Source organism: Micromonospora sp. NPDC047730, assembly GCF_043204765.1.
Classification (GTDB): Bacteria; Actinomycetota; Actinomycetes; order Mycobacteriales; family Micromonosporaceae; genus Micromonospora.
This window is the reverse complement of the sequence record NZ_JBIDCU010000021.1, coordinates 1-81,808: the sequence shown is the minus strand read 5'-3', so window position 1 is coordinate 81,808 and position 81,808 is coordinate 1. Positions and strand designations below refer to the sequence as shown.

Here is an 81,808-nt window from a genome sequence, read left to right as displayed (position 1 = left end):
GGAACCTTCCGGCCACTGATCGGCTGACCGCCACGGCGGCTGTCGGCGCCACGTCCGGCGGTCGCCGCCGCCACGATTGCGGCGGTCGCCGCCGCCGACGGGCTGCTGATCGCCGGGGCGGCGCTGCTGGCCGGCGCGGCGCTGGCGGTCAGCGTCCTGGCGGGAACCTTCCGGCCACTGATCGGCTGACCGCCACGGCGGCTGTCGGCGCCACGTCCGGCGGTCGCCGCCGCCACGATTGCGGCGGTCGCCGCCGCCACGAGTCCGGCGGCCGAGGCCCGGCGGTCGCCTCGCCCTACCGGCGCCGGAGCTGGGCCACGCCGGTCTGGTACGCCAGCACGACGGCCTGCACCCGGTCGCGCACCCCGAGCTTGGCGAAGATGCGGTTGACGTGCGTCTTCACCGTCGCCTCGCCGAGGAAGAGCTGGTGGGCGATCTCCCGGTTGGACAGGCCGTCCGCCATCATCCGCAGCACCTCCGTCTCCCGGGCGGTCAGTTCCGCCAGGCCTGGGCTGCCCGCGGTCGCCGCCGGCGCCGTCGCCGTGTAGTGGTCGATCAGCCTGCGGGTGATCGACGGGGACAGCAGCGCGTCGCCACGCGCGGCGGCCTGCAGGGCGCCCGCGAGATCCTTCGGCGGGGTGGTCTTGAGCATGAACCCGGACGCGCCGGCCCGCAGCGCCCGGTAGACGTACTCGTCGAGGTCGAAGGTGGTCAGCACGATGATCCGGATGTCGGCGCACTCCGCCAGGATCCGTTCCGTCGCGGCGATGCCGTCCAGCCGCGGCATGTGGATGTCCATCAGGACGACGTCGGGCTTGAGGCGTGCCGCGAGCAGCACGGCGTCCTCGCCGTCGGCCGCGTCGGCGACCACCTCGATGTCGGGCTGCGTGCCGAGGATCATCCGGAGTCCACCGCGGACGAGGGCCTCGTCGTCGGCGATGAGCACCCGGGTCACGCCGTCGTGCCCGTCGGGGAGAGCGCGGGCGCCGAGCCGTCGAGACCCAACGGAAGCTCCACGCGGACCTCGAAGCCGCCCTGCTCGCGCGGGCCCGTGGTGACCGTGCCGCCGAACAGACCGGCCCGTTCCCGGATGCCGGTCAACCCGTGGCCCGTGCCGACGCCACGGCGGGCGGTGCCGGGCCCGTCGTCCACGACGTGCAGCCGGAGGCGGGCGTCGGCCACGTCGACCGAGACGGCAACGGTAGCGCCCGGGGCGTGCCGGGCGGCGTTCGTCAGGGCCTCCTGGAGGATCCGGTAGGCGCTGACGTCGGCGGCGACCGGGACCAGGTCGAGGTCGCCCGTGACGGTGACCTCGACCCGGCCGCCGGTGACGCGTACCGCGGTGGTCAACGCGTCGAGCTGTCGCAGCGAGGGCAGCGCCTCCGGCGCCGGTTCCGAGCCGCGCAAAATGACCAGCAGCCGGCGCAGTTCGGTGACGACGTCGCGCCCCACCTCCTGCACCGCCTCCAGTGACTCGCGGGCCTGGCGCGGGTCCGAGTCGAGCACGGCCTCGGCCGCGCCGGCTTGCAGCACCATCGCGGAGACGCCGTGCGAGACGATGTCGTGCAGTTCCCGGGCCACCCGCAGCCGCTCGTCGGTCCGCGCGGCTGCCTCCCGCTCGGCGGCGAGGGCGACCAGGCGTACCGCCTGCGCGCGGCGCATCCGGACCGCGTAGCCGGGGCCCAGCACCGCGAGCCCCACGAACACGATGAACACCCAGTCCGAGTCGCCGGCGGCCGTGTTCTCGATGCCGAGTGCGGCGAAGTAGCTAACCGTGGCGACGGTCGGCGCGGCGCGTCCCCCGACGGCGATGCAGCCGAAGCAGGCGAGGACCAGCGCCAGCAGCGGCACGACCGGCCACTCCGGGAGGACGGGCGTGAAGCTCTGCGCGGTGAAGCAGGCGCCGGCGAGGACGGCCGCCGCTCGCGGGTACGTCGTACAGGCCGCGACCGCGAGGCCGTAGCCGACGAGCAGCACGGTGAGCGCGGCGAGCCAGCCGGCGGGCAGCGCCGCGAGGTCGGGACCCTCGCCTTCGACGTAGCCGGCGATCGGAACGTACAGCTCGGCCAGGCCGAACCCGAACAGCGCGAGACCGGCGACGGTGGCGACGACGAGACCCCGCGGGAGACGTCGGTTGTCGGGGACGGCGGCTGACATGGTGCGAAGGGTATCGGCGGCGAGCGTGGCCGGGCGTCCACCCACGGGTGTAGAAGGCCAGACGGAGGCTCCACCTTCGGCTCAACCCGTCGGCCGACGATCGGCCCCGGGGCCGGCTCCTAGCGTCCACCACACACTTCTCGATGGGAGACCACGATGGATGACAGGACCGGGCAACGGTACGGCCGGCGGCTGACGGCGGTCGCGCTGGCTGCGGCCGGCGTTCTCTACGGCGTCGCGAACGCGTTCTACTGGGTGATGTTCCCCGACGACGTGTCCGAGACCGCCGGCAACGTGGCGTTGGCCGCCGGGCACCTCGGCGCGTGGCGGGTGGAGACCGTCCTGTTCGCCCTGACGCACCTGCTGCTCGTACCGGCGATGGCCGGCCTGGCCGTGACGCTCGGGCGGCGCAAGCCGCTGGTCGCCACGATCGGCGGCGGCATCACCCTGCTCGGGCTCTACTTCTCCACCGTCCACCTCTGGCACTACAACGCCTTCTTCGGGGCCCTCGCCGGCGCCGGCGTCGACGCCGACGCCGCCCGACCGGTCGTCGACGCCCTCGACAACGACCCGTTCGTGATGGCGTCGTTCGCCACATGGCTGCTGGGCTGGATGATCGGTCTTCTGGTGCTGGCCTTCGGGACCTGGCGCGCGGGCATGGTGTCGCTGTGGGTGCCGCTCGTCCTCACCGGCGGGCAGGTCCTCGACTTCGTCAGCGAGGGCGCCCCGCTCAAGATCGTGGTGAGCGTGCTGATGGCGGCCGGGCTGTCCAGCCTGGCGGTCGGCGTGAACCGGGATCGTCCGGCCGAGGCGACGGACCGGACGGAGGCGCCGGTGGCCACGCGCTCCTGACCCGGGCCGGGGGCCGGGCGGGGTCGCGGCGTCAGCCGCGGCCCCGCCCTGGCGTCCTGGGCCCGCCCCTTCGTCGGGCCGCGCCAGCCTCGACAGCAGGGCCGGGCGCGACGCCTGCGGAGGTGCTGCCGGGTGGCCGCGGCCGACGCAGACTCCGCTTGCCGGTCCCTGGGCGACGGGCTGGCGGAGGTGCCGCCCGTCAGCTGCGCCGGAAGGCGTACCGGCGGGCCTGGGGTGCCTGCTGGCTCCGGCCCCCGGGGTTGCGGGCCCCGGAACCCCTGACGGGCGGACCGGCCTTCGTCGACGGCGCCGCCGCCGGCAACGCCGGGACCGACGCCGGGGCGAGGCCGATCGCGTCCACCTCGATCGGCGTCAGGTCCGCGACGGTCGGCTTCGGCGTGACGGTGGTACGGGACTTCTTCGGGTTGCGCTTGGCTGGCATCCGGGCCTCCTCGTTCTGCGGGCCGTCCCGTCGTCGGACGGGGCGGGCCGCCGGTCGGTGACCGTCGCGCGACGGTCGGGCGGAATCGGGACTGCTCCCCGGGTGCGACCACGAAGGACACCGCCGCCTCGGCGACAGGGTGGGAATGCGGACGCCCGGGAGCACGCGGACCCACGGCAGCAGGGCGGCGGGCCGGCTCGGAGATGGGGCGTCAGTTGCGCATGCCCACACGCTAACCCCACCGCAGGCCGCGCGCATCCGAATTACCGGCACGATCGGCATGGCCGACCGCGAGCGCACCGCGACCGGTGGAGACGGGCTGCCGAACACCGCACCGCGCCCGCCACCCGCCGCGATACGGTCACAGCGGCAGGCGTGGACGGCGGAAGGCGGCGGACGGATGGCCGAGCAGGCGACGGCGCGGATCGGCGTGACCGGGCTGGCGGTGATGGGCCGCAACCTGGCCCGGAACCTGGCCCGCAACGGCTTCACCGTGGCGCTGCACAACCGCTCGCCGGAGCGCACCCGCAGCCTGGTCGCGGAGCACGGCGACGAGGGGACCTTCCTCCCCGCCGAGTCGATGGCGGACTTCGTCGCCTCGCTGGAGCGGCCGAGGGCGGTGATCGTGATGGTCAAGGCGGGCGGGCCCACCGACGCCGTGATCGACGAACTGGTGCCACTGCTCGACCCCGGCGACATCGTCGTGGACTGCGGCAACGCGCACTTCGCCGACACCCGCCGGCGGGAGGAGGCGCTGCGGGCCCACGGGCTGCACTTCGTCGGCACCGGCGTCTCCGGCGGCGAGGAGGGTGCGCTGCGCGGCCCGAGCATCATGCCCGGCGGGTCGGCGGAGTCCTACCGCACGCTCGGCCCGATCTTCGAGAGGATCGCCGCGCAGGTGGACGGGGTGCCGTGCTGCCGGCACATCGGGCCGGACGGCGCCGGGCACTTCGTCAAGATGGTGCACAACGGCATCGAGTACGCCGACATGCAGCTCATCGCCGAGGCGTACGACCTGCTGCGGGCGGGGCTGGGCGCGGAGCCGGCGGAGATCGCGGAGATCTTCCGCAACTGGAACTCCGGCGAGCTGGAGTCCTTCCTCATCGAGATCACCGGGGACGTGCTGGCGCACACCGACGCGGCCACCGGGCGGGCGTTCGTGGACGTCGTGCTGGACCGCGCCGAGCAGAAGGGCACCGGCCGCTGGACGGTGCAGAGCGCCCTCGACCTGGGCATCCCCATCACCGGCATCGCCGAGGCGACGTTCGCCCGGTCGCTGTCCGGGCACGCCGACCAGCGGGCGGCGGCGCGCGGGGCGTTCCCGGACGCGGGCGACACGTGGCAGGTCGGCGACCGGGAGACCTTCGTCGAGGACGTCCGCCGCGCGCTGCTCGCCTCCAAGATCGTCGCGTACGCGCAGGGCTTCGACCACATCCGGGCCGGCTCGCAGGAGTACGACTGGGGCATCGACCTGGGCGGCACTGCGACGATCTGGCGGGGCGGCTGCATCATCCGCGCCCGCTTCCTCGACCGCATCCGGCAGGCATACGACGAGCGGCCGGAGCTGCCGACGCTGCTGGTCGCGCCGTGGTTCGCGGACACCGTCAACGACGGCGTGCCGAGCTGGCGCAGGGTGGTTGCCGACGCGGCCCGGGCCGGGGTGCCGGCGCCCGCGTTCGCCTCGTCGCTGGCGTACTTCGACGCGCTGCGCGCCGAGCGCCTCCCGGCGGCGCTGATCCAGGGGCTGCGGGACAACTTCGGCGCGCACACCTACCACCGGGTGGACCGCGACGGCACCTTCCACACCCTCTGGTCCGCCGACCGCTCCGAAATCCAGGCCTAACCCACCCCACCCCCCTCCCCCGCCCCCGAGCCCCCACCCCTCGACCCCGGCGATCTTGCACTTTCTGCCCAGGCGAATCATCCCGAAAGCCGCAATACGTGGGGCGAAACTGCAAGATCGCCGAATGTGAGGCGGGAACCTCGGGGGCTGGCGGGTCAGGCGATGGTGGCGTGCATCTCCCAGACGAGGATCTCGGCCGGCTCGGTGGCGGTGACCCGTCGCCCGCCCGTCATGGTGAGCCGGGCGGCGTCGCCGGTGCCGAGCAGGCCGCTGCCCTCCAGGGTGACCGCGCCGGTCGGCACGTAGAGATGGACGAAGGGCGCGTCCGGGAGATCGACCTCGTCGCCGGGGCGGAGCCGGGCGGCGTGCAGGGCGGCGAAGCGGTTCCGGATCCGGATCGCCGCCGCACCGTCGTGGCGGTCCATCCCGGAGGCGACGGGCACCAGGCCGCCGCGCAGGAGCTCGTCGTGGATCTCGAGCTGTTCGTAGCCGGGGTCGATGCCCTGCTCGTCCGGCAGCACCCACATCTGCACGAAGTGGACGGGATCGGTGTGCGGGTCGCGGCCGTCGAGCCGCCAGGAGTCGTTCTTCTCCGAGTGCAGGATGCCGGTGCCGGCGCTCATCCGCTGCGCCAGCCCGGGGTAGATCACGCCGGAGTGACCGGTGGAGTCCTGGTGCACCAGCGACCCGCGCAACACCCAGGTGACGATCTCCATGTCCTGGTGCGGGTGGGTCTCGAAGCCGGCGCCCGGCCGGACCACGTCGTCGTTGTTGACCAGCAGCAGACCGTGGTGGGTGTTGGCCGGGTCGTAGTGCCGGGAGAACGAGAACGAGTGCTTCGAGTCGAGCCAGGAGATCCGGGTGGCGAAGCGGTCGTCGGCCCGCCGGACGTCGACGGCCGGAGCGGGGGCGGTCACCGCGTCACCGGTCGGCGGCCCGACGCCGCCCCGGAATCGACTGGCGCGGCCGGTGGGTCGGCGGGAGGCGTCACCAGGCACGCTGCCCGGTCTCGGTCGGCGCCCAGGTGAGCGCCGGTTCACCCGTGGCCAGCTCGCCGATCTCGCCGGAGCGCGGCTGCGGTGCGTGGCCGAGCTCCTGGCAGTGCTGCTCGGCGATCTCGGCGCAGATCTCGGCCACCTGCGCGCAGATCGGGTCACCGAGGTCGGCGGCGTTCAGCGCCATGATCATCTTGTACCGGAGATCCCGCATCCCCACCCCCGAGGCTCGACGCGGTCCGGGGCACCCACCCCGCCCCCGATCCTAGGCGCCCCCACCCCCCACCCACCCCGAAACCCCGAACCCCGCCCCGCCCCGCCCCGCCCCGCCCCGCCCCGCCAGCCGATCATGCGATTCCGGTGGCCGCCTCCACGGCGAACACGAAGATCGCACCCAGGCGACGGGTCCCGGTAGGACGTTTCGCGAGGCACCACGACTGCATGATCGCCAGGCGGGGTGGCGGCGGGGACGGGGCGGACGGGGAGGGGAGGGGAGGTCAGCGTCGCGGGGGGGGGCGACGCTGACCGGCGGGGTCAGAAAAAGCGGCGGGGTCAGAAGAAGCGGCGGCGCTTCGCCTTCCGCGGGCGGAGCATGTCGGCACCCTTGGTGAGCAGGCGGCTCACCCCGGACGGGCCGCGGCGGGCCTCCAGCGTGTGGCTGAGCCGACGGGCGCCGGCCGCCGCCAGCGGCACCGCGACCGCCATCAACGCCCACTGGGCAATACGCTTCTGGATCATGTGGGTTCACCTCCGTCAGTGGCTGCTGACCGGAGAAATACCCCGCGCGGCGGAGCGGTAAGCCTCAGGACGGCGGGGCGACCGGGTTGGGCAGCGCGCCGCCGAAGCGGCGGTCCCGCTGGGCGTACAGCTCGCAGGCGTACCAGAGGTGCCGGCGGTCGAAGTCGGGCCACAGCGTGTCGAGGAACACCAGTTCGGCGTACGCGGTCTGCCAGAGCAGGTAGTTGGAGATCCGCTGCTCGCCGGAGGGGCGGAGGAAGAGGTCCACCTCGGGGACCTCCGGGTGGTAGAGGTACTTCGCCACCGTCTTCTCGGTGACCTTCGCCGGGTCGAGCCTGCCCGCGGCCGCGTCCCGGGCGATCGCGGCGGCGGCGTCGGCGATCTCGGCCTGCCCGCCGTAGTTGACGCAGAACTGGAGGGTCAGGGTGGAGTTGCCCCGGGACATCTCCTCCGCCGTCTGCAGCTCGGAGATGACGCTCTTCCAGAGCCGGCCGGCCCGGCCGGACCAGACCACCCGCACCCCCAGGTCGACCAGCTGGTCGCGGCGGCGGCGGATGACGTCCCGGTTGAAGCCCATCAGGAACCGGACCTCGTCCGGCGAGCGCCGCCAGTTCTCGGTGGAGAAGGCGTACGCCGACAGGTAGGGAATGCCCAGCTCGATGGCGCCCTCGATGGTGTCGAACAGGGAGAACTCCCCCGCCTCGTGGCCCTTGGTGCGAGGCAGCCCGCGCTCCTTGGCCCACCGGCCGTTGCCGTCCATCACCACGGCGACGTGCCGGGGCACCGCCTCGGCGGGCAACGCCGGCGGCCGGGCGCCCGAGGGGTGCGGTGTCGGCGGCACCGGCTCGCGCCGGCCGGCCCTCATCGATCGGATCACTCGGCTCTCTCCCTGCTCACGCCATCCGCTCCGGCCCCCACGCCCCGCGGCGGCGGGACCGGGCCGGCCGCCGGGGCACCCCGGTCGACCAGCGGCAGCGAGCGTAGCGCGCGCTCCAGGTGCCACTGCAGGTGCGCCGCGACGAGGCCGCTGCACTCCCGGCGTACGCCGGTCTCGGTGGCGTCGGCGACCCGCCAGTCGCCGCTGGTCAGCGCCGACATCAGGTCGATGGTGGCCGGGGCGGGATGGGCCGCGCCGGGGGGCCGGCAGTCCGGGCAGACCGCGCCCCCGGCCGGTACGGAGAACGCCCGGTGCCGCCCGGGCGTGCCGCAGACGGCGCAGGCGGTCAGCGCCGGCGCCCAGCCCGCATGGGCCATCCCGCGCAGGAGGTAGGCGTCGAGCACCAGGGTGGTGTCGTGGCTGCCCTCGGCGAGCGCCCGCAGCGCGCCGAGGGTGAGCTGGAACAGCCGCAGCGACGGCTCCCGCTCCACCGGGGTGAGCCGCTCGGCGGTCTCGGCGATCGCGCTGGCGGCCGTGTAGCGGGGATAGTCGCCGAGGAACCGCTTGCCGTAGAGGTCGATGCCCTCGACCTGGCTGACCGTGTGCAGTGAGCTGCCCTGGTTGCCCTTCGGGTCGCCGGCGAGCTGGAGGTCGACGTGCCCGAACGGCTCCAGCCGGGCGCCGAACTTGCTGGTGGTGCGGCGGATCCCGCGCGCCACCGCCCGCAGCCGGCCGTGCCGGCGGGTGAGCAGGGTGATGATCCGGTCGGACTCGCCGAGCTTCTGCACGCGCAGGACCACCGCGTCGTCGCGGTAGAGCTGTCGGCGGTACCCGGCCATCGGACTATTCTCCCTCGGGGTGCGAAATCAGGGTCGGCTCGGGGTGGACGCGTGAAGAACCCCGATGCGCGGGGCGCGCCGTGCCTCGTAGCGTGCTCGCATGGCTCTCCACCGGACCGCCGCGGCGCTCGCTGCGGCCGCCACCCTGATCGTCGTCGCCGGGTGCGACAACCTGGCCTCCCGTCGGCTCGACTACGACAACACCGAAGCGGCCCGGATCACCGCCATCCGGGTGCTTCCGGGGGCCGGCGACGTGACCGTCCGCACCACCAGCACGGACGACGAGGTGCGGATCAAGCGGGTGGTGCGCTACCACGGCGGCCAGCCCGACACCACGTACGAGATCAACGGCGCCGAACTGGTGCTGGACACCGACTGCGGCAAGGACTGCAGCGTCTCCTACGACGTCACCGCCCCGGAGGGGGTGAGCGTGACCGGCGAGACCGGCTCCGGTGACGTCCACCTGACCAGGGTCGGCGCGGTGGAGATCCGGCTCGGTTCCGGCAACGTCCGGGTGACCGGCGCCGACGGCCCCGTCGTGGCGGAGACCGGCTCGGGTGACGTCCGGGTGACCGGCGCCGCCGGCGCGGTCACCGTCACGACCGGCTCCGGCAACATCGACGTGGACGACGCCCCGGCCGCCGTGACCCTGCGCGCCGGCTCCGGCGACATCACGGGGCGCCGCCTCGGCGCCGGGGTGGACGCCGAGGCGGGCTCCGGCAACATCACCGTCGACCTGGCCGCGCCCGCCTCGGCGCGTACGCACACCTCCAGCGGCGACATCAAGCTCGTCGTGCCCGCGGGCCGCTACCAGGTCCGTTCCACGGCCGGCGGCGGCGACACCCGGCTGGGCGTGACCCACGATCCGACCGCCTCGCTGGTGCTCGACATCTCCACCGGCGGCGGCAACCAGACGGTCACCCAGCGCTGATCTCGACGGTCTGCGGCTCCCGCGCGGCGCGCGGCGACGGCACGCCGGCCCGCCCGGTGGCCGGACCGGACCGCGCGGCGGGGGCCGGGGCGGGCGGTGGCCCGGTGCCGGTCGGGGCGGGTGAACCGGGGCCGGTCGGGGCGGTTGGCCCGATGCGGGCCGGTGCGGGGCGGGAGCCACCGGGAACCAGCTCCGGCGGCCGACGGGCCGCCACGTCCTCCACCCAGCCGACCAGGGCGGTCACCACCGCGACCAGGGCGAAGACCAGGGCCACCCGGATCGCCAGGCCGAGCGGATCCTGGTGCGACCAGCCCACCACGTCCACCAGTGGGGTGAGCGCCGCCACGAACGGCATGTGCCACAGGTAGACGGTGAGCGCCCGCCGGTTGAACACGGTCACGACCCGGCCGGACACGGCGCTGCGGTCCACCCAGCGCGCGCCCGCCGGCGCCCGCCCGAGCAGGACGAGGACGAAGGCCGCCGACCAGAGGGCGTTGCCCAGGGGGTTGTCGTTCAGGTCGTACCCGCGGGGTCCGGGGTGGGTGACGATCCAGGCGGCCCCGGCGGCGGCGAGGGCCAGCGCGACGGGCACCAGCACCCGGGTAGCCAGGCGGCGCAGCATGCCGGCCTGGTGGGCGAAGCCGAGCAGCCAGGCGCCGAAGTAGAGCCCGAAGTGGTGCAGCGCCCCCGGCAGCGCCGGCAGCAGGCCCAGCTCGGCCGCGGCGAGCATGGCGTACGGGGCGACCAGCGTGGGCACCGGGGCGCGCCGGAACAGCCAGAGGGCGACCGGGGAGGCGAGCACGAACCAGAGGTAGTCGCGCAGGTACCAGATCACGCTCAGCGCGATCGCACCCCAGCCGTTGGCCGGCGGATCGGCGACGGGGAAGAGCCAGAGCAGCACCTTCGGGCTCAGCGGCAGCCCGGTGAGCAGCATGGCGGGTACGAAGACCGCGGCGACCACCCAGAGCGACGGCAGCAGGCGACGCAACCGGCGTACGACCGCTCCCGGCCCCCACCGTTGCAGCGAGGCGGCCATCAGCGAGCCGGCGAGCGCGAACATCACCGACATCGCCGGGAAGACGAGGGTCAGGGTGGCCCATCCGGTGACGTGGTAGACCACGACTCGAACGATGGCCAGGAAGCGGAGCAGGTCAAGGTATCGGTTTCGCATCAGCCTGCATCTATGTCCGGGGGCACGGGGGCTGGTCCTTCCCCTACCCTCCGGAGCGACCCCGGCAAACCGCCGGCACCCCACGCGAACGTGACATCTTCCACCCGGCCGACCGACATCGATCATGCCCGGATCGCCGGGCCGGGGCGCACCCGGCCCGGCGACCGGTCAGAATCCCAGCTTGCGCAGCTGCTTCGGGTCCCGCTGCCAGTCCTTCGCCACCCGGACGTGCAGGTCGAGGTAGACCCGGGTGCCGAGCAGCTCCTCGATCTGCCGCCGCGCGGTCGTGCCGACCGCCTTGAGCCGGCTGGCCCGGTGGCCGATCACGATCGCCTTCTGGCTGGGCCGCTCGACGTACACGTCGGCGTAGATCTTCATGAGCTTGCCCTCGGGGACCATCTCCTCGACGACCACCGCGATGGAGTGCGGCAGCTCGTCCCGGACGCCCTCCAGGGCCGCCTCCCGGATCAGCTCGGCGACCAGCACCTGCTCCGGGTCGTCGGTGAGCATGTCGTCCGGGTAGAGCTGCGGCGACTCGGGCAGGTAGCGGGTCATCACCTCGACGAGCGTGTCCACCTGGTGCCCGGAGACCGCGCTGACCGGCACCACCTCGGCGAACTCGCCCAGCTCGCTGACGGCGAGCAACTGCTCGGCCAGCCGCCTGCGGTCCACCAGGTCGGTCTTGGTGACCACCGCCAGCACCGTGGCCTTCAGCTCGGCCAGCTCGCCGGTGATGAACCGGTCGCCGCGCCCGATCGGCTCGTCCGCCGGGATGCAGAGGCCGATCACGTCGACCTCGCTCCAGGTCTGTCGGACCAGGTCGTTGAGGCGCTCGCCGAGCAGCGTGCGGGGGCGGTGCAGGCCCGGGGTGTCGACCAGCACGAGCTGGGAGTCCGGGCGGTGCAGGACGGCCCGGATGACGTGCCGGGTGGTCTGCGGCTTGTTCGAGGTGATGGCGATCTTCTGCCCGACGATCGCGTTGGTCAGCGTCGACTTCCCGGCGTTCGGGCGGCCGACGAAACAGGCGAAACCGGCCCGGTAGGGGCGCTGCTCCAGGTCGCTCACGCCGCGACCCCGCCCCGCTCGCCGGCAGCCGTCCGCCCGCTCACTCGACCACCGTGCCCAGGACGGTGCCGTCCGGCGCGGCCACGTGGATCGGCGCGTCGACCGCGAGGTCCCGCACCGCCGCGTGCCCGGCGCCGTCCAGCGTCGACGCCTCGGTCACCACCACGGCGGCCTCCAGCCGGCTCGCGCCGGCCGCCGCCGCCGAGGCCACCGCGAGCTGGAGCGCGGTGATCGTCAGCGAGGGCAGCGAGACGCTGGCCGCGGCGTACGTCCGCCCGTCCTGGTCGCGTACCGCCGCGCCCTCCACGGCGCCCACCCGGCCGCGCGCGCCCCGGGCCAGGACGACCAGCTTGCCGTCCTCGGCGCTCAGCTCGATCGGGTCGGACGGGGTGGGCCGGGTGGCCGGTACGGCGGGTGACTCAGGCATCGGCGGGTTGCCTCTCCTCGGATCGGTTCGTGTCGCCCCGGGGCTCGGCGTGCTCGCCGCGGCCCGGGCCGTCCTGCGTGTCGGTCGACTCCACCCGGCTCACCAGCACGGTGTCGATCCGGTTGCGTCGGCCGGTGGTGCCCTCGGCGACCAGCCGGAGCCCGGCGACCTCGACCTGCGCCCCCGGGATCGGGACGCGGCCCAGGGACTGGGCGAGCAGGCCGCCGACGGTCTCCACCTCGTCGGTGGGCAGCTCGGTGTCGAACAGCTCGCCCAGATCCTCCACCGGGAGCCGCGCGGTGACCCGCACCGCCCCGTCGTCGAGGTGCTCGACCGGCGGGCGCTCGACATCGTACTCGTCGGTGATCTCTCCGACGATCTCCTCCAGGATGTCCTCGATGGTGACCAGCCCGCCGGTGCCGCCGTACTCGTCGACGACGATGACCAGGTGGTTGCGGGCGGCCTGCATCTCCGAGAGCAGGTCGTCGACCGGCTTGGACTCCGGCACGAAGGTGGCGGGGCGCATCAGCTCGGCGACCGGGAGCTGGCGGTCCTCCGGGGCGCCGCCCTGGGTGCGCCGGATCAGGTCCTTGAGGTAGAGCACGCCGAGCACGTCGTCGACGCTCTCGCCGATGACCGGGATCCGGGAGAACCCGGAGCGCAGGAAGAGCGCCAGCGCCTGGGAGAGCGTCTTGCGCTCCTCGATCCACACCATCTCGGTGCGCGGCACCATCACCTCGCGGGCGATCGTGTCGCCGAGCGCGAAGACGGAATGGATCATCTGGCGCTCGCCGTGCTCCACGACGCCACGCTGCTCGGCCAGGTCGACCAGCTCGCGCAGCTCCACCTGGGTGGCGAACGGCCCCTCCCGGAAGCCGCGCCCCGGGGTGACCGCGTTGCCGATCAGGATCAGCAGCGAGGCGAGCGGGTTCAGCGCCCGGCCCAGCCAGCGGACCAGGGGCGCGACGGACCGCCCGACCACGTACGCGTGCTGCCGGCCGAGGGTGCGCGGAGCGACCCCGACCACCACGAAACTGATCACGGTCATCGCGCCGGCGGTGACCAGCGCCGCGCGCCAGCCCGCGCCGAAGGTGTCCACCGCGACGAGCGCCACCAGCGTGGTGGCGGTCAGCTCGGCGAGCAGCCGCAGCAGCAGGAGCAGGTTGAGGTGGCGGACCACGTCCCCGGCGACGGCCTGGAGTGTGCGCGCGCCCCGTACGCCGTCGCGGGCCAGCTCGGCGGCGCGGGCGGGCGAGACCGCGGCGAGGGCCGCCTCGGTCATCGCGATCAGGCCGGCCAGCACCACCAGGCCGGCCGCGGAGACCAGCAGTTGCAGGTCGGGCAGGCCGGTGGCGCCGGCCGCCAGTGTCGGGGTGTCCATCACCGGGACCGGGTCGACCGCCAGCTCGCCAGCAGTCGGGCCTGGAGCGCGAACATCTCCCGCTCCTCCTCCGGCTCGGCGTGGTCGTAGCCGAGCAGGTGCAGCACGCCGTGCACGGTGAGCAGGTGCAGCTCGTCGGCGGCGGAGTGGCCGGCGGTGGCCGCCTGCTTGGCCGCCACCTCCGGGCAGAGCACGATGTCGCCGAGCAGCGCCGGCTCGCCGGCGGCGGTCGACTCGCCGGGCCCGTGGTCGACGCTGCCCTCGTCCATGGGGAAGGCGAGCACGTCGGTCGGGCCGTCGCCGCCCATCCACCGGTGGTTCAGCTCGGTCATGTAGTCGATGTCGACCAGCAGCACGGACAGCTCGGCGAGGGGGTTGACCCCCATCTCGTCGAGGGCGTGTCGGGCGACGGCGAGCACGGCGTCGGTGTCGACGTCGACGCCGGACTCGTTGGCGATCTCGATGGACAACAGTCTTCCCTCGATGGTCTAGCGGCGCCGGCCGGCCCGGCCGCCCTGGGCTGTCCGCCCGGGCACGGCGTGCACGCTCTGCGCCTGCTGGTTCTCCCGCTCGGCGTCCCAGCGGGCGTACGCGTCGACGATCTCCCCGACCAGCCGGTGGCGGACCACGTCCGAGCTGGAGAGCTGGGCGAAGTGCACGTCCTCGACGTTCTCCAGGATCTCCCGGACCACCCGCAGGCCGCTGGTCGTGCCGCCGGGGAGGTCGACCTGGGTGACGTCACCGGTGACGACGATCTTGGAACCGAAGCCGAGCCGGGTCAGGAACATCTTCATCTGCTCGGGCGTGGTGTTCTGCGCCTCGTCGAGGATGATGAACGCGTCATTGAGGGTACGCCCCCGCATGTACGCCAGCGGCGCGACCTCGATCGTGCCCGCCGCCATCAGCTTGGGGATGGAGTCCGGGTCGAGCATGTCGTGCAGCGCGTCGTAGAGCGGGCGCAGGTAGGGGTCGATCTTCTCGTTGAGCGTGCCGGGCAGGAAGCCGAGCCGCTCCCCCGCCTCGACCGCCGGCCGGGTGAGGATGATCCGGTTGACCTGCTTGGCCTGCAACGCCTGGACGGCCTTGGCCATGGCCAGGTAGGTCTTGCCGGTGCCGGCGGGGCCGATGCCGAAGACGATGGTGTGCGCGTCGATCGCGTCGACGTAGCGCTTCTGACCCAGCGTCTTGGGGCGGATGGTGCGGCCGCGCCGGGAGAGGATGTTGAGCGTCAGGACCTCGGCGGGCCGCTCGGCGCCGCCCTGCTCGAGCATGCCGACGGTACGCCGGACGGCGTCAGTGGTCAGGGTCTCGCCTTTCTCGATGAGTTCGAGCAGCTCGCTGAAGATCCGCTCGGCGAGGGCATTGTCGGCGGGGGCGCCGGTGATGGTGATCTCGTTGCCCCGGACGTGCACGTCACTGTTGACCGAGCGCTCGACCAGTCGCAGGATCTCGTCACCCGCGCCGAGCAGGTTGACCATGATCTTGGAATCCGGAACGGTGATCCTGGTCTGCACCCGGGGCGGGCCGGGAGGTGGGGTGCCGGTCATAGGTCGGGCCGAGGGGCCCTGCGCCACCTGCTCTCGATCTCGGCGCCGGGCCTGCTGGCGCGGCGCGCTGACGTTGCCCCCATCGTATCTGCTCAACAGCGGCGGCACCGCGCCCATTTCCGCGCGTGCGGGACGGCACGGACGGGACGCGGCCCGCGCCGGCCCCGCCCCGCCCGTACGCGCCCGTCAGGAGCCGGCGCGGAAGTCGTACCGGTCGAAGGTCTCCTGGGTACGGGTGAACCGGTAGGTCGCCCAGTGCATCCGGACCACCGCGCCGCGCTCGTCCCGGGTGAGCCGCAGCAGCTCGCCCACCTCACGCCCGGAGACCGTGCGGTACACGTCCGGCTGGTCGGGCAGTGGCGCGAAGACCGCCGGCGGCTTCCCCGCCGGGTCGTCGGCGCCCCGGGCCCGCAGCGCGCCGTCGTGCCACGAGAAGACGTACTCGAAGCCCTCGCCCCACCAGCGGCCCAGCAGCCCGCGTACGCCCTCGGGGGCGGGTGGGCCCGGCCGCCACGGCGCGACGTCGGCCGGGTCGTGCTCGACGGCGGCGGCCAGCAGCCGGTGTGGCAGGTCGAGGACCTCGCCGGCGGTGCCGGAGGAGCCGAGCACGGCGACGCCCATCGCGCCGGGCGTCCCCTCGCCGCCGCGCCGGCCGTAGACGCCGGCCAGGAAGCCGGGCATCGCGCCGTCGTGCCCGACGTGCATGATCCGCTTGCCCTGCGGCACCAGGATCAGCCCGAGCCCGAAGCCGCCCGACCAGAGCGTCTCGTCGGTGACCGTCGCCGGCCAGCGCATCTCCTCTAGCGTGGCCGGGGCGAGCACCGCGCCGGCCGGGTCCAGCGCCGCCGGGTCGGCGAGGAAGGCGGCCCAGCGGGCCATGTCGGTGGCGGTGCTCCAGAGCTGCGCCGCCGGCCCCACCGCGCCGAAGTCCGTGGGCGGCTCGGGGTGCGCCTCGTCGGAGTACGCGTCGACCAGGAAACCGGTCGCGGCGTGCGGGCCCGGCGTCACCGAGGTGTCGGCGAGCCCCAGCGGGGTCAGCACCCGCTCGGCGAGCGCCTCCGCCCAGGTGCCGCCCCGCAGGTGGCCGACGAGCCGGCCGAGCAGCGCCATACCGAGGTTGGAGTAGTGGTAGCGGCGGCCCGGCGGCAGCACCCGCTCGGCCCGGGCGAGGTCGGCGACCAGCTCGTCGACGTCGGGCGCGCGCAGGCTGTCCCAGACGTCGCCGTACGGCTCCCGTTGCAGGCCGGCGGTGTGCGACAGCAGCCGGCGCACGGTCAGCTCGCCGTGGGCCGGCAGGTCCAGGTGGCGGCCCAGCGGGTCGTCCAGGTCGAGCAGGCCGTCGTCGCGGCACTGGAGCGTCAGCACGGCGGTGAACGTCTTCGTGACCGAGCCGATCCGGAACCGGGTGCCCGGCCCCAGCTCGGTGTCGTTGCCGGTGCCGCCGACCGTGCACGTCCACAGCGGGCGGTCGGCCCGGTGCAGGGCCGCCGAGACCGCCGGCACCCGGGCCTGCGCCTGGACCGTGCGCACCAGCCGGGACAGCCGGTCGTCGACCACCGTCACGCGAGGTCCCGGGCCAGCATCGGGCCCAGCGGCGCCCCGCCGAGCACGTGCGCGTGCGCGTGGAAGACCTCCTGGCCGCCGTACGCACCGGTGTTGAACATCAGCCGGAAGCCGTCGCCGAGCAGCCCCTCGTCCTCGGCCACCGCGGCGGCCGTGGCGAGCACCTCGCCGGCCAGCGCCGGGTCGCCCTGGGCGAGCGTCGCCACGTCGGCGTAGTGCTCCTTCGGGATGACCAGCACGTGCACCGGCGCCTTCGGGCCGATGTCGCGGAAGGCGAGCGTGGTGGCGGTTTCCCGCACGACGGTGGCCGGGATCTCCCCGGCGACGATGCGGCAGAACAGGCAGTCGGTTCCCATCGGGGCAGTGTAAGGAAGGGCACCTTGTTATCGCTTTCGGTAGAGGAAGGGCCCCTTCCTTACACCTGGGGGTCGACCGGGCATGATGGCCGGCGTGACTTCACGGGCGGTACTGGTGACGGGGGCCTCGCGCGGCATCGGGCGGGCGGTGGCGACGGCGTTCGCGGCGAGCGGCGACCGGGTGGCGATCCACCACCGCGACTCGGCGGAGGCGGCCGGGCGGCTGCGCGCCGAACTGCCCGGCGAGGGGCACGTCGTGGTCCGCGCCGACCTGACCGACCCGGACGCCGTACGGGCCATGGTGGACGAGGCGGCCGGCCTGCTGGGCGGGCTGGACGTGCTGGTCAACAACGCCGGAGTGTACGGCGACCGGGACGCCCCGCACCCGGTCTTCGGCGCCTCCTACGCGCAGTGGCGCGCGCAGTGGCGGCAGGTGGTGGAGACCAACCTGACCGGCGCGGGCAACGTCATCTGGTGCGCGGCCCAGCACATGCGCGACCGGGGCGGCCGGATCGTCAACGTCTCCTCCCGGGGCGCCTTCCGGGGCGAGCCGGACCAGCCGGCGTACGGGGCGAGCAAGGCGGGGCTGAACGCGCTGGGGCAGTCGCTGGCGGTGGCCCTGGCCCCGTACGGCATCAGCGTCGCCACGGTGGCCCCGGGCTTCGTCGAGACCGACATGACCACGGAGCACCTGCGCGGGGAGCGGGGCGCCGCCATCCGGGCGCAGAGCCCGTTCAACCGGGTGGCCCGCCCCGAGGAGATCGCCGCCGCCGTGCACTGGCTCGCCTCCCCGCAGGCGGAGTGGGCCTCCGGCACCATCGTCGACCTGAACGGCGCCTCCTACCTGCGTAGCTGAGCGTCACCAGCGGGCGAGGCGGGTGGCGAGCACCGCGAGGGCGGCCACGCCGGCCGTCGAGGTGCGCAGCACCGACGGGCCCAGGCGGACGGCGCGGGCCCCGGCCCCGGTGAAGGTGTCCAGCTCGCTGTCGGCGATCCCGCCCTCCGGCCCGACGACCAGGACGATCTCGCCCGTGGCGGGCAGCTCGGCGGTGGTCAGCCGCTCCTGTGCCTCCTCGTGCAGCACGAACGCCGCGGCGGCCCCGCCGATGCGGCGCGCGACCTGGGCGGTGGACTCGTCCGGCGTCCCCGCCACCACGGGCAGCCAGGCGCGCCGGGCCTGCTTGGCCGCCTCCCGGGCGGTCGCCGCCCACTTCTCCCGCGCCCGTACGCCCCGGTCGCCGCGCCACTGGGTGACCGAGCGGGCCGCCGCCCAGGGAACGATCTCGTCCACCCCGACCTCGGTCATCGCCTGCACGGCCAGCTCGCCCCGGTCGCCCTTGGCGATGCCCTGCACCACGACCAGGCGCGGGACGGAGGCGTCGACGAACCCCCGGGAGGTGATCTCCAGGTCGAGGGTGCCGCGGCCGACGGCGGTCACCACGGCGGCGGCGGTGCCGCCCCGCCCGTCGGCGAGCAGCAGTTCCTCGCCGACGCGGAGCCGCTGCACGGTGGCGGCGTGGTGCCCCTCGGGGCCGTCGAGGGTCAGCCGGTCGGCGGTGGGCAGCGACTCGACCAGAAACAGCGGCGCGGACACGATGATCAGGCTAGCCGCCCCGGCGGCCGCCGGGGCGCCGAGGGCGGTGGAGCCGCCGGGCCGCCGAGGGCCGCGGAGCCGCCGGGCCGCCGCGGAGCGCGGCGGCCCGGGGCGTGCGGGTCAGGCGTGGCCGTTGAAGGCGTCGCGCATCCGGGAGAAGAAGCCGCCCTGCTTGGTCAGCTCGGCGACCTCCTCGCCCCGGGTCTTGGCGAAGTCGCGCAGCATCCGCTCCTGGTCGGCGTCGAGCTTCGTCGGGGTGCGCACGTCGAGGTGGACGTAGAGGTCGCCCCGGCCGGTGCCGCGCAGGTGCGGCACGCCCCGGGCGCGCAGCCGCAGCGTGCTGCTCGGCTGGGTGCCGGCCTTGACGTCGACCGTCTCCTCGCTGTCCAGCGTCTTGATGGTCAGCCGGGTGCCGAGGGCGGCGGCGGTCATCGGCACGGTGACCCGGCAGTGCAGGTCGTCGCCCTTGCGGGAGTAGACGTCGTGCGGCCGCTCGTGGATCTCGACGTAGAGGTCGCCGGCGGTGCCGCCGCCCGGGCCGACCTCGCCCTGCTGGGCCAGCCGGATGCGCATGCCGTCCTCGACCCCGGCGGGGATCTTGACGGTCAGCGAACGCCGGGTGCGGACGCGGCCGTCGCCGGCGCACGTCGGGCAGGGGTGCGGGATGGTGGTGCCGTAGCCCTGGCAGACGGTGCAGGGGCGGGCGGAGACCACCTGACCGAGGAAGGTGCGCTGCACCGACTGCACCTCGCCCCGGCCGCCGCACGCCTCGCAGGTGGCCAGGTGGGTGCCGGCCGCGGTGCCGGCGCCGGAGCAGGTGGTGCAGAGTACGGCGGTGTCGACGGTGATCGGCGCCTCGACGCCGAACGCGGTCTCGTTCAGGTCCAGCTCCAGCCGCAGGATCGCGTCGGCGCCCGGCCGGGTCCGCGGTCGCGGGCCCCGCGACCCGCCGGCCGCGCCGCCGAAGAACGCGTCCATGATGTCCTGGAAGCCGACGAACGGGCCGGCGCCGCCGGGACCGCCCGGGCCGCCCGCGCCGCCGCCGCCCGGGGCGAGCGGGTCGCCGCCCAGGTCGACGATCTGCCGTTTCCGGTCGTCCGAGAGGACCTCGTACGCGGCGTTGATGTCCTTGAACTTCTCCTGTGCCTCCGGGTCCGGATTGACGTCCGGATGGAACTGCCGCGCCAGCTTTCGGTAGGCACGCTTGATCTCGTCGTCGGAGGCTTCCCGGCTCACCCCGAGAATGCCGTAGTAGTCCCTGGCCACTGCGTTCCGTGTCCTCATGTTCGTCTCGCGTTGCGCCGGTCGTCGGCCGGAGCCGGCCGTCGGCCCTGACTGGTCAGTTCTGGGCCAGCAGCTCGCCCACGTAGCGTGCCACGGCCCTCACCGTGGCGATGGTGCCGGGGTAGTCCATCCGGGTCGGCCCGAGCACGCCGAGCCCGCCCACGATCGTCGCGCCCGGCCCGTAGCCGGTGCTGACCACCGAGGCGGCGCGCAGGTTGTCGATCTCGTTCTCGTCGCCGATCAGCACCCGGGTCGTGCTCGGCTCCGCCTCGCCGATGAGCTTGAGCAGCACGACCTCCTCCTCCAGCGCCTCCAGGATGGGGCGCAGCGAGCCCTGGAAGTCGAGCAGGCCGCCGCGGGTGAGGTTGGCCGTGCCGGCCAGCGCGATCCGCTCCTCGTGCCGCTCGACCAGCGTCTCCAGCAGCACGGTGGAGAGGGTGGTCATGGCCGGCCGCAGGTGCGGCACCGACTCCTCGACCAGCGCCTGCACCAGCGGCGGGGTCTCGGACAGCCGGGTGCCGACCAGCTTCTCGTTGACCAGCCGGCGCAGGTCCGTGACGTCGTCGGCGGGGATCGGCCCGGGCAGCTCGACCAACCGCTGCTCGACCCGGCCGGTGTCGGCGATCATGACCAGCATCAGCCGGGTCGTGGAGATCGGCACCAGCTCCAGGTGGCGGACGGAGGAACGGGCCAGGCTCGGGTACTGCACCACGGCGACCTGCCGGGTCAGCTGCGCCAGCAGCCGTACGGTGCGGTGCACCACGTCGTCGAGGTCGACCGCGCCGACCAGGAAGCGCTCGATCGCGCGGCGCTCGGCCGGGCTGAGCGGCTTGACCCTGGACAGCCGGTCCACGAAGAGCCGGTAGCCGCGGTCGGTGGGCACCCGGCCGGCGCTGGTGTGCGGCTGGCGGATGTAGCCTTCCTCCTCCAGCACGGCCATGTCGTTGCGGACGGTCGCCGGGGAGACCCCGAGCTGGTGCCGCTCGACCAGCGCCTTGCTGCCGACGGGCTCCTGCGTGGCGACGTAGTCCTCGACGATCGCGCGCAGCACGGCGAGCTTGCGGTCGTCGAGACCCATCGTTCCCCACCTCCTGTCGCACGTCGGACCCCCGCGCCCCGAGGGGCGGGCGGGTTGCTGGCACTCGCTGCGGACGAGTGCCAGTCTACGTCGGCGCGCCCGCCGACGCGATGATCAACCTGGGACGGCGATCCGACCGGCGCCACCCGGCCCGTGGCGGCGGCGGCGCCAGAGCCGATCATCCGGACATCCCGGTCGGAGTCGCTCTGGTGCGGCCTTGCCCGCGGCCCCTACCGTGACGTCCATGACTGAACCACCTCGCCCTCCCGGAGCGGGGGACCCCGGCGACCGGCCGGACCCGGCCGCTCCGTCGGGGGTTCCCGGGCCGGCCGGCTCCGACGAACCCACCGCACCACTGTCCGGGGCACCGGGCCCGGGCGGCTATCCCCCGCCCGGTGGCTATCCGCCGCCCACCGGTGACCAACCGCCGTCGGGCGGCTACCCTCCGCCGGGTGGCTACCCGCCGCCCGGTGGCTATCCCCCGCCGGGCGGCTACCCCCCGCCGGGGGTCGGCTATCCGACCGGCGGCGGCTACGGCGCGCCCACCGGCGGCTACGCCAACAACGAGGACAAGAACTGGGCCCTGATCGCCCACTTCGGCGGCGCGGCCGGGGTGATCGTCGGCGGTGGCCTGCTCGGCTGGGTCGCACCGCTCATCGCGCTGATGGCCAGGGGACAACAGTCGCCGACCGTCCGGGCGCACGCCGTCGCGGCGCTGAACTTCCAGATCACCTGGGCGATCGTGGGCGTGCTGAGCTGGGTGCTCACCCTGATCACCTGCGGGATCCTGTTCTTCGTCCCGATGCTCGTCTGGCTGGTGCCGCTGATCTTCGGGATCGTCGCCGGGGTCAAGGCCAACGAGGGCGTGCTCTACCGCTACCCGATGGCCTACAGCTTCACCAGGTGAGCCGGGCCGGCCGCTCCCCCGGCCGGACCGGCCACGCGCCGCCACACGGCGTGGGCCTCTCCGGCCGCGCCGCCACACGGCGTGGCATCCCCGCCCGCGCCGCCGCACGGCGGGGCCTCCGCACCTCAGGGCAGCAGGTCGCGGACGACCGCGTCGGCGAGCAGCCGCCCCCGCAGGGTCAGCACGGCCCGGCCCGCCGCGTGGTCGGGGCCGGCCAGCAGGCCGTCGGCGAGCGCCCGCTCGGCGCCGGCCCGGCCCGCGTCGTCGAGGGCGTCCAGCGGCAGCCCGGAGGCGAGCCGCAGCCGGAGCATGACGTCCTCCATGTGCGCCTCGTCGGCGGTGAGCACCTCCCGGGCCAGGCCGGGCGACTCGCCGCCGGCCAGCCGCTTCGCGTACGTCGTGGGATGCTTCACGTTCCACCAGCGCACGCCGCCGACGTGGCTGTGCGCCCCCGGGCCGAGGCCCCACCAGTCGGCGCCGGTCCAGTAGAGCAGGTTGTGCCGGCACCGGGCCGCGTCGCCGCGGGCCCAGTTCGACACCTCGTACCAGGAGAAACCGGCCGCGTCGAGGGCGGCCTCCGCGGCCAGGTAGCGGTCCGCGGCGACGTCGTCGGAGGGGTACGCCAGCTCGCCGCGCCGCATCCGGGCGGCGAGCCGGGTGCCGTCCTCCACGATCAGGGCGTACGCGCTGACGTGGTCCACCCCGGCGGCGACGACCTGGTCGAGGGAGGCGGCGAAGTCGTCCTCGCTCTCCCCCGGCGTGCCGTAGATGAGGTCGAGGTTGACGTGCTCGAACCCGGCGTCGCGGGCCTCCCTGGCGGCGGCGGTGGCCCGGCCGGCGCTGTGCGTGCGGTCGAGGATCGCCAGCACCCCCGGCGCGGCGGACTGCATGCCCAGCGAGATCCGGGTGTAGCCGGCTGCCCGCAGGGCCCGCAGGGACTCCGGGGTCACCGACTCCGGGTTGGCCTCGGTGGTCACCTCGGCGTCGGGCGCGAGCCCCCAGGTGCGGTCGATGCCGTCGAGGATCCGGGCCAGGTCGTCGGCGGGAAGCAGGGTCGGGGTGCCGCCGCCGACGAAGACCGTGTCGACCCGGGGCGGCGGGGCGTCGCCCAGCACCCGGCCGGCGAGCGCCAGCTCGGCCAGCACGGTGTCGGCGTACCCCTCCCGGCTCGCCCCGCCGCCCAGCTCGGCCGCGGTGTACGTGTTGAAGTCGCAGTAGCCGCAACGGCTGGCGCAGAACGGGACGTGCACGTACACGCCGAAGCCGCGCGCGCCGACCGCGCGGGTGGCGGCGGCGGGCAGCGAGCCGTCGACGGGGACGGTTTCGCCTTCTGGAAGGACGCCGGGCATGGCCACTAGTGTGCCCGGCATGACCTCTCCCGACGTGCTCGTGCGGGCCGCCACGGCCCGTGGGGTGACCACCCTCACCCTGGACAGCCCGCACAACCGCAACGCGCTCTCCACACCGCTGATGACCCAGCTGCTGGCCGGCCTGGCCGAGGCGGTCGCCGACGAGGCCGTCCGCGTGGTCGTGCTGGACCACACCGGGCCGGTCTTCTGCTCGGGCGCGGATCTCAAGGAGACCGCCGCCGCGTACGCCAGCGGGAGCGTGCCGGCCGGGATGCTGGGTGACGTGCTCGCGGCGGTCTGGGAGTGCCCGAAGCCGGTGGTGGCGAGGGTGGCCGGCCCGGCGCGGGCCGGCGGGCTGGGCCTGATCGCGGCGGCCGACCTGGCGGTGTGCGCGCAGGAGGCGACGTTCGCCTTCACCGAGGTGCGGATCGGGGTGATCCCGGCGGTGATCTCCGCGACCGTGCTGCCCCGGCTGCACCCCCGCGCGGCGGCCGAGCTCTACCTGACCGGGGACACCTTCGACGGCCGGCGCGCCGCGGAGATCGGCCTGGTCACCGCCGCCGTGCCGGCCGACGGGCTGGACGCCGCCGTCGCCACCTACTGCGACTCGCTGGTCCGGGGTGCGCCGGGCGCGCTGGCCGGGGCGAAGCAACTGCTGCGCCGGCCGCCCGCGACCGACCTGCGGGAGGAGATCGCCGGGCTGTCCACCCTCTCGACCGGGTACTTCCTCTCGGAGGAGGGCCGCGAGGGCGTGCTGGCGTTCCGGGAGAAGCGACCGGCCCGCTGGGTTCCCGCCGCCGACGGGGACGCCGTCGACCGGTAGGCAGGCGGGGACGCCGTCGACCGACAGGCGGTAGGGGACGCCGTCGACCGCGTCCGTCGGGAGAGGTGAGGCCGCGCGGGAAACGGGAACATCCGGGCCCGCCCCCCGGGGCCGTTCGGCGCTCTCGGGCGGGCGCCGCCGGCCGGTGCCAACCTCGGCGGGCCGGCCGGAACCGGTCGGACGACCCCGGCGGGCACCACGGGGGACGTACGCTTGTCGGACTGTCGAACAGGGGGTGTGGGTGCGAACTCGGGCAGTCGTGGCGGGCGGCGTCGTCCTCGTCCTCGTCGCCGTGGTCGGAATCTGGCTCGTCATCCGGCAGGTGGGTGGGCAGCTGCGCCTGCCGCTGTCCAGCCGGACGTGCACGGTGCAGGCGGACGGCCGGGTGGCCCTGGACGCCGACCAGATGGCCAACGCGGCGACGATCGCGGCGATCGGCATCCAGCGGAAGATGCCCGAGCGGGCCGTCGTGGTGGCGCTGGCCACCGCGTACCAGGAATCCGGCCTGCGCAACCTCGCCGGGGGCGACCGCGACTCCGTGGGGCTGTTCCAGCAGCGCCCGAGCCAGGGCTGGGGCAGCCCGGAGGAGATCCGCGACCCCCGCTACGCGGCGAACCGGTTCTACGCCGCGCTGAAGAAGGTGCGCGGCTGGGAGCGGATGCGGGTCACCGACGCGGCGCAGAAGGTGCAGCGCTCCGCCTTCCCAGAGGCGTACCAGAAGTGGGCGGACGAGTCGGAGGTGCTGACGCGGGCCCTGCTCGGGCACGCCACCGGCGCGGTGGCCTGCACGGTGGGCCGCGACCCGGCGATGCGCGGGGCGGCCGCGGCGACCGCGCTGACCCGCGGGCTGTCGCTGGACTGGGGCCTGGCCGCCGCCACCACCGCGGCGGACCTGACCGGCCTCACGGTCCCCGCCGCCGACGAGCGTCGGGGCTGGCGGTACGCGCACTGGCTCGTCTCCCACGCGCACGACCACGGGGTGAAGCGGGTGCGCTTCGGCGGCCTGGAGTGGACGGCCCGCGACGGCACCTGGAACCAGGTCGGTGACGATGCGGCCGGCGACCGGGTGGTCGCCGAGGTCTTCGCCGAGGCGTAGGGACTCCCATCTCCTTACCGGCAGTCACCGCACAATCCGTCATTCCCGGACATAAGCCTCGGTGACCGCTTGCGGGGCTACGGATTGTAGCGGTTCAACTCCCCACAGTTCGGGCAACGGTCGTATATCACGCGGGGTAGTACCCCGCACCGGAACCAGCGCGTTACGATCGGCGGCCTGTGCCAGCAATGGTTTTCGCCCGATGGGGAGGGGACGTCGAGGTGTTCGACTACGGCGACCGGACCGGTTACGAACCGATCAGTGACACCGACCGCAAGGAGTTCCACGAGCAGGGCTTCCTCCTGCTGCGCAACGTCCTGACGGAGGACCACCGGGCGGCGCTGGAGGCGGCGGTCGACCGCGTCTACGCCGAGGAGAAGGCCAAGGGCAACACCACCAAGGACGGCACCCTGCACCTGCTGGGCTTCCTGGAGCGGGACGAGCTCTTCGGCGACCTGCTGACCCACCCGATCGCCTTCCCGTACATGTGGGGCCTCGCCGGCTGGAACATCTACACCCACCACAACCACCTGGACGTCACCCCGCCGGCGCTGGAGCCGGAGAAGCCGTACTGGGGCTGGCACCAGGACGGGTACCGGCAGAACTCCGACCCGGAGACGATGGACCCGAACCTTCCCCGGCCGATGTTCTCCCTCAAGGTGGCCTACGTGCTCTCCGACCTGTCGGAGAACGGCCGGGGCGCCACCAAGGTGATCCCGGGCAGCCACCTGTGGAACTCGCTGCCGCGCCCGGAGGACACCTCCGTGCACAACCCGGACCCGGAGGGCACGGTGGAGATCACCGCGAACCCCGGTGACGCCTTCATCTTCGACCGCCGCCAGTGGCACTCCCGGTCGACCAACCTGTCGACCATCACGCGCAAGATGCTCTTCGTCGGCTACACCTACCGGTGGATCCGCCCGCTGGACGAGCTGCACATCGACAAGGACGGCGAGTGGTGGGCCAACCGCACGCCGGTTCAGCGCCAGCTCTGCGGCGAGGGCACCCACACCGCCAACTACTGGGGCATCAACTGGGACGGCTACATCGACGACGAGATCCCGCTGCGCAAGGAGCTCAAGCAGCGCGGCCTGCTCGACCGCAGCATCCCCTGGCTCCGCTGAGCCGGTAACCCGGCTCCCGCCGAGGCGACACCGAACGGGCCCCTCCCCCACGGGACGGGGCCCGTTCCGCGTTCCCACGCCTCCGGCACCCGTACCGCCGACGAGGCGGCAGGTCAGCCGACGAGGCGGCAGGTCAGCCGACGAGGCGGCGGGTCAGCCGCGGCGGGCGAGGCGGCGGCGCACCTTCTCCTGGATCGGCTCGGGCAGTTCCGGCGCGTCGAGCAGCCGGGGCAGCAGGTCGGGCTCCAGGTTCAACGCCCGGAACACCTCGCCGATCGTCACCCCGTGCGCGGGCCGGTCGACCACCTCGACCGGGTCACCCGCGCCGACCTCGCCCTCGCGCAGCACCCGCAGGTACGCCCCGGGCTTCGCCCGCACCGTGAACCGCTTGATCAGGTCCGGTACGCCCCAGAAGCCGGCGAAGGTGGTGCACGGCGTCCGGGGCTTGGTCACCTGGAGCAGCGCCGACCCGATCGCCCACTGCTCGCCGATCACCGCTCCGGTCACGTCGACCGCGTACGTGGTCAGGTTCTCGCCGAACCCGCCGGGACTGATGGCGCGGCCCAGCTCGGTCGCCCACCAGCCGGCGTCCTCCTCGGCGTACGCGTAGACCGCCTGGTCCGGGCCGCCGTGGTGGGCGCGCTCGCCGATGAAGTCGCCGGCCACCCCGTCGGCGCGCAACAGCACGGGGCCGTCCACCGGCCGCTTGTCGATGCCGGTGCGCCCGCTCGCGTCGCCCGCCCACTCCGCCTCGGTCACACCGCCGAGGTTCACCGCTGCCAGCCTGCCCGTCATGGCGGTCAGCCTAGCCCGCCCCGCGGACGCGCCCGGAGGGGGCAAAAGAAGGGTCCCTGGTCAACGCGGTGCGTCGACCAGGGCCCCTTCCTCACGCGGGCGTCAGCCCTTGACGGCGCCGGCCACCAGGCCCGAGACCATCCGCCGCTGCACCAGCAGGAAGAAGATGATCACCGGCAGGGTGAACAGCGTGGAGGCGGCCATCACGGGGCCCCAGGCGGTGTCGTCGCGGCCGAAGAAGAACGTCATCGCGACCGGCAGGGTGTAGCTCTCCTGGTCGTTGATGAAGGTCAGGGCGAAGATCAGCTCGTTCCAGGCGGTGATGAACGAGAAGATGCTCGTCGCCACCAGGCCGGGGGCCACCAGCGGGAAGAGGACCTTCCGGAAGGTCTGCGCCCGGCTCGCCCCGTCGATGGCGGCGGCCTCCTCCAGCTCCTTCGGCACGGCGGCGACGAAGCCCCGCAGCATCCAGACCGCGAACGGCAGCGAGAAGCCGAGGTAGGTGAGGATCAGGCTGGGCAGGGTGTTGTAGAGCCCCAGCCGCTGGATCATCAGGAACAGCGGGATGACCAGCGCCTCCAGCGGGATCATCTGCACCACCAGCAGCATGATCAGGAAGGTGGTCCGCAGCTTGAACCGGAACCGGGCCACGGCGGTCGCGGCGAGCAGCGCGACCAGGCCGCTGAGCAGCACTGTGGAGACCGCGACCAGCGCGCTGTTGAGGAAGAAGTCGGCGAAGGTCACGCCCGGGATCAGGTTGCCGGTGAGGATCTGCCGGTAGTGCTCCAGCGTCGGCTCGGACGGCACCGGCCGGGGCGTGGACGAGAAGATCTCCGAACTCGGCTTCAGCGAGGTGGCGATCATCCAGTAGACCGGGAACGCCGCGAAGAGCGCGACCAGCAGCCCCGCGCCGTTGAGGGCGATCCTCTTCACGCCTGCACCGCCTCCGCGTCGCGTCACGCGTCCTCCTCCTGCTTGAGCACCATGCGGACGTAGAGGCCGGTCACCACCAGCAGGATCAGGGTGAGGATCACCGCGATCGCCGCGCCGAGGCCGTACTTGGGCGGGGGCGAGAACGCCTCCGCGTACGAGTAGATGGAGAGCATGAACGTCGGCCGGTCCTGCGTGCCGCCGGCCAGCACGAACTGCTGGGTGAAGACCTTGAAGTCCCAGATGGTGGAGAGCACGATCAGGATCCCGAACACCGGCCGCAGCAGCGGGAAGGTGATCTTCCAGAACACCCTCCACGGCCCGGCGCCGTCGACCCGCGCCGCCTCGTGCAGCTCGCTCGGCACGCTCTTCAGCCCGGCCAGCACGCTCACCGCGATGAACGGGAACGAGTGCCAGACCACCACCAGGGTCAGGATCGAGAAGAACAACAGGGGCGAGTTGAACCAGCCGTACCCGGTCCAGTCGCTGCGCCCGAAGAGGCTCTGCGAAAGCCCGTCGGGCAGCGCGTTGAACAGCCAGGTGACCAGGCCACTGGTGTCGTCGAAGATCCACTTCCAGACGATCGTGCCGGTCAGCGCCGGGGTGGCCCAGGCGAGCATCACGCAACTGGCGACGAAGGTGGCCATCCGCTTGCCGAGCCGGTTGAGCAGCAGCCCGACCAGGGTGCCCAGGATCATGGTGAGCACGACGTTGGCGGCGGCGAAGAGGACGGTGTTGCGCAGCACCGTCAGGAAGAACGGGTCGCCGAGGATCTCGGCGTAGTTGCCGAACCCCACCCACGGCCACTCGCGGTCACCGCGTAGCTGGCGGACGTTGTTGAGCTGGTGGAAGGACATCACCACCACCTGGCCTAGCGGCCAGAGCAGCAGCACGCCGATGATCACCAGGCAGGGCAGGAGCAGCAGGTAGGGCAGGCGGTCCACCCGGCGGCGCCGCCGCGCGGGGGTCTCCCGCGCGGCGGCCGCCTCCGGCGCCTCGGTCAGCGTGGTCACTTGGCGTTGAGGATGCTTTCCATCTCCGCGGCCGCGTCGGCGGTAGCCTTCTCGACCGTCTTCTGACCCTTCATGACCGAGCTGTTCATCGCCTGGGTCACCGTCTTGGTGCGGCTGACCTCCACCCACTTCGGGGTGAGCGGCGTGAGCTTGGTGTTCTGCATCGTGGTGGCGAACGCCGCCATGATCTTGTCGCTGGCGTACTTGTCGCCACCGACCAGGTCCTTGTAGACCGGGAAGAAGCCGAGGCTGTCGGCGAAGGCCTGGTCGTTCTTCTTGCTCAGCAGCACGGTCAGGTAGTCCCACGCGAGGCTCTGCCGCTCGCTGTCCTTCCAGATCGCGATGTCGGAGCCGCCGGCGAAGCCGGGCGCGGCCTTGCCGTCCGGGCCGGGGATCGGGAACGTGCCCCAGACCTTCTCGATCTCCGGGTTGTCCTTCTTGATGGCGCCCTGCTGCCAGCTGCCGCCGAAGGCCATCGCCGCGTTGCCGGTGGCGAACTGGGTCCGGGCGTCGATCTCGTTCCAGCCCGCGGCGGCCGGCGGCGCCACCTTGTGCACCGTCACCAGGTCGGTCCAGAACTTGACGGCCTTCTGCGCCTCCGGCGTGGTGTAGCCGGACTTCCAGGTGTCGCCCTGCTGCGTGGCGATCTCGGCGCCCGCGCCCCAGAGGAACGAGTAGAACGGCAGCTCGGAGTTGCCCGGCAGGGCGATGCCGTACTTGCCCGGCTTCTTGGCCTGCACGGCCTTGGCGGCGGCCACCAGCTCGTCCCAGTTCGTCGGCGGCTTCACGCCCGCCTCGGCGAACCAGTCGGTGCGGTAGTACATCGCCCGGACGCCGGCGTACCACGGCACGCCGTACTGCTTGCCGTCGAGCTGCGCGTTCTTCACCAGGTCGGGGAGGATGTCCTTGCCCTCGGCCCAGCCGTTCATCTTGTCGGTGACGTCGGCCAGCGCCTCCTGCGCCGCCCAGCCCTGGGTCTCGGTGTTGCCCAGCTCGGTGACGTCCGGCCCCTCACCGCCGGCGAGGGCGGCCTGGAACTTCTTCGGCGCCTCGAGCCAGGGGATGTACTGGACCACGACGTCGGTGTCCGGGTGCTTCTGCCGGAACTCGGCCTCGACGCCGTCGAGGAACTTGGTCTGGGCCTCGCTTCCCTCGCCCATCATCCAGACCGTCAGCTTGCTGTTGTCTGCGGCCTTCTCGTCATCGGAGCCACCGCAGCCGGCCAGCACCATCGCGGCCGAGGCCACGACGGCGGTGACCGGGGCCAGCCGCTTCCACCTGTTCACGCCATATCTCCCTCGCGCCACTTGGCACTAACCTTCTCCGCCGCACCTTAGTAGGAAAAAATCCTTTACGACAGTGGGCGGTTCGGCGGAAGAGAGGCGACGGTACCGCAGGGCAGGATCCTGCGGGGGTCGGCACCGGGGCGAATCCGGTCGTACCCACGCGAACGGGCGCCCGACCTGCCGGTCGAACGCCCGTCGAGTTCAGGCTGTGATTGTTACCGGTGGGTGACGCTGCGGCGACGGCCCACGCCGGCGACCAGCGCCACGGCGATGGCGGCCAGCACGACCTGGACCAGCAGCTCCCCCCAGTCGATACCGGCGGTCTCGGTGGCGATGCCCATCGCCCGAGCCAGGACGGTGCCCAGCAGCGCGGCGCCGACACCGATCAGCATGTGCAGCCACATCGGCATGTTCTGGCGGCCCGGCACGAGCAGGCGACCCAGAGCGCCGACGATCAGACCAACGATGAGCGCAGTGATGATGCCCCAAACGGTGAGCTCCACGTCGCCCTCCTTCGGATGAAAGAAATGAGTTCCACGATCTGTGGTGTTCCTGTCGTGACCGATAGGTTCCCTGCCCGCCACAGCCCCAAACCGGCTTTCCGGGACACCGGGTGGCCCGCCCGCCCAGACGGGACGCCGACCGCGAAAAAGGGCCGGGCGGCGCCCGCCCCGGAATGCGGAGTCCGGACACGCTCACGCGGGCCATGCCCCGCCGGTCGGCCCGCCCGGGGGCGTCCGGGAGGCCGACCGGACCGTCGGCGGACGCGGAACGGGCGCCCGACCCGGTGGTCGGACGCCCGTCGAACGCGGTGCGGGGGTTACCGGTGGGTGACGCTGTGGCGACGACCCACGCCGGCGACCAGCGCCACGGCGATGGCGGCCAGCACGACCTGGACCAGCAGCTCCCCCCAGTCGATACCGGCGGTCTCGGTGGCGATGCCCATCGCCCGAGCCAGGACGGTGCCCAGCAGCGCGGCGCCGACACCGATCAGCATGTGCAGCCACATCGGCATGTTCTGGCGGCCCGGCACGAGCAGGCGACCCAGAGCGCCGACGATCAGACCAACGATGAGCGCAGTGATGATGCCCCAAACGGTGAGCTCCACGTCGCCCTCCTTCTGCGAATAATCAATTCCACGGTCTGTGGTGTTCCTGTCGTGACCGCAATGTGCCCGAGTCGTGGAAAAGCCAAACCGGTTCGCACCCGGACAGGCGGCGTCGGCCGTCAATGGCGCGCCGCGGCGAATACCGCCGCGGAACCGTCCGCGCAGGTGGCGGCCCGTCCCGTCGCGGGCCGGCCCGTCCTCGGGGCGGGCCGCAGAAATTCTTCGGACGCGAACGGCCGACGCCCCGGCCCGGGCGGGACCACCGAGGTCCGCTGCCCGGCCGGGGCGCCGGCCGTCGTACGTCGTCATCCGCCGGCGGGCCGGCGGCGTGTCACTTCTTGCCGGGGGCCTTGCCGTCCCCGGAGTCGGACGAAAGCGCGGCGATGAAGGCCTCCTGGGGGACCTCCACGCGGCCCACCATCTTCATCCGCTTCTTGCCCTCCTTCTGCTTCTCCAGCAGCTTGCGCTTGCGGCTGATGTCACCGCCGTAGCACTTGGCGAGCACGTCCTTGCGGATCGCGCGGATGGTCTCCCGGGCGATCACGCGGCTGCCGATGGCCGCCTGGATCGGCACCTCGAACTGCTGGCGCGGGATCAGGTTGCGCAGCTTCGCCGCGATGGTGACCCCGTAGTTGTACGCCTTGTCCTTGTGCACGATCGCGCTGAACGCGTCCACCGGCTCGCCGTGCAGCAGGATGTCGACCTTGACCAGGTCGGACGACTGCTCGCCCGAGGGCTCGTAGTCCAGCGAGGCGTAGCCCTTGGTGCGGCTCTTCAACTGGTCGAAGAAGTCGAAGATGATCTCCGCGAGGGGCAGCGTGTAGCGCAGCTCCACCCGGTCGGCGGAGAGGTAGTCCATGCCGAGCAGGCTCCCCCGGCGGCCCTGGCAGAGCTCCATCACCGCGCCGACGTAGTCGTTCGGGGTGAGCACGGTGGCGCGCACGACCGGCTCGTACACCTCGGCGATCTTGCCCGTGGGGTACTCGCTCGGGTTCGTCACGACGATCTCCTGGCCGTCCTCCGTGATGGCCCGGTAGACCACGTTCGGCGCGGTCGAGATCAGGTCGAGGTTGTACTCGCGCTCCAGCCGCTCCCGGATGATCTCCAGGTGCAGCAGGCCGAGGAAGCCGCAGCGGAAGCCGAAGCCGAGCGCACCCGACGTCTCCGGCTCGTAGTCGAGCGCGGCGTCGTTGAGCTTGAGCTTGTCGAGCGCCTCGCGCAGGTTGGGGTAGTCGGAGCCGTCGATCGGGTAGAGGCCCGAGTAGACCATCGGCTTGGGGTCCTTGTAGCCGCCCAGGGCCTCGGTGGCCGGCCGGGAGTTGATGGTGACCGTGTCACCCACCCGGGACTGGCGGACGTCCTTCACGCCGGTGATCAGGTAACCCACCTCGCCGACGCCGAGCGCGTCGGCCTTCACCATCTCCGGCGAGATGACGCCGATCTCCAGCAGCTCGTGCACGGCGGCGGTGGACATCATCTTGATCCGGTCGCGCGCGCTGATCCGCCCGTCGATGACCCGGACGTAGGTGACCACGCCCCGGTAGACGTCGTAGACCGAGTCGAAGATCATCGCGCGGGCGGGCGCCTCGGCGTCGCCGACCGGGGGCTTGAACTGCCGGACGATCTCGTCGAGCAGGTACGGCACGCCCTCGCCGGTCTTGCCGGAGACCCTGATGCAGTCCGCCGGGTCGCCGCCGATCAGGCGCGCCAGCTCCTCGGCGTACTTCTCCGGCTGGGCGGCCGGCAGGTCGATCTTGTTGAGCACCGGGATGATGTGCAGGTCGTTCTCGAGCGCCAGGTAGAGGTTCGCCAGGGTCTGCGCCTCGATGCCCTGGGCGGCGTCGACCAGCAGGATCGCGCCCTCGCAGGCGGCCAGCGACCGGGACACCTCGTAGGTGAAGTCGACGTGGCCCGGAGTGTCGATCATGTTGAGCACGGCGGTCTCGCCGGCCCGGTCGCCCTCCCGGACGGTCCAGGGCATCCGGACGGCCTGGCTCTTGATCGTGATGCCGCGCTCGCGCTCGATGTCCATCCGGTCGAGGTACTGCGCACGCATCTGCCGGGGGTCGACCACGCCGGTGAGCTGCAGCATCCGGTCGGCCAGGGTCGACTTCCCGTGGTCGATGTGGGCGATGATGCAGAAGTTCCTGATGCGCGCCGGGTCGGTGGCACCAGGAGCGTTCGCGCCGGAATCGAGCGTCGGTGGCACAGCGGTCCGTTCTGGTCGGCTGACGTGAGCGGGCCGGCGCGACGCCGGCCCCCTCTATGCTCCCACGTCGCCGCCGCGCGCCCGCTGCGCGGGCGATCCCCGCCGCCGAGGATCACCCGCGGACCCCACGCCGGGCACGCCGGCGCACGGCGTCACCGCGCCGAGGCCCCGGCCGGCGTCACTCGGCAGGCGGCTCGACGAAGAGGGCGGCGAGCCGGGGCAACCGCCGCCTGGCCTCCTCCTCGTCGTCGAAGTCCCAGAAGTCGTTGAGGTCCGGCACCGGCGCCGGCTCCCGGTCCGCCGGCAGCTCGGTGGCGGTGGCCCTGCGGTAGGCGTCCCACGGCACCGCCAGCATCCCCTCTGCCGAGAACTCCTCGCCGCTGAGCGACGCCGCCCGCACCTGCGGCAGCCCGGCCAGCGAGTCCGGGTCGCCGACGGCGCGGGCGAAGACCTCGCGCCCCTGGGTCATCAGCCAGCCCCGGAAGTGGTGGAAGCCCTCGTCGGACACCCCGCCGTTGATCAGGTAGGCCGCACCCCAGAGGTCGGCCTTGTGCGAGGCCGACAGCACCCGGGCCTGGTGGCGGGCGTACCCGACGATGTCGTCCGGGTCGCGCTCGGCGAGCAGGGCGACGGCCCGCGCGGCGACCGCGTGCGGCTCTCCCCCGCCGCCCGCCCGGGCCCGGTCGATCAACTGCCAGAAGTCGTCGGTCCTCATGGCCTGGCAGTCTGGCAGACCGCGCCGCCCGTCCCGCCGCAGCGGGAACACCCCGACGGGTCGCGGCCCGCGTCACGGTTCACCGTGCCTCGTGCAGCATGGTGGCGTGCCCCCGACGTTCCCGCCCCCGGTGCCGTACCACGCCACCGCCCGCCGACCGGCGTGGGAGACGCTGCCCGCGGCCCTGCGCACCGCGATCGCCGTCCGGATCGGCGCCCCGGTGGTCGCCGCCCGCGTGGCCGGCGCCGGCTTCACCCGGGGCTTCGCCGCCGTCCTCACCACCGCCGCCGGGGACCGGGCCTTCGTCAAGGCCGCGTCCGCCGCCGAGCAACCGCGCCTGGTCGACTGGTACGCCCGGGAGGCCGCGATCCTCGACCGGCTCCCGGACGGCCTGCCGGCTCCCCGCCCCCGCTGGACGCTGTACGAGGCCGGCTGGTTCGCGCTCTGCCTGGACGCCGTCGACGGCCACACGCCCCGGCTGCCCTGGGAGCCGGCCGAGCTGACCGCCACCCTCGCCGGGTACGCCGAGGTCGCCGCCGCGCTGGCCGCGCCCCCGGCCCCGCTGGCGGCGCTCGGGCTGCCCCACCTCGCCGACCTGGCCCGCGAGGACATCCTCTGGTGGGGCGAGGTGGCCGCCGGCCGGGAGCCGTCGCCGCCGCTGCCCGAGCGGGTGCGCGACCGCCTGCCCGACCTGGTCGCGCTGGAGTCCCGCCTCCCCGGGTACGCCGCCGGGGCGAGTGGCCTGATCCACGGCGACCTCCGGCTGGACAACGTGCTGATCGACGGGACCGGCCGGGCCTGGCTCTGCGACTGGACCTGGCTCTGCCACGGTCCGGCCTGGTTCGACCTGGCCAGCCTGCTCCTCACCGCGTACGCCGGCGGCCTGGACGCCGACGCGCTCTTCGCCCGGCATCCGGCGGCGGCGGGCGCGCCCCCGGACGCGCTGGACGTCACGCTGGCCGCCCTGTCCGGCTACTTTCTCACCACGGCCGCCTCGGCGCCCGCGACGGCGTCGCCGCACCTGCCGGCGCACCAGCGGTGGAGCGGCGAGCAGTCACTCGCCTGGCTCGCCCGCCGGCAGGGCTGGGCCTGACCCCCTGTGCCCCCGGCCGGCACCGGGGCCTCTCCGCACGCGCCGGCCGACTCCCCGCCCTGGTGGGGCGTGCCCGACCGGCCCGTGCCCGACCGGCCCGTGCCCGACCGGCCCGTGCCCGACCGGCCCGTGCCCGACCGGCCCGTGCCCGACCGGGCACGCCCCACCAGGGCCTGGGCGGAGCCGTTTTGGCTCGTCCCGGGCGACCTGGTAACCTGGCTTTTCGCGCAGCGATGACGCATGCTCGTCGCGCGCAGAAGCAGACCAACCCGAGCTATCAAGACGAGGCTGTCGCGTGGCGAACATCAAGTCCCAGATCAAGCGCAACCGGCAGAACGAGAAGCGCCGGCTGCGTAACAAGTCGGTCAAGTCGTCGCTGAAGACCGCCGTCCGGAAGTTCCACGAGGCTGCGGAGGCTGGTGACGTCGAGAAGGCCACCATCCTCATGCGCGACGCCTCGCGCAAGCTGGACAAGGCAGTCAGCAAGGGCGTGATCCACTCGAACCAGGCCGCGAACCGCAAGTCCGCGATCGCCAAGCGCGTGGTGTCGCTCTCCGCCTGACGCGGCGACCTCAGACCTGACCGGAAGCCCCGGGCACTCCCCGGGGCTTCCGGCTGTCTGCCCCTTCTGCGTTCCGCACCGCCACCCGGCCGGGAGAACCCGGCCGGGCTTCCGGCGTGCCGAGGATCACGGCCGAGCGGACCGACCGGGCTCCGTCCCGTCACCGGCCGCCCGCGCCACCGGCTCGGCCGTGACGACCACGCCGGGCACGCTGTGCGTGATCCAGTCGACCCTGGCCCGCCCGACCACGGGCTGCATCTGCTGGCGGAAGCGGTCCCGCTCCTGCTCCGGCACGAGGGCCGCGGAGCGGACCACCCTGGCGGCCACCATGTCGTTGAGCTTCACCATCACCGCCACCGTCGCGGGCAGGATCAGCACCGCCCACCAGGTGACCAGCTCGGCGAGGGCGAGCAGCGCGGCGAGCGCGACGGCGCCCTCGAAGAAGAGGAAGCAGAGCACCCCGCCGGGGTTGACGACGCGCAGCCCGAGGACCCGGGCGTAGAGCGGCCGGTAGCGTTCCTCGTCGGCGGGGATCGTGGCCCACGAGCCGCGGAGGGCTCCGCTCACCGGGCGCCACCCTGCCGGGCGGCCGCGACCGAGAAGACGGCCCGCTCCAGCGCGTACGCCCGGTCGTCCGCCCCGCCCTTGACGGCCGCGTTGCACTCGGCGGCGGCCCGCATCGCCTCGACCAGGCCCTCGGGCGTCCATCCGCGCCCCTGGCGCTGCGCCCGCTCGATCTTCCACGCCGGCATGCCCAGGCTGCTCGCCAACTGGTAGGGGCTGCCCCGACCGGCGGACGCCACCCGGGCCACGGTGCGTACGCCGTCGGCGATCGCGTCGGCGATCGGCACGGGGTCGACCCCGACGTGCAGCGCCCAGCGCAGCGCCTCCAGGGCAGCCGGCACGTCGCCGACCATGGTGGCGTCGGCGACCGTGAAGCCGCTCACCTCGACCCGGCCCCGGTAGTAGCGGGCGACCGTGTCAGCGCCGATCCGGCCGTCGGTGTCGGCCATCAGCTGGGAACAGGCGGCGGCCAGCTCGCGCAGGTCGTTGCCGACCGCCGCGATGAGCGCCTCGGCGGCGTCGTCGGTGCACTTCCCGCCGGCACGGCGAATCTCGTCGCGGACGAACGCCACCCGGTCGCGGTGCCCCTTGAGCTTGGCCGCCGGCACGACCGTCGCGCCGGCCGCCTTCAGCCCGTCGGCGAACGCCTTGCCCTTGGCCCCGCCGAGGTGCAGCACGACGAGCTGCACCTCGGGGTCGGGGTTCTTCGCGTACGCCAGCAGGGCCGCCACCAGGTCCTTGCGGGCGTCCTGGCCGGCGCGGAGCACCAGCACCCGCCGCCCGCCGAAGAGGGAGGGGCTGAGCATCTCGGCGATCTCGCCGACGGTCAGGGCGCCGGCCTGGTACTCGCGGACGTCCACGTCGGGCTCGACACCGCGGGCCCGGGCAACGGCTTCGGTGACCGCGCGCGTGGCGAGCAGCTCCTCGTCGCCGAGGACGAGCAGAATGGGAGCGAGGCTGGCGGCGGTCACGCCGCCCATATTCGCACGGCCGGCGGCCCGATCCAGCCTGCTCATCCGCACTGTGACGGCAGAGCCCGCACTCAGTGCAAATCCAGACATTTATCTCAATACGTTGCCAAAGCCGAGAATCGACATCGACTCCTAGGGCTGCCGGCCCGGTGGGGTGCCGCGCGTCACGACCGCGAGGCCCGACCGGCCGAGCACCGCCGCCACGTCCCCGTCGGTGTCGGTACGCAGCACCCGCGCCCCGCCCCGGGCCAGCCGCCCCAGCACCGCCGGGTGCGGATGCCCGTACGTGTTGCCGGCCCCGACCGGCACCAGGGCGACCGCCGGGCGGACCGCGTCCAGGAAGGCCGGATCCTGGTAGGCGGAGCCGTGGTGCGCCACCTTCAGCACGTCGGCCCGCAGCCCGCCCGGCACGGCGCTGTCGAGCAGCGCCCGCTGCTCCTCGGTCTCGGCGTCGCCGGCGAGGAGGATCCGCACCCCGGCGACCGTGGCGAGCAGCACCAGCGAGTTGTTGTTCGGGTCCGACCGGGTGCCCCGAAGCGGGTGTGGCGGACCGACGACGACCAGGTCGAGCACGCCCTCCCGGTACCGCCAACCGGCCCGGCCGGCGACCACCTCGGTGGAGTGCGCCGCCGCCTCGGCGCGGACGAGGTCCCGCCCAGCCGCCGGCTCCGCCCACTGCGGAGCGAGCACGACGTCCACCGGCCTTCCCCGGAACACGCCCGCCACACCGCCCACGTGGTCGACGTGGAAGTGGCTGAGCACCAGCAGCGCGACCTCGCGTACGCCGAGCCGGCGCAGACAGCCGTCCGCCGCCGCCGGATCCGGCCCGGCGTCGACCACCACCGCCCGGCCCGGGGCGACCGGCAGCACGACGGTGTCGCCCTGGCCGACCGCGCAGGCGGCGACCACCCAGTTCGCCGGGGGCCAGCCGGGGGCCGCCAGCCGCACCGGCAGCGCGCCGGCCACCACCGCGACGACGACCACCGCCACCAGCCGGCGGACGACCGGGCGTCGGGCGGCCACCAGCAGCGCGACGGTCAGCCCGGCCAGCAGGAGGGCCCCGGGAACCCCGCCCGGCCACGGCAGCGTCCCGGCCGGCAGCCGCGCCCCGTGCCGCGCCACCGTGACCAGCCACCAGGCCGGCCAACTGGCCAGCCAGGCGAGGAACTCCGCCCCCGCGGGCCAGACGGGCGACACCGCCGCCGCCAGCACGCCGAGCACCGTGGCGGGCGCGATCGCCGGCACCGCGAGCAGGTTCGCCGGCACGGCGACCAGGCTCACCGTGCCCGAGATCCCGGCCACCACCGGGGCGCAGGCGAGCTGTGCGGCGGCCGGCACCGCCAGTGCCTCGGCGAACCCGGCCGGCACACCACGGCGGCGCAGCCCGTCGCGCCACCTCGGAGCGAGCAGCAGCAGGCCGCCGGTGGCCAGCACGGAGAGCGCGAAGCCGGCGTCACCGGCCAGTTCCGGGTCGAACAGCAACAGCACGGCCACGCCGGCGGAGAGCGCGGGCAGGGCCGCCCGGGGACGCCCGGCCGCCAGCGCGGCCAGCCCGATCGCGCCCATCGTGGCGGCCCGCACCACGCTCGGCGAGGGGCGGACCAGGATGACGAACCCCACCAGGGCCAGCCCGCAGAGCCCGGCGGCCAGCCAGGGGCCGGCCCGCACCCAACGGGCCAGCAGCAGCACGGCGCCGACGACGATGGCCACGTTGGAGCCGGAGACGGCGTTCAGGTGGGTCATGCCGGTGGCGAGGAAGTCCTCCTCCACCGTGGGCGGCAACCTGCTCGTGTCGCCGACGACCAGGCCGGGCAGCAGGCCGCCCTGCTCGTCGGGGAGCGGCGCGCAGGCGCGTTGCAGGCCGCCGCGGAGCGCCCCGGCCGCCCGCTGCGACGTCGGCGGCGCACCGTGCCGCTCCGGCGGGCCCGCCGCGCTCAGCACGGCGGCCGTCAGGTCCCCGCCGCGCGGGACGGCCAGCCTCCCCTCGGCGGTCAGCCGCTGCCCGGGCAGCAACCCCTTCCAGCCCGGGTCGGCGGCGAGGACCAGCACGCGGACCGGCGCGACGACCCGCCGCCCGTCCGGGCCGGTGACCCCGGTCAGCTCGCTCGGCACGAGCAGGGTGGCCGGCCGTCCGGCGACACCGCGCACGGGGCGGGGGTCGTCGCGGACGACCAGTTCGGCGGTGACGACGGCACGCTCCTCGACCAGTGCGCGTACCGGCCCGGCGTCGCGGAGGGACACCCGGGCGGCGGTCGCCGTCGCGCCGCAGACCACGCCGATCAGCACCGCGACGGCGATCCAGCCGTACCGCCGGACGGGGGCGGACGGCCGGCCGAGGACGCCGACGAGGTGGAGCCCGGCCAGGCCCGCCACCCCGGCGGCCACCGCCGCCAGCAACAGCGTCACGCCGGCAGTCAGGTGCAGCCCGGCCAGCGCGGCGAGCCAGGCCGCCACGGCCAGGCCGGCCAGCCGCAGGTCCGGCTCCTCCGCCGGCCGGTGCCCCGCAGCACCCGGCGTGCCGCCGGCGGCAGCCGTCACCGGCGACGGTCGCTCGGCCCGCGCCGGCGGTCCGCCCGCCGTCACACCGTCACCAGGTCCTTGAGCTGCTCGTACCGGGCGTCGCCGATGCCGTCGACCTGGCGCAGGTCGCCGACCGAGCGGAAGCCGCCCTGCTGGTCGCGGTGGGCGAGGATGCGCTGGGCGAGCACGGGACCCACTCCGGGCAGGGCGTCGAGCTGCGCGAGCGTCGCGGTGTTCAGGTTGAGCCGGCCGCCCGCGCCGGGCGCCGCTCCCGGCGCCCCGCCGGGCGGCCCGCCGGGCGGCCCGCCGGGCGGTGGTGCCGCGCCCGGCGCGGCGGCGACGCCGACCAGGATCAGCTCCCCGTCGGTGACCTTGCGGGCAGGGTTGAGCAGGGCCACGTCCACTCCGGGCAGAGCCCCGCCGGCCGCCTCGACCGCATCGGCGACCCGAGCGCCGGCCGGCACCCGGACCAGCCCGGGACGGCGTACCTTGCCGGCGACAGCGACCACCAGCTCGCCGGCGGGGGACGCCCCCGGCTCCACCGGCCCGGTCGCCGACACCACGGGCGGCTCGGCGGTGGCCACCGGCCGGACCGGCTCGGCCTGCGGTCGGGACCGCCAGGCCCAGAAGCCGGCCCCGAGCACCACCAGCACGGCGACGACGGCCAACGCCCGCACACCCCGCCGCCCGGGGTCGAACGCGCCCGGCCCCGGCAACCGGGAGGACGTCGCCGCCTCGGCCGTGGCCGCCGTGGCCTCGGGCGGCGGAGCGGGATCCGGCGGCGCCGTCCGCCCGGCCGGGGCCGGGGCGAGGGCCGGCGCCGACCGGACCGCCGCAGCGGTGCCGGGACCCGGCACCGGCCACGACTCCGGGTCGGTCCCGGCCGGTGCCGGCGGAGACCATCCGGTGTGCTCGGCGAACCGGGCCTCGCGCGCCGGCGTACCCGCCGAGGGCGGGCCCGTCACCAACCGGCGCAGCCGTTCCCGGACCACCGTCTCCTCGTCGTCTGACACGACGCGAGGCTAGGACCGCGATGGCCGTCCGGAGGGGGTCGCGAGGCCGGCTGTGGACGGCACGGCCCCCTGTGGACAACCGCCTGATCATGCCCAAGCTGTGCTAGGCCCCGGAAAGCCGCAGGTCAGCGCGCCTCCGGATCCGGACCGAAGACCGACCGTTCCCCGTCGACCGGCAGGGTCACCCCGTTGACGAAGCCCGCCACCGGCGACAGCAGGTACGCGACGGCCTCCGCCACCTCCTCCGGCCGGCCGATCCGCCCGACCGGGTGCAGCCGGATCAGCTCGGCGTCGATCCACTCCGCCGCGGCCGGCTCCTGCCCGGCCAGGAAGGCGGCGTGCCGTTCGGTGGCGATCGAGCCCAACGCCACGGTGTTGGTCCGGATGCCCCGTGGGCCGTACTCGACGGCCAGCGACCGGGTCAGCCCCTCGACGGCGGCCTTCGCGGTCGCGTACGGCAGGCAGCCGGGCACCGGCCGCCGAGCCTGGTGGGAGGAGACGTTCACGATTGCCCCGCCCGTGCCGGCCGCCAGGTAACGGCGCACCGCCGTCGCCGCACCGACCACGGCGGGACGCAGGTTGCACCCGATCAGGTCGAGCACCTCGTCGACCGGATCGGCGTGCAGCGAGGCGTCCCGGAACACCGCCGCGTTGTTGACCCAGCCGGTCAGCGGCCCGGTCTCCTCGGCGAGGTCGGCGGCCCGGGCGGCGACCCGCTCATCGCCGGCGTCACCGACGACCGCCGCCAGCCGGTCGGCGGCCGGGTGCGCGGTCAGCCAGGCCACCGCGTCGGGATCGTGCTCCACGACCACGACCGCGTTCCCCGCGCCGAGGAGCCGCTCCACGACGGCCCGGCCGACCCCGCGCCCGCCACCGGTCACCACACAGGACATCGCATCCTCCCCGATTCCGGCGGCGGCGCCGCCGGGCGCGCGTCGGGCCCCCGCTGCCCCGTCCGGTGGGGCAGCTCGACAGCGTCAGCGGGGCATGACCGTCGCGGGATCGACGTTAGTCGGTGGCGGGCCGCCGGTGCACGACCACGCAGGCCAGGCCCGGCCCGGCGTGCGCGGCGACCACCGCGCCCGCCTCCGAGACGTACGCGTGGTGCAGGCGGTCGCCCAGCCGGGCGGTCAGTGTCTCCAGCAGCGCCTCGGCCCGCTGTGGCGCGGCCAGGTGGTGCACGGCCAGGTCGACGTCGTCGTCGCCGGCCGCCTCGACGGCCAGGTCGACGAGCCGGGCCACGCCCCGGCTGGCGGTACGCACCTTGTCCCTGACGACGATCGCCCCGTCCGGCATGTGCATGATCGGCTTGACCGACAGCGCGGTGCCGAGCAGCGCCTCCGCGGCACCGATCCGGCCGCCCCGGCGCAGGAACTCCAGCGTGTCGACGTAGAACCAGATGCTGGTGCGGTCGACCGCCGCCAACGCGGCGTCGCGTACGCCCGCAAGGTCCCCGCCCCGCTCGGCCGCCGTGGCGGCGGCGACGGCCGGGAAGCCCAGGCCCATGCCGGTCGAGCGGCTGTCGACCACGGCGACCCGGTCGTCGAACTCGGCGGCGGCCAGCCGAGCGGCCTCCACCGTGCCGGAGAGCTCGGCCGACAGGTGCACCGAGACGATCCCGTCGGCGCCGGCGTCGAACAGGTCCCGGTACGTCCGCGCGAACTGCTCGGGGGCGGGGCGGGAGGTGGTCACCGAGACCCGCCGCCCGCCGAGCGCCCGGGTGGCGTCGGCCGGGGTGACCTCCACCCCCTCCAGCCCTTCCGCGCCGTTGAGCACGACGGTCAACGGCACCACTGTCAGCCGGCGGGCGTGCGGCAGCTCGGGCGGGAGGTAGGCGGTGGAGTCGGTGACGACCGCGACGGGCATGCCCGGCACGCTAGCCGATCGCGGCGGGGAACGCCGGGGTCAGACGGCCTCGGTGGTGGCCGGCACAGTGATCAGGCCGACATTGTGGGCGCGCAGGTGCCAGCCCCGGGCGTCGTCGTGCCGCAGCTCCGTCCAGTGGCAGTTGGACAGCGACCCCACGGTGCGCAGCACCGCGTGCTCCCAGCCGAGCAGCTGGCCGACGCCCTGCCGGGCGCCGCCGCCGTGGGTGGTCACCACGACGGTGCCGCCGGGGGCCAGGTCGGCGGCGTCCTGGAACGCCGCGCCGATCCGCTTGCCGAGGTCGTCGAGGGTCTCGATGCCGGCGCCCGGATCCGGGTCACCGGCCCGCCAGCGGGCGAACTCGGCGGGGTGTCGCTCGGCCGCCTCGGTGAGCACGAGCCCCTGCCAGAGCCCGAAGTGCCGCTCCCGCAGCCGCGGGTCGGTGCGCACCGGCAACCCGGTCAGCGCCGCGAGCGCGGCGGCGGTGTCCGCCGCGCGACTCAGGTCGCTGGCGACGATGGCGTCCGGCCGCAGCGCGGCGAGCAGGGGCGCGGCGGTGCGGGCCTGCTCGCGGCCGAGGTCGTTCAGCGGCACGTCGGTCTGCCCCTGGACCCGGCTGGCGGCGTTCCAGTCCGTGTTGCCGTGCCGCCAGATGATCAGGCGGGTCATTCCGCGGCGGCGGAGCCGGTGCCGGACTCGGCGTCGACCAGGTCCCGGTCGACGAACGGGATCGTCGGGCAGTCCTTCCAGAGCCGGTCGAGGGCGTAGAACTCGCGCTCCTCGGTGTGCTGGACGTGCACCACGATGTCGACGTAGTCCAGCAGCACCCACCGGCCGCCCCGCTCGCCCTCGCGCCGGACCGGCTTGGCCTTCTCCGGAAGCTGGAGCAGCCGCTCCTCGATGGCGTCGACGATGGCGAGCACCTGACGCTCGTTCGGGGCGGCGGCGAGCAGGAACGCGTCGGTGATGGCGAGCTGGTCGCCCACGTCGATGATGACGATGTCCTGCGCCTTCTTGTCGGCCGCGGCCTGGGCGGCGGCGATCGCCAACTCGTGAGCGCGTTCGGAAACTGTCACCGTTCTCCTTCGATCAACCGTGCGATCCTCCAAGCGTCTCACACACGGCGGAATCCCGACTCGCCAGTTCTGACGCGTTACCCGGCCGAACCACCCGGTACCGGGTCGAATCACTGCTGGTAGAGGCGCCGTTTGGCGATGTACTGCACCACACCGTCCGGCACGAGATACCAGACCGGCTCCCCGCGGGCGACCCGCGCGCGGCAGTTCGTGGACGAGATGGCCATCGCCGGGACCTGCACCAGGCTCACCGTGTCGGCGGGCAGGTGCGCGTCGGTGAGCTCGAAACCGGGCCGGGTCACCCCGATGAAGTGGGCCAGCTCGAAGATCTCGTCCAGGTCCTTCCAGGAGAGGATCCGCTCCAGCGCGTCGGCACCGGTGATGAAGAAGAGCTGCACCTTCGGGCCGTACTCGGCGTGCAGGTCACGCAGCGTGTCGACCGTGTAAGTGGGCCCGCCCCGGTCGATGTCGACCCGGCTGACCTGGAAACGGGGGTTGGAGGCGGTGGCGATCACCGTCATCAGGTAGCGGTCCTCGGCCGGGCTGACCGGCTGGTCCTCCTTCTGCCACGGCTGGCCGGTGGGGACGAAGACCACCTCGTCCAGGCCGAACCGGTCCGCCACCTCGCTGGCCGCGACGAGGTGCCCGTGGTGGATCGGATCGAAGGTGCCGCCCATGATGCCGACCCGCCGGATGTCCTCCTCCATCTGATGATCGTAGGCCGGGCACGGCCGACGGCGACCCGGGGCCGCCGGCCGTCCCGGCCACCGGTCCGCTCAGGCCGACGCGGCGGCCGTCGCCGTCCGGACCACCAGCGCCCGGCGCAGGTCGTCGTCCAGGTCGGTGACCCAGCGCCGCAGGCCGGGCGTGAGGTCGTCCCGGGCCAGCAGGGCCGCGGCCAACTCCCGGGTGGGCTGCGCCACGGCGTACCGGGGGAAGGCCCGCACGGTGACCGCGTCGGCCACCCAGGGGGTACGCAGCTTCGCCGCCGCCGGCATGTCGGCGAAGTACCGCTCGACGTACGGGGCGGTCAGCTCGGCCTGCTCCGGCTGCCAGAAGCCCTCGGCGGTCGCCTCCACGAGGCGGTTGGACAGCTCGGTGTTGCGCACCACGATCTCCCACGCGGCCCGCTTGGCCTCCCCGTCCGGCAGCGCCGCCCGGCAGCAGGCGGCCCGCTCCGCCCCGGTGGCGCTACGGTCCGCGGCCGCCTCGGCGGCGATCTCCGCCTCGCCGGCCGCACCCAGCACCACCAGGCGCAGCAGCAGCGCCCAGCGCAGGTCGGCGTCGACGGCCAAGCCCTCCGGCACGCCGTCACCGGCCAGCCACCCGGCGAGCAGCCTGGTGTCGGTGGTGGCCGCGATCAGGCCGCGGGCGGCGGCGAGCTGCAACGAGCCCCCGGCCGGCGCCCCGGCGAGCAGCGCCGCGCACGCCCCGGCGACCCGGAGCAGGGCGGCGTCCCGGGCGAGCGGGTCCAGGTAGCGGTCGATCAGCCGGCGGCTCAGCGTGAGCACCTCCTCGGCGATCGTCACCTCCGTCTCGGCGGGCAGCGCCGCGGCGACCAGGGCGACCAGCGAGGTGACCGGGCGCTCCCCGTCGGTGGCCGCGTCGAGCGCCTCGCCCCAGAGCAGGGCCCGGGCCAGCGGGTCGGCGAGCCCCGGCAGCACCATGGGCACCGCGTCGGCCGAAGCCGGATCGAGGCGGATCTTGGCGAAGGTCAGGTCGCCGTCGTTCGGCAGCAGCAGCCCGGTGGCCGGCTCGCCGAGCAGCGGCGTCAGCGTGGTCCGCCCGCCGTCGGCGTCCGGGTCCAGGTCGACCTCGAAGCGGCTCGCCGTGCCGTCGGCGTACCGACCCACGCCGACGCGGTGCGGGCGCAGCACCGGGTGCGACGCGGGGGCGGTCTGCACGATCGCCGCGTCCCGCCAGCGCCCGTCGGCGTCGACCGAGGTCTCGATGCGCAGGGTGTTGACCTGCGCGCTACGCAGCCACCGGTCGGCCCAGGCGCCCAGGTCCCGCCCGCCGGCGTCGCCGAGGGCGGCCAGCAGGTCCGTCAGCGTGGCGTTGCCGAACCGGTGCTTCGCGAAGTGCGCGTTCAGCCCGGCGAGGAACGCCTCGTCGCCCAGCCAGGCGACCAGCTGCCGCAGCACGCTGGCCCCCTTGGCGTACGAGATGCCGTCGAAGTTGAGCAGGGCCTCGGCGGCGTCGGCGACCTCGGCCGGGGCGACCGGGTGGGTCGACGGCCGCTGGTCGGCGGTGTAGCCCCAGGACTTTCGGCGAATCGCGAAGGTCGTCCAGGCCCGGTCGAAGCGGGTCGCCTCGGCGGTCACCCGGGTGCCCAGGTACTCGGCGAAGGACTCGTTCAGCCAGAGGTCGTCCCACCAGCGCATGGTGACCAGGTCACCGAACCACATGTGCGCCATCTCGTGCGCGATGGTGGTGGCGCGCACCTCGCGCTGGCTGTCGGTGACCGCCGAGCGGAACACGTAGTCGTCCCGGAAGGTGACCAGGCCGGGGTTCTCCATCGCGCCGGCGTTGAACTCGGGCACGAACGCCTGGTCGTACTTGCCGAACGGGTAGCGATCGGCGAAGAGTTGGTGGAAGCGGTCGAGGCACTGCTTCGTGACGGTGAGGATCTCGTCGAGGTCGGCGTCCAGGTGGGCGGCGAGGGAACGGCGGCAGTACACGCCGAGCGGGATGCCGTCGTGGGAGTCGCGGCGGACGTGCCAGGGGCCGGCGACCACCGAGAAGAAGTACGTGGCCAGCGGGGCGGTGGGGGCGAACTCCCAGCGCCCCGGCCAGGGGTTCGCGGCGAGCGCCCCGTTGGCGGCGACCGTCCACTCCGCCGGGGCGGTGACCGAGAGCGTCACCGGGGCCTTCAGGTCCGGCTGGTCGAAGGCGGCGAAGATGCGCGGCGCCTCGTCCAGGAAGGACATCGCATACAGGTACGTCTCGCCGTCGGCCGGGTCGACGAAGCGGTGCATCCCCTCGCCGGTGTTCGAGTACGCCATCTCGGCGGTGACGGTGAGCGTGTTCTCCGCCGCCAGGTCGGCCAGCGGGAACCGGCCGTCGGCCAGCGCAGCCGGGTCGAGGTCCCGGTCGTTGAGGCGTACCGTCAGCAGCTTCGCGGGCTTGACCTCGACGAAGGTCTGCGCCCCGGCGGCGGCCCGGAACCGGATGGTGGCGGTCGAGCGGAACCGCTCACCGTCGCCGGTCAGGTCGAGGTCCACCTGGTAGGACTCGACGGTGATCGCCGCGCCACGCGCGGTCGCCTCTACACGGGTCAGGCTCGGCATCCGCTTATCCTGCCCGATGGGGATCCGCACGTGTTTCCCCATGACCCCGTGGCACTGGAGGACTGAACCATGGCTTCGCACCCCAAGGGCGACTTCGACCTCTCCCGGGCGGTCTGGCAGCGGGCCGAAGGCGACACCTCCGAGAGCGCCGTCGAGGTGGCCTTCGTCGACGACCTGATCGGCATGCGCAACTCCGCCGAGCCGGACGGCCCGGTGCTGGTCTTCACCCAGGCCGAGTGGGACGCCTTCGTCGCCGGTGCCCAGGACGGCGAGTTCGACCTGGACTGAGCCCGAGGACGCCGGTCGGGTCGGTCGGCGGCACCGCCGTCGGCACCCGGCCCGCCCGCGGCGGGGCGGGGCGGGGCCTGACATCCCGTGGGCCGCGCACCCCTAGTCGCCGTCGCCCCAGCCCAGTCCGCCGGGGCCGGGAGCGTGGTGGAAGCCGGGGTGGCCGGCCACGTCGACGCAGCGCTCGCCGTCCGGCCCGGACGCGCCGCAGAACAGCCGCTCGGCGTGCTGCCACGCCTCGGCCGGCGACAACGCCGACGCGCCCAGGGCCAGCTCGGGTCGCAGCAGGCTCAGCGCCTCCGCGTATCCGACGGCGACCTCCCGGGCCGATTCCAGGTCGGGCGCGGTGAAACCAAGGTGCACGGTGAAGAACCGGCCCGGCCGGGCCGGGCGGCGGGGCGGCGCGATCAACGGGGCGCCGGCCGCGTCCCGTGCCGCGCCGAGCACCCCCAGCGCCTGCCGCTGCCGCCAGTACGGCGGTCTGTTGTCCCGCATGGGTCCTCCCGTGGCGATCGTGGGCGCGGCCCTCCCCCAGGTGACCCGCCCGGGTTCCGGCCCGGCTGCCGGCCGTCGGCACGCCGTCGGCGGCCCGACCGGACCGCTCCCCCGAGCCAACCAGCTTTCCGCTCCCCTGGGAGGGGCCAGCGGGCGCGCCGTGCGCTGGCCCCTCCCCTCACGTTCCGCCATCCGGCCGGACGTGGCCGGCGACCGGGAATCGCGTGCGAGTCCCGGTCGGCACCGGGTGCGGACGGGTTCCCGACCGCCCGCCGCCCGGCGCCGGCCGCACGCCGGCCTGCCGCGGGATTGCGCCACGCCGGCCTGGGTAGACGCATAGGCATCGACGAGACCGGCCGGCCGGCACGGCCGCCGCCCGCGGCAGGAGGCCCGATGGCGACCATCCCGACGGAGCGCAGCCCGGAGAGCTCGGTGGCGTTCCTGCGCGACGGCTACCGCTTCGTCGGCCGGCGCTGCGACCGCCACGGCAGCGACATCTTCCAGGCCCGGCTGCTGCTGCAGCGCACCATCTGCCTGCGCGGCCGCCCGGCGGCCGAGCTGTTCTACGACACCGAGCGGTTCGTCCGCGCGGGTGCGACGCCGATGCGGGCGCAGCGCACCCTGACCGGCCGGGGCGGCGTGCAGGGCCTGGACGGCGCCGACCACCGCGACCGCAAGGCCATGTTCATGTCGATCATGACGCCGGCCGCGGTCCGGCACCTCGGCCAACTCTTCGACGATGAGTGGCGGGCCCGCGTCCCGGCCTGGGAGGCGGGCGGGCCCGTCGTGCTGTACGACGAGGTCGGCCGGATGCTGACGCGCGCGGTCTGCGCCTGGGCGGGCGTGCCGCTGGCGGCCTCCGAGGTCGACCGGCGCACCGCCGACCTGCACGCGATGATCGAGGGACCGGCGGCGCTCGGCCCCCGGCACTGGCGGGGCCTGCTGGGCCGCCGCCGGGGCGAGCGCTGGATCGGCGGCGTCATCGACCGCGCGCGCGTCGGCACGCTCCCGGCGCCCGCGGGCAGCGCGCTGCGGGTGGTCGCCGAGCACCGCGACGCCCACGGGCGGCTGCTCCCCCGCCGGATCGCCGCCGTCGAACTGCTCAACGTGCTGCGCCCCACCGTCGCCGTGGACCGGTTCGTCGTGTTCGCCGCGCTCGCGCTGCACGACCACCCGTCCTGGCGGCAGCGGGCCCGCGAGAGCGAGGAGGCCACCGAGAGCTTCGTGCAGGAGGTACGCCGCTTCTACCCCTTCTTCCCGGTGGCCGCCGCCCGGGTCCGTCGCTCCTTCGACTGGCAGGGTTACCACTTCCCGCGTGGCCGGCGGGTGCTGCTCGACCTGTACGGCACCGACCACCACCCGGAGCTCTGGCCCGAGCCGGAGCGGTTCCGCCCGGAGCGCTTCACCGGCTGGCGGGGCGACCCGTTCCGCTTCGTCCCCCAGGGCGGCGGGAACCATCTGTCCGGCCACCGCTGCGCCGGTGAGTGGATCACCATCGAGCTGATGAGGCGGGCGGTGACGAACCTGACCGCGGCCATGCGCTACGACGTGCCGCCGCAGGACCTGGCGCTGAGCCTGAGCCGGATGCCCGCACTGCCGCCCAGCGGCTTCGTGCTCACGAACGTCCGCCGCACCGCCTGAGCGCACCACCCCCGGCCGGTCCGGTCGGTCGGCAACCGGTGCCCGGGGACGGGCCGCCCGCTACCGGCGCACCGCCCGTGACGCCCGACGGAATCGGCGAACCGGTTTGACCGGCCGATATGCGGGCACCTGCTGCGGGCACCCACCGTCACCGGGAGACACCGTTGTCCTTCGACGCCAGCGAGTACGGCCGGCACGTGGCCGAGGTCTACGACGAGACGTACGCCCACCTCGCACCGGACGCCGCGGTGGAGCGGCTGGCCGCGCTGGCGGACGGCGGCCCCGTGTGCGAGTTCGGCGTCGGCACCGGCCGGCTCGCGCTGCCGCTGGTCGCCCGGGGGCTGACCGTCGCCGGCATCGAGGGCTCTCCCGAGATGGTCGCGGGGTTGCGGGCGAAGCCGGGCGGAGACGCGGTCGAGATGGCCGTCGGCGACTTCGCGCAGACCCGGGTGCCCGGCGAGTTCGCCGTGGTGGTGCTGGCGTTCAACACGATCTTCGCGCTGCCGGACCAGGCCGCCCAGGTGGCCTGCTTCCGCAACGCCGCCGCCCACCTGCGCCCCGGCGGCCGGTTCGTGGTCGAGGCCTGGGTGCCCGATCCCGGGGCCTTTCGGGCCGGCGGCGCGCTGCGCCCGGTGCGGGTGGCCGAGGACGCGGTGCTGCTGGAGGCGGCCCTGCTGCACCCGGCCGAGCAGCGGATGACCACGACGAAGGTCCGGTTCAGCAACGCCGGGGTGCGGTTGCTGCCGGCCAACCACCGCTACGCCTGGCCGGCCGAGCTGGACCTGATGGCCGAGCTGGCCGGGATGCGCCGGGAACACCGGTGGGAGGACTGGACCGGGCGGCCGTTCACCGACGACAGTCGCGACCACGTGTCGGTCTACCGCCGCCCGGAGCGGCCGTGACCGCCCCCGCCCGCCCGGCGGGCGACGCGCCCGGCCCGGACCACCACCGCGCGGCCGGGACCACCGACGACCACCGCGCCACGCCGACGGCCGGGGCCGCCGGTGACCACCGCGCCACACCGACGCCGACGGCCGGGGCCGCCGACGACCGTGGGCTGCCGATCGCGTACGTCCTGCCGCTGCGCTGGACCGACGACGCCGGGCTGCCCGAGCTGACCGGCTACCTGCGCTGGCTCAGCTCGCGGGTCGACGTGACCGTGGTGGACGGGTCGCCGCCGGAGCTGTTCGCCCGGCACCGAATCGCCTGGCGGGGGCTGGTCCGGCACCTGCCACCCGATCCCGCCGTACGAGGCGTCAACGGGAAGGTGACCGGCGTGCTCACCGGCGTCGCCGCGGCCCGGCACGAGCACGTGGTGATCGCCGACGACGACGTCCGGTACGACGAGACGGGGTTGCGCGCCGTGCACCGGCTGCTCGACCGGGTGGACCTGGTCCGGCCGCAGAACTACTTCGACCCGCTGCCCTGGCACGCGTGGTGGGACACCGGGCGGACCCTGCTCAACCGGGCGCTCGGCGCGGACTACCCCGGCACCCTGGCGGTGCGCCGGAGCACCTTCCTCGCCATGGGCGGCTACGACCCGGACGTGCTCTTCGAGAACCTGGAGCTGATCCGCACCGTGCGCGCGTACGGGGGCACCGAGGCGGCACCTGCCTGGCTGCACGTACGCCGGCTGCCGCCCGACACCGCCCACTTCCTGGGCCAGCGGGTGCGCCAGGCGTACGACGACCTGGCCCAGCCGGCCCGCCTGGTGGCCGCGCTCGCGGTCCTGCCGGCGCTGGCCGCGGCGGTCGCGGCCCGGCGACCGGGGCTGCTGTTCGGGGCGGCCGGGACCGCCGTGGTGCTGGCCGAGGCGGGTCGGCGCCGGGCCGGCGGCAGCGCGGTCTTCCCGCCGACCGCTGCCCTGGCGGCCCCGCTCTGGGTGCTGGAACGCGGCGCGTGCAGCTGGCTCGCCCTCGGCCGGCGGCTCCTCTTCGGCGGGGTCCGCTACGCCGGCGGCCGGGTCCGGCGCGCCGCCCACTTCGACCGCACCCTCCGCCGCCGCCTCCGCTGACCCGCCCCACGCCCACGCCCACGCCCACGCCCACGCGATCTTGCACTTCCTGCCCGGATAATCCGGACATAAAGCCGCAAAAGGTGGGCACAAACTGCAAGATCGCGGCGGGCGGCGGGGAGGGGGCGGGGCGGGCGGCGCGGGGGCGGGACGCACGCGACAGCTCGCGGCCACTCTCCGGAACGTTTCCGGGAGTGGCCGCGAGCTGCGGCGTGCGGTGGCCGGGTCGGTCAGTACCGCACCTGTTCGCGCGACTGCTGCGCCTGGTCCTTCACGTCCTGCGCGGCGGAGCGGGTGTCGTCCTTGACGGCGTGCACGGCCTCCTGCGCGGTGGACCTCACCGACTCGGTGGCGTGCTGCGCCGGCTCACGCAGCTCCTCCTTCAGCTCGCCGGCGACCTCGCCCAGCTTCTCCTTCACCACCCCGGCGTGCTCGCCGGCCTTCTCCTTGACCTGCGTCGCCACCTGCTGCTCACGACGGGTGGCCGGGATCAGTGAGGAGGCGAGCCAGCCGACGCCGAAGGCGATCAGGCCGGCGGCCAGCGGGTTGCCCTCGGACTTCCGCCGGATCGCGTGCGGGGCCCGGTGCGCGGCGTCGCCGACCGTCGAGGCGGCCGAGTGCGCCCGGTCGCTGACGGCGGACGCCGCCGACGAGGCGCGGTCGCCCACCGAGTGGGCGCTGTGCTTGGTGCTGTGACCCAGGTCGGAAGCGGTTCCCATCACCTTGTCCCTCACATTCTGCAGTGCGTTGCGGGCCCGCTGCTTGCGGTCGTCGACGATGCGGGCGGGGCTGACCTTGTACGCCAGCGCGTCCACGTCGGAGCTCAGGTTGCTCCGGGTGGCTTCGATCTCCCGGCGGATCTGGTCCGGGTCGGTGCTCATCGGGTGACCTCCTGCGGGTGGGGCTTGAGCGCGTCGGGAATCCGCTGCACGCTCTCGTTGGTCTGCTTGAGGCCGCGAATCCGCTCGGCGTTCCTCTTGGCCATGGAGTAGAGGACCGCGGCGATCGCGCCCCAGACGACGGCCACGATCAGCGCCGCCCAGCCGGCGTCCATCACGTTGGACAGCCCGGCCCAGAGGGCCAGCGACAGGAACAGGGCCACCATGTAACCGCCGAAGCCGGCGCCGCCGAAGAAGCCGGCGGCCTTGCCCGCCTTCTTGCCCTCCTGGCGGATCTCGGCCTTGGCGAGTTCGACCTCCTGCCGCATCAGGGTGGACAGGTCGGTGGTGACCTGACGCATCAGCTCACCGAACGAGCTGCCCCGGACCTCGTCCGCGTCGTGGGGGTGGTGACCGGAGTTCAGCCCCGACCCCTGCGTCGGCATGCTCATGCCGCCGCCTCCCTTCGGATGACTCGTGGGCTCACGGACGGGTGGTCCCGCTCGACGGCACGCCCGGCAGCGGGTCGGTCCGGGTCACCGGCGGCAGCGGCTGACCGACGCCACCCGCCGGGTCGGCGTAGCCGGTGGTGGTCTGCGGATCGACGTACGCGCCCGGGGTCGGGTCCAGGTAGCCGCCCGGCGGCACGGCGTCCGGCACCGCACGCTGGGCCGGCGTCGGCGGGATGACCGCCGTCCGGTCCGGGTCGTAGCCGGCACCCGAGCCGTACAGGGAGCGGCCGTTGTCGTCGCCGGCGGCGGAGATGTTCCTGGTCAGCCGGCCGGCGAGCACGCCCAGCACGGCGGCGCCGACGAGGAAGGTGCCCGGGTTGCGGCGGGCGTAGTCACGCACCTCGGCGATGATGTCGCCGGGCTCCCGCTGCTCCAGCCAGCCGGCCACGCCGTGCACCCGGTCGGCGGCCTGGCGGGCGATCTCGCTCACCGGCCCGGCCTGACCGCCCTGCTCGGCCATCGAGCGCATCTCGTCGGCCAGCGAGCGGAGCCCACCAGCGGCGCGCCGCTGCTGCTCACCGGCCTGGCTGGCCACCTGGCTGCGGGCCTCGCCGTAGAGGTTGCGCGCCTGGCGGGTCGCCTCGCCGACGACCTCCCTGCCCTGCTCCTTGGCCGTCCCGGCGACGGCGCCGCCGGCCTGCTTCGCCTCCGACCCGACCTGGCGGGCCTGCTCGCGGACGCCGCCGCCGTTCGTCGACTCCTGCCCGTACGTGGAAGTCGTGGGTGACAGATCGTAAGTCATGATGTCCCTTCCGCTCGGAAAGTCGTCGCGGTTGTGCTGGGGGGATGCGACCGGCCGTTGCTGCCGCCGCCTCCTCTGACCTACCCTCCGTCGCCGCTTCCATACCTCGTTCGTGACTTCTCCTGCGGCCCGTCGGGTGCGGACTACAAAATGGAGGATCGTCGGGCCGGATGCCGATGCCATCACGGACAGTGACGGCCGGTCGCCGCGACCCGCGCCGCGGGCAGGGCGTTCCGCGGGTCCACGGAGGTGACATCGATGGCACGGAACGCTCGCGGCGCCCCGCCGGGACGGAAGCCCGGGGTGCAGTTCGCCGCGGTGGCCGCGGCCGGGATCTTCGCCCTGGTCGGGGTGCTCGGGTTCATCCCCGGCGTCACCACCGACTACGGCGACATGACGTTCGCCGGTCACCACTCCGAGGCCCGACTGCTCGGCCTGTTCCAGGTGTCGATCCTGCACAACGCGCTGCACCTGGGCTTCGGACTGGCCGGGCTGGTGTTGGCCCGCACCGTCGCCGGGGCCCGGATCTTCCTCGCCGGCGGCGGCGCGCTCTACCTCGGCCTGTGGCTGTACGGCTTCGCGATCGACCGGGAGACCGCGTTGAACTTCATCCCGGTCAACGACGCCGACAACTGGCTGCACCTGGCCCTCGGCTTCGGCATGCTCGCCCTGGGGCTGCTGCTGTCCAACCAGGTCGGCACCGGCGGCCGTCTGGACAGGCCCTTCGACCGCCCCTGACCGCAGCGGCCCGGGATCGCGACAAGGAGGTCGTCGTGCTCCGCCGGCTACGGGACCACGCGCTGACGATCTCGATGTTCGGGGCCATCCTCGTCTTCCTCGCGTTGCAGAGCGTGTTCGGCTGGCACGCCCGCAACGAGGAGTTGACCGATCTCGGCGCGATGCCCGTGGCCTGGCCGGCGTACCTGCGCAGCGGGCACTTCGCCGAGGCCGTCTTCGAGAACTGGGAGTCGGAGTTCCTCCAGATGGGCGGCTACGTCCTGCTCACCGCGTACCTGGTGCAGCGGGGCTCGGCCGAGTCGAAGCCCGTCGGGCAGACCGACCGCCCCGAGGACGACGAGCGACGCGCCACCCCCGACTCACCCTGGCCGGTGCGCGTCACCGGCCTGCCGCTGGTGCTCTACCGGAACAGTCTCTCGATCGCGCTGCTGCTGATCTTCGCCGGCTCGTTCCTCGGCCACCTGGTCGGCGGCACGGCCAGCTACAACGAGGAGCAGGCGCTGCTGGCCGGCGCGCCACCGATCGGCGTCCGGGAGTTCCTCGGCACCAGCGAGTTCTGGTACCAGTCGATGCAGAACTGGCAGAGCGAGTTCCTCGCGGTCGGGATGCTGATCGTGCTGAGCGTCTTCCTGCGTCAGCACGCGTCGCCGGAGTCGAAGCCGGTCACGGCCGCGCACTCGCACACCGGCGACTGACCGGCCGGCCGGCGCCGGGCGCGGGCGCCGTCAGGCCGGCACGCGCAGCCGCTTGGCGAAGCAGACGCTGTACGGGTTGCTCACGTACTCGCCGTACACCGGGATCGGCTCGTACCCACAGGAGGTGTAGAGCCCGATCGCGGCCGGCAGATACGTGCCGGTCTCCAGGCAGACCACCGCGTGCCCCTGCCGGAAGGCCAACTCCTCCAGCGCGGCCAGCAACTGCCGGGCGATGCCCCGCCCCCGGTACGCCGGACGGACGTACATCCGCTTCAGCTCGCCGGTGCCGTCGTCGAGCGCCTGGATCCCGCCGCAGGCGATCGCCCGCCCGTCGGCCACCACCACGAGGTAGCGGATGTCGTCGTGGGTCACGGTCGCCTGGCCGTCCAACCCGCCGTCCGCCTCGCGCAGCTCGCGCTGCTGGGCGGTGACCAGGGCGTCGATCTCCGGATCCGTGGCGGGGCGGGACTCGATCAGCATCAGGCCACGCTAGGCGGCGCGGATTTCGGGCAGGTTTCCGGCAGTCGACCCGCTCACGGAGCGCGACGAGCTATTCGGCGTCGCCCTCCCCGACCCCGTCGTACGGGCCGACCTCGTCCGACGGGCCGGCCTCGACCTCGTCGGCCGGGCGCTGCCGGCGGGCCTTGCGGGCCGCCAGCCGCTCCGCCGCGGAGGCGCGGGTCGACTTCTCCTCCAGCCGGACGTCCGTGCCCCGGTTGCCCGGGACGAAGTCGGCGCCGGCGTAGAGGGTCGGCTGCCAGTCGAACTCGCGGTCGCCGATCCGGACGAGGTCGCCCGGCTCCGCGCCGGCCTTCCCGAGCTTCTCCTCGACACCCAGGCGCGCCAGCCGGTCGGCCAGGTAGCCCACCGCCTCGTCGTTGTCGAAGTTCGTCTGCCGCACCCAGCGCTCGGGACGGACGCCGCGCACGAGCCAGCCGCCGTCCGGCGCGGCCTCGATCGTGAAGCCGGCGTCGTCGACCGCCCTCGGCCGGATCACGATCCGGGTCGGCTCGGCCGGCGGCGCGGCGCTGCGCGCCTGCTCCACCAGCTCCGCCATGGCGTACGTCAGCTCCTTCAGCCCCTCCCGGGTGGCCGCCGAGACCTCGAACACCCGGAAGCCGCGCTCCTCCAGGTCGGGGCGGACGATCTCGGCCAGGTCCCGGCCGTCCGGCACGTCGACCTTGTTCAGCGCCACCAGCCGGGGCCGGTCGGCCAGGCCGCCGTACTCGGTCAGCTCGGCCTCGATGGTGTCGATGTCGGCCACCGGGTCCCGGCCGGGCTCCAGGGTGGCGGTGTCGATGACGTGCACCAGCACCGAGCAGCGCTCGATGTGTCGGAGGAACTCCAGGCCGAGGCCCTTGCCGGTGGCCGCCCCCGGGATCAGGCCCGGCACGTCGGCGACCGTGAAGGTGTGGTTGTCCACCCGGACCACGCCCAGGTTGGGGACCAGGGTGGTGAACGGGTAGTCGGCGATCTTCGGCTTGGCGGCGGAGATCACCGAGATCAGCGACGACTTGCCGGCCGACGGGAAGCCGACCAGGCCGACGTCGGCGACGCTCTTGAGCTCCAGCACCACGTCGAGCTGCTCGCCGGGCTCGCCCAGCTCGGCGAAGCCGGGGGCCTTGCGCCGGGCGTTGGCCAGCGACGCGTTGCCCCGGCCGCCGCGCCCGCCCCGGGCGACCTCGAAGGTCGTGCCGGCGCCGACCATGTCGGCCAGCACGGTGCCGTCGAGGGCCTGCACGACGGTGCCGTTCGGCACCTTCAGCACGAGGTTGTGGCCGTTCGCGCCGTCCCGGTTCGACCCGGCGCCGCCCTTGCCGTTCTCGGCCTTGACGTGCGGGCGGAAGTGGAAGTCGAGCAGCGTCGTCACCTGCGGGTCGACCACGAGGGACACGCTGCCGCCGTGCCCGCCGTTGCCGCCGTCGGGGCCCCCGAAGGGCTTGAACTTCTCCCGGTGGATCGAGACACAACCGTGCCCGCCATCGCCGGCCTGCAGGTGCAGGACGACCCGGTCAACGAACGTCGCCACGGGCGTCAATCCTTCCAGCGAGGTCGACGCCCCGCACGAGAAAAGGCGCAGCGGGCCGGGACACGAGGTCCGCGGCCCGCTGCGCCGGAGAAACTACTGCTGCGGCACGATGCTGACGGTCTTGCGACCGCGCTTGGTGCCGAACTGGACCGAACCGGCGGCCAGCGCGAAGAGCGTGTCGTCTCCGCCACGGCCGACCAGGTCACCGGGGTGGAACTTGGTGCCACGCTGACGGATGAGGATCTCACCCGCGCTGACGACCTGACCACCGAAGCGCTTCACGCCGAGCCGCTGGGCCGCGGAGTCACGGCCGTTACGCGAGCTGGACGCACCCTTTTTGTGAGCCATCTGAGGACGACCTACTTCCCGCTGGAGATGCCGGTCACCTTGACCTGGGTCAGCGGCTGACGGTGACCCTGGCGCTTGTGGTAGCCGGTCTTGTTCTTGAACTTGTGGATCCGGATCTTCGGGCCCTTGGTGTGCGCGGCGATCTCGCCGGACACCGCGACCTCGGCAAGCTTCGCCGCGTCGGTCACCAGGTCGTCACCGTCGACGAGGAGCACCGCGGTGAGCTTCACCGCGTCGCCGGGGGCACCGGCGAGCTTCTCGACCTCGATCACGTCGCCCTCGGCGACCTTGTACTGCTTGCCGCCGGTCTTGACGATCGCGTACATCGGAGGCGGACTCCCTGTCGTTGAGGCTGCTGGCGGGTGTTCCCACGGCGGCTCGCCGGGTAGCAGAGGCACGGCGGCGCGGGCGCGCGGGGACTCGGCACACCAAAGTGCGCCGCAGGCAAGCGTACGCCATGGGAGGGCCGACGCCCAAACCGGCCCCGCAGGTCAGCGGGCGCAGAGCTGGTCGAGCCGCTGCCGGAGCCGGTCCAGCTCGGTCTCGTCGATCGCGTCGACGTCGGTGCCCAGCGTGCCGACCTCGGCCGCCATGTCCGCGAGCAGCGTCTTGAGCTGGGCGTCCTCGGCCCGGCCCGACTCCCGCCGCAGGGCGGCCCGCCAGTCGGTCAGCGCCGCGGAGATGCGCTTGCGGGCGGTTTCGGCGGCGGTGCCGTCGTTCGCCCCGACCGCCGCGACCATCTTGCCGAGCTCCTCGACGTACGTCCGCACGGCGGTGTCCCCGGCCGCCTGTGCGGCGGCGCACACCTCGGGGGCGTTGCCGCCCGCCGCCCCGCTGCCGGCCCCCGGCCCGCCAACCGGCCCGGAGCCCGTCGCCCCGCCGCCCGGACCGCCGGTGGGCCCGCTCGACGCGGCGCCCGAGGCGGCCGGCTCCGGCCGCTCGGCCGCGCACCCGGCGCCGGTGAGCAGGACAGCGGTGACCGTGGTGACGGCGAGCAGACGGCGCATCGTTCTTCTCCTGACCGGGTTGGCCGATCGTGGCCGGGGATCGACCATACGACAAGGCCCCCTCCCCGGGACATTGCCGGGGAAGGGGCCCTGCCAAACGCCGGGCTGGTCAGCCGGTCACGGCCGGGTGCGCCGCCGCGCGCCGCTGCGCCGGGACCGGCGCCGGCCGGAGCCGCCCTCCGGCTCGTCGCCGTCGGTGTCGGCCAGCGCGTCCGGGTCGTCCGGGGCGGCCAGCCGGGCGGACTCGCCCGTCTGGCTGTCGGCGACCACGGGCGCGGCGGGGGTGTCCGCCTCGTAGCGGGACAGGTCGTAGCCCATGGTGTCGTGGTAGTCGGCGTCCGGGCTGGTCGCGGTGTCGGGCTCGGTGACCTCGGCCACGGTCCGCTCGGCCGGCGCGCTCTTGCGGGCCCGCTTCCGGGACGCGCCGCCGCCCTGCTCGGCCGCCGGGGCGGCGACGGCCGAGGCGACCGCCTTGACCTTCTCCCCCGCGCCGCCGCCGGAGCGCGGCTTCTCCGGCACCGGCTCGGTGTGGATGATCAGGCCCCGGCCCTTGCAGCACTCGCAGGTCTCGCTGAACGCCTCCAGCAGGCCCGCACCGATCCGCTTGCGGGTCATCTGCACGAGGCCGAGCGAGGTGATCTCGGTGACCTGGTGCTTGGTGCGGTCCCGCCCCAGGCACTCGGTCAGCCGGCGCAGCACCAGCTCGCGGTTCGACTCCAGCACCATGTCGATGAAGTCGATCACCACGATGCCGCCGATGTCGCGCAGCCGGAGCTGGCGGACGATCTCCTCGGCGGCCTCGAGGTTGTTCCGGGTGACCGTCTCCTCCAGGTTGCCCCCGGAGCCGGTGTACTTGCCGGTGTTGACGTCGATGACAGTCATCGCCTCGGTCCGGTCGATCACCAGCGAACCGCCCGAGGGGAGGAAGACCTTGCGGTCCAGCCCCTTGATGATCTGCTCGTCGATCCGGTACTCGGCGAAGACGTCGGTGGTGCCGACGTGCCGGCGCAGCCGGGGGACCAGGTCGGGCGAGACGTGCGACAGGTACGACTCGACCACGTCGTACGACTGCTCGCCCTCGATCACCAGCTCGCGGAAGTCCTCGTTGAACAGGTCCCGGACGACCCGGATGACCAGGTCCGGCTCCTCGTAGAGCAGCACCGGGGCGCCGCCCTCGGCCGCCTTCGCCTGGATGTCCTCCCACTGCGCCTGCAACCGCTTGACGTCGCGGGCCAGCTCGTCCTCGCTGGCGCCCTCGGCGGCGGTCCGGACGATCACGCCCGCGCCGTCCGGCACCAGCTTCTTCAGCACGTCCCGCAGCCGCTTGCGCTCGGTGTCGGGCAGCTTCCGGCTGATGCCGGAGGCGTTGCCGTTGGGCACGTAGACCAGGTGCCGGCCGGAGAGCGCGATGTGGCTGGTCAGCCGGGCGCCCTTGTGGCCGATCGGGTCCTTGGTGACCTGCACGAGCACCGAGTCGCCGGACCGGAGCGCCTGCTCGATCGAGCGGGCCCGACCCTCCAGGCCGGTGGTGTCCCAGTTCACCTCGCCGGCGTACAGCACGGCGTTGCGGCCGCGCCCGACGTCGACGAAGGCCGCCTCCATGCTGGGCAGGACGTTCTGCACCTTGCCGAGGTAGACGTTGCCGGCCATGGTGCCGGAGGAGTTGCGGGTGACGTAGTGCTCGACCAGCACCCCGTCCTCGAGGACGGCGATCTGGGTCCGGTCGCCGCGCTGGCGTACCGCCATCACCCGGTCGACGGCCTCCCGGCGGGCCAGGAACTCCGACTCGCTGAGGATCGGCGGCCGGGTCCGGCGCTGCTCGCGGCCGTCGCGGCGGCGCTGGCGCTTGGCCTCCAGGCGGGTCGAGCCGGAGACGCCCTGCACCTCGTCGACGGTCTTGCGCGGCTCGCGGATCTTGACGACGGTCGGCACGCCGTCGTCGGCACCGGCCTCGACGTCGCCGGCACCCCGGCGACGGCGCCGCCGGCGACGGCGGGTCAGCGCGTCGCCCCCCTCGGCCTCCTCGTCCTCCTCGCCTTCGGCCTCTTCCGCCTCGGCCTGCGTGGCCTCCTCGGCCTCCTCGTCCTCGATGTCCTCCGCGCCGCCCTTGCCCCGGCCACGGCCCCGGCGGCCCCGGCGGCGACGACGGCGGGCGGCGGTGTCGTCCTCGTCCTCTTCCTCGTCCTCGGCGGCCTCCTCGGCCTCCTCGGTCGGCTCCTCCTCGGCCTCGACGGCCTCGGCCACCTCGACGTCGCGGCGGCCACGCCGGCGGCGGCGGGCCGGCTCGGCCGGCTCCTCCTCGGCGGCGGGCTCCACGGCGGCCGGGGCGGGCGTGACGACCCGGGCCAGCGGGATCTCCTCCGGCTGCGGGGCCATGAAGAGCACGGTGGGCGCGGAGAGCGCGGCCCGCCGGCGGCGGGTGCGCGGCTCCGGCTCCGCGGCGGGCTCCTCCTGGGCGGCCGGTTCCGCTGCGGGCGCGGCGCCCGGCGGCACCTCGCCGGCGCGGGTCTCCGCGGCGGGCGGGGCGGCGGCGCCGAACCCGGTGCCGGCCTGCGGCTCGGCCCGGCCAGGCTGCTCGGCCTCGCCGGGCCCGGCCTGGGCGGCCTCGTCACCGGCGGCCGGCTCGGCGGTGCCGGCCGGGGTCTCCGCGGCCGGCTCGGCCGCCGCGGGGGCGGCCTTCTTCCGGCGGGCACGGGTGGCCTTGACCGGCTTCTCCGCCTCGGCGGGGGCCTCCTCCACCGCGGCCGACGGCTCCCCGGCGGCCTGCGCCGTGGGCTCCTCGGCGGCCTGCGCCGTGGGCTCCTCGGCCGGCGCCGCGGACTCCCCGGCGGCCTTGGCGGTGGTGGCCTTGCGGCGGCGGCGCGTCGCCTTCGGGGCGGCCTCGAGGTCGCCGGTGACCGGGGCGAGCACCTCGGCCTGGGGCGCCTCGGCGCTGCCCGGCACGGCCTCGGTCGACGCCTGCACCGGCGCGTCGGTCTGCTCGGGCTGGTTCAGGGGCGCGGCGCGCCGCCGGGTGGTACGGCGTCGGGCGGGCGCGACCGGGGCCTGTCCCGCCTCGGTGGCTCCGGCGTCCGCCATGCCGACGGCGGCGTTCTCCGCCCCGGCGGTGCTCCCCGCCTCGGTGGCGCTGCTCGCGCCGGTGGCGTTCTCGGTGGTGCCGTTGTTAGCGGTCTCGTCGGCCGGCTGTGAACCGGTCCGTTCGCCGCCCTCGGGCTCGTTCTCGAGCATGGACGTTCTCCAGTTCTGGCTGCCCCGGGCGCGGGTGAGCGCTGCCACGCAGGGTTGCCGCAAAAGTGTTTCCGCCGGGCGCGCAGGGTGCGCGACCGCCGAAGTCTGCCTGCCTGAACGCCGACCGTCGGTCAGCGTTCACCGATGGTTGCCCCGTCGCGGTCCGCGTCCAACGGATCCGCGATCGCGCCCTGCGCGGTCAGCGTGCCCTGTGCCAGCCGGATCACCCTCGGGGAGACCGGCGGCTCCAGGTCGGCCACCACGCGGAGGCCGGAAAGGACGTCATCGGGCCGCACGGCGGGGGTGACCTGCCGCACGACCAGTTCGAGTATCGCACACGGTACGGCCGGGACCCCGGAAGGCGTCTCCGTCGACGCCGCGACATCGATGTGAATCACTGCTGATCGGGCGTCGAAGGTGCGCCGGCCCTGTTTGGTCATCCGCTCGACGAGCACCTCGTCGGCGGCCGTGAAGGCGGAAACCGCCCGTTCCAGGACGGCGGGGTCGACCTCGGGCAGCTCGATCCGCCAGTGCGACGCCTCGATCCGGTCGGCAAGACTCCCGCCGCCGGCCACGACGGCGTCGAGCACGTCGAGCCCCGGCGAGAGCGCGGCGTCCAGCGCGGCGCGCAGCTCCTGCGGGTCGACCGGCTCGCGGAGGCCGATCTCCAGGTATTCCGCCTCGCTCGCGACGCCGGTGGGGGCGGCGCTGGCGTACGAGATCTTGGGGTGCGGGGTGAAGCCCTGGGAGAAGGCGATCGGCACGCCGGCCCGGCGCAGCGCGCGCTCGAACGCCCGGGCGAAGTCCCGGTGCGACGTGAAGCGCAGCGGACCGCGCTTGGCGTACCGGATCCGGACGCGCTGGACGACCGGGGCCTGGCCGCCCTCTGGCTGTGGTTTCCTACTGATCGTCGTGCTCCTCGGTGTCAGAGACCGGCTGATCGTGAAGGCACCCGCGCGACAACGCGCGTGCCGCTGACGACAGCCGCATGATCGACCCGGTGCGCGGCGGGCGGCGCGCGGGCGCCGCCCGCCGTGCGGCGGGCTACTGCTGGGCGCCGGTGGGGAGCTTCAGGCCGTTGATCGGGGTGAGCGGGAGGAGTTTCTTCCCGGTCGGGCCGATCTGGATCTCGGTGTCCATGGCGGGGCAGACGCCGCAGTCGAAACACGGGGTCCACCGGCAGTCGTCCTGCTCGTACTCGCTGAGCGAATCCTGCCAGTCCTGCCAGAGCCAGTCCTTGTCCAGGCCCGAGTCCAGGTGGTCCCAGGGCAGGACCTCCAACTCGTCGCGTTCGCGGGTGGTGTACCAGTCGAGGTCGACCCCGAACTGCGGCAGCACCTCGGCGGCGGCCTCCACCCAGCGCTGGTAGGAGAAGTGCTCGCTCCAGCCGTCGAACCGGCCGCCGTTCTCCCAGACCTTGCGGATCACCGCGCCGACCCGGCGGTCGCCCCGGCTGAGCAGGCCCTCGATCAACGAGGGCTCGCCGTCGTGGTAGCGGAAGCCGATCGCCCGGCCCAGCGAGCGGTCCGAGTTGATCGCCTGCTTGAGCAGCTTGAGCCGGCCGTCGATGACCTCCGGCCGGGCCATGGACGCCCACTGGAACGGGGTGTGCGGCTTCGGCACGAAACCGCCGATGGAGACGGTGCAGCGGATGTCCTTGGACCCGGTGGCCGCCCGACCCGCCCTGATCACCTCGTGCGCCATGTCCGCGATCTCGAGGACGTCCTCGTCGGTCTCCGTGGGCAGGCCGCACATGAAGTAGAGCTTCACCTGCCGCCAGCCGTTCGTGTACGCGGTGACGACGGTGCGGATCAGGTCTTCCTTCGACACCATCTTGTTGATGACCTTGCGGATCCGCTCCGACCCGCCCTCCGGCGCGAAGGTCAGGCCGGTGCGCCGCCCGTTGCGGGACAGCTCCTGCGCGAGGTCGATGTTGAACGCGTCGACCCTGGTCGACGGCAGCGAGAGCGAGACGTTGGTGCCCTCGTACTGCTGGGCGAGGCCCGAGCACATGTCGCCGATCTCGGAGTGGTCGGCGGACGACAGCGACAGCAGGCCCACCTCGTGGAAGCCGGAGAACTCCAGCCCCTGCTGCACCATCTGCCCCACCGTGGTGATGGAGCGCTCACGCACCGGCCGGGTGATCATGCCGGCCTGGCAGAACCGGCAGCCCCGGGTGCAGCCCCGGAAGATCTCCACCGCGTACCGCTCGTGCACCGTCTCGGCGAGCGGCACCAGGGGCTTCTTCGGGTACGGCCAGGCGTCCAGGTCCATGGTCGTGCGCTTGTGCACCCGGAACGGCACGTCCGCCCGGTTCGGCACGACCCGCTGGATCCGGCCGTCGGGCAGGTAGTCCACGTCGTAGAAGCGCGGCACGTAGACGCTCTCGGTGCGGGCCAGGCGCAGCAGCAGTTCGTCGCGCCCGCCCGGGGAGCCCTCCGCCTTCCACTCCCGGACGATCGCGGTGATCTCCAGGACGGCCTCCTCGCCGTCGCCGAGCACGGCGGCGTCGACGAAGTCGGCGATGGGCTCCGGGTTGAACGCGGCGTGACCGCCGGCCACGATCACCGGGTCGGCGTCGGTGCGGTCGGCGGCGAGCATGGGGATGCCGGCCAGGTCGATCGCGGTGAGCAGGTTGGTGTAGCCCAGCTCGGTGGAGAAGGAGATGCCGAACACGTCGAAGTCGCGCACCGAGCGGTGCGCGTCGACCGTGAACTGCGGCACGCCGTGGGCGCGCATCAGCTTCTCCAGGTCCGGCCAGACCGCGTACGTCCGCTCGGCGAGCACGTCGGGCAGCTCGTTGAGCACCTCGTAGAGGATCTGCACGCCCTGGTTGGGCAGGCCGACCTCGTAGGCGTCGGGATACATCAGCGCCCAGCGCACGGTCGCGGTGTCCCAGTCCTTGACCACCGCACCCAGCTCGCCACCGACGTACTGGATGGGCTTGGTCACCTGGGGCAGCAGCGGCTCCAGCCGGGGCCAGACGGAATTGGCCGCGACGGGACGCGGCGTGGTGGACGGGACGCTCATGATGCCCAAGGGTACGCGCCCCGTCGGCGGCGACCGCGCGGACGCCACGGCGCCGGCCGGTCGCCGTGGTTCCCCGACCGGACGTCCGGCCGGCCCTGTCCCCGGGCGGTGGCCGGGATCGCCGCGCTGGCGCGTCGGTACTAACCTCGGACCGGCGCGAGAGGAGATTGCCGCGATGCCGCAGCCGCAGCCGGGACCGGACCGGCCGGCCGACGGGAGCATCCCGGGCCCGGACCAGGGCCGGGATCCGGCGGTCACCGAGGAGCACACGTCCTCCCCCGCAGCCGCCGCCCCCGCCGGCCCCACGGGCCCGGAGGGCACCCGTGAGCTGCCCGTCGAAGGGACGGAGGCGGCCGCGACCGACCGCGCCGAGGGCGCCGAGGGCACCGGCGCCGACGTGACCGCCCCGCCGGACGCCGCCATCGCTCCGCCGGACGCTGACACTCCCCGGGGCACCGCCGCCGCCCCGGACGGCGCCCTCGGCAGCGGTCCGGAGGGGTCCGACGCCGCCGGTCCGGAGGGCACCGCCGTCGCCGGTCCGGAGGGCACCCGCCCGCTCCCCGCCGACCGGCCCGCGACGGACCGCCCGGCGGCCGGGCCGCAGGGCACCCGCATGCTCCCCGCCGACAAGCAGCCGCCCGCACCCCGGTGGAGCGGCTCCGCGCCCGTCCCTCCCCCGCCGCCGCGCAAGCGGGCCTGGGGCGAGTCGGCCGAGCCCACGCCGGTGCCGCCGAGCCCGGCGGAGCCGCCCGAGCACCGCACCCCGGTGGACCCGTGGGCCGGCGCGGACACCGGCGGGTGGGACCTGCCGGCGGCCGAGCTGCCGCCGCTGCCACCGACAATGCCGTACCCGGCCGCGCCGCCGGCCCGGTCACACCCCGCGCCGCCGGCACCGCCCGTCCGCTCCCCCGCGCCGCCGCCCGCGCCGCGTCCCGCCCCACCGCCGGTCGCCTACCCGGTGTCGCCGCCGCCGGTCGCGTATCCGGCCCCGCCGCCGGTCTCCCGGGCACCCGTCCCGGTGCGGCCGGCGCCTGCCCCGCCCCCGCCGCCCCCGCCGCCCGCGCCGCCGAGGCAGCGGCGGACGAAGACGCCGCCGGCCGGGCCGCCGCCCGGCTTCCAGGCCCCCAAGGGGTACGTCCCGGTCGCCGTCCGCAAGCGTCGCCGCTGGCCGTGGGTGCTGCTGCTCACCCTGGCCTGCTGCTGCGGCTGCCCGGCCTACTACGGGACGCCGATGGTCACGCAGTACCCGGCCAGCGCCGCCCTGCCCGCCGAGGTGGCCGACCTGCGGCTGCGCGACGACAGCCGCAGCAAGGAGACCGCCAGGCAACTGGAGGCGGAGGTACGCAAGGCGCACTGGCTGGCCGAGGACACCTTCGCCGGCGTCTACGGCACGCCCGGCGGCAAGCGGGTGACGGTCTTCGGCGGCACCGGTTTCCGGTTCACCCCCGAGTCGGACGCGCAGGACGAGATCACCCGGCTCACCGAGCAGTACTCCCTCGGCGAGGCGCAGGAGGTCGACACCGGCGTACGCGGCCGGCACGAGCGCTGCGCGGTGGGCCGCGTCGACGGCGACGACGTGGTGGTCTGCACCTCCGTCGACCACGGCAGCATCGCCACCGCGGTCTTCACCCGGCTCTCCGTCGACGACAGCGCCGCCCTGCTCGGCACCCTGCGGGACCAGATCGTTACCGCCAAGCAGGGCTGAGCTGGCGGATGGCCCGCGCCGTCGCCCAGCTCGGCCGGCTCGGCGACATGGACGACGTCGTCCGCCAGGAGAAGCGGCGCGGCGACGCCGCACCGTGACAGCTCAGCCGGCGGGCGGCGGCTGCGCGCGGGGCGGGGCGTAGCGGGGCACGTACTCCTGGCCGGTGAGCTTCTGGATCTCGGTCATGATCTCGTCGGTGATCTCCCGCAGCGACGTGCGGTCGTCCGGCCGGCCGGTGAAGTCCAGCGGCTTGCCGAACCGTACCGTGATCTTGGCGCGGCCGGGACGGGGCACCCGGGTGCCGATGGGCTGGGCCTTGTCGGTACCGATCATGCCGACCGGGATGACCGGCACGCCGGCCGCCACCGCCAGCCGGGCCGCGCCGGTGCGCCCCCGGTAGAGCCGGCCGTCCGGCGAGCGGGTCCCCTCGGGATAGACGGCGACCAGGTCACCGGCCTTGAGCACCGGGATGGCGGCGTCGAACGCGGCCAGCGCCGCCCGGCCGCCGGCCCGTTCGACCGGGATGGCCCCCAGGCCGGTGAGCACGAACTTGGAGAAGGCGCCCTTCGGGCCGGTGCCCTTGAAGTACTCCGACTTGGCCCAGAACGCCAGGTGCCGGGGCACGACCGTGCCGAGGAAGAGCTCGTCGGCGACGGAGAGGTGGTTGCCCGCGAAGATCGCACCACCGGTCTCCGGGATGTGCTCCAACCCCTCCACGGTCGGACGGAAGGCCAACCGGAGCGCGGGCGCCACGGTGAGCTTGCCGATGGTGTAGAGCAGGGGCACTGGTCCTCCGGCGGATCGTGTGCGGGCAGGCGGTGTCACGGTAGCGGACGGGTCCACGTGGTCCCGCGGGGGTGGCGGTGCCGGCCGGCTGGTGAGCGGGCCTGTCGGGCGCAGGCGGGGCCGGTGGTGGCGGCCCGGCGGAGCACGCCGGACCGCCACCGTCTCAATGCCTCATACCCGCCGGACGGCGACCGTCACCCGGTCGCCCTCGCCGACCTCGCCCGTGAAGCCCGCCACCCCGTCGGCGAAGTCGACGGAGTCGGCCAGCACCTCCCGGGCGACGAAGTCCGTGTACCCGGCCACCGCCGCGCGCACCTCCTCGGAGGCCGACAGCAGCAGCGCGATCCGGTCGGAGACGTCCAGGTCGGCGTCCCGGCGGGCCTGCTGCACGACCCGGACGACGTCCCGCGCCAGCCCCTCGGCGGCCAGTTCGGGGGTGACCTCCGTGTCCAGCACGACCACGCCCTCGCCGCCGGGCAGCGGCGCGGAGTGCTCGGCGTCGGCGGCGACCAGGCGCAGCTCGTACTCGCCCTCGGCGAGGGTGACGCCGGCGGCCACCGGGGCGCCGTCGACCAGCTCCCACTCGCCCGCCTTGACCGCCTTGATGACCTGCTGGACCTGCTTGCCGACCCGGGGGCCGAGCGCGCGCGGCACCACCGTCAGCACCTGCTGGCAGTACGCGGACACCTCGCCGGTGAACTCCACCGCCTTCACGTTGACCTCGTCGGCGACCAGGTCGGCGAAGGGCCGCAGCTGCTCCGCCGCCGGGGAGGCGACGGTCAGCTTCGACAGCGGCAGCCGCACCCGCAGCCCCTTGGCCTTGCGCAGCGACAGCGCCGCCGAGGCGACCGCCCGGGTGGCGTCCATCGCGGCGACCAGCTCGTGGTCGGCCGGGAACTGCGCCGCGTCCGGCCAGTCGGCCAGGTGCACCGACCGCTCGCCGGTCAGCCCGCGCCAGATCTCCTCCGCGGTCAGCGGCGCCAGCGGCGCCACCACCCGGCACAGCGTCTCCAGCACCGTCCAGAGCGTGTCGAACGCGTCCGCGTCACCCGACCAGAACCGGTCCCGGGAGCGCCGGACGTACCAGTTGGTCAGCGCGTCCAGGTAGGACCGCACGGTGGCGCAGGCACCGGAGATGTCGTACGCGTCCATCTGCGCACCGACGGTGGAGACCAGCTCGTTCGTCTTCGCCAGCACGTACCGGTCGAGTAGGTGGGTGGAGTCCACCCGCCGCTTCGCCGTGTAGCCGTCGGCGTTGGCGTAGAGCGAGAAGAAGTACCAGACGTTCCACAGCGGCAGCAGCACCTGCCGGACCGCGTCCCGGATGCCCGACTCGGTGACCGCCATGTCACCGCCGCGCAGCACCGGCGAGGACATCAGCATCCAGCGCATCGCGTCCGAGCCGTACGAGTCGAACACGTGGTAGACGTCCGGGTAGTTGCGCAGGCTCTTGGACATCTTGCGCCCGTCGGAGCCGAGCAGGATGCCGTGGCTGAGGCAGTTGCGGAACGCCGGCCGGTCGAACAGCGCGGTGGCCAGCACGTGCATCGTGTAGAACCAGCCGCGGGTTTGCCCGATGTACTCGACGATGAAGTCGCCCGGGTAGTGGTGCTCGAACCAGTCGCGGTTCTCGAACGGGTAGTGCACCTGGGCGAACGGCATCGAGCCGGACTCGAACCAGCAGTCCAGCACCTCCGGCACCCGGCGCATCACGGACTTCCCCGTCGGGTCGTCCGGGTTGGGGCGGACCAGCTCGTCCACCGCCGGCCGGTGCAGGTCGGTAAGGCGTACGCCGAAGTCCCGCTCGATCTCCTCCAGCGAGCCGTAGACGTCCAGCCGCGGGTAGTTCGGGTCGTCGGACTTCCACACCGGGATCGGCGAGCCCCAGAACCGGTTCCGGCTGATCGACCAGTCGCGGGCGTTGGCCAGCCACTTGCCGAACGAGCCGTCCTTGATGTGCCCCGGGGTCCAGTTGATCTGCTGGTTCAGCTCGACCATCCGGTCCTTGAACTGGGTCACCGCGACGAACCACGACGACACCGCCTTGTAGACCAGCGGGGTGTCGCAGCGCCAGCAGTGCGGGTAGGAGTGGGTGTAGGTGTCCTGCTTGAGCACCACCCCCCGCTCCTTCAGCTCCCGGATCACCGGCTTGTTGACGTCGAAGACCTGCTCGCCCTGGTACGGCGGGACCAGCGCGGTGAACCGGGTGTGGTCGTCCACCGTGACGATGGTCGGGATGCCGGCGGCGTTGCAGGTGTTCTGGTCGTCCTCGCCGAAGGCCGGGGCCAGGTGCACGATCCCGGTGCCGTCCTCGGTGGTGACGAACTCCGCGCCGAGCACCTGGTAGGCGTTCGGGCCCGCCTGCTCGACGAGGAAGTCGAACAGCGGGGTGTAGCGGCGGCCGACGAGGTCGCGGCCGGAGACGGTGCCGACCTGCTCGTACCCCTCCAGCTCCTTGGCGTACGCGGCCAGCCGGGCCGCCCCGACGACGTACCGCGCGCCGTCGCGCTCCAGCACCGCGTACTCGATGTCGGGGCCGACGGCGAGCGCGAGGTTGGACGGCAGGGTCCACGGCGTGGTGGTCCAGACGCCGAGCCGCACCGGCCCGCGCACCAGCTCCGGCGCGCTCTCGTCGGGGGTCAACTCGAACCACACCGACAACGTCGGGTCGTGCCGGTCCCGGTAGACGTCGTCCATCCGGGTCTCGGTGTTCGACAGCGGCGTCTCGCAGCGCCAGCAGTACGCCAGCACCCGGAAGCCCTCGTAGACCAGGCCCTTGTCGTGCAGGGTCTTGAAGGCCCACATGACGCTTTCCATGTAGTCCAGGTCGAGGGTCTTGTAGTCGTTGGCGAAGTCGACCCAGCGGGCCTGCCGGGTGACGTAGCGCTCCCAGTCCTGGGTGAACTCCAGCACCGAGGTGCGGCACGCCTCGTTGAACCGGGCCACGCCCAGGTCGAGGATCTCCGCCTTGCTGGTGATGCCGAGCTGCTTCTCGGCGACCACCTCGGCGGGCAGGCCGTGGCAGTCCCAGCCGAAGCGCCGCTCCACCCGGCGCCCGCGCATGGTCTGGTAGCGCGGCACCACGTCCTTGACGTAGCCGGTGAAGAGGTGGCCGTAGTGCGGCAGGCCGTTGGCGAACGGCGGGCCGTCGTAGAAGACGTACTCGTTCTTCCCGTCGGTGCCGGCGGGACGGGCCTCGACGCTGGCCTCGAAGGTCTTGTCGGCCGTCCAGTGCTCCAGGACCCGGCGTTCGACCGCGGGCAGGTCCGGGCTCGCCGGGACGGCGGCGGTCGGGTCGTGCAACGGATAGGCCATCGGGGGTCGCTCTCCTCGCGCAGCTCACGGTCATGTGGGTCTGCGAGGACGAGCCGATCCGGTACGCCGTGCCGGCGCCCCGGGTGGCCCGCGGTACCACCCCGCTTGGCGGTCAGGATCGACCGCCCGCTCGTTGGCCGGCTGTGACGGGCCGGACCCGTCCGGTTCTACTGGGCCGGTCACCCGGCTGTTCTTCCGGAGGCTCGCCGGTGATGGCCGGGTCATCGCCTTACGGCCGTCAAGGTTACCCGACCGCCCGCCGAGATCGCCGCCGAGTAACGGCGGCCGCTCCTCGACACCCGCTGATCCCGCCCGCGTCGACCATGAGGCTGTCGCGGTACCCCCCGGCGGGTGGTGGCGACCGCCTCATGGTCGACTGACGGCGGCGAGGTCAGCGGGTCGGGGCGGGCAGGGTGGTCGTCCAGAGGGAGGCTCCGTCGCGGTCGCGCAGGTGGACGGTGAAGGCGCCGGACGCGCCGTCGACGGCGACCTCGCCGAAGTGCTGGAAGCCCTCGGCCGGGGAGGTGTTGGCCCGCGGCGGGGCGTTGACGAAGACCGCCTTCGGGCCGAACGTGCCGTCCAGGGCGTTCGGGCCGAACGCGCCGGCGTGCGCCGGCCCCGAGACGAACTCCCAGAACGGGGTGAACTCGGCGACCGACGCCCGGGCCGGGTCGTAGTGGTGCGCGGCGGTGTAGTGCACGTCGGCGGTGAGGAAGACGATCCCGGTCACCCCGGCCCGGTGCGCCGCGCCGAGCACCTGCGCGAACTCCAGTTCCCGCCCGGCCGGCGCGCCCGGGTCGCCCTGCGCGACGCCCTCCTGGGCGGCGGCGCCGTCCGGCACCACCAGCCCTATCGGCAGGTCGGCGGCGATCACCTTCCAGGTGGCCCGGGACCGGGTCAGTTCCCGGATCAACCACTCCCGCTGTTCCCGGCCGAGCAGGCCACGCGCCGGGTCGGCGTAGGTGTTGCCGTCGTTGGGATCCTTCCAGGTCCGCATGTCCAGCACGAAGACGTCCAGCCGCGACCCGTACGACATCCGCCGGTACCGCGGCCCGTCGACCGGCGCCGGCAGCCACTCGTCGAACGCCTGCCGGGCCCGGGCGGCGAGCACGTCGACGCGGCGCTCGGTGTACCGCGCGTCGGTCAGGATCTCCCCCGGGTACCAGTTGTTGGTCACCTCGTGGTCGTCCCACTGGTTGATCTGCGGCACCTCCGCCACGAACGCGCGCAGGTGCTCGTCGAGCAGGTTGTACGCGAACTGCCCCCGGTACTCGGCCAGCGTCTCGGCGACCTTGCTCTTCTCCAGGGTGACCAGGTTGCGCCAGACCCGCCCGTCGGGCAGGGTCACCGTCTCGGCGAGCGGGCCGTCGGCGTAGACGGTGTCGCCGCTGCACAGGAAGAAGTCGGGCCGGGTGGCCCGCATGGCCCGGAAGATCGACATGCCGCCGAAGTCCGGGGCGATGCCCCAGCCCTGCCCGGCGATGTCACCGGTCCAGACGAACCGGACGTCCCGGCGATCGTGCCGGTCGGGGGCGGTGGTCAGCGCGCCGGTCACCGGTTCGCTGGCCAGCCCCGGCCGGTCCAGGCTCTCCACCCGGACCCGGTAGTGCAGCCGCTCGCCACCGGGCAACCCGCGCAGCCGCACCTTGCCGGTGAGGTCGCCGGTCGGGTCGAGCACCGGTCCGCGTACCCGCCGGGCGCCGCGGAAGTCCGGCCGGCGGCTCACCTCCACCAGCATCCGGCCGGGACGGTCGGCGCGGGTCCAGACCAGCGCCGAGTCCACGGTCACGTCACCGCTCTGCACGCCGTGGGTGAGCACCGGTCGGCCGGTCGGCCGCCAGGCCGGTGCGGCGGGCGCGGCGGGCGCGCCGAGCAGGGCGCCGCCCGCGACACCGGCACCTGCGATCAGGCCGGCGCGCAGCAACGTACGTCGGTCAAGTTCGGTCATCGTTCCTCCCGGATCGGGGACTGCCCCTGTGGGTCTACCGGGCGGAGATGACCGGCGGCGGCGTGCCGGGTGACCGGGGCCGGAACTCCGGCGGTCCGGGCGGTCCGGGGTGGCCCGGCCGGCATGACCGGCGTCACAGGCCCGGACCGTCACGCCGAGCCCCGGTCGCGTCGTCGTGTCGGTGTCACCACCACGGATCAGGGAGGTTGTCATGCAGCGGATCAACGCGGCCGAGGTGGCTCCGGAGGCGTACCACGCCGTACTGGGGCTGGAGAAGTACGTCCGGGCCAACGTCGACCACACCGTGCTCCACCTGGTGAAGCTCCGGGCGTCGATGCTGAACGGCTGCGCGTTCTGCGTCGACATGCACAGCCGGGACGCGCTCGCCGAGGGCGAGTCGAGCCGGCGGCTCTTCGCGGTCTCCACCTGGCGGGAGGCGCCCTTCTTCGACGAGCGGGAGCGGGCCGCGCTGGCGCTCACCGACGCGGTGACCCGCCTCGGCGAGCACGGGGTGCCCGACGAGGTCTGGGACGCGGCGGCGAAGGTGTGGCCCGAGAAGGAGTTGGTCGACCTGCTGACGGCCATCGCGACAATCAACGTGTGGAACCGCATCGCCGTGACCTGCCGGACCGAACTCCCGACGGACGTGTGACGGTCACCGACGCGACGCAGGCGGCCGGTGCGCTCGAGGCGCACCGGCCGATGCTGCTCGGCCTGGCGTACCGCCTGCTCGGCAGCCGGCACGACGCGGAGGACGTGCTCCAGGAGGCGTACCTGCGCTGGCTGGGGGCGGACCGGGCGGCGGTCGCCGAGCCGCGCCGCTACCTGTCCCGGGTGGTCACCCACCTGGCGCTGGACCGGCTGCGCGCCCGCCGGGCCGCCCGGGAGACGTACGTCGGGCCGTGGCTGCCCGAGCCGGTGCCGACCGCGCCGTCACCGTTCGGGCCGCTGGACTCCGTCGAGCTGCGCGACTCGCTCTCCACCGCCCTGCTGCACCTGCTGGAACGCCTCACCCCGCCGGAGCGCGCGGTCTACGTGCTGCACACCGCCTTCGACCTGCCGTACGCCGAGATCGCGGAGATCCTGGACCGGTCGGTGGCGGACTGCCGGCAGCTGCACCACCGGGCGGTGGCCCGGATCGGGCAGGACCGGCGGCGGTTCACCGCCGGCCGGGCCGAGCAGGAACGGCTGTTGGACGCCTTCCTCGCCGCCGCCCGCGACGGTGACCTGGCCGCGTTGACCGGGCTGGTGGCGAGGGACGCCACCGCCTGGACCGACGGCGGCGGCCGGGTCAAGGCGGCGCGCAACCCCGTCACCGGCGCGGACCGGGTCGCCCGCTTCTTCGCCGGCCTGTTCGGCCCGGGCCGACACTTCACCGCGCGCCGGCTGGAACTCAACGGCCAGCCGGCCGTCCTGATCATCCGCCCCGACGGCGGCAGGTACGCGCTGACCCTGGGCGCGGCCGGCGGCCGGATCACCGGGTGCTACGTGGTCGGCAACCCGAACAAGCTGCCGTGGACGCCCTGACCGGACGGTCGTGCCGGATCCGGCACGACCGCTGCTCGCGGCGTCGGTCGGCCGTCAGCCCAGCTCGGGGAACCAGAGCGCGATCTCCCGCTTCGCGCTGTCCGGCGAGTCGGAGGCGTGCACCAGGTTCTCGCGGTTGGACAGCGAGAGGTCGCCGCGGATCGTGCCGGCCGCCGCCTTGCGCCCGTCGGTCGACCCGACCAGCCCCCGCACCACGTCGATGACCTGGTCGCCGGAGAGCACCAGCGCCACCAGCGGGCCGCCGGTCATGAAGTCCTTCAGCGGCGGGTAGAACGGCTTGTCCACGTGCTCGGCGTAGTGCTCGTCGGCCAGCGCGGCGTCCATCGTCCGGGACACCATCGCGTCGATCCGCAACCCCTTGCGCTCGAAGCGGGAGATCACCTCGCCGACCAGCCCGCGGCGGACCGCGTCGGGCTTGATCAGTACGAGGGTGCGCTCATCGGGGCTGCTGCTGGACACGCTGGGTTCCTCCTGTGCGCGGAAGGCGGCCGGGCTGGGTACGGTCAGCCTAGCGACCCGGTCCCGGCGCCGGCGCGGCGGCCGGTCTTTCCCCCGGCGGCCGATCCGGCCTAGCCTGGCCCTTGACCCCCGGGAGGTCCACAGTGGCGAATGGCGGGAACCGGCCCATCGCGCCGGTACGCAAGCTGATCGCCGCGGTGCTCGGCACCGTGGCCACCTTCGTGATCCTCTTCGGGCTGGGCATGACCAGCTGGGCGATCGTGGCGCTCGGGGTCGCCCTGCTGGTGCTGGCCATCGCGCTGGCCACCGTGCGCGGCGGCGGGCGCACCTGGGTGGTCGGCGTGGGCCACGTGCACAGCGCCTCCGAGCCACCCACCCAGTACGCCTTCGGCCGCTGCGAGCTGCAACTGGTGATCGACGCGCCCGGCTTGCCGCCGCGGTCGAAGAAAATCATCGAGCCGCGGGTGCCGGTGGCGAAGTGGCCGTCGCTGGGGCAGACGCTGCCGATCCGGGTGGCCCTGGACGACCAGCGGCACGTCCGGGTGCTCTGGGACGAGGTGCCCACCCACGCCGAGTCCGCCGCCACCGTCGCCGCCGACCTCCCGCCGGAGTACGCGGGCCCGGATCCGCTGGACGACGTGCTGCTCCAGCAGGAGGCGCCGCCGTGGGCCGACCGTGCGCCGGACGACGACTTCCGGGACGACTTCCGCGAGCCGCTGGGCGATCCACTCGGCGATCCACTCGGCGATCCACTCGGCGGGGAGCCCGCCAGGCGCCCGGAGGAGCGCGAGCCCGTCGTGGTGCACCAGCGCCCCGGCGGGCCGGTCGTGCTGGAGGGCACCCTCGTCGAGCAGTCCACGACCGGCACCCTGCCACGCCGGGCCACCCCGACGCCCCGCCCGCCGGCCGAGGAGCGGTTCGACCCGCCCGCCCCGGCCGGCGGGCGCACCGACCCGCCCGCGCCGGCGGAGCCGCTCGACCCGCTCGACCTGCCCCTGGACGACCCGATCCCGCCCCGGGACCGGGCGCGCGAGGGGCGGATCAGCCCGGAGGAGCTGGACGAGGCGATCTTCGGCCGCGAGGCGACCACCGGCGCCGACGACGGGACCGCCGGGGTCGTGGAGGACGAGGACGACCTCGGCGCGCCGATCGCCGGGGTGGGCCTGACGCTGCTGGTCACCGACCTGCCACGCTCGCTGGCCTTCTACCGGGACCTGGGCTTCACCGAGGTCGACCGGGGCTCCGGCAACGCCGTCCTCGCCTCCGGGACGACCCGGCTGGTGCTGCGGGAGGTGACCGAGGCGGCGCCGATCAGCCGCCGCCTGGTGCACGTCAACCTCGAGGTGGACGACATCGACTCCGCGTACGAGCGGCTGCGCGGGTCCGGCGTCCGGTTCACGTACGCCCCCCGGGTGGTCAACCGGGGCACGAAGCTGGAGGTGTGGGCGGCCGCGTTCCGCGACCCGGACGGCCACGGCATCGCCCTCACCCAGTGGCGCGAACGCGCCGAGGCCTGACCCCGCCGACGGGCTGACGGTGGCGGGCCAGCCCGTCAGCCCGTCAGCCCGTCAGCCCGTCAGCCGAGGATGACCCGGCGGACGTGCAGGGCGTAGGCCCAGACCAGGGCGAAGACGACGCCCAGCGCGAGCAGCGACCAGTGCAGCAGGCCGGCCAGCATCAGCAGTCCCTGCAGGGCGGTGCCGGCGTGCCAGGCCCACGGCCGGCGCATCATGCCGGCCAGCAGCACCGCCGCCACGGCCAGCGCCAGGACCGCACCGATCGCCGCGCCCCCCAGGTCGCCGCCGACCATGCGGATCGGCTGGATGGCCAGGACCAGCACCAGCGCCTCCAGGATCAGCGTCCCGGCCCCCAGCCCGCGCACCGCCCGCTCCGGGTTCCGCAGCCCGGACCGTCGCGGCCCACCCGCCGACGGACGGCCCGGGTCGCCCCCGGCGGCCGTGCCCTCCGGGCGGTCGTCGCCCGCGGTGCCCCGCACCGGGCCGGTCATCGCTTCAGCAGCCGGCGGGCGTCGGCCACGGTCACCACCGATCCGGTGACCAGCACCCCGACCCCGCTCAGCTCCCCCGGTACGTCCTCCTCGGCCATCGCCACCGCCGTCTCGATCGCGTCCGGCATCTCCTCGGCGACCTCGACCCGGTCGGGGCCGAAGACCTCGGCGGCCAGCGCGGCGAGTTCCCGGGCCGGCATCGCCCGGGGCGAGCTGTTCCGGGTCACCACGACCTGGTCGACCACCGGCTCCAGCAGTTCCAGCAGGCTGGCCGCGTCCTTGTCGCCGAGGACGCCGACGACCGCCACCAGCTTGCTGAACGCGAACTCCTCCTGCAGCGCGGTCACCGTGGCGGCCATGCCGTGCGGGTTGTGGGCGCCGTCGAGCAGAATGGTCGGCGCGCTGCGTACCCGCTCCAGGCGGCCGGGCGAGGTGGCCGTGGCGAACCCCTCCCGGACGGTCTCGACGTCGAGCTGGCGCTTCGCGCCGGCGCCGAGGAACGCCTCCACCGCCGCCAACGCCACCGCCGCGTTCTGCGCCTGGTGGGCGCCGTGCAGCGGGATGAAGACCTCCTCGTAGACGCCGCCGAGGCCCTGCAGGGTGAGCACCTGCCCGCCGACGGCGACCGCCCGCCGGAGCACCCCGAACTCGGAGCCCTCCCGGGCGATGGTCGCGCCGACCTCGGCGCAGCGTTCCAGGATCGGCCGGGCCGCCTCCTCCTCCTGCGCGGCGGAGATGACCGTCGCGCCGGCGTGGACGATGCCCGCCTTGGCCAGCGCGATGTCCTGGATGGTGTCGCCCAGCCACTCGGTGTGGTCCAGCCCGATCGGGGTGAGCACGCACACCCCGGCCTGGATCACGTTGGTCGCGTCCTCGGCGCCGCCCAGGCCCACCTCGACCACCGCCACGTCCACCGGGGCGTCGGCGAACGTCGCGAACGCCAGCGCGGTGGTCATGTCGAAGTACGTCAGCGGCTCCGCCGAACGCTCGTCCACCAGCCGGGCCAGCGGCTCGACCTCCCGGTACGTGGCGGTGAACCGCTCCTCGCCCACCGGCTCGCCATCCAGGCTGATCCGCTCCCGGACGGTCTCCAGGTGCGGGCTGGTGTAGCGGCCGGTGTGCAGCCCGAACGCCCGCAGCAGCGAGTCGATCATCCGGGCCGTCGAGGTCTTGCCGTTGGTGCCGGTCAGGTGGATCGACGGGTACGCGCGCTGCGGGCTGCCGAGCAGGTCCAGCAGCGACTCGATCTTGTCCAGCTCGAAGGCCATGCGGGTAAACCCGCGGCCCGCCAGCTCGGCCTCGACGGCGGCGAAATCGGTGCGGTCGGTCACGAGGACAGCGCCTCCAGAGCGGCGTCGATGCGGACCAGGTCGGCCTCGGCGACGGCGAGGCGGTCGCGGATCTTGGCGACCACCGGTTCCGGCGCCTTGCCGACGAACGCGGGGTTGTCGAGCTTGGCCCGGGCCTGCGCGGCCTCCTTCTCGGCGGCCGCCCGGTCCTTGGTGAGCCGGGCCCGCTCGGCGGCCACGTCGATCGACCCCCGGGTGTCCAGGGCCACGCTCACCTCGCCGGGCATGGCGAGGGTCGCGCTGGCCTGGAAGCCGTCGCCGGCCGCGTCCAGCCGCACCAGCGACCGGATGAGCGGCTCGTGCGCGGCGATGCCCGCGGCGGCCAGGCCGTCGAGCCGGGCGGCGACCCGCTGCGTCGGGCGCAGCCCCTGGTCCGAGCGGAACCGCCGGATCTCGGTCACCACCCGCTGGACGGTGCCGACCTCGGCCTCCGCGGCGTCGTCGACGAGGGTACGGTCGGCCGCCGGCCAGGTGGCCGTCATCACCGTCTCGCCCCCCGTGAGCGCGATCCACAGTTCCTCGGTGACGAACGGGATGATCGGGTGCAGCAGCCGCAGCAGCTGGTCCAGCACGTGCCCGAGCACCCGGCGGGTGGCCTCGGCGGCCGCGCCCCCCTCGGCGAGCACCGGCTTGGTCAGCTCCACGTACCAGTCGCAGACGTCGTCCCAGGCGAAGTGGTACAGCAGGTCGCACACCTTCGCGAACTCGTACGCCTCGAACTGCTCGTCCACCTCGGCGGTGACGTGCGCCAGCCGGGACAGGATCCACCGGTCGACGGTCGAGAGCCGCTCGGCGGCCGGCAGCGGGCCGTCGGTGTGCGCGCCGTTCATCAGCGCGAAGCGGGTGGCGTTCCAGAGCTTGTTGCAGAAGTTGCGGGAGCCCTGGCACCACTCCTCGCTCACCGGCACGTCCTGCCCGGGGTTGCCACCCCGGGCCAGGGTGAACCGGGTGGCGTCGGCGCCGAAGCGGTCGATCCAGTCCAGCGGATCGACCACGTTGCCGAACGACTTCGACATCTTCTTGCCGAACTGGTCGCGGACCATGCCGTGCAGGGCCACCACGTCGAACGGCTGCCGGCCGTCCATCGCGTACAGGCCGAACATCATCATCCGGGCGACCCAGAAGAAGAGGATGTCGTAGCCGGTGACCAGGACACTCGTCGGATAGAACTTCGCCAGGTCAGGCGTCTGCTCGGGCCAGCCGAGCGTGGAGAACGGCCAGAGGGCGCTGGAGAACCAGGTGTCGAGGACGTCCTCGTCCTGACGCCAGCCGTCCCCGGCGGGCGGCTGCTCGTCCGGGCCGACGCACACGACCTCGCCGTCCGGGCCGTACCAGACGGGGATGCGGTGGCCCCACCACAGTTGCCGGGAGATGCACCAGTCGTGCATGTTGTCGACCCAGGCGAAGTACCGCTTGGCCAGCTCGGCGGGTTCGATCCGCACCCGCCCGTCGCGCACGGCGTCGCCGGCGGCCTTGGCCAGCGGCGAGGTGTTCACGAACCACTGCAGCGACAGCCGCGGCTCGACCGTCGTACGGCAGCGCGAGCAGTGGCCCACCGCGTGCACGTACGGGCGCTTCTCCGAGACGATCCGGCCCTGCTCGCGCAGCGCCGCGACGATCGCGGGGCGCGCCTCGAAGCGGTCCAGGCCCTCGAACGGCCCCGGCACGGTGATCACGCCGCGCTCGTCCATCACGGTGAGCGCGGGCAGGTCGTGGCGCTGGCCGATCTCGAAGTCGTTCGGGTCGTGCGCCGGGGTCACCTTCACCATGCCGGTGCCGAAGGACGGGTCGACGTGCGCGTCGGCCACGATCGGGATGCGCCGCCCGGTCAGCGGCAGCTCGACCTCGGTGCCGATCAGGTGCTGGTAGCGCTCGTCGTCCGGGTGCACCGCCACCGCCGTGTCGCCGAGCATCGTCTCCGCCCGGGTGGTGGCGACCACCACCTCGTCGCTGTAGCGGATCGAGACCAGCTCGCCGTCGTCGTCGGTGTGCTCCACCTCGATGTCCGAAAGGGCGGTCAGGCACCGGGGGCACCAGTTGATGATCCGGTTGGCCCGGTAGATCAGGCCGTCGTCGTACAGCTTCTTGAAGATCGTCTGTACGGCGCGCGACAGCCCCTCGTCCATCGTGAAGCGCTCGCGGTCCCAGTCGACGGAGTCGCCGAGACGGCGCATCTGACCCAGGATGGCGCCGCCGGACTCGGCCTTCCACTGCCAGACCCGTTCGACGAACTGCTCCCGCCCCAGGTCGTGCCGGGACAGGCCCTGGCCGGCGAGCCGCCGCTCCACCACGTTCTGCGTGGCGATGCCGGCGTGGTCCATGCCCGGCAGCCAGAGCGCCTCGTAGCCCTGCATCCGCTTACGCCGCACCAGCGCGTCCTGCACCGTGTGGTCGAGGGCGTGGCCCATGTGCAGGGAGCCGGTGACGTTCGGCGGCGGGATGACGATGGTGAAGGGGGGCTTGTCGCTCTCCGCCGACGCCCGGAAGTGGCCGGCGGCTACCCAGTGCTCGTACCGTCGCTGCTCTACCTCGCCCGGCTGGTACTGGCCGGGCAGGGTCGGGGCGTCGGGGCGTCGGGCATCCAGTCTCTCGGTCACCCCGAAAGTCTACGGAGGGCTTCTCCGGACCCGACGTGCGCCACCTGCCGTTCGCGTACGGTGTCGGCTATGTCCGACGCACATCTCACCGAGCGGCCGGTCAACGACGGCTCCGAGCCGATCGACCTGACCGACGAGCCCATCCAGCTCAGCAACCGGGACCCGGAGCACGCCACCGGGCGGCGGGCGGGGCGGTCGCGGCGCCGGCGGGTGGCCTGGGCCGTGGCGGCGCTGGTCGGGCTGGCGGGCGCCGCCACCATCGGTACGGCCGGATGGCGGGTGGCCCAGCAGAAGGACGCGGACCTGACCACCCCGGACCGGGTGGCGGGACTGGTCCGGGACAACAGCGAACGGGCCCGCAGCACGTCGGACTACCTGCGCAGCGGCTTCGCCGCCGACATCGACCTGGACAGCAGCTTCGGCACCGTCTACCAGGACCCGGCAGACGACAAGCGCTCGGTGCTCGTCTTCGGCGGCACGACGCTGCTCTGGCAGCCGGAGCGGGACCTGGACAGCCTGTTCGGCCTGCTGACCGACGAGACCGGCAAGGTGACGGGGCTGCGGGAGGTGCCCGCGGGCCGCCTGGGCGGCGTGATGAAGTGCGGCACCACCAGCGGCGACGGCGGCGACTTCGCCGTCTGCGGGTGGGCCGACCACGGCAGTGTCGTGATGGCGATGTTCCCCGGCCGCTCCGTCGACGACGCCGGCGGGCTGTTCCGCGAGATGCGCGAGGAGATCCAGACCCGCAAGTGACGCTCGCCCCGCCTCCTTGTCCGGTTGTTGGTAGCTGAGGTGGGGGGTTGGGTGCTGCCTGAGCGTTTGTTGCGGTGTCAGGTGGGTGGGGGGGGTGGGGGCGGGGCGGGCCCCCCCCCCCCCCCCCCCCCAAAAAACCCCCCCCCCCCCCCCCCCCCCCCCCCCCCCGGCCCCCCCCCCCCCCCCCCGGGGCCCCCCCCCCCCCCCCCCCGCCCCCCCCCCCCGAACCCCCCCCCCCCCCCAAA

General features: G+C 74.0%; 79 protein-coding genes. 21 read left to right on the top strand and 58 right to left on the bottom strand.

Annotated features, from left to right (window positions below):
* From ACGF5G_RS31185 to ACGF5G_RS31175, 3 genes are all read right to left on the bottom strand, one after another.
* Nucleotides 1-236: hypothetical protein (locus ACGF5G_RS31185; protein ID WP_393269389.1), on the bottom strand; the 236-nt coding region annotated here is incomplete at its 3' end.
* Nucleotides 237-295: 59 nt separating this feature from the next.
* Entirely contained in the window at nucleotides 296-955 is a 660-nt protein-coding gene (locus ACGF5G_RS31180) for a response regulator (protein WP_393269387.1), read from the bottom strand.
* Nucleotides 952-2,157, bottom strand: a complete 1,206-nt coding sequence (locus tag ACGF5G_RS31175) for a sensor histidine kinase (RefSeq protein ID WP_393269385.1) — start codon at nucleotides 2,155-2,157, stop codon at nucleotides 952-954. Before ACGF5G_RS31175 ends, ACGF5G_RS31180 begins: the two co-directional genes overlap by 4 nt.
* 156 nt (nucleotides 2,158-2,313) lie before the next feature.
* Here ACGF5G_RS31175 and ACGF5G_RS31170 point away from each other — a divergent pair, with 156 nt between their 5' ends.
* Complete coding sequence (locus ACGF5G_RS31170; protein WP_393269383.1) at nucleotides 2,314-3,009, top strand: hypothetical protein; 696 nt, start codon at nucleotides 2,314-2,316, stop codon at nucleotides 3,007-3,009.
* Between the two features lie 199 nt (nucleotides 3,010-3,208).
* Here ACGF5G_RS31170 and ACGF5G_RS31165 read toward each other — a convergent pair whose 3' ends face one another.
* On the bottom strand, nucleotides 3,209-3,451 hold the full coding sequence (locus ACGF5G_RS31165; protein WP_393269381.1) for a hypothetical protein: 243 nt from the start codon (nucleotides 3,449-3,451) through the stop codon (nucleotides 3,209-3,211).
* Between the two features lie 400 nt (nucleotides 3,452-3,851).
* On the opposite strand from ACGF5G_RS31165, the gene gndA reads away from it, so the two are divergent.
* A complete protein-coding gene (gndA, locus tag ACGF5G_RS31160; RefSeq protein ID WP_393269378.1) occupies nucleotides 3,852-5,294 on the top strand; it encodes an NADP-dependent phosphogluconate dehydrogenase in 1,443 nt (480 codons plus the stop codon).
* A 155-nt stretch (nucleotides 5,295-5,449) separates the two neighbouring features.
* Here the strand turns inward: gndA and ACGF5G_RS31155 are convergent, their stop codons facing one another.
* The 5 genes from ACGF5G_RS31155 to recO all read right to left on the bottom strand — a co-directional run bounded on the left by ACGF5G_RS31155 (nucleotide 5,450) and on the right by recO (nucleotide 8,743).
* On the bottom strand, nucleotides 5,450-6,211 hold the full coding sequence (locus tag ACGF5G_RS31155) for a pirin family protein (protein ID WP_393269375.1): 762 nt from the start codon (nucleotides 6,209-6,211) through the stop codon (nucleotides 5,450-5,452).
* A gap of 70 nt (nucleotides 6,212-6,281) precedes the next feature.
* The gene (locus ACGF5G_RS31150; protein ID WP_393269373.1) at nucleotides 6,282-6,503 is read right to left on the bottom strand and encodes a thioredoxin reductase; all 222 of its coding nucleotides are present in this window, start codon (nucleotides 6,501-6,503) and stop codon (nucleotides 6,282-6,284) included.
* A 338-nt stretch (nucleotides 6,504-6,841) separates the two neighbouring features.
* Nucleotides 6,842-7,027 carry a hypothetical protein gene (locus ACGF5G_RS31145; RefSeq protein ID WP_350710782.1) on the bottom strand — a complete coding sequence of 62 codons (186 nt, stop codon included), beginning with the start codon at nucleotides 7,025-7,027 and terminating at the stop codon, nucleotides 6,842-6,844.
* A gap of 64 nt (nucleotides 7,028-7,091) precedes the next feature.
* Nucleotides 7,092-7,892 carry an isoprenyl transferase gene (locus tag ACGF5G_RS31140; RefSeq protein ID WP_357460517.1) on the bottom strand — a complete coding sequence of 267 codons (801 nt, stop codon included), beginning with the start codon at nucleotides 7,890-7,892 and terminating at the stop codon, nucleotides 7,092-7,094.
* 8 nt (nucleotides 7,893-7,900) lie between these two features.
* On the bottom strand, nucleotides 7,901-8,743 hold the full coding sequence (gene recO / locus ACGF5G_RS31135) for a DNA repair protein RecO (RefSeq protein WP_393269371.1): 843 nt from the start codon (nucleotides 8,741-8,743) through the stop codon (nucleotides 7,901-7,903).
* 100 nt (nucleotides 8,744-8,843) lie between these two features.
* Between recO and ACGF5G_RS31130 the strand changes: the two genes are divergently transcribed.
* Nucleotides 8,844-9,674, top strand: a complete 831-nt coding sequence (locus tag ACGF5G_RS31130) for a DUF4097 domain-containing protein (protein ID WP_393269368.1) — start codon at nucleotides 8,844-8,846, stop codon at nucleotides 9,672-9,674.
* Here ACGF5G_RS31130 and ACGF5G_RS31125 read toward each other — a convergent pair.
* From ACGF5G_RS31125 to ACGF5G_RS31090, 8 genes are all read right to left on the bottom strand, one after another.
* Nucleotides 9,661-10,845 carry an acyltransferase gene (locus ACGF5G_RS31125; protein WP_393269365.1) on the bottom strand — a complete coding sequence of 395 codons (1,185 nt, stop codon included), beginning with the start codon at nucleotides 10,843-10,845 and terminating at the stop codon, nucleotides 9,661-9,663. The genes ACGF5G_RS31130 and ACGF5G_RS31125 overlap by 14 nt on opposite strands.
* A 168-nt stretch (nucleotides 10,846-11,013) precedes the next feature.
* Nucleotides 11,014-11,910 carry a GTPase Era gene (gene era / locus ACGF5G_RS31120; RefSeq protein ID WP_393269364.1) on the bottom strand — a complete coding sequence of 299 codons (897 nt, stop codon included), beginning with the start codon at nucleotides 11,908-11,910 and terminating at the stop codon, nucleotides 11,014-11,016.
* Nucleotides 11,911-11,950: 40 nt separating this feature from the next.
* The gene (locus tag ACGF5G_RS31115; RefSeq protein WP_357702722.1) at nucleotides 11,951-12,337 is read right to left on the bottom strand and encodes a cytidine deaminase; all 387 of its coding nucleotides are present in this window, start codon (nucleotides 12,335-12,337) and stop codon (nucleotides 11,951-11,953) included.
* A complete protein-coding gene (locus ACGF5G_RS31110) occupies nucleotides 12,330-13,742 on the bottom strand; it encodes a hemolysin family protein (RefSeq protein WP_393269448.1) in 1,413 nt (470 codons plus the stop codon). Before ACGF5G_RS31110 ends, ACGF5G_RS31115 begins: the two co-directional genes overlap by 8 nt.
* On the bottom strand, nucleotides 13,718-14,188 hold the full coding sequence (gene ybeY / locus ACGF5G_RS31105) for an rRNA maturation RNase YbeY (protein WP_350684821.1): 471 nt from the start codon (nucleotides 14,186-14,188) through the stop codon (nucleotides 13,718-13,720). The genes ACGF5G_RS31110 and ybeY overlap by 25 nt, the downstream gene beginning before the upstream one ends.
* An 18-nt stretch (nucleotides 14,189-14,206) precedes the next feature.
* Nucleotides 14,207-15,265, bottom strand: a complete 1,059-nt coding sequence (locus ACGF5G_RS31100) for a PhoH family protein (protein WP_393269360.1) — start codon at nucleotides 15,263-15,265, stop codon at nucleotides 14,207-14,209.
* 186 nt (nucleotides 15,266-15,451) lie between these two features.
* Nucleotides 15,452-16,828 carry a serine hydrolase domain-containing protein gene (locus tag ACGF5G_RS31095; RefSeq protein WP_393269357.1) on the bottom strand — a complete coding sequence of 459 codons (1,377 nt, stop codon included), beginning with the start codon at nucleotides 16,826-16,828 and terminating at the stop codon, nucleotides 15,452-15,454.
* A complete protein-coding gene (locus ACGF5G_RS31090) occupies nucleotides 16,825-17,184 on the bottom strand; it encodes a histidine triad nucleotide-binding protein (protein WP_357702713.1) in 360 nt (119 codons plus the stop codon). Before ACGF5G_RS31090 ends, ACGF5G_RS31095 begins: the two co-directional genes overlap by 4 nt.
* Before the next feature lie 94 nt (nucleotides 17,185-17,278).
* On the opposite strand from ACGF5G_RS31090, the gene ACGF5G_RS31085 reads away from it, so the two are divergent.
* Complete coding sequence (locus ACGF5G_RS31085; RefSeq protein ID WP_393269354.1) at nucleotides 17,279-18,040, top strand: SDR family NAD(P)-dependent oxidoreductase; 762 nt, start codon at nucleotides 17,279-17,281, stop codon at nucleotides 18,038-18,040.
* Nucleotides 18,041-18,043: 3 nt separating this feature from the next.
* On the opposite strand, the gene ACGF5G_RS31080 is transcribed toward ACGF5G_RS31085, so the two are convergent.
* The 3 genes from ACGF5G_RS31080 to hrcA form a co-directional block, all read right to left on the bottom strand.
* Nucleotides 18,044-18,778: a 16S rRNA (uracil(1498)-N(3))-methyltransferase gene (locus ACGF5G_RS31080; RefSeq protein WP_393269352.1), complete on the bottom strand. Its 735-nt coding sequence runs from the start codon at nucleotides 18,776-18,778 to the stop codon at nucleotides 18,044-18,046.
* Between the two features lie 120 nt (nucleotides 18,779-18,898).
* Entirely contained in the window at nucleotides 18,899-20,044 is a 1,146-nt protein-coding gene (gene dnaJ / locus ACGF5G_RS31075; protein WP_393269445.1) for a molecular chaperone DnaJ, read from the bottom strand.
* 73 nt (nucleotides 20,045-20,117) lie between these two features.
* Nucleotides 20,118-21,140 carry a heat-inducible transcriptional repressor HrcA gene (gene hrcA / locus ACGF5G_RS31070; protein ID WP_393269349.1) on the bottom strand — a complete coding sequence of 341 codons (1,023 nt, stop codon included), beginning with the start codon at nucleotides 21,138-21,140 and terminating at the stop codon, nucleotides 20,118-20,120.
* Nucleotides 21,141-21,384: 244 nt separating this feature from the next.
* Here hrcA and ACGF5G_RS31065 point away from each other — a divergent pair, with 244 nt between their 5' ends.
* Nucleotides 21,385-22,047 carry a DUF4870 domain-containing protein gene (locus tag ACGF5G_RS31065; protein WP_393269346.1) on the top strand — a complete coding sequence of 221 codons (663 nt, stop codon included), beginning with the start codon at nucleotides 21,385-21,387 and terminating at the stop codon, nucleotides 22,045-22,047.
* A gap of 125 nt (nucleotides 22,048-22,172) precedes the next feature.
* Here the strand turns inward: ACGF5G_RS31065 and hemW are convergent, their stop codons facing one another.
* Nucleotides 22,173-23,396: a radical SAM family heme chaperone HemW gene (hemW, locus tag ACGF5G_RS31060; protein ID WP_393269442.1), complete on the bottom strand. Its 1,224-nt coding sequence runs from the start codon at nucleotides 23,394-23,396 to the stop codon at nucleotides 22,173-22,175.
* A 19-nt stretch (nucleotides 23,397-23,415) separates the two neighbouring features.
* Here hemW and ACGF5G_RS31055 point away from each other — a divergent pair, with 19 nt between their 5' ends.
* The 3 genes from ACGF5G_RS31055 (at nucleotide 23,416) to ACGF5G_RS31045 (ending at nucleotide 26,439) form a co-directional block, all read left to right on the top strand.
* Nucleotides 23,416-24,219 carry an enoyl-CoA hydratase family protein gene (locus tag ACGF5G_RS31055; protein ID WP_393269343.1) on the top strand — a complete coding sequence of 268 codons (804 nt, stop codon included), beginning with the start codon at nucleotides 23,416-23,418 and terminating at the stop codon, nucleotides 24,217-24,219.
* Between the two features lie 235 nt (nucleotides 24,220-24,454).
* On the top strand, nucleotides 24,455-25,315 hold the full coding sequence (locus ACGF5G_RS31050; RefSeq protein WP_393269340.1) for a hypothetical protein: 861 nt from the start codon (nucleotides 24,455-24,457) through the stop codon (nucleotides 25,313-25,315).
* Between the two features lie 188 nt (nucleotides 25,316-25,503).
* Nucleotides 25,504-26,439 (top strand): phytanoyl-CoA dioxygenase family protein, encoded by a 936-nt coding sequence (locus ACGF5G_RS31045; protein ID WP_350710905.1) that lies wholly within the window; start codon nucleotides 25,504-25,506, stop codon nucleotides 26,437-26,439.
* A gap of 153 nt (nucleotides 26,440-26,592) precedes the next feature.
* Here the strand turns inward: ACGF5G_RS31045 and ACGF5G_RS31040 are convergent, their stop codons facing one another.
* The 8 genes from ACGF5G_RS31040 to ACGF5G_RS31005 form a co-directional block, all read right to left on the bottom strand.
* Nucleotides 26,593-27,234, bottom strand: a complete 642-nt coding sequence (locus ACGF5G_RS31040; protein WP_393269337.1) for an MOSC domain-containing protein — start codon at nucleotides 27,232-27,234, stop codon at nucleotides 26,593-26,595.
* Nucleotides 27,235-27,336: 102 nt separating this feature from the next.
* Entirely contained in the window at nucleotides 27,337-28,167 is an 831-nt protein-coding gene (locus ACGF5G_RS31035) for a carbohydrate ABC transporter permease (RefSeq protein ID WP_357704552.1), read from the bottom strand.
* A gap of 23 nt (nucleotides 28,168-28,190) precedes the next feature.
* Nucleotides 28,191-29,177, bottom strand: a complete 987-nt coding sequence (locus ACGF5G_RS31030) for a carbohydrate ABC transporter permease (RefSeq protein ID WP_393269334.1) — start codon at nucleotides 29,175-29,177, stop codon at nucleotides 28,191-28,193.
* Nucleotides 29,174-30,463 (bottom strand): sugar ABC transporter substrate-binding protein, encoded by a 1,290-nt coding sequence (locus ACGF5G_RS31025; protein ID WP_393269331.1) that lies wholly within the window; start codon nucleotides 30,461-30,463, stop codon nucleotides 29,174-29,176. The genes ACGF5G_RS31030 and ACGF5G_RS31025 overlap by 4 nt, the downstream gene beginning before the upstream one ends.
* Before the next feature lie 215 nt (nucleotides 30,464-30,678).
* Nucleotides 30,679-30,966, bottom strand: a complete 288-nt coding sequence (locus ACGF5G_RS31020; RefSeq protein WP_091104043.1) for a GlsB/YeaQ/YmgE family stress response membrane protein — start codon at nucleotides 30,964-30,966, stop codon at nucleotides 30,679-30,681.
* 317 nt (nucleotides 30,967-31,283) lie between these two features.
* Complete coding sequence (locus tag ACGF5G_RS31015) at nucleotides 31,284-31,571, bottom strand: GlsB/YeaQ/YmgE family stress response membrane protein (RefSeq protein WP_393269328.1); 288 nt, start codon at nucleotides 31,569-31,571, stop codon at nucleotides 31,284-31,286.
* A gap of 331 nt (nucleotides 31,572-31,902) precedes the next feature.
* Complete coding sequence (gene lepA / locus ACGF5G_RS31010; protein WP_393269325.1) at nucleotides 31,903-33,780, bottom strand: translation elongation factor 4; 1,878 nt, start codon at nucleotides 33,778-33,780, stop codon at nucleotides 31,903-31,905.
* Nucleotides 33,781-33,958: 178 nt separating this feature from the next.
* Nucleotides 33,959-34,495, bottom strand: coding sequence for a DUF4240 domain-containing protein (locus ACGF5G_RS31005; protein ID WP_393269322.1), 537 nt, complete (start codon nucleotides 34,493-34,495; stop codon nucleotides 33,959-33,961).
* Nucleotides 34,496-34,586: 91 nt separating this feature from the next.
* Between ACGF5G_RS31005 and ACGF5G_RS31000 the strand changes: the two genes are divergently transcribed.
* Nucleotides 34,587-35,588: a phosphotransferase family protein gene (locus ACGF5G_RS31000; RefSeq protein WP_393269319.1), complete on the top strand. Its 1,002-nt coding sequence runs from the start codon at nucleotides 34,587-34,589 to the stop codon at nucleotides 35,586-35,588.
* Between the two features lie 295 nt (nucleotides 35,589-35,883).
* Complete coding sequence (gene rpsT / locus ACGF5G_RS30995; protein WP_091104033.1) at nucleotides 35,884-36,150, top strand: 30S ribosomal protein S20; 267 nt, start codon at nucleotides 35,884-35,886, stop codon at nucleotides 36,148-36,150.
* A gap of 126 nt (nucleotides 36,151-36,276) precedes the next feature.
* On the opposite strand, the gene ACGF5G_RS30990 is transcribed toward rpsT, so the two are convergent.
* The 10 genes from ACGF5G_RS30990 to pepN form a co-directional block, all read right to left on the bottom strand.
* Nucleotides 36,277-36,717: a hypothetical protein gene (locus ACGF5G_RS30990; protein WP_393269316.1), complete on the bottom strand. Its 441-nt coding sequence runs from the start codon at nucleotides 36,715-36,717 to the stop codon at nucleotides 36,277-36,279.
* Entirely contained in the window at nucleotides 36,714-37,694 is a 981-nt protein-coding gene (holA, locus tag ACGF5G_RS30985) for a DNA polymerase III subunit delta (protein WP_393269440.1), read from the bottom strand. The genes ACGF5G_RS30990 and holA overlap by 4 nt, the downstream gene beginning before the upstream one ends.
* A 123-nt stretch (nucleotides 37,695-37,817) precedes the next feature.
* A complete protein-coding gene (locus tag ACGF5G_RS30980; RefSeq protein ID WP_393269438.1) occupies nucleotides 37,818-40,223 on the bottom strand; it encodes a ComEC/Rec2 family competence protein in 2,406 nt (801 codons plus the stop codon).
* 41 nt (nucleotides 40,224-40,264) lie between these two features.
* A complete protein-coding gene (locus ACGF5G_RS30975) occupies nucleotides 40,265-41,218 on the bottom strand; it encodes a helix-hairpin-helix domain-containing protein (RefSeq protein ID WP_393269313.1) in 954 nt (317 codons plus the stop codon).
* Nucleotides 41,219-41,343: 125 nt separating this feature from the next.
* Nucleotides 41,344-42,111 (bottom strand): SDR family NAD(P)-dependent oxidoreductase, encoded by a 768-nt coding sequence (locus tag ACGF5G_RS30970; RefSeq protein WP_393269310.1) that lies wholly within the window; start codon nucleotides 42,109-42,111, stop codon nucleotides 41,344-41,346.
* A gap of 115 nt (nucleotides 42,112-42,226) precedes the next feature.
* Nucleotides 42,227-43,084, bottom strand: coding sequence for a DegV family protein (locus tag ACGF5G_RS30965; RefSeq protein WP_393269307.1), 858 nt, complete (start codon nucleotides 43,082-43,084; stop codon nucleotides 42,227-42,229).
* A 39-nt stretch (nucleotides 43,085-43,123) separates the two neighbouring features.
* Nucleotides 43,124-43,753 (bottom strand): histidine phosphatase family protein, encoded by a 630-nt coding sequence (locus ACGF5G_RS30960; RefSeq protein WP_357460383.1) that lies wholly within the window; start codon nucleotides 43,751-43,753, stop codon nucleotides 43,124-43,126.
* Nucleotides 43,750-44,160, bottom strand: coding sequence for a ribosome silencing factor (gene rsfS / locus ACGF5G_RS30955; protein ID WP_350710838.1), 411 nt, complete (start codon nucleotides 44,158-44,160; stop codon nucleotides 43,750-43,752). The genes ACGF5G_RS30960 and rsfS overlap by 4 nt, the downstream gene beginning before the upstream one ends.
* A gap of 110 nt (nucleotides 44,161-44,270) precedes the next feature.
* Nucleotides 44,271-44,867, bottom strand: coding sequence for a nicotinate-nucleotide adenylyltransferase (gene nadD / locus ACGF5G_RS30950; RefSeq protein ID WP_393269303.1), 597 nt, complete (start codon nucleotides 44,865-44,867; stop codon nucleotides 44,271-44,273).
* A 69-nt stretch (nucleotides 44,868-44,936) separates the two neighbouring features.
* On the bottom strand, nucleotides 44,937-47,450 hold the full coding sequence (gene pepN / locus ACGF5G_RS30945) for an aminopeptidase N (protein WP_393269301.1): 2,514 nt from the start codon (nucleotides 47,448-47,450) through the stop codon (nucleotides 44,937-44,939).
* Nucleotides 47,451-47,519: 69 nt separating this feature from the next.
* On the opposite strand from pepN, the gene ACGF5G_RS30940 reads away from it, so the two are divergent.
* Complete coding sequence (locus ACGF5G_RS30940) at nucleotides 47,520-47,738, top strand: DUF397 domain-containing protein (RefSeq protein ID WP_088992395.1); 219 nt, start codon at nucleotides 47,520-47,522, stop codon at nucleotides 47,736-47,738.
* 102 nt (nucleotides 47,739-47,840) lie between these two features.
* Here ACGF5G_RS30940 and ACGF5G_RS30935 read toward each other — a convergent pair whose 3' ends face one another.
* The gene (locus ACGF5G_RS30935) at nucleotides 47,841-48,233 is read right to left on the bottom strand and encodes a hypothetical protein (protein WP_393269298.1); all 393 of its coding nucleotides are present in this window, start codon (nucleotides 48,231-48,233) and stop codon (nucleotides 47,841-47,843) included.
* A 393-nt stretch (nucleotides 48,234-48,626) separates the two neighbouring features.
* On the opposite strand from ACGF5G_RS30935, the gene ACGF5G_RS30930 reads away from it, so the two are divergent.
* From ACGF5G_RS30930 to ACGF5G_RS30920, 3 genes are all read left to right on the top strand, one after another.
* Complete coding sequence (locus ACGF5G_RS30930; protein WP_393269295.1) at nucleotides 48,627-49,874, top strand: cytochrome P450; 1,248 nt, start codon at nucleotides 48,627-48,629, stop codon at nucleotides 49,872-49,874.
* A 164-nt stretch (nucleotides 49,875-50,038) separates the two neighbouring features.
* Nucleotides 50,039-50,776, top strand: a complete 738-nt coding sequence (locus tag ACGF5G_RS30925) for a class I SAM-dependent DNA methyltransferase (RefSeq protein ID WP_393269292.1) — start codon at nucleotides 50,039-50,041, stop codon at nucleotides 50,774-50,776.
* Nucleotides 50,773-51,888: a glycosyltransferase gene (locus ACGF5G_RS30920; protein ID WP_393269289.1), complete on the top strand. Its 1,116-nt coding sequence runs from the start codon at nucleotides 50,773-50,775 to the stop codon at nucleotides 51,886-51,888. Before ACGF5G_RS30925 ends, ACGF5G_RS30920 begins: the two co-directional genes overlap by 4 nt.
* 230 nt (nucleotides 51,889-52,118) lie before the next feature.
* On the opposite strand, the gene ACGF5G_RS30915 is transcribed toward ACGF5G_RS30920, so the two are convergent.
* Genes ACGF5G_RS30915 through ACGF5G_RS30905 form a run of 3 tightly spaced genes read right to left on the bottom strand, consistent with a single transcriptional unit; the run spans nucleotide 52,119 to nucleotide 54,020 of the window.
* Nucleotides 52,119-52,769: a DUF3618 domain-containing protein gene (locus ACGF5G_RS30915; RefSeq protein ID WP_393269287.1), complete on the bottom strand. Its 651-nt coding sequence runs from the start codon at nucleotides 52,767-52,769 to the stop codon at nucleotides 52,119-52,121.
* A complete protein-coding gene (locus ACGF5G_RS30910; protein WP_393269285.1) occupies nucleotides 52,766-53,218 on the bottom strand; it encodes a phage holin family protein in 453 nt (150 codons plus the stop codon). Before ACGF5G_RS30910 ends, ACGF5G_RS30915 begins: the two co-directional genes overlap by 4 nt.
* 31 nt (nucleotides 53,219-53,249) lie before the next feature.
* Nucleotides 53,250-54,020, bottom strand: coding sequence for a hypothetical protein (locus ACGF5G_RS30905; RefSeq protein WP_393269283.1), 771 nt, complete (start codon nucleotides 54,018-54,020; stop codon nucleotides 53,250-53,252).
* Nucleotides 54,021-54,278: 258 nt separating this feature from the next.
* Here ACGF5G_RS30905 and ACGF5G_RS30900 point away from each other — a divergent pair, with 258 nt between their 5' ends.
* Both ACGF5G_RS30900 and ACGF5G_RS30895 read left to right on the top strand, forming a co-directional pair.
* On the top strand, nucleotides 54,279-54,758 hold the full coding sequence (locus ACGF5G_RS30900; protein WP_393269282.1) for a DUF4383 domain-containing protein: 480 nt from the start codon (nucleotides 54,279-54,281) through the stop codon (nucleotides 54,756-54,758).
* A 35-nt stretch (nucleotides 54,759-54,793) separates the two neighbouring features.
* Nucleotides 54,794-55,453 carry a DUF6766 family protein gene (locus ACGF5G_RS30895; protein WP_393269280.1) on the top strand — a complete coding sequence of 220 codons (660 nt, stop codon included), beginning with the start codon at nucleotides 54,794-54,796 and terminating at the stop codon, nucleotides 55,451-55,453.
* Nucleotides 55,454-55,483: 30 nt separating this feature from the next.
* On the opposite strand, the gene ACGF5G_RS30890 is transcribed toward ACGF5G_RS30895, so the two are convergent.
* From ACGF5G_RS30890 to ACGF5G_RS30855, 8 genes are all read right to left on the bottom strand, one after another.
* Nucleotides 55,484-55,933 carry a GNAT family N-acetyltransferase gene (locus ACGF5G_RS30890; protein ID WP_350710860.1) on the bottom strand — a complete coding sequence of 150 codons (450 nt, stop codon included), beginning with the start codon at nucleotides 55,931-55,933 and terminating at the stop codon, nucleotides 55,484-55,486.
* A 70-nt stretch (nucleotides 55,934-56,003) separates the two neighbouring features.
* Entirely contained in the window at nucleotides 56,004-57,482 is a 1,479-nt protein-coding gene (obgE, locus tag ACGF5G_RS30885; protein ID WP_393269277.1) for a GTPase ObgE, read from the bottom strand.
* A gap of 93 nt (nucleotides 57,483-57,575) precedes the next feature.
* A complete protein-coding gene (gene rpmA / locus ACGF5G_RS30880; RefSeq protein WP_013288010.1) occupies nucleotides 57,576-57,830 on the bottom strand; it encodes a 50S ribosomal protein L27 in 255 nt (84 codons plus the stop codon).
* An 11-nt stretch (nucleotides 57,831-57,841) separates the two neighbouring features.
* Nucleotides 57,842-58,156 (bottom strand): 50S ribosomal protein L21, encoded by a 315-nt coding sequence (rplU, locus tag ACGF5G_RS30875; protein ID WP_088982529.1) that lies wholly within the window; start codon nucleotides 58,154-58,156, stop codon nucleotides 57,842-57,844.
* Between the two features lie 165 nt (nucleotides 58,157-58,321).
* On the bottom strand, nucleotides 58,322-58,837 hold the full coding sequence (locus ACGF5G_RS30870; RefSeq protein WP_393269274.1) for a hypothetical protein: 516 nt from the start codon (nucleotides 58,835-58,837) through the stop codon (nucleotides 58,322-58,324).
* A 117-nt stretch (nucleotides 58,838-58,954) separates the two neighbouring features.
* Entirely contained in the window at nucleotides 58,955-62,065 is a 3,111-nt protein-coding gene (locus ACGF5G_RS30865) for an Rne/Rng family ribonuclease (RefSeq protein WP_393269272.1), read from the bottom strand.
* Nucleotides 62,066-62,196: 131 nt separating this feature from the next.
* Entirely contained in the window at nucleotides 62,197-62,916 is a 720-nt protein-coding gene (locus tag ACGF5G_RS30860) for a TIGR03936 family radical SAM-associated protein (protein WP_350710910.1), read from the bottom strand.
* Between the two features lie 193 nt (nucleotides 62,917-63,109).
* Nucleotides 63,110-65,095 (bottom strand): TIGR03960 family B12-binding radical SAM protein, encoded by a 1,986-nt coding sequence (locus ACGF5G_RS30855; protein WP_393269269.1) that lies wholly within the window; start codon nucleotides 65,093-65,095, stop codon nucleotides 63,110-63,112.
* Between the two features lie 613 nt (nucleotides 65,096-65,708).
* Here ACGF5G_RS30855 and ACGF5G_RS30850 point away from each other — a divergent pair.
* Nucleotides 65,709-66,800, top strand: a complete 1,092-nt coding sequence (locus ACGF5G_RS30850) for a hypothetical protein (RefSeq protein ID WP_393269435.1) — start codon at nucleotides 65,709-65,711, stop codon at nucleotides 66,798-66,800.
* Between the two features lie 102 nt (nucleotides 66,801-66,902).
* Here the strand turns inward: ACGF5G_RS30850 and ACGF5G_RS30845 are convergent, their stop codons facing one another.
* The 3 genes from ACGF5G_RS30845 to ACGF5G_RS30835 form a co-directional block, all read right to left on the bottom strand.
* Nucleotides 66,903-67,586: a lysophospholipid acyltransferase family protein gene (locus ACGF5G_RS30845; RefSeq protein WP_393269267.1), complete on the bottom strand. Its 684-nt coding sequence runs from the start codon at nucleotides 67,584-67,586 to the stop codon at nucleotides 66,903-66,905.
* Between the two features lie 171 nt (nucleotides 67,587-67,757).
* Nucleotides 67,758-70,901 (bottom strand): isoleucine--tRNA ligase, encoded by a 3,144-nt coding sequence (ileS, locus tag ACGF5G_RS30840; protein ID WP_393269265.1) that lies wholly within the window; start codon nucleotides 70,899-70,901, stop codon nucleotides 67,758-67,760.
* Nucleotides 70,902-71,292: 391 nt separating this feature from the next.
* Nucleotides 71,293-72,849 (bottom strand): alkaline phosphatase D family protein, encoded by a 1,557-nt coding sequence (locus ACGF5G_RS30835; RefSeq protein WP_393269263.1) that lies wholly within the window; start codon nucleotides 72,847-72,849, stop codon nucleotides 71,293-71,295.
* Nucleotides 72,850-73,060: 211 nt separating this feature from the next.
* Here ACGF5G_RS30835 and ACGF5G_RS30830 point away from each other — a divergent pair, with 211 nt between their 5' ends.
* Complete coding sequence (locus ACGF5G_RS30830) at nucleotides 73,061-73,501, top strand: carboxymuconolactone decarboxylase family protein (RefSeq protein WP_393269260.1); 441 nt, start codon at nucleotides 73,061-73,063, stop codon at nucleotides 73,499-73,501.
* On the top strand, nucleotides 73,498-74,376 hold the full coding sequence (gene sigJ, locus ACGF5G_RS30825) for an RNA polymerase sigma factor SigJ (protein WP_393269258.1): 879 nt from the start codon (nucleotides 73,498-73,500) through the stop codon (nucleotides 74,374-74,376). Before ACGF5G_RS30830 ends, sigJ begins: the two co-directional genes overlap by 4 nt.
* A gap of 54 nt (nucleotides 74,377-74,430) precedes the next feature.
* Here sigJ and ndk read toward each other — a convergent pair whose 3' ends face one another.
* On the bottom strand, nucleotides 74,431-74,856 hold the full coding sequence (gene ndk / locus ACGF5G_RS30820; protein WP_350684456.1) for a nucleoside-diphosphate kinase: 426 nt from the start codon (nucleotides 74,854-74,856) through the stop codon (nucleotides 74,431-74,433).
* A 143-nt stretch (nucleotides 74,857-74,999) separates the two neighbouring features.
* On the opposite strand from ndk, the gene ACGF5G_RS30815 reads away from it, so the two are divergent.
* Entirely contained in the window at nucleotides 75,000-76,373 is a 1,374-nt protein-coding gene (locus ACGF5G_RS30815) for a VOC family protein (protein WP_393269256.1), read from the top strand.
* Nucleotides 76,374-76,432: 59 nt separating this feature from the next.
* Here the strand turns inward: ACGF5G_RS30815 and ACGF5G_RS30810 are convergent, their stop codons facing one another.
* Genes ACGF5G_RS30810 through ACGF5G_RS30800 form a run of 3 tightly spaced genes read right to left on the bottom strand, consistent with a single transcriptional unit; the run spans nucleotide 76,433 to nucleotide 80,810 of the window.
* Entirely contained in the window at nucleotides 76,433-76,864 is a 432-nt protein-coding gene (locus tag ACGF5G_RS30810) for a DUF4233 domain-containing protein (protein WP_393269253.1), read from the bottom strand.
* Nucleotides 76,861-78,195, bottom strand: a complete 1,335-nt coding sequence (locus ACGF5G_RS30805) for a bifunctional folylpolyglutamate synthase/dihydrofolate synthase (RefSeq protein WP_393269251.1) — start codon at nucleotides 78,193-78,195, stop codon at nucleotides 76,861-76,863. Before ACGF5G_RS30805 ends, ACGF5G_RS30810 begins: the two co-directional genes overlap by 4 nt.
* Nucleotides 78,192-80,810 (bottom strand): valine--tRNA ligase, encoded by a 2,619-nt coding sequence (locus ACGF5G_RS30800; protein ID WP_393269249.1) that lies wholly within the window; start codon nucleotides 80,808-80,810, stop codon nucleotides 78,192-78,194. Before ACGF5G_RS30800 ends, ACGF5G_RS30805 begins: the two co-directional genes overlap by 4 nt.
* A gap of 69 nt (nucleotides 80,811-80,879) precedes the next feature.
* On the opposite strand from ACGF5G_RS30800, the gene ACGF5G_RS30795 reads away from it, so the two are divergent.
* On the top strand, nucleotides 80,880-81,563 hold the full coding sequence (locus ACGF5G_RS30795; protein ID WP_393269247.1) for a hypothetical protein: 684 nt from the start codon (nucleotides 80,880-80,882) through the stop codon (nucleotides 81,561-81,563).
* The last annotated feature ends 245 nt before the right edge of the window (nucleotides 81,564-81,808 follow it).

Excerpts from the sequence above, each read along its gene's own strand:
- ACGF5G_RS30910 (WP_393269285.1), bottom strand. The coding sequence starts at position 53,218 with ATGAGCATGCCGACGCAGGGGTCGGGGCTGAACTCCGGTCACCACCCC.
- rpmA (WP_013288010.1), bottom strand. The coding sequence starts at position 57,830 with ATGGCTCACAAAAAGGGTGCGTCCAGCTCGCGTAACGGCCGTGACTCC.
- ACGF5G_RS30915 (WP_393269287.1), bottom strand. The coding sequence starts at position 52,769 with ATGAGCACCGACCCGGACCAGATCCGCCGGGAGATCGAAGCCACCCGG.
- ACGF5G_RS31100 (WP_393269360.1), bottom strand. The coding sequence starts at position 15,265 with ATGACCGGCACCCCACCTCCCGGCCCGCCCCGGGTGCAGACCAGGATC.
- ACGF5G_RS31175 (WP_393269385.1), bottom strand. The coding sequence starts at position 2,157 with ATGTCAGCCGCCGTCCCCGACAACCGACGTCTCCCGCGGGGTCTCGTC.
- ACGF5G_RS30965 (WP_393269307.1), bottom strand. The coding sequence starts at position 43,084 with ATGCCCGTCGCGGTCGTCACCGACTCCACCGCCTACCTCCCGCCCGAG.
- ACGF5G_RS30900 (WP_393269282.1), top strand. The coding sequence starts at position 54,279 with ATGGCACGGAACGCTCGCGGCGCCCCGCCGGGACGGAAGCCCGGGGTG.
- ACGF5G_RS31140 (WP_357460517.1), bottom strand. The coding sequence starts at position 7,892 with ATGAGGGCCGGCCGGCGCGAGCCGGTGCCGCCGACACCGCACCCCTCG.
- ACGF5G_RS31130 (WP_393269368.1), top strand. The coding sequence starts at position 8,844 with ATGGCTCTCCACCGGACCGCCGCGGCGCTCGCTGCGGCCGCCACCCTG.
- ileS (WP_393269265.1), bottom strand. The coding sequence starts at position 70,901 with ATGGCCTATCCGTTGCACGACCCGACCGCCGCCGTCCCGGCGAGCCCG.
- ACGF5G_RS31145 (WP_350710782.1), bottom strand. The coding sequence starts at position 7,027 with ATGATCCAGAAGCGTATTGCCCAGTGGGCGTTGATGGCGGTCGCGGTG.
- ACGF5G_RS30940 (WP_088992395.1), top strand. The coding sequence starts at position 47,520 with ATGGCTTCGCACCCCAAGGGCGACTTCGACCTCTCCCGGGCGGTCTGG.
- holA (WP_393269440.1), bottom strand. The coding sequence starts at position 37,694 with ATGGGCGGCGTGACCGCCGCCAGCCTCGCTCCCATTCTGCTCGTCCTC.
- ACGF5G_RS31125 (WP_393269365.1), bottom strand. The coding sequence starts at position 10,845 with ATGCGAAACCGATACCTTGACCTGCTCCGCTTCCTGGCCATCGTTCGA.
- ACGF5G_RS30835 (WP_393269263.1), bottom strand. The coding sequence starts at position 72,849 with ATGACCGAACTTGACCGACGTACGTTGCTGCGCGCCGGCCTGATCGCA.
- ACGF5G_RS31040 (WP_393269337.1), bottom strand. The coding sequence starts at position 27,234 with ATGACGGGCAGGCTGGCAGCGGTGAACCTCGGCGGTGTGACCGAGGCG.
- ACGF5G_RS30960 (WP_357460383.1), bottom strand. The coding sequence starts at position 43,753 with ATGACCCGCCTGATCATCTGGCGGCACGGCAACACGGACTGGAACGCC.
- ACGF5G_RS30810 (WP_393269253.1), bottom strand. The coding sequence starts at position 76,864 with ATGACCGGCCCGGTGCGGGGCACCGCGGGCGACGACCGCCCGGAGGGC.
- pepN (WP_393269301.1), bottom strand. The coding sequence starts at position 47,450 with ATGCCGAGCCTGACCCGTGTAGAGGCGACCGCGCGTGGCGCGGCGATC.
- ACGF5G_RS30850 (WP_393269435.1), top strand. The coding sequence starts at position 65,709 with ATGCTCCCCGCCGACAAGCAGCCGCCCGCACCCCGGTGGAGCGGCTCC.
- ACGF5G_RS31045 (WP_350710905.1), top strand. The coding sequence starts at position 25,504 with ATGGTTTTCGCCCGATGGGGAGGGGACGTCGAGGTGTTCGACTACGGC.
- recO (WP_393269371.1), bottom strand. The coding sequence starts at position 8,743 with ATGGCCGGGTACCGCCGACAGCTCTACCGCGACGACGCGGTGGTCCTG.
- rplU (WP_088982529.1), bottom strand. The coding sequence starts at position 58,156 with ATGTACGCGATCGTCAAGACCGGCGGCAAGCAGTACAAGGTCGCCGAG.
- ACGF5G_RS31065 (WP_393269346.1), top strand. The coding sequence starts at position 21,385 with ATGACTGAACCACCTCGCCCTCCCGGAGCGGGGGACCCCGGCGACCGG.
- ACGF5G_RS30935 (WP_393269298.1), bottom strand. The coding sequence starts at position 48,233 with ATGCGGGACAACAGACCGCCGTACTGGCGGCAGCGGCAGGCGCTGGGG.
- ACGF5G_RS30830 (WP_393269260.1), top strand. The coding sequence starts at position 73,061 with ATGCAGCGGATCAACGCGGCCGAGGTGGCTCCGGAGGCGTACCACGCC.
- ACGF5G_RS30795 (WP_393269247.1), top strand. The coding sequence starts at position 80,880 with ATGTCCGACGCACATCTCACCGAGCGGCCGGTCAACGACGGCTCCGAG.
- ACGF5G_RS30970 (WP_393269310.1), bottom strand. The coding sequence starts at position 42,111 with ATGTCCTGTGTGGTGACCGGTGGCGGGCGCGGGGTCGGCCGGGCCGTC.
- nadD (WP_393269303.1), bottom strand. The coding sequence starts at position 44,867 with ATGGAGGAGGACATCCGGCGGGTCGGCATCATGGGCGGCACCTTCGAT.
- ACGF5G_RS31165 (WP_393269381.1), bottom strand. The coding sequence starts at position 3,451 with ATGCCAGCCAAGCGCAACCCGAAGAAGTCCCGTACCACCGTCACGCCG.
- ACGF5G_RS31150 (WP_393269373.1), bottom strand. The coding sequence starts at position 6,503 with ATGCGGGATCTCCGGTACAAGATGATCATGGCGCTGAACGCCGCCGAC.
- ACGF5G_RS31170 (WP_393269383.1), top strand. The coding sequence starts at position 2,314 with ATGGATGACAGGACCGGGCAACGGTACGGCCGGCGGCTGACGGCGGTC.
- hrcA (WP_393269349.1), bottom strand. The coding sequence starts at position 21,140 with ATGGGTCTCGACGACCGCAAGCTCGCCGTGCTGCGCGCGATCGTCGAG.
- gndA (WP_393269378.1), top strand. The coding sequence starts at position 3,852 with ATGGCCGAGCAGGCGACGGCGCGGATCGGCGTGACCGGGCTGGCGGTG.
- ACGF5G_RS31055 (WP_393269343.1), top strand. The coding sequence starts at position 23,416 with ATGACCTCTCCCGACGTGCTCGTGCGGGCCGCCACGGCCCGTGGGGTG.
- ACGF5G_RS30930 (WP_393269295.1), top strand. The coding sequence starts at position 48,627 with ATGGCGACCATCCCGACGGAGCGCAGCCCGGAGAGCTCGGTGGCGTTC.
- ACGF5G_RS30905 (WP_393269283.1), bottom strand. The coding sequence starts at position 54,020 with ATGACTTACGATCTGTCACCCACGACTTCCACGTACGGGCAGGAGTCG.
- ACGF5G_RS30855 (WP_393269269.1), bottom strand. The coding sequence starts at position 65,095 with ATGAGCGTCCCGTCCACCACGCCGCGTCCCGTCGCGGCCAATTCCGTC.
- ACGF5G_RS30890 (WP_350710860.1), bottom strand. The coding sequence starts at position 55,933 with ATGCTGATCGAGTCCCGCCCCGCCACGGATCCGGAGATCGACGCCCTG.
- ACGF5G_RS30865 (WP_393269272.1), bottom strand. The coding sequence starts at position 62,065 with ATGCTCGAGAACGAGCCCGAGGGCGGCGAACGGACCGGTTCACAGCCG.
- ACGF5G_RS31090 (WP_357702713.1), bottom strand. The coding sequence starts at position 17,184 with ATGGGAACCGACTGCCTGTTCTGCCGCATCGTCGCCGGGGAGATCCCG.
- ACGF5G_RS30870 (WP_393269274.1), bottom strand. The coding sequence starts at position 58,837 with ATGCGCCGTCTGCTCGCCGTCACCACGGTCACCGCTGTCCTGCTCACC.
- ACGF5G_RS31005 (WP_393269322.1), bottom strand. The coding sequence starts at position 34,495 with ATGAGGACCGACGACTTCTGGCAGTTGATCGACCGGGCCCGGGCGGGC.
- hemW (WP_393269442.1), bottom strand. The coding sequence starts at position 23,396 with ATGCCCGGCGTCCTTCCAGAAGGCGAAACCGTCCCCGTCGACGGCTCG.
- ACGF5G_RS31115 (WP_357702722.1), bottom strand. The coding sequence starts at position 12,337 with ATGCCTGAGTCACCCGCCGTACCGGCCACCCGGCCCACCCCGTCCGAC.